This window comes from Bradyrhizobium sp. UFLA06-24 (assembly GCF_054967145.1).
In genome coordinates this window covers 168081-255014 of record NZ_JADFUE010000004.1, presented here as the reverse complement: position 1 = coordinate 255014, position 86934 = coordinate 168081, and the positions used below count along the sequence as shown (strand labels likewise).

General features: G+C 64.3%; 90 protein-coding genes and 2 pseudogenes (1 of these 92 cut by a window edge). 63 read left to right on the top strand and 29 right to left on the bottom strand.

Features of this window, described 5'->3' with window-relative positions; translation table 11 throughout:
- A partial coding sequence (trhA, locus tag IF809_RS06455; protein WP_462837133.1) for a PAQR family membrane homeostasis protein TrhA occupies window positions 1–281 on the top strand: 281 nt, incomplete at its 5' end.
- A 55-nt stretch (window positions 282–336) separates the two neighbouring features.
- A complete protein-coding gene (locus tag IF809_RS06450) occupies window positions 337–1131 on the top strand; it encodes an SDR family oxidoreductase (RefSeq protein ID WP_128968178.1) in 795 nt (264 codons plus the stop codon).
- Between the two features lie 154 nt (window positions 1132–1285).
- Here the strand turns inward: IF809_RS06450 and IF809_RS06445 are convergent, their stop codons facing one another.
- Complete coding sequence (locus IF809_RS06445; protein WP_462837132.1) at window positions 1286–1747, bottom strand: MarR family winged helix-turn-helix transcriptional regulator; 462 nt, start codon at window positions 1745–1747, stop codon at window positions 1286–1288.
- A 75-nt stretch (window positions 1748–1822) separates the two neighbouring features.
- Here IF809_RS06445 and IF809_RS06440 point away from each other — a divergent pair, with 75 nt between their 5' ends.
- The gene (locus IF809_RS06440; protein ID WP_462837131.1) at window positions 1823–2611 is read left to right on the top strand and encodes an SDR family NAD(P)-dependent oxidoreductase; all 789 of its coding nucleotides are present in this window, start codon (window positions 1823–1825) and stop codon (window positions 2609–2611) included.
- A gap of 5 nt (window positions 2612–2616) precedes the next feature.
- On the opposite strand, the gene mdlC is transcribed toward IF809_RS06440, so the two are convergent.
- The 4 genes from mdlC to IF809_RS06420 form a co-directional block, all read right to left on the bottom strand.
- Window positions 2617–4239 (bottom strand): benzoylformate decarboxylase, encoded by a 1623-nt coding sequence (mdlC, locus tag IF809_RS06435; protein WP_462837130.1) that lies wholly within the window; start codon window positions 4237–4239, stop codon window positions 2617–2619.
- 137 nt (window positions 4240–4376) lie between these two features.
- Complete coding sequence (locus IF809_RS06430; RefSeq protein ID WP_462837129.1) at window positions 4377–5228, bottom strand: HTD2 family dehydratase; 852 nt, start codon at window positions 5226–5228, stop codon at window positions 4377–4379.
- A 15-nt stretch (window positions 5229–5243) separates the two neighbouring features.
- Window positions 5244–6344 carry a CaiB/BaiF CoA transferase family protein gene (locus IF809_RS06425; RefSeq protein WP_128968173.1) on the bottom strand — a complete coding sequence of 367 codons (1101 nt, stop codon included), beginning with the start codon at window positions 6342–6344 and terminating at the stop codon, window positions 5244–5246.
- A 9-nt stretch (window positions 6345–6353) separates the two neighbouring features.
- A complete protein-coding gene (locus IF809_RS06420; RefSeq protein WP_462837128.1) occupies window positions 6354–7523 on the bottom strand; it encodes an acyl-CoA dehydrogenase family protein in 1170 nt (389 codons plus the stop codon).
- Window positions 7524–7648: 125 nt separating this feature from the next.
- Between IF809_RS06420 and IF809_RS06415 the strand changes: the two genes are divergently transcribed.
- Window positions 7649–8569, top strand: coding sequence for a LysR substrate-binding domain-containing protein (locus tag IF809_RS06415; protein WP_462837127.1), 921 nt, complete (start codon window positions 7649–7651; stop codon window positions 8567–8569).
- A gap of 241 nt (window positions 8570–8810) precedes the next feature.
- Here the strand turns inward: IF809_RS06415 and IF809_RS06410 are convergent, their stop codons facing one another.
- Window positions 8811–10085: a cytochrome P450 gene (locus IF809_RS06410; RefSeq protein WP_128968170.1), complete on the bottom strand. Its 1275-nt coding sequence runs from the start codon at window positions 10083–10085 to the stop codon at window positions 8811–8813.
- Between the two features lie 25 nt (window positions 10086–10110).
- On the bottom strand, window positions 10111–11376 hold the full coding sequence (locus IF809_RS06405) for a cytochrome P450 (RefSeq protein WP_462837126.1): 1266 nt from the start codon (window positions 11374–11376) through the stop codon (window positions 10111–10113).
- 310 nt (window positions 11377–11686) lie between these two features.
- Here IF809_RS06405 and IF809_RS06400 point away from each other — a divergent pair, with 310 nt between their 5' ends.
- Together IF809_RS06400 and IF809_RS06395 are read left to right on the top strand one after the other, a co-directional pair.
- A complete protein-coding gene (locus IF809_RS06400) occupies window positions 11687–12835 on the top strand; it encodes a YjgN family protein (RefSeq protein ID WP_462837137.1) in 1149 nt (382 codons plus the stop codon).
- 3 nt (window positions 12836–12838) lie between these two features.
- On the top strand, window positions 12839–13945 hold the full coding sequence (locus tag IF809_RS06395; RefSeq protein WP_462837125.1) for a M48 family metallopeptidase: 1107 nt from the start codon (window positions 12839–12841) through the stop codon (window positions 13943–13945).
- A 9-nt stretch (window positions 13946–13954) separates the two neighbouring features.
- Here IF809_RS06395 and IF809_RS06390 read toward each other — a convergent pair whose 3' ends face one another.
- The 4 genes from IF809_RS06390 to IF809_RS06375 all read right to left on the bottom strand — a co-directional run bounded on the left by IF809_RS06390 (window position 13955) and on the right by IF809_RS06375 (window position 17419).
- The gene (locus IF809_RS06390) at window positions 13955–14167 is read right to left on the bottom strand and encodes a hypothetical protein (protein WP_128968166.1); all 213 of its coding nucleotides are present in this window, start codon (window positions 14165–14167) and stop codon (window positions 13955–13957) included.
- Window positions 14168–14249: 82 nt separating this feature from the next.
- Entirely contained in the window at window positions 14250–14879 is a 630-nt protein-coding gene (gene upp / locus IF809_RS06385; protein ID WP_128968165.1) for a uracil phosphoribosyltransferase, read from the bottom strand.
- A 37-nt stretch (window positions 14880–14916) separates the two neighbouring features.
- Complete coding sequence (locus IF809_RS06380; RefSeq protein WP_462837124.1) at window positions 14917–16155, bottom strand: URC4/urg3 family protein; 1239 nt, start codon at window positions 16153–16155, stop codon at window positions 14917–14919.
- A 7-nt stretch (window positions 16156–16162) separates the two neighbouring features.
- On the bottom strand, window positions 16163–17419 hold the full coding sequence (locus IF809_RS06375) for a GTP cyclohydrolase II (protein ID WP_462837123.1): 1257 nt from the start codon (window positions 17417–17419) through the stop codon (window positions 16163–16165).
- 290 nt (window positions 17420–17709) lie between these two features.
- On the opposite strand from IF809_RS06375, the gene IF809_RS06370 reads away from it, so the two are divergent.
- Window positions 17710–18837 (top strand): threonine synthase, encoded by a 1128-nt coding sequence (locus IF809_RS06370; RefSeq protein WP_453992918.1) that lies wholly within the window; start codon window positions 17710–17712, stop codon window positions 18835–18837.
- Window positions 18838–18950: 113 nt separating this feature from the next.
- Here the strand turns inward: IF809_RS06370 and IF809_RS06365 are convergent, their stop codons facing one another.
- Together IF809_RS06365 and IF809_RS06360 are read right to left on the bottom strand one after the other, a co-directional pair.
- A complete protein-coding gene (locus IF809_RS06365) occupies window positions 18951–19766 on the bottom strand; it encodes a DUF2927 domain-containing protein (RefSeq protein ID WP_462837136.1) in 816 nt (271 codons plus the stop codon).
- A gap of 92 nt (window positions 19767–19858) precedes the next feature.
- Window positions 19859–20437: a L,D-transpeptidase gene (locus IF809_RS06360; RefSeq protein WP_128968160.1), complete on the bottom strand. Its 579-nt coding sequence runs from the start codon at window positions 20435–20437 to the stop codon at window positions 19859–19861.
- A gap of 259 nt (window positions 20438–20696) precedes the next feature.
- On the opposite strand from IF809_RS06360, the gene IF809_RS06355 reads away from it, so the two are divergent.
- Both IF809_RS06355 and IF809_RS06350 read left to right on the top strand, forming a co-directional pair.
- Window positions 20697–22244: an acetolactate synthase large subunit gene (locus IF809_RS06355; protein WP_462837122.1), complete on the top strand. Its 1548-nt coding sequence runs from the start codon at window positions 20697–20699 to the stop codon at window positions 22242–22244.
- 36 nt (window positions 22245–22280) lie between these two features.
- Window positions 22281–22799: a hypothetical protein gene (locus IF809_RS06350; RefSeq protein ID WP_128968158.1), complete on the top strand. Its 519-nt coding sequence runs from the start codon at window positions 22281–22283 to the stop codon at window positions 22797–22799.
- 87 nt (window positions 22800–22886) lie between these two features.
- Here the strand turns inward: IF809_RS06350 and IF809_RS06345 are convergent, their stop codons facing one another.
- Together IF809_RS06345 and IF809_RS06340 are read right to left on the bottom strand one after the other, a co-directional pair.
- Window positions 22887–23114, bottom strand: a complete 228-nt coding sequence (locus IF809_RS06345; protein ID WP_462837121.1) for a hypothetical protein — start codon at window positions 23112–23114, stop codon at window positions 22887–22889.
- A 197-nt stretch (window positions 23115–23311) separates the two neighbouring features.
- Window positions 23312–24853, bottom strand: coding sequence for a peroxidase family protein (locus tag IF809_RS06340; RefSeq protein ID WP_462837120.1), 1542 nt, complete (start codon window positions 24851–24853; stop codon window positions 23312–23314).
- A gap of 548 nt (window positions 24854–25401) precedes the next feature.
- Between IF809_RS06340 and IF809_RS06335 the strand changes: the two genes are divergently transcribed.
- The 4 genes from IF809_RS06335 to IF809_RS06320 all read left to right on the top strand — a co-directional run bounded on the left by IF809_RS06335 (window position 25402) and on the right by IF809_RS06320 (window position 27876).
- Window positions 25402–25728 (top strand): hypothetical protein, encoded by a 327-nt coding sequence (locus IF809_RS06335; RefSeq protein ID WP_462837119.1) that lies wholly within the window; start codon window positions 25402–25404, stop codon window positions 25726–25728.
- Between the two features lie 150 nt (window positions 25729–25878).
- Window positions 25879–26352 (top strand): hypothetical protein, encoded by a 474-nt coding sequence (locus IF809_RS06330; RefSeq protein WP_128968155.1) that lies wholly within the window; start codon window positions 25879–25881, stop codon window positions 26350–26352.
- A gap of 142 nt (window positions 26353–26494) precedes the next feature.
- The gene (greA, locus tag IF809_RS06325; protein ID WP_462837118.1) at window positions 26495–26977 is read left to right on the top strand and encodes a transcription elongation factor GreA; all 483 of its coding nucleotides are present in this window, start codon (window positions 26495–26497) and stop codon (window positions 26975–26977) included.
- Window positions 26978–27093: 116 nt separating this feature from the next.
- On the top strand, window positions 27094–27876 hold the full coding sequence (locus tag IF809_RS06320; protein WP_462837117.1) for a class I SAM-dependent methyltransferase: 783 nt from the start codon (window positions 27094–27096) through the stop codon (window positions 27874–27876).
- Between the two features lie 52 nt (window positions 27877–27928).
- Here the strand turns inward: IF809_RS06320 and IF809_RS06315 are convergent, their stop codons facing one another.
- Window positions 27929–28114 carry a hypothetical protein gene (locus IF809_RS06315; protein WP_128968152.1) on the bottom strand — a complete coding sequence of 62 codons (186 nt, stop codon included), beginning with the start codon at window positions 28112–28114 and terminating at the stop codon, window positions 27929–27931.
- 181 nt (window positions 28115–28295) lie between these two features.
- On the opposite strand from IF809_RS06315, the gene IF809_RS06310 reads away from it, so the two are divergent.
- Both IF809_RS06310 and IF809_RS06305 read left to right on the top strand, forming a co-directional pair.
- Entirely contained in the window at window positions 28296–28676 is a 381-nt protein-coding gene (locus IF809_RS06310) for a response regulator (RefSeq protein ID WP_462837116.1), read from the top strand.
- 89 nt (window positions 28677–28765) lie between these two features.
- A complete protein-coding gene (locus IF809_RS06305; RefSeq protein WP_462837115.1) occupies window positions 28766–28999 on the top strand; it encodes a DUF1488 family protein in 234 nt (77 codons plus the stop codon).
- Here IF809_RS06305 and rpsU read toward each other — a convergent pair.
- Window positions 28989–29264, bottom strand: a complete 276-nt coding sequence (gene rpsU, locus IF809_RS06300) for a 30S ribosomal protein S21 (RefSeq protein ID WP_128969471.1) — start codon at window positions 29262–29264, stop codon at window positions 28989–28991. The genes IF809_RS06305 and rpsU overlap by 11 nt on opposite strands.
- A gap of 417 nt (window positions 29265–29681) precedes the next feature.
- On the opposite strand from rpsU, the gene IF809_RS06295 reads away from it, so the two are divergent.
- The 3 genes from IF809_RS06295 (at window position 29682) to IF809_RS06285 (ending at window position 30514) form a co-directional block, all read left to right on the top strand.
- Entirely contained in the window at window positions 29682–29891 is a 210-nt protein-coding gene (locus IF809_RS06295; RefSeq protein ID WP_453980369.1) for a cold-shock protein, read from the top strand.
- A 97-nt stretch (window positions 29892–29988) separates the two neighbouring features.
- A complete protein-coding gene (locus IF809_RS06290; RefSeq protein WP_462837114.1) occupies window positions 29989–30243 on the top strand; it encodes a transcriptional regulator in 255 nt (84 codons plus the stop codon).
- Window positions 30244–30301: 58 nt separating this feature from the next.
- Window positions 30302–30514, top strand: coding sequence for a hypothetical protein (locus tag IF809_RS06285; protein WP_462837113.1), 213 nt, complete (start codon window positions 30302–30304; stop codon window positions 30512–30514).
- Between the two features lie 340 nt (window positions 30515–30854).
- Here the strand turns inward: IF809_RS06285 and IF809_RS06280 are convergent, their stop codons facing one another.
- Window positions 30855–31115, bottom strand: coding sequence for a hypothetical protein (locus tag IF809_RS06280; protein WP_462837112.1), 261 nt, complete (start codon window positions 31113–31115; stop codon window positions 30855–30857).
- Between the two features lie 285 nt (window positions 31116–31400).
- Here IF809_RS06280 and IF809_RS06275 point away from each other — a divergent pair, with 285 nt between their 5' ends.
- Window positions 31401–32513: an alpha/beta hydrolase gene (locus IF809_RS06275; protein ID WP_462837111.1), complete on the top strand. Its 1113-nt coding sequence runs from the start codon at window positions 31401–31403 to the stop codon at window positions 32511–32513.
- 597 nt (window positions 32514–33110) lie between these two features.
- The gene (locus IF809_RS06270; RefSeq protein ID WP_014492323.1) at window positions 33111–34442 is read left to right on the top strand and encodes a tyrosine-type recombinase/integrase; all 1332 of its coding nucleotides are present in this window, start codon (window positions 33111–33113) and stop codon (window positions 34440–34442) included.
- On the opposite strand, the gene IF809_RS06265 is transcribed toward IF809_RS06270, so the two are convergent.
- Entirely contained in the window at window positions 34387–34752 is a 366-nt protein-coding gene (locus IF809_RS06265; protein WP_014492324.1) for a hypothetical protein, read from the bottom strand. The two genes, IF809_RS06270 and IF809_RS06265, sit on opposite strands and share 56 nt — an antisense overlap.
- A gap of 318 nt (window positions 34753–35070) precedes the next feature.
- Between IF809_RS06265 and IF809_RS06260 the strand changes: the two genes are divergently transcribed.
- From IF809_RS06260 to IF809_RS06230, 7 genes are all read left to right on the top strand, one after another.
- The gene (locus IF809_RS06260; RefSeq protein ID WP_014492325.1) at window positions 35071–35442 is read left to right on the top strand and encodes a hypothetical protein; all 372 of its coding nucleotides are present in this window, start codon (window positions 35071–35073) and stop codon (window positions 35440–35442) included.
- The gene (locus IF809_RS06255; RefSeq protein ID WP_014492326.1) at window positions 35405–35875 is read left to right on the top strand and encodes a hypothetical protein; all 471 of its coding nucleotides are present in this window, start codon (window positions 35405–35407) and stop codon (window positions 35873–35875) included. Before IF809_RS06260 ends, IF809_RS06255 begins: the two co-directional genes overlap by 38 nt.
- A gap of 46 nt (window positions 35876–35921) precedes the next feature.
- Window positions 35922–36131 carry a hypothetical protein gene (locus IF809_RS06250; RefSeq protein ID WP_014492327.1) on the top strand — a complete coding sequence of 70 codons (210 nt, stop codon included), beginning with the start codon at window positions 35922–35924 and terminating at the stop codon, window positions 36129–36131.
- A gap of 288 nt (window positions 36132–36419) precedes the next feature.
- Window positions 36420–36605 (top strand): hypothetical protein, encoded by a 186-nt coding sequence (locus tag IF809_RS06245; protein WP_014492328.1) that lies wholly within the window; start codon window positions 36420–36422, stop codon window positions 36603–36605.
- 222 nt (window positions 36606–36827) lie between these two features.
- Window positions 36828–37271 (top strand): tol-pal system-associated acyl-CoA thioesterase, encoded by a 444-nt coding sequence (ybgC, locus tag IF809_RS06240; protein WP_011089947.1) that lies wholly within the window; start codon window positions 36828–36830, stop codon window positions 37269–37271.
- A 53-nt stretch (window positions 37272–37324) separates the two neighbouring features.
- Complete coding sequence (locus IF809_RS06235) at window positions 37325–37729, top strand: YbgC/FadM family acyl-CoA thioesterase (protein ID WP_462837110.1); 405 nt, start codon at window positions 37325–37327, stop codon at window positions 37727–37729.
- 77 nt (window positions 37730–37806) lie between these two features.
- Complete coding sequence (locus IF809_RS06230; RefSeq protein ID WP_128964155.1) at window positions 37807–38274, top strand: nuclear transport factor 2 family protein; 468 nt, start codon at window positions 37807–37809, stop codon at window positions 38272–38274.
- Between the two features lie 294 nt (window positions 38275–38568).
- Here the strand turns inward: IF809_RS06230 and IF809_RS06225 are convergent, their stop codons facing one another.
- Complete coding sequence (locus IF809_RS06225; protein ID WP_462837109.1) at window positions 38569–39282, bottom strand: type 1 glutamine amidotransferase; 714 nt, start codon at window positions 39280–39282, stop codon at window positions 38569–38571.
- Window positions 39283–39308: 26 nt separating this feature from the next.
- Window positions 39309–40235 carry a LysR family transcriptional regulator gene (locus tag IF809_RS06220; RefSeq protein ID WP_462837108.1) on the bottom strand — a complete coding sequence of 309 codons (927 nt, stop codon included), beginning with the start codon at window positions 40233–40235 and terminating at the stop codon, window positions 39309–39311.
- A gap of 150 nt (window positions 40236–40385) precedes the next feature.
- On the opposite strand from IF809_RS06220, the gene IF809_RS06215 reads away from it, so the two are divergent.
- The 9 genes and pseudogenes from IF809_RS06215 (at window position 40386) to IF809_RS06175 (ending at window position 49170) form a co-directional block, all read left to right on the top strand.
- Window positions 40386–41342, top strand: coding sequence for an N-carbamoyl-D-amino-acid hydrolase (locus tag IF809_RS06215; protein WP_462837107.1), 957 nt, complete (start codon window positions 40386–40388; stop codon window positions 41340–41342).
- A 30-nt stretch (window positions 41343–41372) separates the two neighbouring features.
- Complete coding sequence (locus tag IF809_RS06210) at window positions 41373–42200, top strand: ABC transporter substrate-binding protein (protein ID WP_462837106.1); 828 nt, start codon at window positions 41373–41375, stop codon at window positions 42198–42200.
- Window positions 42197–43053: pseudogene (locus tag IF809_RS06205) on the top strand (amino acid ABC transporter permease). The gene IF809_RS06210 and the pseudogene IF809_RS06205 overlap by 4 nt, the downstream one beginning before the upstream one ends.
- Window positions 43050–43814 carry an amino acid ABC transporter ATP-binding protein gene (locus IF809_RS06200; RefSeq protein WP_128964161.1) on the top strand — a complete coding sequence of 255 codons (765 nt, stop codon included), beginning with the start codon at window positions 43050–43052 and terminating at the stop codon, window positions 43812–43814. The pseudogene IF809_RS06205 and the gene IF809_RS06200 overlap by 4 nt, the downstream one beginning before the upstream one ends.
- Before the next feature lie 15 nt (window positions 43815–43829).
- Entirely contained in the window at window positions 43830–44645 is an 816-nt protein-coding gene (locus IF809_RS06195; protein ID WP_462837105.1) for an ABC transporter substrate-binding protein, read from the top strand.
- The gene (locus tag IF809_RS06190; protein ID WP_462837104.1) at window positions 44632–45516 is read left to right on the top strand and encodes a polysaccharide deacetylase family protein; all 885 of its coding nucleotides are present in this window, start codon (window positions 44632–44634) and stop codon (window positions 45514–45516) included. The genes IF809_RS06195 and IF809_RS06190 overlap by 14 nt, the downstream gene beginning before the upstream one ends.
- Before the next feature lie 21 nt (window positions 45517–45537).
- Entirely contained in the window at window positions 45538–46194 is a 657-nt protein-coding gene (locus IF809_RS06185; RefSeq protein WP_462837103.1) for an aspartate/glutamate racemase family protein, read from the top strand.
- 22 nt (window positions 46195–46216) lie between these two features.
- A complete protein-coding gene (locus tag IF809_RS06180) occupies window positions 46217–47800 on the top strand; it encodes an ABC transporter substrate-binding protein (protein ID WP_462837102.1) in 1584 nt (527 codons plus the stop codon).
- Window positions 47797–49170 (top strand): amidohydrolase family protein, encoded by a 1374-nt coding sequence (locus IF809_RS06175; RefSeq protein ID WP_462837101.1) that lies wholly within the window; start codon window positions 47797–47799, stop codon window positions 49168–49170. Before IF809_RS06180 ends, IF809_RS06175 begins: the two co-directional genes overlap by 4 nt.
- Here the strand turns inward: IF809_RS06175 and IF809_RS06170 are convergent.
- Window positions 49167–50066, bottom strand: a complete 900-nt coding sequence (locus tag IF809_RS06170) for a LysR substrate-binding domain-containing protein (protein ID WP_128964166.1) — start codon at window positions 50064–50066, stop codon at window positions 49167–49169. The two genes, IF809_RS06175 and IF809_RS06170, sit on opposite strands and share 4 nt — an antisense overlap.
- Window positions 50067–50200: 134 nt before the next feature.
- Between IF809_RS06170 and IF809_RS06165 the strand changes: the two genes are divergently transcribed.
- From IF809_RS06165 to IF809_RS06125, 9 genes and pseudogenes are all read left to right on the top strand, one after another.
- Window positions 50201–51238: an ABC transporter substrate-binding protein gene (locus IF809_RS06165; RefSeq protein ID WP_462837100.1), complete on the top strand. Its 1038-nt coding sequence runs from the start codon at window positions 50201–50203 to the stop codon at window positions 51236–51238.
- A 27-nt stretch (window positions 51239–51265) separates the two neighbouring features.
- The gene (locus IF809_RS06160; protein ID WP_462837099.1) at window positions 51266–52306 is read left to right on the top strand and encodes an ABC transporter ATP-binding protein; all 1041 of its coding nucleotides are present in this window, start codon (window positions 51266–51268) and stop codon (window positions 52304–52306) included.
- Window positions 52303–53178, top strand: coding sequence for an ABC transporter permease (locus tag IF809_RS06155; protein ID WP_462837098.1), 876 nt, complete (start codon window positions 52303–52305; stop codon window positions 53176–53178). Before IF809_RS06160 ends, IF809_RS06155 begins: the two co-directional genes overlap by 4 nt.
- Entirely contained in the window at window positions 53175–53981 is an 807-nt protein-coding gene (locus tag IF809_RS06150) for an ABC transporter permease (protein ID WP_128964170.1), read from the top strand. The genes IF809_RS06155 and IF809_RS06150 overlap by 4 nt, the downstream gene beginning before the upstream one ends.
- 8 nt (window positions 53982–53989) lie before the next feature.
- Window positions 53990–55126: an NAD(P)/FAD-dependent oxidoreductase gene (locus IF809_RS06145; protein ID WP_462837097.1), complete on the top strand. Its 1137-nt coding sequence runs from the start codon at window positions 53990–53992 to the stop codon at window positions 55124–55126.
- Between the two features lie 28 nt (window positions 55127–55154).
- Window positions 55155–55451 (top strand): (2Fe-2S)-binding protein, encoded by a 297-nt coding sequence (locus IF809_RS06140; protein WP_462837096.1) that lies wholly within the window; start codon window positions 55155–55157, stop codon window positions 55449–55451.
- The gene (locus IF809_RS06135; protein WP_462837095.1) at window positions 55448–56866 is read left to right on the top strand and encodes an FAD/NAD(P)-dependent oxidoreductase; all 1419 of its coding nucleotides are present in this window, start codon (window positions 55448–55450) and stop codon (window positions 56864–56866) included. Before IF809_RS06140 ends, IF809_RS06135 begins: the two co-directional genes overlap by 4 nt.
- Window positions 56863–57984 carry an NAD(P)/FAD-dependent oxidoreductase gene (locus tag IF809_RS06130; RefSeq protein ID WP_462837094.1) on the top strand — a complete coding sequence of 374 codons (1122 nt, stop codon included), beginning with the start codon at window positions 56863–56865 and terminating at the stop codon, window positions 57982–57984. The genes IF809_RS06135 and IF809_RS06130 overlap by 4 nt, the downstream gene beginning before the upstream one ends.
- A gap of 15 nt (window positions 57985–57999) precedes the next feature.
- Window positions 58000–58346 (top strand): annotated as a pseudogene (locus IF809_RS06125) (RidA family protein).
- A 5-nt stretch (window positions 58347–58351) separates the two neighbouring features.
- Here IF809_RS06125 and IF809_RS06120 read toward each other — a convergent pair.
- Complete coding sequence (locus tag IF809_RS06120; RefSeq protein ID WP_462837135.1) at window positions 58352–59218, bottom strand: LysR family transcriptional regulator; 867 nt, start codon at window positions 59216–59218, stop codon at window positions 58352–58354.
- 170 nt (window positions 59219–59388) lie between these two features.
- Here IF809_RS06120 and IF809_RS06115 point away from each other — a divergent pair, with 170 nt between their 5' ends.
- The 4 genes from IF809_RS06115 to IF809_RS06100 all read left to right on the top strand — a co-directional run bounded on the left by IF809_RS06115 (window position 59389) and on the right by IF809_RS06100 (window position 63330).
- Window positions 59389–60747, top strand: coding sequence for an MFS transporter (locus IF809_RS06115; RefSeq protein WP_128964177.1), 1359 nt, complete (start codon window positions 59389–59391; stop codon window positions 60745–60747).
- Entirely contained in the window at window positions 60744–61244 is a 501-nt protein-coding gene (locus IF809_RS06110; RefSeq protein WP_128964178.1) for a GAF domain-containing protein, read from the top strand. The genes IF809_RS06115 and IF809_RS06110 overlap by 4 nt, the downstream gene beginning before the upstream one ends.
- 12 nt (window positions 61245–61256) lie before the next feature.
- A complete protein-coding gene (locus tag IF809_RS06105) occupies window positions 61257–62504 on the top strand; it encodes a metal-dependent hydrolase family protein (protein WP_462837093.1) in 1248 nt (415 codons plus the stop codon).
- Window positions 62505–62610: 106 nt separating this feature from the next.
- A complete protein-coding gene (locus IF809_RS06100) occupies window positions 62611–63330 on the top strand; it encodes a hypothetical protein (RefSeq protein WP_128964180.1) in 720 nt (239 codons plus the stop codon).
- Here IF809_RS06100 and IF809_RS06095 read toward each other — a convergent pair.
- Window positions 63320–64168: a tetratricopeptide repeat protein gene (locus IF809_RS06095; RefSeq protein ID WP_244659253.1), complete on the bottom strand. Its 849-nt coding sequence runs from the start codon at window positions 64166–64168 to the stop codon at window positions 63320–63322. The two genes, IF809_RS06100 and IF809_RS06095, sit on opposite strands and share 11 nt — an antisense overlap.
- Window positions 64169–64385: 217 nt before the next feature.
- On the opposite strand from IF809_RS06095, the gene IF809_RS06090 reads away from it, so the two are divergent.
- Window positions 64386–65990, top strand: coding sequence for an ABC-F family ATP-binding cassette domain-containing protein (locus tag IF809_RS06090; RefSeq protein WP_462837092.1), 1605 nt, complete (start codon window positions 64386–64388; stop codon window positions 65988–65990).
- 99 nt (window positions 65991–66089) lie between these two features.
- The gene (locus IF809_RS06085; protein ID WP_462837091.1) at window positions 66090–66830 is read left to right on the top strand and encodes an SDR family oxidoreductase; all 741 of its coding nucleotides are present in this window, start codon (window positions 66090–66092) and stop codon (window positions 66828–66830) included.
- 186 nt (window positions 66831–67016) lie between these two features.
- Here the strand turns inward: IF809_RS06085 and IF809_RS06080 are convergent, their stop codons facing one another.
- Window positions 67017–68339 (bottom strand): dicarboxylate/amino acid:cation symporter, encoded by a 1323-nt coding sequence (locus tag IF809_RS06080; RefSeq protein WP_128964183.1) that lies wholly within the window; start codon window positions 68337–68339, stop codon window positions 67017–67019.
- 124 nt (window positions 68340–68463) lie between these two features.
- Here IF809_RS06080 and IF809_RS06075 point away from each other — a divergent pair, with 124 nt between their 5' ends.
- Complete coding sequence (locus IF809_RS06075) at window positions 68464–69783, top strand: solute carrier family 23 protein (protein WP_462837090.1); 1320 nt, start codon at window positions 68464–68466, stop codon at window positions 69781–69783.
- Between the two features lie 74 nt (window positions 69784–69857).
- Entirely contained in the window at window positions 69858–70694 is an 837-nt protein-coding gene (locus IF809_RS06070) for an SDR family oxidoreductase (RefSeq protein WP_462837089.1), read from the top strand.
- 13 nt (window positions 70695–70707) lie between these two features.
- Here the strand turns inward: IF809_RS06070 and IF809_RS06065 are convergent, their stop codons facing one another.
- A complete protein-coding gene (locus tag IF809_RS06065) occupies window positions 70708–71826 on the bottom strand; it encodes a helix-turn-helix transcriptional regulator (protein WP_462837088.1) in 1119 nt (372 codons plus the stop codon).
- 472 nt (window positions 71827–72298) lie between these two features.
- Here IF809_RS06065 and IF809_RS06060 point away from each other — a divergent pair, with 472 nt between their 5' ends.
- The 9 genes from IF809_RS06060 to IF809_RS06020 all read left to right on the top strand — a co-directional run bounded on the left by IF809_RS06060 (window position 72299) and on the right by IF809_RS06020 (window position 82442).
- On the top strand, window positions 72299–72802 hold the full coding sequence (locus IF809_RS06060) for a hypothetical protein (RefSeq protein ID WP_462837087.1): 504 nt from the start codon (window positions 72299–72301) through the stop codon (window positions 72800–72802).
- 16 nt (window positions 72803–72818) lie between these two features.
- Window positions 72819–73415: a hypothetical protein gene (locus tag IF809_RS06055; RefSeq protein ID WP_462837134.1), complete on the top strand. Its 597-nt coding sequence runs from the start codon at window positions 72819–72821 to the stop codon at window positions 73413–73415.
- A gap of 191 nt (window positions 73416–73606) precedes the next feature.
- Entirely contained in the window at window positions 73607–74737 is a 1131-nt protein-coding gene (locus IF809_RS06050) for a helix-turn-helix transcriptional regulator (RefSeq protein WP_128964188.1), read from the top strand.
- 37 nt (window positions 74738–74774) lie between these two features.
- The gene (locus tag IF809_RS06045) at window positions 74775–75581 is read left to right on the top strand and encodes an NAD-dependent protein deacetylase (protein ID WP_462837086.1); all 807 of its coding nucleotides are present in this window, start codon (window positions 74775–74777) and stop codon (window positions 75579–75581) included.
- Between the two features lie 141 nt (window positions 75582–75722).
- Window positions 75723–77807, top strand: coding sequence for a hydantoinase/oxoprolinase family protein (locus IF809_RS06040; RefSeq protein ID WP_462837085.1), 2085 nt, complete (start codon window positions 75723–75725; stop codon window positions 77805–77807).
- A gap of 2 nt (window positions 77808–77809) precedes the next feature.
- Window positions 77810–79468, top strand: coding sequence for a hydantoinase B/oxoprolinase family protein (locus tag IF809_RS06035; protein WP_462837084.1), 1659 nt, complete (start codon window positions 77810–77812; stop codon window positions 79466–79468).
- 40 nt (window positions 79469–79508) lie between these two features.
- Complete coding sequence (locus IF809_RS06030) at window positions 79509–80510, top strand: TRAP transporter substrate-binding protein (protein ID WP_128964192.1); 1002 nt, start codon at window positions 79509–79511, stop codon at window positions 80508–80510.
- A gap of 8 nt (window positions 80511–80518) precedes the next feature.
- Window positions 80519–81112 (top strand): TRAP transporter small permease subunit, encoded by a 594-nt coding sequence (locus IF809_RS06025; RefSeq protein WP_128964193.1) that lies wholly within the window; start codon window positions 80519–80521, stop codon window positions 81110–81112.
- A gap of 25 nt (window positions 81113–81137) precedes the next feature.
- On the top strand, window positions 81138–82442 hold the full coding sequence (locus IF809_RS06020) for a TRAP transporter large permease (RefSeq protein WP_128964194.1): 1305 nt from the start codon (window positions 81138–81140) through the stop codon (window positions 82440–82442).
- 51 nt (window positions 82443–82493) lie between these two features.
- Here the strand turns inward: IF809_RS06020 and IF809_RS06015 are convergent, their stop codons facing one another.
- Window positions 82494–83138, bottom strand: coding sequence for a glutathione binding-like protein (locus IF809_RS06015; RefSeq protein ID WP_128964195.1), 645 nt, complete (start codon window positions 83136–83138; stop codon window positions 82494–82496).
- A gap of 113 nt (window positions 83139–83251) precedes the next feature.
- Between IF809_RS06015 and IF809_RS06010 the strand changes: the two genes are divergently transcribed.
- Window positions 83252–83914 carry a TetR/AcrR family transcriptional regulator gene (locus IF809_RS06010; protein WP_128964196.1) on the top strand — a complete coding sequence of 221 codons (663 nt, stop codon included), beginning with the start codon at window positions 83252–83254 and terminating at the stop codon, window positions 83912–83914.
- An 11-nt stretch (window positions 83915–83925) separates the two neighbouring features.
- Here IF809_RS06010 and IF809_RS06005 read toward each other — a convergent pair whose 3' ends face one another.
- Together IF809_RS06005 and IF809_RS06000 are read right to left on the bottom strand one after the other, a co-directional pair.
- On the bottom strand, window positions 83926–85893 hold the full coding sequence (locus tag IF809_RS06005) for a methyl-accepting chemotaxis protein (protein ID WP_462837083.1): 1968 nt from the start codon (window positions 85891–85893) through the stop codon (window positions 83926–83928).
- A gap of 143 nt (window positions 85894–86036) precedes the next feature.
- Window positions 86037–86934: the 3' portion of a 2-hydroxyacid dehydrogenase gene (locus IF809_RS06000; protein ID WP_462837082.1), read on the bottom strand. The gene runs 68 nt beyond the window's last position; 898 of the gene's 966 nt are visible here — the last part of the coding sequence; the start codon falls outside the window, past its right edge; it ends in the stop codon at window positions 86037–86039.

Here is an 86934-nt window from a genome sequence, read left to right as displayed (position 1 = left end):
GTATCGTGCTGAAGCTGTTCTATCCGGGTCGGTTCGACCGCGTCTCGGTCGGCATCTATCTCGCCATGGGCTGGAGCGGTGTGATGCTTTACGATGCGGTGGTCAGGGCGCTGCCGACGCTGGTGCTCGGCTTCATCCTCGCCGGCGGCCTGCTCTACAGCTTTGGCGTGATCTTCCACGCCTGGCGGCGGCTGCGCTTCCAGAATGCGATCTGGCACGGCTTTGTCTTGGCCGGCGCGGCATGTCATTATACCGCGGTGCTCGACCTTGTGTTGAGCTAGCCAAGTTCCGCGAGGCGGCAAAAGCTGTGCGGCATAAGACAAGAGGAGACGTCGCATGCGGGTGACCGGCAAGGTCGTGGTCGTCACGGGCGGCGCAAACGGCATCGGCAAGGCGCTGTGCGAGGCCTTCCACGCCGCCGGCGCCTCCAAGGTCGTCGTCGCCGACATGGATGCCGCCAATGCGCGGGCTGTTGCCGCGATGGTGGATGGCGCGGCGTTCAAATGCGACGTGGCGCAGGAAAAGGACATCTCGCACGTCATCGAGGAGACCGAGCGGCAGTTCGGCCCGATCGATCTGTTCTGCTCCAATGCGGGCATCGGCGGCGGCTTCGATCCGATGGCGGAAAATGCCGGCGGCGCCTCCGACGAGCCCTGGCAACGCAGCTGGGCGATCCACGTCATGGCGCATGTCTATGCGGCGCGGCACCTCATCCCCCGGATGAAGGCGCGCGGCGGCGGCTATTTCCTCAACACCATCTCGGCCGCGGGCCTGCTGTCCCAGGTCGGCAGCCCGGCTTACTCCACCACCAAGCACGCGGCGGTGGGCTTTGCCGAGAATCTCGCGATCGCACATAAGGCTCACAACATCAAGGTCTCGATCCTCTGCCCGCAGGGCGTCGACACCAACATGCTGCGCTCGATTCCGAAAGGCCCGCAATCCGGCGACGGCGACCTCACGCCCGAGCAGGTCGCCAAGGACGTGCTCGCCGGTCTCGAGCAGGAAACGTTCCTGATCCTGCCGCATCCGCAGGTGCTCGGCTACATGCGCAAGAAGACCGAGAATTACGATCGCTGGATCGGCGGCATGGCCAAGATCCAGGCGAAGATGCGGGAGGAGTTCGGGAAGTAAAGTCACATCGACGCTGTCATGCCCCGCGAAGGCGGGGCATCCAGTACGCCGCGGCCTGTCGGCTCAACCACATCCGTCTCGGAGTACTGGATCGCCCAGTCAAAGCCGGGCGATGACACCGAGTATGTAGAAGCGGCTTCACCAACCTCGCGCCTCACGCCGCCGACTCCACCCCAGCCTCCATCCGGCTCTGCCTGAGCGCCCGCGCATAGAGCGTCATCCCCTCACGCACCTTGCGCTGCTCGGCCTCCGTCAGCGCCGCGAGTGCGCCGCGAACCTGCTGGCGGCCGAATGCATGCAGCGCCTCCAGCGTGCGCCGGCCCTTGGCAGTCAACGACAACAGCTTGCTGCGTGCATCCGTCTCGTCCGGCGTCTCCTTGAGCTCGCCGCAATCGATCAGCTTGCGCACCAGCCGGCTGACGCTGGATTTCTCCAGCCGCAGGAAATCGCCGAGTTCGCCCGATGTCAGCGGGCCGCGAATGCCGATCTCCAGAATGGTGTGCACGGCCGAGGGCGGATAGTCCGATGCCGCAACCGTCGCGTCCATGAAGCCGAGCTCGCGCACCATCAACCGCGAGGCGGCGCGAATGTCGTCGATCAATGCAAGCTCGGCCATCTTGACTCCCGGCATATAGTTGTATGATACAACTATATGCGTGCAACGGCGCGCGCAAGCGTTTTGGAGTGAGCCATGAATGAGATCGCGAGAGGAGCTTTGCCTGCGGGGGTGCGGATGAGAGGCAAGGTCTGCCTCGTCACCGGCGGCGGCAGCGGTATCGGCCGTGCCACCGCGCTGAGGATGGCCGCCGAAAGCGCCGAGGCGATCGTCGTCGCAGGTCGGCGCCAGCCCGAGATCGAGGCCGCTGCGGCGGCCTGCCGCGAGCTCGGCGCTGACGCGATCACGGTCCAGACCGACATCACGCGAGAGGACGACGTCGAACGCCTCGTCCGCACGGCGATCGAGCGCTGCGGCCGGCTCGACGTCGCCTTCAACAATGCGGGTTTCCAGGAGCGCCGCGCGCCATTACAGGAGCAGGGCACGGAGATCTACGACAGCGTGTTCGACACCAATGTGCGCGCGCTGTTCCTGTGCCTGCGCCATCAATTGCCTGTCATGCTGGCGCAGGGGCGCGGCAGCATTGTCGTCAACGCCTCGGTCAGCGGCGTGCGCAATCCCAACCCCGGCTTCTCGCTCTATTCGGCCTCGAAGGCGGCCGCGATCTCGCTGACGCGCTCGGCGGCGATGGAGAACGCGCCGCGCGGCATCCGCATCAATGCCATCGCGCCCGGCCGCGTCATCACCGACATGATGCTGAGCGCCGGCGTCGGCGATGTCGCAACCGTCGGCGCCGGCCTGCCGCTGCGCCGCATGGGCACGCCGGACGAGGTGGCGGAAGCCGTGGTGTGGCTCTCGTCGGACGCGTCGTCCTACGTGGTCGGCCACGTGCTGGCGGCGGACGGAGGATTTCTGGCGGCCTAGCGGGCCTAATGCTTCTGCCCGTAGAGCACCGGAACCGCCGAATCCACGATAACCTCGACGAGGCTGGTGCCCTCGAACGCCATCCCGCGCTTGAGCGCCTCGCCCAGCTCCGCCGCTTTGCTGACCCGCACCGCATGACATCCCATGCCTTCGGCGAGCCTGATAAAATCGATTCCCGGCAGCTCCAGGCCCGGCACGTTCCGCACCTGCATCACCTGGCTGAATGAGCGCATCGCGCCATAGCCGGAATTGTTGATGACGATGACGGTGAGCGGCAGCTTGCGTTGCGCGGCGGTCCACAACGCCTGGATCGAATACATGGCCGAGCCGTCGCCGATCAGGCACACCGTGCGCTGCTTCGGCTTGCCCAATGCCATGCCGACCGCGGCGGGCAGCGAATAGCCGAGGCCGCCGCTCGACATGGTGTAGAAGCTGTCCTGACCGCGCATCGGCAGGAATTTTTGCATCGCCGGCCGATGTGACGGCACTTCCTCGACCAGCGAGGCGCCCTCCGGCATCGCCTGCGACAGCGAATGCAGCAGGAATTCGACCGGCAGCGGATCGGCCGCCTGCGGCGCCGCTGGCAACGTGCGGCCCTTTGGCGCCGCGCGCTTGCTCTCGGGCAGCAACTCGAGCAGCAGGCTCAGCGCCGGCTTCATGGTGGCGATGATGCTGGTGCCAACCGGCGTCACCGCCGCGGCGTCGGCATCGTCCGTAATCTGGAAGATCGTCGCGCCGCCATCGAAGATCGCGGCATGGCCCTCGACATGGAAGGTAAACACCGGCGCGCCGATCACGACGACGAGGTCGTGCTCGCGCAGCGCATCGGAGAGCTGTGCGGGCGAGGCGTGCAGAAAGCCCGCGAATTGCGGATGCCGCTCAGGGAACGAGCAGCGCGCCGAGAACGGGCTGACCCAGACGCTCGCCTTGGCCTTCTCGGCGACGCGCACCATCAGATCGACCGCGCCGGCGCGATCGACGCCGGGGCCGACCACAAGGGCAGGGTGCTTTGCGGAGCCGAGCGCGGCTGCCAGCCCCTTCATCGCCTCAGGCTCTGGGCCGATCTCGCGACTGACTTTGCGCGCCTCGACCGGTGCGCAGGCATGCGTCCAGTCATCGACCGGGATCGACACGAAGGTCGGGCCGCAGGGCGGCTGCATCGCGGTGTAATAGGCGCGCGCGATCGCGGCCGGCACATCCTCGGGTCGAGCCGGCTCGACGCTGTACTTCACATAGGGACGCGGGAATTCGGAAGGCCGCTCGGCATAGAGGAACGCCTGCAGCGGCAGGATCGAGCGGGCCTGTTGGCCCGCGGTGATCACCAGCGGCGTCTGGTTGCGGTGCGCGGTGTAGATATTGCCGAGCGCGTTGCCGACACCGGCCGCCGAATGCAGATTAACGAAGCCGGCATTGCGCGTCGCCTGCGCGTAGCCGTCGGCCATGCCGACGGCGGAGGCCTCCTGCAGCGCCAGTACGTAGTCGATGTCGTCGGGCCAGTCGCTCAGGAACGGCAGCTCGGTCGAACCAGGATTGCCGAACACCCTGTCGATGCCGAAGGCACGCAGCAGGTTGAGCGTCGCCTGCTTGACGGTGACGGACTTGCTGCCGGTCTTGCCGTTCTTTGTCATCGTTTCGTCCCCGTTATTTATGTCGCGCTCCTGGTCCCACCGTCATTGCGAGCGAAGCGAAGCAATCCAGACTCTCACCTCGGCGGCACCCTTGATTGCTTCGTCGCTTCGCTCCTCGCAATGACGAGAAGAGACAGTCACCACACCGCCGTGCCCTTCATCGTCGGTTGCCCCTCGGCGTTCGCGGTCCACAGCTCCATGCCGGCGTCGGTCTCGTTGGCATTGACCGAGAACTCCGTGCCCTCGAACAGCGGCTGGAGGCCGCGATAGGTGAACTTCTTCGGTGCCTTTCCGCCGCGAAGCTTCGCCGCCATCTCGATGATCAACGCCGCCTGCAAGGGGCCGTGGAAGATCAGACCCGGGTAGCCCTCGACTTTGGTGACGTAGTCGCGGTCGTAATGGATGCGGTGGCCGTTGAAGGTCAGCGCGGAATAACGGAACAGCAGCACGGGATCGGAGATATGCGTCTCGCGGTGCTGCGCCTTCGGCGGAGGGGGCGGGGCCTTCGCGGTGGCCGGCGCACTGCTCGTCATCTCGCGATACACGATGTCCTGCCGCTCGCGGATGGCAACGCCGCGCGGGCATGAGATGCTGTGCTCGACCGAGACGAAGCACAGCGTGCCGGTCGAACCCGTCTTCACCTGCACGTCGGCAATGCGCGAGTTCCGGGTCGATTCGTCGCCGACGCGCAAGGGCTGCAAGAACTCGATCTCGCCGCCGGCCCACATCCGGCGCGGCAGCGGCACCGGCGGCAGAAAGCCGCCGCGGGTCGGATGGCCGTCGGGCCCCAGCATCGACATCGGGAACACCGGCTGCGCCAGGCACCAATGTACCGTGAACGGTGCGGCATCGCCCGTCTTGGGCGCGCCGACCTCCTGGAACAGCGTTGCGCGCAGGCCTTTGACGAGCTGCGCGGTGACGATGTCGGTCGCCTCCTCGCTGCGGCCGATCCATTGCCGCAAATGATCGATGTCGAGCTTTTCGGTCATGACGCCTCGCTCTTGTTATTTCTTCCTCGGATTCTCGCCGATGGCAGGCACGGCGCCGTAGCTGCGCGTCTCGCCGACGATGATCGGCGCCGGCGCAGGATAGCTGACGCGACCGTTCGGTGTGTCGACCTCGATGCGGCGCAAATGCGGATGCCTGGTGAGGTCGGCCATGGTGTTGACCTCGGCGAACGCGATGTCGGCATCCGACAGCCGCTTCAACAACTCGTCGCGCGTCATCGTGCCGAAGATGTCAGCGACAATCTTGTCTGTGAAATCGCGGTTGCGCACGCGCTCCACCATGTTGCCAACACGGGGATCGGCGGGGAGGTCCGGCCGGTCCAGCACCTCGGCGCAGAGCGTCTTCCACTCGCGCTCGCTCTGTATCGAGATCAGGATGTCCTTGCCGTCCTTCGAGGTGAAAACGCCGTAAGGCGCGATCGAAGGATGGCGCAGACCCATGCGCTTCGGCGGATTGCCGGCCTCGGCGTTGAGCAGCGGCACGGTGCACCAATCCGCCATCACGTCGAACATGGAGATGCGGATGTCGCAGCCCTTGCCGGTGCGCCCGCGCGCGATCAGCGCCTCCAGGATCGCCGCATGCGCGGTGGCGCCGGTCGCGACATCCACGATCGACATGCCGACGCGCGAAGCACCGTCGGGATTGCCGGTGATCGAGGCGAGGCCGCTCTCGGCCTGGATCAGGAGATCATAGGCCTTGCGATGCGCGTACGGGCCTTCGTCGCCATAGCCGGTGATGGTGCACGAGATCAGCCTTGGATAGTCCTTCAGCAGCCGCTCGCGCGAGAAGCCGAGCTTGTCCATCGATCCGGGCTTGAGGTTCTGCACCAGCACGTCGGCGCTCGCGATCAGCTTCTCGAGTTCGGCGCGGCCCTCCTTGGTGGCGAGGTCGACCACGGCCGATTGCTTGCCGCGATTGAGCCAGACGAAATAGCTGCTCTGGCCCTTGGCCGCCGCATCATAGCCGCGGGCGAAATCGCCCTCGGGCCGTTCGATCTTGATCACCTCGGCGCCGGCATCCGCCAGGCGCGAGGAACAGAACGGCGCCGCCACCGCCTGCTCGACCGCGATCACCCTGATTCCGTCGAGTGCTCCCATGATGCGACCTCAGTACGAGCGCGGCATGCCGAGCACGTGCTCGGCGACAAAGGAGAGCACGAGGTTGGTCGAGATCGGAGCGACCTGATACAGCCGCGTCTCGCGGAACTTGCGCTCGACGTCGTATTCCTCGGCAAAGCCGAAGCCGCCATGGGTCTGGATGCAGGCATTGGCCGCTTCCCAGGACGCATCGGCCGCGAGCATCTTGGCCATGTTGGCCTCCGCGCCGCAATCGAGCCCGGCCTCGTATTTGCGCGTCGCTTCCTTCACCATCAGTTCGGCCGCGCGCATGGAGGCATAGGCTTTGGCGATCGGGAACTGGATGCCTTGATTCTGGCCGATCGGCCGACCGAACACGGCGCGCTCCTTGGCGTAATTGGTGGCCTTTGCGATGAACCACTTTGCGTCGCCGATGCATTCGCCCGCGATCAGGATGCGCTCGGCATTCATGCCGGAGAGGATGTAGCGAAAGCCCTTGCCCTCCTCGCCGATCAGGTTCTCCGCCGGCACTTTCATGTCGGTAAAGAACACTTCCGTCGTGGCGTGGTTCATCATGGTGCGGATCGGGCGGATCTCGAGGCCGTTGTTCCTGGCCTCGCGCATGTCGACGATGAACACGGAAAGACCATCGGTGCGCTTCTTGACCTGCTCTTTCGGCGTGGTGCGCGCCAGCAGCACCATCAGATCGGAATGTTCGGCGCGGCTGGTCCAGATCTTCTGGCCGTTGACGATATAGCTGTCGTTGCCTTCCTTGCGCGCAAAGGTCTTCAGCGAGGACGTATCGGTGCCGCTGGTCGGCTCGGTGACGCCGAAGGCCTGCAGCCGCAACTCGCCGCTGGCGATCTTCGGCAGGTATTTGGCCTTCTGCTCGGCGCTGCCGTGCCGCAGCACGGTGCCCATCGTGTACATCTGGGCGTGACAGCCGCCGCCGTTGCAGCCCGCGCGCTGGATCTCTTCGAGGATCGCCGCCGCGGCCGAAAGCTTCAGGCCTGCGCCGCCATATTCTTCGGGGATGAGCACCGAGAGATAGCCGGCTTCCGTCAGCGCATCGACGAACGCCTTGGGATAGGCCATCTCGCGATCGAGCTTGCGCCAATATTCGCCAGGAAACTGCGCGCAGAGCTTTGCGACGGCCTCGCGGATGTCGGCGTGATCTTCGCTGTGGTGGTCTTCACTCATGGCGTTTCCCGTTTCTTGCGGCAGTTAAGATAACGCCGGCCGATCCTCCGGCGTTGTGAAAACAACGCCAGCCCCCTATGCTCATTTGCTATAGCGTATGGAGTAGCCTTCCAGGATTGGCAAGCATGGATTTCCGGCAGCTCAGGACCTTCAGTTGCGTGGCGGAGCTCGGCAGCCTCTCCAAGGCCTCCGATACGCTGCGCGTGGCGCAGCCGGCGCTGTCCCGGCAGATCAAGCTTCTGGAACACGAGCTGCGCACCGAGTTGTTCACGCGAAACGGCCGCGGCATGGTGCTGACCGAGGCGGGGCGCCTGCTGCTCGCGCGCACCTCGGGCATCGTGCGGCAGATCGACCAGATCCGCGACGACATCCAGTCGGCCAAGGGGCCGCCGTCCGGCCAGGTCGTGCTTGGCCTCGTTCCGACCGTGAGCTGCGTGCTGTCGGCGCGCTTTGCGCGGCGCTGCGTCGAGAGATTTCCCGGCATCTCGCTGCGCATCGTCGAGAGCTACAGCGGCCATCTGGTGGAATGGCTGCATCGCGGGGAGATGGATCTCGCCATCCTCTACGGCCGTTCCGCCGATCTGCATCTCAACGTGGAGAGCCTCGGCCGCGACAATATCGTCGCGGTCGGGCCGCACGGCTGCGGTCTTGCGCGCAAGAAGAGCATCGATCTCGGTTGGCTGCTGCGCCAGCGCCTGGTGCTGCCCAGTCATTCCCACGGCCTCCGCGCCTTGATCGAGCACGCTGCCGCCCAGCGCAAGATCAAGCTCAACGTCCAGCTGGAAGCGGATTCCTTCCGCGTCCTGACGAGCCTTGTCGAGGAAGGCCTCGGCTTTGCGCTGCTGCCGCCCTCGTCGGTCCGCGGCGAGGTCGCTGACGGCCGGCTGGAAACCGCTGTTGTCTCCAAGCCGATGACCCGCGAGCTCATTTTCGCCTCTCCGATCGACCGTCCCGCCTCCACGGCCTCGCTCGCCGTCACCGCGCTGCTGCGCGAGGAAGTCGCGGCCTGCCGCAAGGACGGCGTGTGGGACATCAGGCTGAGTTAGAACAGCTGCGTGCCGTCGTGCCTTCGCATCTGGCGCGAGCTGTCATGCCGGAATTTTATAGCTGGCGACCTCATACTCCGCTGTCATTGCCCGCGAAAGCGGGCAATCCAGTCTTCCAGAGGCGGCAGTGCTAGAGCCGAGAAGCCGCGGCGTACTGGATGGCCCGGTCAAGCCGGGCCATGACAGTGGAGATTGCGGAAGTGGATTGCCTCAGTTCGTCCGAATGACGGCGATGAAAAGTCTACCCCGCAATCCGCACCGGCAGCGATTCATATCCCTTGATGAAGCTGGAATAGATCCGCTTGGGCTCGCCGACCACCTCGATCCGGTCGAACCGCTTCAGCATCTCCTCCCAGATGATGCGCAGCTGCAGTTCGGCGAGCCGCATGCCGACGCAGCGGTGGATGCCGAAGCCGAAGGAGAGGTGGGTGCGCGGGCGCGGGCGGTCGATGATGAAGTCGTTCGGCTTCTCGAACATCTCGTCGTCGCGATTGCCCGAGACGTACCACATCACGACGCGGTCGCCTTTCTTGATATGCTTGCCGCCGATCTCGGTGTCCTGCAACGCGGTGCGCCGCATATGCGCCAGCGGCGTCTGCCAGCGGATCACCTCCGGCACCATGGAATCGATCAGGGCAGGGTTGGCGCGCAGCTTGTCGTACTGCTCGGGGTTCTCGTTCAGCGCCAGCACCGACCCGGTCATGGTGTTCCGCGTGGTATCGTTGCCGCCGACGATGAGCAGGATGATGTTGCCCATGAGATTGTCGGGATCCATGTGACGCGTCGCCGGGTTGTGCGCCATCAGCGACAGCAGGTCGTTGCGCGGTTCGGAGTTGACGCGCTCGTTCCACAGCTTCGACATGTAGGCGTAGCATTCGTCCATCTCGCGGCGGCGCTCTTCGGCGGATGCGACGATCCCGCTCTTGGGCAGCGCGGTCGACACGTCGGACCAGCGCGTCAGCTTGCGCCGCTCTTCCCAGGGAAAGTCGAACAGGGTCGCCAACATCTGCGTCGTCAACTCGATCGAGACGCGCTCGACGAAATTGAAGGTCTCGTTGCGCGGCAAATTATCGAGCACGGTCTGCGAGCGCTGGCGGATCAATTTTGCCAGCTCGTCCAGATGCGTCGGGGTGAACATCGGCGAGACCGTCTTGCGCTGCGCCGAATGCTTGGGCTGGTCCATTGCGATGAAGCTCGGCCAGTCATAGCCCTCAGGCACGTCGCGGATGGAGATGCCGCCGAGGGTGGAGTCCGAGGAGAAGATGCCGTGGTTGGTGTCGACATGCATGATGTCGTTGTATTTCACCACCGACCAGTAGGGCTCGATCGGTGCGTTGGTGCAGTAATGCACCGGCTCTTCCTTGCGCAGCCGCTCGAACCAGGGCCACAGCGTGTCGTCCTGGAACAGCCGGGGCGCACCGGGGTGGAATTGCGAAAGCGGCGTCGCATAGGCCTCTTCGCGGGCCCGGCGCATGCGTTCGGCCTTGTCCACTTTCACCGGCGTTTGGATGTTCATGGTCGAGGCTCCAGTTGGTTCTCACTCACGCCGCAATCTTAACCGGCAAGGTTTCAAGACCCTTTACGAAACTCGAATACACCCGCTTCGGCTCGCCGACCACGTCGATATGGTCGAACCGCTTCAGGATCTCCTCCCAGATAATCTTGAGCTGGAGTTCGGCAAGCCGCAGGCCGACGCAGCGGTGAATGCCGAAGCCGAAGGACAGGTGCGTGCGCGGGCGGGCCCGATCGATGATGAATTCGTAGGGCTTCTCGATCGCCTCTTCGTCGCGGTTGCCCGAGACGTACCACATCACGACCTTGTCACCTTTCTTGATCTGCTTGCCGCGAAACTCGAAATCGGCAAGCGCGGTGCGGCGCATATGCGCCAGCGGTGTCTGCCAGCGGATCACCTCGGGCACGAAGCTGTCGAGCAGGTCAGGATTTTCGCGCAGCTTGCGGTATTGTTCCGGATGCTGGCTCAGCGCCAGAAGCGAGCCGGACATGGTGTTGCGCGTCGTGTCGTTGCCGCCGACGATCAAAAGCACGAGATTGCCGAGGAAGTTCTTCGCGTCCATGTCGCGGGTGGCGGCGCCATGCGCCATCATCGAGAGCAGATCGCTTTTCGGCGGCTGCGCGATGCGCTCCTTCCACAGACGCGCGAAATATTGCGCGCATTCGGTCAGCTCGGCCTGCCGTTCGTCCTCGGTGGCCACGAGGCCGTCGGGACCGGGAAGGGTGGTGGCAATATCTGACCAGCGCGTCAGCTTGCGTCGATCGTCCCAGGGGAAATCGAACAGCACCGCGAGCATCTGCGTGGTGAGCTCGATCGAGACCTGGTCGACCCAGTCGAACACCTCGCCGCGGGGCAGATTGTCCAGGCACTCGGCCGAGCGCTTGCGGATGTTGATGGCGAGATTGTCCAGATGCGTCGGCGTGAACATCGGCGCGACGGTCTTGCGCTGCGCGGCATGGCGCGGCGGGTCCATCGAGATGAAGCTTTCACGGCGCAGGTCCGGATCGATGTCGCGGATGGTGATGCCGCCGAGCGAGGAGGCCGAGGAGAACACCGAATGGTTGGTCTCGATCTCCATGATGTCGTTGTAGCGCGTCACCGACCAGTACGGCCCGAACATCGAGTCCTTGCAATAGTGCACGGGATCTTCGCGGCGCAGCCGGTCGAAATAGGGCCAAAACGTATCGGTCCTGAACAGCTCGGGGTCACCGGGATCATATTGCTCCAGCGGCAATGACGAAGCGCGCGCGCGCAATGCGTCGATCTTGGCCGCGCTTTCAATGGTCCCATGCATGACCGTTCTCCCTGGCGTGGACCGCACGTTTTCTTGAATTCTGCTCTGCGGTATTTGAATCGCAATTACAACGCGTTACGTGCGTCGGAGCAAGCGACAGTTTTGTCGCAAGTCAGCTGCGTAGCCCGGATGCGCTTCGCTACCCGATATTCACCAACGTGATGTCCGGCACGCTTGAGCCCGCCGATCGGTGCGAGAAATCGCCGGGAATCGAGCCAAATCGAACCCATCCATGTTGGGGATCGACAAATCTCTGATCTATAGTTTGAGCGGATCAGATCCGCATCCGGAGGTTGCCGCCGTGAATGATATGCAATGGGCCCCGCTAGGTCCCTCCGAGCCGGTCCCGCCGCCGCTGCCGCCCACGCAGGTCGATTTCACCGGCAATCGCTCAATGTTCCGCAAAATGGTCACCAAAGGTGCCCTGCTGGAGTTGGTCACCTTCGGCTTCTACCGGTTCTGGCTCGCCACCGACATCCGCCGTCATTTGTGGTCGAACACCTTGGTCGACGGCGATGCCGCCGAATACACCGGCCGGGCCAAGGAGCTGCTGGTCGGCTTCCTGTTCGCGCTCGCGATTCTGGTGCCGATCTATCTCGCCTATTTCCTGGTCGGTATCGAGTTCGAGCGCTGGCAGGGCTTTGCCTCGACGCCGCTGTTCATCTCGTTCTATGCCTTCGGTCAGTTCGCGATCTTTCGCGCGCGTCGTTACCGGCTGACGCGCACGGTCTGGCGTGGCGTGCGCTTCTGGATGGACGGCTCCGGCTGGGCCTATTCCTTCCGCGCGATGCTCTGGGGCCTCCTGGTGTTCCTGACGTTCGGCCTGGCGCTGCCATGGCGTGAGGCGTCGCTGGAGCGCTACAAGATGCGGCACACTTATTTCGGCGATCTGCAGGGCGAGTTCGAAGGTCGCGGCTGGGAGTTCTTCAAGCGCGGCTGGTGGTTGTGGTTGCTTAGCCCGATCGCGATCGTGATCTTCCCACTCGCGCCGTTCTTCTATGCCGAGTTCAAGGCGCGGGAATGGCGCTGGTGGCTGAATGGCATCCGCGTCAGCGGCGTCAGCCTGTCGTCGGATCTGCCGCACAATGCTTTCTATGGCCTCTACTGGAAGGTGGTCGGCTGGTGGGTGCTGCTCTCGACCCTGTTCGGCTTCTACCTCGGCGGCGCCACCCTGCTCGCCGTCAAGCTGAGCGGCGTGCCGGCCGATGAGCTGTTCGCGCCAGGCCACACAGCCAAGAGCATTCCGATGCTGGTGCTGATGGTGATCGGCTATTTCGCGCTGGCCCTCGCCGTGAACATCATCATGCGCGTCTATCTGCAGCGCGATCTCTGGGCCAAGGTGCTGGAAACCGTCGCCGTGCATAATATCGGAGCGGCGGCCGACGTCCGCGCCAGCGGCGAGCTTGCCAATGCACTTGGCGAAGGCTTTGCTGATGGGCTCGATGTCGCGGGATTCTGAGCCGTGAGCGACTTATCCACCGAAGCACCGGCGCAGGCCGTCAAGCCCACGGTCTTCTTCGACGGCGTGTCGAGCCGCAGGCGGCAGGTGACGCTAACGCTCGGCGAAGCGCTCGAGATCATCGAGGAGGGCGGGACGCCGGTTCGCTGGGTCTGGGCGGACATCCGCCGCGCCGACAGTCCGGCCGGGGTCCTGAGGCTCGCCTCCACGTCCGCGCCGCCATTGGCGCGGCTCGAAATCCGCGATGCGGTGCTTGCCGCTGATGTGACCGCCCGCTGCATGCGGCTTGACGAGCACCAGACCACCGGTCGCGGTGTCGCAAAGATCGCGGGCTGGTCTGTGGCGGCGGCCGTCTCCATCGTTTGCGTCGTGCTGTTCGGCGTGCCGCTCGCGGCGGACCGCCTCGCGCCGCTGGTGCCGAAGCCGATCGAGCGGCGCATTGGCGACGCATCCGAGGTGCAGGTGAAGACGATCTTCCGTGGCGGCGCCTGCAATGGCGCGGCCGGTCAGGCGGCGTTCCGCAAGCTGGTCAACCGCCTGCGCGATGCGGCCGGGCTCGACGACGACTCCATGACGGCAGGTGTGCTGCGAACCCCGGTGCCGAATGCGTTCGCGCTGCCGGGTGGCAAGGTCTACGTGCTGAGCGGCCTGCTCGACAAGGCCGAAAATCCCGACGAGCTCGCCGGCATCCTCGCCCACGAACTCGGCCATCTCAAGCACCACGACAACATGCGCGGCCTGATCTACAACGGCGGCACCTCGTTCCTGATCGGCCTGTTGTTCGGCGACGTCACCGGCTCGTCCGCGGTGATCTTCGCCTCGCGCAGCGTGGTCGAAGCCTCCTATTCGCGCGAGGCCGAGACAGCTGCCGATACTTTCGCGATCGAGATCATGCATGCGCTCGGCCGCTCGCCCAAGCCGGCGGCCGAATTGATGTTCCGCATCACCGGCAAGGAGGGCGGCTCGAGCTTCGCGACGATCCTGGCAAGCCATCCGCTCACCGAGGACCGCCTCGCCCGCATGACGAAGGAAGACCGCCCCGCCAGCGGGCCGCCGCTGCTGACGGACAAGGAATGGCAGGCGCTGAAGGGCATCTGCGGCGGCGTGTGAAGGCGCGCCTCACTTCGCCGGTGCAGCCGGCGTGTTGGATCCCGTGGTGACGCTCGGCGCGTTGTTCGCTGTGTTGCTCGTCGCCTGTGGACCGACGTCGCGCCCGTTGTAGAAGAAGACCGCCGCGACCACGGCGATCACGAAGATCGCACCGATCGCCCAGCCGATTGGGCTGTTGCGGCGTATTCTGTCGGCCCTGCGCTCGTCATCCTGATAGGTCATCGTGCTCTCCATGCTGAGAGCTGAAGAACCTCGCGCGACGGAAGCCGTTCCTAAAGCGATGCGGCTGTCGAGGCAGGCAGGCTCACCGCGTTCCGTAGGCGCGGTCCCCGGCATCGCCGAGCCCCGGCAGGATGAAACCGTTGTCGTCGAGGCCCTCGTCCACCGCCGCGGTCCAGACATGCACGTCCGGATGCAGGCCGCGCAGCCGCTCGAGTCCTTCGGGCGCGGCGATCAGGCAGGCCAGGCGAATGTCCCTGGCGCCGCGCTCCTTCAGCCGGTCGATGGCGGCGACCGCCGTATTCGCGGTGGCGACCACAGGCGTCACCACGATGGCGAGGCGCTCGCTGAGATCGGACGGCGATTTGAAGAAATACTCCACCGCGGCAAAGCTCTCGGGCTCGCGATAGAGGCCGATATGGGCGACGCGCGCGGTCGGCACCAGGTCCATCATGCCGTCGACGAAGGTCGTGCCCGCGCGCAGCATCGGCACGAACACCAGCTTCTTGCCGGCGATCTTGGCCGAATGCATCGTCGCCAGCGGCGTCTCGATCATGGTGTCGGCGAGCGGCAAGTCGCGCGTCACCTCGTAGCACAGCAGCATGCCGATCTCCTTGATCAGCTCGCGGAACGACTTGGTCGAGATCGATTTATCGCGCACCAGCGTCAGCTTGTGCTGCACCAGCGGATGATCGACGATCGTGACGCCTTCCATGGCGGGATGCTCCTGAAATTCATCGATGCGCAATGCGCTAAAACACCGTGCCGTCGCTGATCACCTTGAGCGGCGGCGATCCATCGGGGCGGCGCGCAAACGCGACGGCGCGGCCGGCGGCCCAGCTGCCGCCCTCCAGAATGCTGGCGAGCGGAAGCGATCGCGGCGTGCGGCCGAGCTTGGTGCGGATGCGTTCGGCGAGACCATCCAGCAGCGCGACCGTGAGCGCGCGCCACTCGACGACGAGCAGCGAATCCACTGCATGCGCACGATCGGCGTCGGCCGCATCGCGCAGGCGCAGCACCTCGTGATCGACGAACAGGCCGCCATTGCGGTATTCGGCAAGCCCGGTCAGGCCGTCGATATCGGTGACGTCGAAGCCGGCCCGCTGGAGCGGCTCGATCAGCGAATAGCTCAGCCATTGCGACAACTTGTGCAGCGGGACGAGGCCGGCGGTCGCATCATCGGCCTTGATCGCCGGATGACGCCAGCAATCGCCGAGCGGGACGCCCGCGAGTTCCAGCCGCGACGGCCAGATCGGTCCGAGCTGGTTCAGCACCGCGGACAGGATCGCGGGTGCGGGGATAGCGCCGTCCTTTGCCTGCGCGGCGATGTGATCGAACAGGCCGCCCGGCCGCGGCGTGTCCTGCATGCCGAAAATGTCGGCGCGCGCAGCGACCTGCTTGCCAAGGCGATGCAGCAGATTCGTACGTCCCTCCAGGCCGAGCAGCGGATTGGCATCACTGGCCTGGAAGGCCGACGTCAGTGCCGAGAGCGGTAATTTTGCGAGCACATCCGCATCCACCCTGAACGGCGCGCACGCGTCGCGGGAAAACAGACCACCGGCAAACATGTCGAGGCTTGCGAGCGCCAGCCCCTCGGAGCGGCCGATGCCTTGTCCCGTCACCGTATCACGGTATCGCCACGCCGCGCCGGCGCCGGCGTCGAGCAGCACGCTGACGATGGCAAGGTCGAACTCCGCGCGCGCCCGTGCGGCACGGTCGGGCCACGGTGTTGCGTCGGCCAATTGTGCCCAGCGATCGACGCCGCCGAACACAAAATGCCGCCACCGGGCATGGAAAGGAATCTCGAGCGTCGGATAGGCCTTGCGCGTCACATCGAGCACGGCATCTGCAACGCCATCCATGCGATCGAGATCGACAGTGAAATGCGTGAGCCCGTCGGCGAGGCCGATCTCGAGCATTTGCCCGGCGCGCGCGCGAACCGCCTTTGCAGTGAGCAGCGCGCGTGCCTCTCGTTCCAAAACCTCCGCCATCGCCAGATCAGTATTTTTCCAGCGAACGTCCGACCACGCCCTCGACGTCCTTCTCGGGCGCGATGTCGGTCGAGTAGTAGCCGGCGGCCTTCTTCGCGGCGATCTCGACATAGGCATCGGCCGGGATCAGCTCCGGCGGGATCGGCACGCGCTCGATGATGTCGATTCCTTGCGAGGTCAGCGCGTCGTATTTCATGTCGCTCATCGAGAGGAAGCGGTCGATCCGCTTCAGGCCGAGCCAGTGAATGGTGTCCGGCATCAATTGCTGGAAGCGTGCGTCCTGGACGCCGGCGACGCATTCGGTGCGCTCGAAATAGGCGGCGGCTGCGTCGCCGTCCTCCTGGCGCTTGCGCGCATTGTAGACCAGGAATTTGGTGACCTCGCCGAGCGCGCGGCCTTCCTTGCGATTGTAGACGACGAGCCCGAGCCCGCCCTCCTGCGCGCCGCGCGCGGATTCCTCGATGCCGTGGATCAGATAGGGACGGCAGGTACAGATGTCGGAGCCGAACACGTCCGAGCCGTTGCACTCGTCATGCACGCGGCAGGTGATCCTGGTGCGATGATCAGGCAGCTTTGTCACATCGCCGAACATGTAAACGGTGGTGCCGCCGATCGGGGGCAGGAACACCTTCAGGTCTGGCCGCGTCACGAGCTCCGGAAACATGCCGGCGGTCTGTTCGAACAGCGTGCGGCGCAGCTCGGTCTCGTTGGTGCCGAAGCGCTCGGCAAGGCCGGGCAGATACCAGACCGGATCGATCGCGATCTTCACCACGGACACGCTGCCATTGGCGTGCACGACCTCGCCGTCGGCTCGCAGCCGTTTTGCGGCGAGCGCCTCGCGAATCTCCGGCAGGTCGAGCCGCGCGCGCGTGATCGCGATGCTTGGGCGGATGTCGACGCCTTCGGTGATCTCCTGGCGGAAATTCTCGGCGACCAGATGGCCCCAGGGATCGAGCGCGACGATCTTGGCGGGATCGCGCCATTGCTCGAACGGCCCGATGGTCGCGGCCGGGAAGGTGTTGGTGAGATCCGGGCGCCGGATGGGATCGAGCGCGCCGGCGGAGACGGCGAGTGCGCGGTACATCGCGTAGGAGCCGCCATGGCTGCCGATCACGTTGCGATCGCCTGCCCGAGACACCGTGCCGATGATCGGCCCGCGGGCACGCGCGTCGGCGGCGCCCCAGTGAATCGGAAAGGCGGCCTTGCGGCCGGGCTCGGGGTGCGAGGTGAGGCGGATGTGGTCGGTACGGTTCGCGCGGCTCATGGCCAAACTCCCAAAAAGCCAACGGCCCGCCGCTCGGACGGGCCTGGCTCCACCGCGTGCCGGGACAGAGCCCGGCGACGCAATCCAACATATTGTAGCGGCCAGCCACGACAGACAAGTTAATCGTGCGGGCGGCCAGCCCCCACCGCTAGTCCGGATCGGCAAAGGGCGTCAGAACAGACCCTATATCTATGTAATTGTTCGAATTTTTGAAGGGACCCGTCAGGCGTCTGGATAAAACCCGCATATTCGGACATATCGACCGGATCGGCCTTGCCCCGGAGTGCGCCATGTCCACCGCCAGCTACATCGATCCCCGCAATGGAAAGCTCTATTCCCTCCATGAGCCGCGCTGGTGCTCGGACGAGCGCACGCCGCTGCTGGTGACACCGGGCGCAGGGATTTCGCGGGCGGACATCGACAGCAGCACGCGGTCGCTGTGGCGCTACCGCGCGGCGCTGCCGGTCGAGATCAGGGATCCGATCTCGCTCGGCACCGGATGCACGCCGCTGGTGCAGCAGGGATGGGGCGATCTGCGGCCGTTCTTCAAGCTCGAATGGTTCAATCCGACCGGCAGCTTCAAGGACCGCGGCTCTTCGGTCATGCTGTCGTTCCTGCGGCAGATCGGCGTCAACGCCATTCTGGAGGATTCCTCCGGCAATGGCGGCTCGTCGATGGCAGGGCTCGGTGCCGCCGGCGGCATGCGCGTGAAGATTTTGGCGCCGGCCTCGACATCGCCGGCCAAGATCGCGCAGGTGCGCGCCTACGGCGCCGAGGTGCAGCTCGTCGAGGGTCCGCGCGAGGAGTCGGAGGCGGAAGCTATCAGGCAGTCGAGCCAGACCTTCTATGCCAGCCACAACTGGCAGCCGTTCTTTCTCGAGGGGACCAAATCCTTCGCCTATGAAATCTGGGAAGACCTCGGCTTTCGCGCGCCGGACAACGTCATCGTTCCCGTCGGCGCCGGCAGCAGTCTTCTGGGCTGCGCCTTCGGCTTCCGCGAGCTCCTGAAGGCCGGGCAGATCGCAAAGCTGCCGCGGCTGTTCGCGGCCCAGCCGCTCAACTGCTCGCCGATCGATGCCAGCTTCAAGGCCGGCGTCGATACGCCTGTCGCGCGCGAGGTGAGCAAGACTATCGCCGAAGGCACCGCGATCAAGTCGCCGCTGCGGCTGCGCGAGATCATCGCCGCCTTGCGAGAAAGCGGCGGCGGCACGATCGCGCTCACCGAGGACGAGATCGTCGCCGCGCTGCGGCGTCTGGCGCGGCAGGGCCTGTTCACCGAGCCCACCAGCGCCAGCGCGGCCGCCGCGCTGGAGAAGCTCGCTGGGTGCGGGGCCATCAAGGCGAGCGAGACCACGGTCGTCGTGCTGACCGGCACGGGGCTGAAGGCGGCGACCACGGTGGCTGATTTGGTGGGGTAGGGCAGGGCTATCTCCACAACGTCATTGCGAGCGAAGCGAAGCAATCCAGAACTTTTTCCGCGGAAGCAGTCTGGATTGCTTCGTCGCAAGAGCTCTTCGCAATGACAGCGGGATCACTCCTTCAGATCATTCACCCGCTTCACCCAGGCGCGCACGTCGGCGAGCACGTCGGGCAGCACTTCTCTCACCTCCGGCACGGTCATGCCGGCCTTGATGCGGGGATCGTACAGCAGGTTGAGGATGTACTGGTCGTAGACGTCGAAATAACCCATCGACACATTGTCGTTGAACATCGTCCACGGCACGCTCGATGTGTCGTTGATCGGCCCGAGCGATTGCAGCACCTCCTCATAGGCGCAGTCGAGGAAGGTGAAGTCGCTGACGTCGACGGTGAGGATGACGTCGGAATGCTCGATCTCGAATTGCTCGTTCTTGCGGAAGCCGGACAGGCATTGCGGATCGAGCGAGGTGCGGATCTCGCGCGCCTTCTCCGCGCCGTAGAAGCTGGTGATGGTGCGATAGAGGTCGCGGTCGCGCACCAGCTTCACCCGCACATTCGCCGCCTCGGCGGTCGTGGTCATGGCGATGTCGAGATGCTGCACGTGCTTGCCGATGTCGGCCACCACCTTTGCGAGCTGCGCCTTGCGGTCGGCGCGGTCGGTCTCGGCGAACACACGCACCGGGGCGTCGAACTTGCGGATGCGATCGACGCGGCCGGCGAGATGATACTCGGCGCCGAAGGCGGTCTTGAAGAAACCGTCGACGATCTCGGCGTCGGTAAAGCTCTTCTTTTCGGTGCGCTGGCGCGAGGCGATCGCGGGCAGCTCGCCGGCGATCGCACTGGTCGCGGTGTCAGGCACAGATGTGAGCGCTGCAAACGCCAACAGGGCGAAGCAAAGGGCAGCCGAGGGCGGGTTGAAGGCGCGCATCGTCGCGCAACGCTGCCGCATTCGCCGGCTGCGCACAAGCCCGCAATTCACGCAGTCCGTGGGTTCCCCACCCTTCGGCAGCCTCCGCTCGGCTAGTTGTTCAGCACCACCACCGTGGTGCCGACCGAGACGCGGCCGTAGAGGTCGGTGACGTCGTCATTGGTCATGCGGAAGCAGCCCGAGGAGACGGCCTGGCCGATCGTCTCCGGCTCGTTGGAGCCGTGGATGCGGTAGAGCGTCGAGCCCAGATACATCGCGCGCGCTCCGAGCGGGTTCTCGATGCCGCCCTTCATGTGACGCGGCAAATCGGGCCGGCGCGCGATCATCTGCGACGGCGGCGTCCAGTCCGGCCACTCCTTCTTGGCGGTGATCTTGTGCACGCCGCCCCAGCGGAAACCGTCGCGGCCGACGCCGATGCCGTAGCGCAGCGCCTGGCCGTTCTGCAGCACCAGGTAAAGCCGGCGCTCGGCGGTGTTCACCACGATCGTGCCGGGGGCGTAGTTGCCGTTGTACATCACGGTGGTGCGGGGGATCGGGTTGGCGCCGCCGCGGAAGAAGTTCGGGCCGCCGCCCATGATGTCGCGGGAGTCGTACTCTTCGGCGAAGGCGCCGCCGGCCGTGACGGCCAGCAATGCGATGGCGGCAATCGGCGCGGCAAAAATCCGGATCATGGTTTCTCCCAGCAAAAAATCGATTCAACACAGGCCAGAGGCCATATTTTCGGGCATTCCGCAAGCCACGGCCCCGTGAGGCGGTGATGCTTAACGATTGGCGTTACCAAATCGGCAACCCGGCCAATTTGCTTGAAAGCGTTAGCCAAGCCCGCGCCTTGCCGCGCGGGGCAGGGCCGCAATGGCCACTCTTGCTTTGACGGCACGAGCGAACAATGATTGGGATCACTGGAAATCGCCGGTTGCGGGAGCAGACAGAATGAACGGTGCGGAAAGCCTGGTGCGGACAATGGTCAAGGGCGGGGTGGACGTCTGCTTCACCAACCCCGGCACCTCCGAGATGCATTTTGTCGCAGCGCTCGACCGCGTGCCGGGCATGCGCTGCGTGCTCGGCCTGTTCGAAGGCGTGGTGACGGGCGCCGCCGACGGCTATTTCCGCATGAAGGGCACGCCCGCCTCGACCCTGCTGCATCTCGGTCCGGGCCTCGCCAACGGCCTTGCCAATCTGCACAACGCCAAGAAAGCCAATTCCGGGATCGTCAACATCGTCGGCCAGCATGCCGTCTACCACATCGACTACAACGCGCCGCTGACCTCCGACATCGAGGGTCTGGCCCGGCCGATGTCGTCCTGGGTCCGCACCTCGCCGAATTCCAAATCGGTCGCCGCCGACGGCGCCGCCGCGATCGCCGCCGCCAAAAGCGCCCCGCCGCAGATCGCGACCCTGATCCTGCCCGCCGATACCGCCTGGAACAAAGCCGACGGCATCGCCGAGGTGCCGGCCGAGCAGCAGCGCGCCAGCTACTCTCCGCAAGCGGTCGAGCAGGCCGCCAAGATCCTGCACGGCGACGGCGAGGGCACGCTGCTGCTGATGACCGGCAGTGCGCTGAGCGAACAGGGCCTGGCGCTGGCCGAGCGCATCGCGGGCAAGACCGGCTGCACGGTGATGGGCCCGACCTTCCGTCCCCGCATGGCGCGCGGCCGCGGCCGCTTCTCGATCGACCGCATCCACTACGTGATCGAGAACGCGCTGCCGATGCTGGCCAGGTTCCGTCACATCGTGCTGGTCGAGTCCGACGATCCCGTCGCGTTCTTCGCCTATCCGAACAAGCCGAGCATGCTCAAGCCCGAGGGCTGCGAGGTCCATCGCATGACCGCCTGGGGCGAGAATTCGGTCGCGGCGCTCGAAGCGCTGGCCGGCGCGGTCAAGGCCAGCGCCAAGGACATCAAGCCGCAGGCGTTGCAGGAACTGGTCAAGCCGACCGGCGCGCTCACCTTCGCATCGATCGCGCAGGCGATCGCGTGCGCGATCCCCGAGAACGCGATCATGGTCGACGAGTCCCTGACCACCGGCCGCGGCTTCTTCCCGCCGACGGCGGCGGCCGCGCCGCACGACTGGCTGCAGAACATGGGCGGCTCGATCGGCTTCTCGACGCCGCTGTCGATCGGCGCCGCGATCGCCTGCCCCGACCGCAAGGTCATCACCATGGTCGGCGACGGCAGCGCGATGTACACGATCCAGTCGCTGTGGACGCAGGCCCGCGAGAACCTCGATATCGTCACCATCGTTTTCGCCAACCGCATCTACCAGATCCTGCGCGGCGAGTTCGACAATGTCGGCGCGGGCGAGCCCGGCCAGCGCGCCAACGACATGCTGCGGCTCGATCGCCCGACGCTCGACTTCGTCGCGCTGGCCAAGGGCATGGGCGTACCCGGCCGCGCCGTCACCAATGCCGACGAGTTCAACAAGGCGCTGGCGGAAGCCGTCGCCGAGCCGGGGCCGCGGCTGATCGAAGTGCAGATGTAGGGGCGCGTCACAGAGCGCCGAGAGCCCGGAGGCTGGATGCAGACCGAGCTGAACAAGGTGATCACGGCACTCCGGGACTTCTACGCCCACGAAGGATTCCTGTTCGAGAAGGATGTCGGCGAGCGGGCGATCACGCATCGCTTCGCCGTCTATCTCGAGCGGCAGTTTCCAGGCTGGGCGGTCGATTGCAACTACGACCGGCTCGGCGAGCGCACGCTGCATCTGCCGCACGGCGCGATCATCTCGACCGACGATCATCTGGGCAAGTCGATTTACCCTGACGTCGTGGTGCACCAGCGCGAGATTCCGAACAATCTGCTCTCCGTCGAGATCCGCAAGGCGAGCAATCACACCCCGCTTGAACACGACCAGCACAAACTGAAGGCGATGACCGATCCGCATGTCTGGTTCGCCTATTGGATCGGCGTGCTGCTGGTGCTGGACAAGCCCGGCGTGACCATGTCGGAGGTCTATCTCAGCGGCGTCTCCGATGAGCAGCAGTCGCGATGGTTCGCGGCGCGGCTCGAGGAGAGCGGTCTTGGGGCGATGAAATAGGGCGTCCACTTACCGCGTCAGAGGCGCGCGGATCTGCACAACTCGCGCGCCTCAAGGGCACTTCACGGGCCTCGGCTGAACAACCGTTCAGAGCGGCCGCCAGCGACGCGGATGGTGCCGGTAATAATCGTAGTCGTGATCGCAGTCGTCGTAACCGTAACCATGACCATAGTAGCCGGGGGAGCCGAGCACGATGGTGATACCACCCCGATGGTGCGAGCCGCCGAACTCAAATGCGGAGGCGGAGGTTGGGGCCAAAGCGGCCGTGCCCAATAAGGCCGCGGCAGCTGCAAGAAGCGAGAATTTGCGCAACATGGATCGTTCCTCTCTGATGGTTGGTCGATGTCATTATCGACCCTCGCAGCATGGACCATGCGAGGACGCCCGACTGTGACTTCAGGCACGTTCGGTTTGCGCTCGGGACGCTGTTCATCCCATCCCCCTGGCGAGACGTGAATCACGAGGCCGCTCGCATCACACGAGCGGCCCCTGCATTCTCGACCGTCGCGACGTCAATGCAGCGCGGCTCCCTGGCCCAGCGCGTAGGTCACCAGATCCTTCAGCTTGAAATCGGGACCGGTCACCGGCGCCCAGTTCGGGTCGAGCGACAGCACGGAGGAGGCGTCGCCGAACATCATGCCGAGGAAGACCTCGGCGACGATGCGGCCGCCGACCGGACCGAGCTGCGGCGTGTTGATGCCGCCCGCTGGCGCACCGGTGGCCGGGACCGCGACCGCGGTCTGGAACTGACGCGCTTCGGCGAGGATGTAGGTCCAGAGCGGACAATTGCCTTTGAACACGCCGTTGGCAATCGAGGCGATCGGGACTTGCGGATCGGCCGCCCCGGGGACGTCGACGGCACGGCCGATGATGATCTGCTCGTCGGTCAGCGGCGTCACGTGCATCGCCCTGGCGACCGCCTGGCCCGACGGCAGGCCGAGCCGCCAGCCGCGTTCGAGATTACGCAACGCCAGTGACGACGGATTGGAGGCGACCTCCGGCGGCAGCTTGCGCAAGGGATCGACCAGCGAGGTGTCGATGCGATAGGCGAGCTGGAGCCGCCGCTTGTTGTCGGGATTGGTGCCGTCGTCCTCGACGCCGTAGGGGCGCGTGTCGATGTCGATGAAACGTCCCCAATCGATGGCGCGCCCCGGTCCCATGCTGCGGAAACCGGTCAGCGCGTTGTTGTCGGGGTTGTTGGGATCGGGGAATATCTGCAGCAGCATGTTGTCGGCGTCGTTGAGCCGGTAGCCGGGCCGGATCATCGAGTGTCCGAGCCGATAGGCTGCGACCGAAAACTCGACCGGCATGTAGGGATACGTCTTCCAGTGATAATAGGCGAGCTTGCTGCGGTCGTAGCGCCCGCCGGTCTTGAGATCGTTCAGCACGCCGGCATTGACGATGCGCGGCAGGAAGTCGTTCAGCACGACGTATTGATAATGGAAGCGCACGCGCTGCTGCACGTCCTGGAAGGAGAGCGTGTCATTGTCGTCGACCATGCGGTTGTGGAAGCGCAGCATCAGCCCCTGCAGCTGCGAGACGATGCTGTTCTCGTCGTTGCGGGGATCGCCGATGAGCGCTCGGCCCTTGAAGCGCGGCAGGTCGAAGGCGTTGGATACGCCGGTGCCGGTCAAGGTCTCGCCGAGCAGGAACTTGCCGTTGCTGTCGTACATATAGGGCTGGTCGCCCGGTCCGCGTCCATAGAGATTGTCCAGGTCGAACGACGGCGTGCGGAAATCGACGAGGCCGTCCGGGTCCTGCTGCTTGGTCAGCGAGCTCACGGGATCGAAGGTGATGTCGTGATCGATGAACTGGCCGAAATAGGTGTAGAGCGCGGGAATTCCGCTCTCCTCGGCGTCGGGGCTGTCCTTCGGTCCATCGAAATCGCCGACCATGTTGTCGGCGAGCGCCGCGAGATTTGCGATGTTGTCGGCATCGTTCGGGCCGAATTTCGCCGGCGTCAGGGTGCGGAACATGCGGCCGAAGCGGCCTTGTGACAGCGGCGAGCGGGTGGCGTTGAGACCGCGGGGCGCAATGGCGTGACGACTGCTCATAAAGATCCTCCATGAAAACTGACGACGGCAGGCAATGAGAGCTGAAGTTGTTCGTCATAAGAGATGCATGTGAGGCTAGATGGCGGAATCCGGCGTCGCTATGCGCTGCTTCACACATTGCGCGATGTCGATCCGGTTCCATCCGCGAGCGTTGCGATCAAGCTGCGGATGCGCTTTGCGAATTCTTCGCGTGCCGACGCCGAATAACATTCTCGTCATCGGAAGTTCGGACGCCAAGCAAGGCCAGCTTCGCCAGCCCGTCAGGCGAAACGATTCCGGTGCCGAATATCGTGCTCGCGTCAAAATTGCAGCGTTCTCCCCGCGAGGCCTTCACGTGTTCCGGGACTCACCCGACACGGTTGTCGTGCGCGTCCTGGTCGCGGAGCGTGCGCTGCGTCGGGCTTGCGCCTATGATGCGGCAAGCCGTCGTGACAACGTGATCTCGGCCACAGTTTGCAGCCCTGGTCCCGCCTACCGTCGGTGGACTTGGACGCATGATTCCCCGGGCTGACGCTTCCGTCATCGGGGATCAGGTATTGGAGGTTCGGATGCGACAATCATATTTGCTGGCTGCGGCCGCGGCACTGCCGCTTGTCATGCAAACACCGCTGGCGCTGGCGCAGACGGCGCCAGCTGCGGGCGGCACGCCGGCGGCGGCAAGCACCACGACGCCGGCCGCGACCACCGCGCCGGCCGCGTCCACCGACAATCCGGCTCCGCCAGCGGAGTCGAAGAAGAGCGCCCAGAAGAAGCCGAAGAAGATGACGCGGCGCCAGGAGATCGATCATTCGATCGACACCGGGACCGTCCCTGCGCGCTATCGCAGCTCCGTGCCGAAACAATATCAGCAATATATTCCGTTCGAGAAGCAGTGACCGGTCGCGCCGCGGCGCGAGGCGCGCCCGCCTTGCGCCGCGACGAACCCGGTCGGGAGCCATGCAGCAGAGAGGGCTCGATCTGACCGGCGGACCCTGTGGCAGCCCACGGTGCCGGTGCTAGACTGGTGCCAGCCGGGGGGAGCCGTGATGAGTGACGACGCAAAGGATGCTGGCCTTGTGGCCATGATCAGCAGCATCCTGGGAGGCAACAAGCGCGCGGAGCCTGCCAGCCCGCCGCCGCTTGCCGACGTCGCGCCAGCGGCCGCACCCGTGCCGGACGTCGCGCAAATCCCGGAGGCGGAGTCTCCGAAGCTCCAGGATGCATCCGGTGATGCCGTATCGGCCCCGAAGGCGGTCGCGCCTGCCGCTCAATCCCTGACGCCGGACGGCAAGCGACTGCTGCCGGCGGAGGCGATCGCCGAGCTCGTGCTGGGCGAGCTGCGCAAGCTCGAAGACTTTCCGGCGTCGGGCGTCTCGGTAACGGTCTATGGCTACCGGAACTGGAACGCGATGCTCACCTTCGCGCCGTTCTCGACCAGCTTCCAGAACGCCACCCGGTTCCGCCAGGCCTTGCCCGACCTCGTCCTCAAGCTCCGCCGTTTCGTCGAACTTGAGATATAAGGTTTCGACGGCAGTCAGTTGAATCGGCGCGAGCCGAGAACTCGTCCACCTCTCCCGGAGGGAGAGGGTCGGATCGCATCGAAGGTGCGATCCGGGTGAGGGGTTTCGGCCTCGCCTAAAATCTTTCGACAGGATTTTCGAATTGAGCGTCGCCTTTACCAAAGAAGAGAGCGCCGAGACCGCCTCCGAAACGTTGCTGCCGGATCGTCCGATCTCGCCGCATCCGAACCTCGTGACGGAGACGGGCTTGCAGGCATTGCAGGGCCAGCTGCAGGCCGCGCGTGAAGCCTATGAAGCCGCGCAAGCGATCGACGACGTCAACGAGAAGCGCCGGCAATCGGCGGCACCCTTGCGCGATATCAGATATCTCGCCGAACGCCTGCGCACCGCGCAGCTCGTTGCCGCCCCGTCCTCCAGCGAGACGGTCGCCTTCGGCAGCACCGTGACCTTCAGCCGCGCCGACGGCCGCGTGCAGACCTACCGCATCGTCGGCGAGGACGAAGCCGACCCGAAGGCCGGCTCGATCTCGTTCGTCTCGCCGGTTGCAAGATGCCTGATGGGAAAAGCCGTCGGCGATGTGGTCGGCGCGGGGGCCCAGGAACTCGAGATCGTCGCAATCGCTTAGCGAGCCAGGCCGGCGCGGTCATCGCTCCGTCAAGCAAAAACCGTAAGTTGATCAAAATTGGAGATGATCCTCGCCTTCGGGGCGGTCGGCAAAACTTTGCTTGGAGCGAGGTTGATATGTCGTTGAGCAAGGCCTTCAATGAGCGATTGACGGAACTGAAGTTTCATCCTGCCGTTCTCGCGGTCAGACAGATCAAGAAGCGTCTGGCCGATAGCGGACCTGCACTGCGCCTCAAGTTCAATACCCAGAAGCGCGACGAGATAATCGGCGAGTACAAGCGCGGATCGAGCGTGCAGGATATCATCGACTTCACCAAGCATCATATGGGCACCGGCTCGTGCCAGATCGAGACGGAGATCTCGTCGGCGCTCGACTACATCGCCGCATCCGCTCCCAAGACCGTCGTTGAAATCGGCACGTTGAACGGCGGAACGTCGCTCCTGTTCGGACGATTTCTTCCCACCATGGAGACGATGATCTGCATCGATCTGCATGTGAAGAACAAGGAAATGCTGAAGCTGCTGGCCACACCGAAGCAGCACTGGACGTTCTTCGACATGCCGTCCTACGCGGACGACAGCGTCAGGCGCGTCGAGAGATTTCTGGACGGTCGACAGATCGACGCCTTGTTCATCGATGGCGATCATCGCTATGAAGGCGTCAAGCAGGACTTCCTGTGCTACCGGCCGTTCGTTCGCGAAGGCGGTATCATCCTGTTTCACGACATCTGCGAATCCAGCGGCAACACCAGCGCCTGGGCTGGTGGTGTCCCGCAGCTATGGCGCGAATTGTCGCCGCACTACGAGCACAGGGAATTCATCCAGAACCGCAGCCAGGAAGGCTTTGGCATCGGCGCGCTGAAATACACCAGGGCGGCGAACCCGTTTCCGTCGGCGTGAGGCCGGGCAGGCACAGAGCCCGGAGGGACGACGGCGCCTGTCAAAGGCGCCGTTAGTCAGTGGGCTGGTCCGTGGCAGGCGATCCCTCGTGCTCTTGCGGGTGCGCTTCCAGCCAATCAGCCAGGACCTTGTATTCGCGAGCCATTTTCTGGAGCTCGGCTTTGGTCTTCTTGTGCCCGGTGATGGCCGCCTGAACACGGCAGTCGCTTTCCAGCGCGCGGTACTTGCGATGTGGCATCGCGATCCCCTGTCACGAACGGGGCAACTTCTAGCCGATATTCCCCGGTCGGAAACTTAACTGGGATATGTTTTTGCCGGCCAGGTCCTGTTGCTGGACTCGGTGTCATGGAACCTAATTCCAGTTGGGAACTTAGCCCCGACCGCAGGCCGCGGCTGGAGGCAGGGTTTTGAGAAATCCATTGTTGCCGATCCTGATCGTCGAGGACGATTTCTTCATCACCGAAATGGTCCGCACCGCCTTGGCCGAGGGTGGCTTCCAATCGGAGGTGGTGACCTCGGGCGAGCAAGCTATTCCGCTGTTGGAAGACAAGCATTCTGAATACCGGGCGCTCGTGACGGACATCAATTTACAAGGCAAGCTTACTGGGTGGGACGTTGCCAAACGGGCCAGGGAGCTCGGCCCGGATATCCCGGTCGTGTACATGACCGGCGCTGCCGCGGAGGAGTGGCCGTCGCATGGCGTGCCCAAGAGCGTGCTGCTGCAAAAGCCCTTTGCCCCGGCCCAGATCGTGACTGCGATCTCGCAGTTGCTGAATCAGATTCCACCTCCGCACGAATAGGCTCCGCTTCTCTGAGACGATGGTTTTGCGCCGGCCTTGGCTGGATCGCTTGACCGATCTGATATGCGCCGCCGACGGCTGCTGATCGGATGATCGTCCGGTTTTCGATGCAGGACAGTGCCAGGGAGGTTCTTTGCGCGATCTCGACCTCCGCGATGGATGATCTCGAGCCTGGCCCGCGAGTCAGGCCCGAGCAGCGGGAAGCACAGTTCACCCGCCTGCGGGACCGCATCGAAGCACGGGCGGCGAGTAAATACAGCGCGACCGAGTTCGAAGGCACTCCGCCCGGGATCGTGCTGCGCGGAATCGATTTCAGGCCGTAGGAGCCTTGATTTCCGGCAAGGGGGGCTTGCGCTCGAACGGCTTCTTTTTCGGTGGTGCGGGCAACAGCCCTTCCCGGATCGCCTGCTTACGCGCGAGCTTGCGCGCGCGGCGAATGGCTTCGGATTTCTCGCGCGTCTTTCTTTCCGACGGCTTCTCGTAGGAGCGCCGCTGCTTCATCTCCCGGAAGACGCCTTCGCGCTGCATCTTCTTCTTGAGAACGCGAAGCGCCTGTTCAACGTTGTTGTCTCTGACGACGACCTGCATTGATGTCCCTCGCTTGAGGCTGCAAATGCCACGCGTCCTGCAAGCAGCCAATTGCGCAGGAGCTTCATTGCGATTTTTCAGGATGGTAGACGCGACATTTGTCGCGAGCTTCGCATCGGTCGACGCTCTTTCACGCGCGATGCAGCCTCGGCCGTCACGTGAACACTCTCGCGCCGACAAGTCAATCGCTAAGGCCTGCCGCATCTCGGCAGACTCCGCAGCAACGAGTGGCCGAAAACTAAATCGGCTTCCGCCCTTGTAAAAGAACGCGAGAGGTGTATATTGAATTTGTTCGATCAGCCGCTGTGCCTTGTTGAATGCGCCCGCGGGCTCCTTTTCCAAAGACATCGACGAAGTTGAAAATGTCCGCGTGATTGTCGCGCGGCATGGATGCGCTCGTGCGCTTTGGAGAAGAGAATGACGACAGGTACCGTGAAGTGGTTCAACGGCCAAAAGGGCTTTGGATTCATTCAGCCGAACGACGGCAGCAATGATGTGTTCGTTCACATCAGCGCCGTCGAGCGCGCCGGTCTTGCGGGTCTTGCAGAAGGCCAGAAGATCAATTTCGAGACCAAGACCGACAAGATGCGAGGCAAGGTCAGCGCTGAGAATCTCTCGCTGGCTTGATATCGTGGCGCCGTTTCACGGATGTACTGAAACGGCCACTTGGCCCGCTCGATCCCCGGATTGAGCGGGTTTCGTCGCGTCCAAAACGGAGTGAAGCATGAGCGCCAGGAAAGCGGCCGAGCTGTCACCCGAGGGCCTCGCGCGTTCCGATCGTAAGCGCCTCGCCGCTGAAGAGAGCCTGCGCGCACTGGCAGACGTCGAAAAGCAGGCCATCGAAGTGCGCCAAAACATGGCGCGGCTTCGAGCCATCCGCGAGGCCAAGGAACGCGAGAAGCAGGCGGCCGACGCCGCTCTTCAAGCCACGCTGCCTTCACCCACGACTAAGAAGCGTAAGAGCAAAACGGCGCGATAGCCGTCCTCAGAATCGTCGCAGTCATTGAAGGCCGATCCCATTCCGGAGAGTGCAGGCCGTGCGCAGAGTCAAATCGGACCACGGAACTATCACTTTCTTCGTCGCGTTCGGCGCGGTCAGGCAGATGTGCCGGCTTGCGACCACCTTCGACACCCAGAAGCAGGCGTTCAGTTATCTTCAGAAGCATCGAACGGAGTTCGAGCAGATGGCGCGCACGCGCCTTGCTTCGGGAGAGCTCGAGGACGGCGTCGTCGTGCTTTCGATGCTTTGATCAATTCGGCCTCGCCTAGACCGGCGGTTCTGCGAGGTTCGCGATCCGGTGAGCTCTTTCGCGCTCCCGGATGCCAAATATGATCTCGACGGCTAAGCCCTCCTGTCGCGCGGGCTCCGCTGCTCCACCTCCCGCGCCAGGCGCTCAGCTTTCAGCCGTTCCCTGTTCGCGTGGAAAGCCTGTTGCGCCTTCTCGTAATCGGTCGCGACTTTTTCCGGGGGCTGCTTGAAATAATTGTTTGCCGCCTTTGCGGCAGGCGATCGAAACTGCTGTCTCATCTCTTGTCCTCTGTGTCTCTCATGATCGAAATTCCTCGGTCGGGACTTCCTGATTGATCAGCTCAGTCCCTGACCGATTTGTTGCGTCTCGGCCGGTCAATTCGTACGCGGCCGAACTCTTCGGGGCCGTCGAGTAAATCCCGCTTGCGGAGCGCCCGCGTATCCGCCGTTGTCGTTACATCGCCGATGCGGTCGAGCGTATCGCCAGCTATTTTCCTCGCGCGCCGCTTCTGCCGATCCTGGTTGGTGTCCGCTGCGAGTCCCAGCTCCACCAGGCGACAGATCGCTTCAGTCAGGGTCGAGACGTCGTTCTGACGAGCCATCCAAGCCGTGATGGCTCTCGACAGCGATTGCGAGGGGCGAAAGCCGACAGTGTGAGCAGGACGACCGCTGTGTTTCGGTGTTTTCATCGAGCCCAGCGTTGCAGGATTTGGCCTGACCTGGCGCTTGCCACCGGCCGTAAGGTCAACCCCCGATCCCCCGATGCGTTCCTCAATAAAGGCGAGAGAGCAGCGGCGTAACGGGAGCGACGGTTTAAGCGCTTCTTCTTGGGGAGGGGCGATTCATGGTCCTTCGCTTCGATTTCAGGCCGAAGGGCGACAAGGCGCTTGAACCGCGCCTGCTCCCGGCTAAGCTTCCGCCCGACCGCGCCGGAGGGTGCCGGCGCCAGGGAGGGTTACGACATGCAGGCCTCGGCGCTGTTTGGTGTTCTGGCTGCCGTGATCTTCGGCAGTTCCGCTCTCGCTCAATCGAAGGCGCTTGTGACCGAAGAGGCGATGGTCAAGTCGAGCGATCCCGGCATCGAGATCTACGTCCGTAACAAGCGGCCCGCCGACATGACGAGCTTCAGGCCCGAGCAGACGATCATCTATGTCCACGGGGCGACCTATCCCTCCGAGACGGCCTTCGATCTCAAGCTCGATGGTCTGTCCTGGATGGAGTACATCGCATCGCGCGGCTATGACGTCTGGCTGCTGGATCTCCGCGGCTACGGCAGGTCGACGCGTCCCGCGGAGATGGCGGACAAGCCTGACGCCAATGCGCCTATTGTGACGGGCGAGACCGCGGTCAAGGACATCGGATCGGTGGTGGATTTCGTGCTCCAGCGTCGCAACATTCCGCGCGTCAACCTGCTGGGCTGGTCGTGGGGCACCACGCTAATGGCCACGTACACGACGCAAAACGCCTCCAAGGTGGAACGTCTGGTGCTGTACGCGCCTTCCTGGATACGGCAAACCGCATCGCTGGTGCAGGCGGGGCCAGGCAGGCTCGGCGCCTACCGTACCGTGACGAGAGAGCAGGCCAGGGAGAGGTGGTACACGGGCGTTCCCGAAGACAAGAAGGGAGACCTCATTCCGGCAGGTTGGTTCGATGCATGGGCGGATGCGACGTTCGCGACCGATCCGGTCGGCGCCGCGATGACGCCGCCGGTCCTGCGTGCGCCGAACGGCGTCGTTCAGGACGGCCAGCAATATTCTGGCGCCGGCAAACCCTACTACGATCCCGCGAAGATCACCGTGCCGACGCTGTTGGTCCATGCCGAATGGGACAAGGACACTCCGCCCTATATGGCGCAAGCGCTCTTCCCGCTCCTGACGAACTCGCCCGGCAAACGCTACGTCCAGCTCGCCGAGGGAACACACACCATCATCATGGAAAAGAATCGCCTCAAGCTGTTCGAGGCCGTCCAGGCTTTCTTGGACGAGGGGCGGAAGGATTGATCCTGGTGGGAGAGACCAGGGCTCGCCCGTGGAAGCGCGTTTGAGCGCCCGAGGAGCAATTTTCTTTCCTCGGACAATGCCATCATGCCCCTGTTTTGCCCGACGGAGCAAGTCAATTTCGGAAAAATCGCAAGCCTTGACCCGATGGAGGTCGGCTACTGTGCATGGGGTTGTTTTCGACATTTTGATCGCGCGGGAGCAAGACGGCCGAGTCCGTCGACACTCTTCGAGCTATGCCGAAAACGCTTCGCCATCATTGGGCGTGGCTGCGCCACGCCAAGCCTCTTGGCGAAGAATGGTGGGCGCACAAGGGATCGAACCTTGGACCTCTCCCGTGTGAACCACAATCCGTAGACCCGAGCTAACCAAATCCGGCCATAGTTGAGGTGTAAAAACTCCTTAAATTAATGAGAGTTATGGCCTACTACGGCTATAAGAGCCCATACCTGACCTTACTACATTTTGTATGCCCCCGTTGTGCCCGCCGCGGATATTCCCTTGGGGCACACAAACGGGGGAGGTCTGAGACCCGGTTCTGTTCGAGGCTCACCGCCCTTCTTGCGGGGCACACTGGGGCACAGAGAGAGGGAAGGAATCATGACGGAGCCGGCCAACCAGCTGACACTCACCGATGCGGTGATCCGCAACGCAACGCTGCCGCCGGGTAAGGCGCAGCATTATCTCCACGACGACAAGCTGCCCGGCCTCGCCTTGCGCATGCGCGCCACCGGCGGCCGGACCTGGGTCTACCTCTTCACCAAGCCGGGGGTGAGGGGGACCCAGCGCAAGACCCTCGGCGCGTGGCCCAAATATAATGAGAAGGCCGCCCGCAAGGCCGCCACCATCGCCGCAGGCGAAGTCGTCAAGGGCTTGGACCCGAACGACGCGAAGCGCGAGGCGAGGCGGCAACAGGCAGCCGAGAAGCAGCGCACCACGCTCGCGACCCTCATTGTTGAAGATGGTCCTTACCAGACGTCTATGACCGAACGTCAAGTCGTCAACTGGAAGCCAGCAATGTCGGCGCTGCGGCGCGGGCTCAAGGATCACGCCGAGAGCGGCGTGGGGGACCTGACGCGACGGCAGATCATGGCTGCGGTCGATAAGATTGCCAAGACCGGCAAGCGTGGTGCAGCCAAGGACTTGCGCAAGCACGTGCATACTTTGCTCGAATGGTGCGTCGGTGAGGGCTATGTCGAGCACAACGTGCTCGCCGGCTATCGCGCGCCCAAGGAAACCCGCGCGCAAAGGGTCGGACGCCGAACGAAGGGCCGCGCGCTGACCGATGAGGAAATCATCAAAGTCTGGGATGCATCCGGCAAGCTCGGGGCTTTTGGTCTCCTGGCTCGCATGTGCCTGCTCGGTGGCCCGCGCCGCAGCGAGCCTACCATGATCGAGTGGCGAAAGCACATCATGGATGACCGTATCACCTTCGATGCGGCGTGGACCAAGATGGGCCTGCACCACGACGTGCCGCGCACCCACCTCGCAAACGAGGTGCTCGCGGCCGCCAAACACTTCCAGCGCGCAACGTCCGACTATGTCTTCCCGTCACCAAAGACCGGCGGCCAGATGTCCGGGTTCACCAAGATGGTCAACCGCCTGGTCAAGGAAGCGGGTGTTGCCAAGTTTACCATGCATGACCTAAGGCGCAGCTTACGAACCGTCATGTCTCGCTGCGGCTACGACAACGAAATCCAGCGGCTGTGTGTCGGGCAAAGGCCAAGCGGAATCGATCAGGTCTACAATCACGACGAACAGTGGATCATCCGCAAAATGGCGTTCGAAGCGGCTCACGACTACATTGCGGAGTTGGTCGGCGCGAAACGGGTCGGCAAAATCGTGCGCCTGCAGCGGACGAATCCGCTTGACCCGATCAAGGCCGAGCTCCTCGGCCGTCTCCGTGAGCATTATGCGGCTGAGGCATCTTAGTGGTCTTATCGCACTTGGCCAGATAGTCGCGTACCGCATCGACACGATAGAGGGGGCGGCCATCGACGTAGCGCCATTTCAGCGGGTGGCTCGGATTGCGCCGCCACTGCTCCAACGCGCCGGGCGTACGCCGGATGACCGCGGCCGCCTCAAATGCCGTCAAATTAGAGCTGCCCGGCAGCGTATCGATATCGAACGTCGCGGGCGGCGGCATGCCACGGTTCTTGCGACGGCGATTCGCCCGCGGTATTTTGCTGGAACCTGCCGACCCAAATGCCTCGATCCCAATCTTTTCGTCTTTGCCGCGCATGCCTCCGCCCCGAACCATGATCGGTCTGGGCAATAAGATCGTAGGCTGCTCCGGCAAGAAAGAAACCAAGTGCGCAGGTATGGTTGCTGGGTAGCTGTGGCGTACAAATAGGACGAACCGGTTCCAGCCCGGCAGACCTTCGGCCTCATAACCTGAAGGTCATAGGTTCAAATCTATCCCCGCAACCAAATTTCTGATGTAATACAACGGGTTGGGCGAAAGCCTAACCCTTTAATTTTTCGTAAATGGCCTAGCACGCGCCTAGCACAAAATTCGACTTTTTGGTTCCCTGCGCTAAAATGCACGTGGAGGTGCATGATGGCCAGGCACGAGCTTCTAGGTGGTCTGATTCAGGTATACCGGCGAAACGGCCGGTATTGGCACTGTTCGGCCTCCATCGACGGCCGCCAACACCGCAGCACGACCGGAGAGGAAGATCTCTCCCTCGCCAAGCAGTTTGCGGAGGACTCGTTTATCGGTCTTCGTGGGAAGGCGCGGGAGGGGCTGTTGGTGAATGAGAAGACCTTTCGCCAAGCCGCTGACCAATTCCTGAAAGAGTATGAGGTGATCACCGAGGGCCAGCGCAGCGAGCGCTGGGTCCAGGGTTACGAGATCAGGCTTCGCCTGCACCTGTTGCCGTTCTTCAGGCAAGGTGCAGGAATATCGCCTACACCGGATCGCAACGTCTAAGACCGGCAAGGCGCCCGCGCGCAGCACTATCCACGACGAGGTCGTGACGTTGCGGCAGGTGTTGAAGACTGCCATTCGCCATGAATGGCTCGCGCACCTGCCGGACTTCTCTCCTCCTTATAAGACTTCGGGGAAGGTGGTGCATCGGCCGTGGTTCAGCCCCGAGGAATACAAGCAGCTCTACGAAACCACGCGGGCGCACGCGAAGGCCAGCCAGATCCACCACCGTTGGAGTGCCGAGCAATTGCATGATTACGTCCTGTTCTTGGCCAACACCGGCTTGCGGCCGGATGAGGCCAAGAACCTCCAGCATCGCGACGTGACCATTGTTGAGGACGAACGTAGCGGCGAGCGCATCCTGGAAATCGAGGTGCGCGGCAAGCGGGGCGTCGGCTACTGCAAGAGCATGCCGAGCGCGGTGCGACCCCTATGAGCGGCTGCTAGGCCGCGCGAAATACGTGAAGCAGGGCAGAGCGCGGGTGCTGGCGAAGCTGCCGCCCTCTAACGAGCCGCCGCAGTTGCCCAAGCCGACCGACCACGTGTTTCCGGGCAATCACATCAAGATGTTCAATGCCCTGCTTGATAGGAGCGAGTTGAAGCTGGATCGGGATGGCAATCGGCGGACCGCATACAGCCTGCGGCATACCTACATCTGCATGCGCCTGATGGAAGGGGCGGACAGCTACTAGATAGCGAAGAACTGCCGAACCTCAGTGGAGATGATCGAGAAGTTCTATGCGGCGCACATCAAGAACAGGCTCGATGCTTCCGCCATCAATGTGCGTCAGGCCAAGCCCGCTCCTCGCAGGCAGTTGAGTGAGGTCTTCTGCTTTTGTCGCCTTGTAGACCCTTCTGGACCAAGATCGGCGCGCGGCCTGGCAACAGGACGGCAAGGGCTTCAACATCCAGTTGAGCTGCCTGCCATTGAACGGCCGCCTCGTGGTTCGCGAACCCAAGGCCGACGCGGAGGCGGGGCAATGAGCCCAGCCGCCACGCGGGGCTACGACGTCGGCTTCAAAAGCTGGATGACATACGAACCCCTCGTGCTCGCCAGCAGCGAGCACGAGGCCATCGCCAAGGGCAAGGCCATTTACGGCCTCGCCGGCCTCGGCGATTTTTCGTTCAGCGATTGCGGCGAAGGACTGGCTCGCCTAGGTTCATGAGCCGGAGGCGCATTCATGAACGTCGTCCTCAAGCCGGGTACGCGTTGACGATAGATCTCCGACATATTCATCCGAAGTCGATGGCAGCAGCGCGACGCCTGCCGCATTCAGGCGGTTGCCTCAGCTTCCGGCAGCAGGAGCCAAGCTCAAGACGATTGCTCAGAAAACCGCCTCTGTGCAAGACAATGGGTCCCTGTACGCGCAATAAGAGGAAACCGCGCTGTGACACTCTCTCTTGACGGCGAAATTCGAGACGGACGGCATTACATGCAGGTCCGCGTCTATTTCGAAGATACCGATTCCGGCCAGATTGTTTATCACGCGAATTTTTTGCGTTTCATGGAACGTGGCAGAACGAATTACTTGCGCCTGCTCGGCACCAATCAGCAAGCGCTGCTCGAGGAAACGCGGAACGATGCGCCGGGCTTCGCCTTCGTTGTCCGTTCGATGACAATCGATTTTCTAAAACCGGCAGTCTTGGACGACCTGCTTGACATTGTCACGGTCCCGCAAGAGGTGAGAGGCGCGTCGATTGCCTTGCTGCAGGAGTGCAGGCGCGGGGGTGATCTCTTGGTCTCGGCGCGTGTACGGGTCGCGTTTATCTCAGGCGGAAAAGCGCAGCGCATCCCAAAGGCTCTGAGGCTTGCTATGGAAGAGCACAGATAAATCTGCCTTTCGTTCACGCTTTAACGCTCCAGCGACCCAATGAAATCAATGCGTTGGCCTTTTGTTGCGATATCGTCAAGTCAGAGTTTTCCGGCATCGTCTATCACGCCAATTACCTGCGCTACATGGAGCGCGGTCGCACCAATCATCTGAGACTGATGGGCGCCGAGCAGCAGGCGTTGTTCGACCAGCCTGAAACCGAAGGCGCCGGCTTTGCCTTCGTGGTGCGCTCGATGCATCTGGATTTCCTCAAGCCCGCACGGATGGACGACGTTCTCGATGTCGTAACCTGGCCCATTGCCGTGAAGGGTGCCTCCATCATGCTGGCGCAAGAGGTGCGCCGCGGCGAGGACGTGCTGGTGAAAGCGGAGGTGCGCGTCGCCTTCGTCAGCGGCGGCCGGGCGCAGCCGATCCCGAAATCGATCCGCGCACTGATGAAGGCCGATCTGATTTCGTGATCGGGCGATAGGCGATCGCCTCTCGACTCCATCGTATGCAGGGATAGATTGCGGCCCCCAAAACCGATGAGGCCATCATGTCGCGCCCGCCGCTTCCGCCGTTTACGAGAGAAACTGCCGCGCAAAAGGCGCGCATGGCCGAGGACGCCTGGAATTCGCGCGATCCGGTGCGCGTCTCGCTCGCCTATACCGAGGACAGCCGCTGGCGCAATCGCTCGGAAGTGCTTCAGGGCCGTGAGGCCATCGTCGCGTTCCTCACCCGCAAATGGGAGAAGGAGCAGGATTACCGGTTGATCAAGGACCTCTGGGCCTTCGACGAAAACCGCATCGCGGTGCGCTTCCAGTACGAATGGCACGATGCCGGCGGCCAGTGGTATCGCTCCTACGGCAACGAGCAGTGGGAGTTCGACGAGCACGGCCTGATGCGGCGGCGCGAGGCCTCGATCAACGACATTGCGATTGCGGAGAGGGACCGTCGGTTTCACTGGGCTGCGCCCGGGCCGCGGCCGGCGGACGTGCCGGGGCTGGGGACAGAGCCGTTCTGATTATCTAACTGCCCTCGTTGCTTTTGGCTCTTTGCTTTTGGGAGGTCCTCCCAGAACCACATGGCGCCCAAGGCCGTCACGAAACCGGCGGCTATCAGCATCCAGCCCTTCCACCGAAGTGCAAAGAACAACAGATATATGAGAGCCACCAGCCCGATGACGATTAGGGCGAGTGCAAGCATCAGGCTTATCGTGCGACGAATTGGGTTCATTCCCGTCCAGCCTTAAGCCTCAGAGGGCGATTATGCCTCGTCATTGGCGACACTCAAGAGGAGAGAGTAGAGGAGCGTGCAACTAAATGGGTGCACGCCTTGCCAAAAACCTCGCAATTGCCCCACCCAGCTTCGCATTATCCAGTGGCTGCGCCAGCGAGTCCTTTGCCGCGGCCACGACGTCATCCGGCGCCTTGCCGTCGCGCAGTTCGCAGCACACTTGCGCGAACCCGACGTCGAACTCCGGATGCGGCTGCACCGTCAGCGTCGCGCCGTTGGCGTAGAGCAGGCCGGCATGCGGGGTGAACTCGGACGAGAGGATCGTGAGAGCGTCATCAGGCGGCGAGATCACCTGATCCTGATGCGAGCAGGCGATGGCGACCGCTTCGCCCTCGACGACGCCGTTCTCCGGCAACACCTGATAGACATGCCGGCCCAGGCCCCAGCCTTTGTCGGATTTGCGCACCGTGCCGCCGAGCGCTTGCGCGATCAATTGATGGCCGAAACAGACGCCGACCATCGGCGTCTTGTTCGCGTAGGCGGTGCGCACAAATTCTTCCAGGGGCGCGATCCAGTCGAGCCCGTCATAGACGCCGGCGGCCGCACCGGTGATCAGCACGGCCTCGAGCTTGCTTGGATCAGGCAGAGGGTCGCCATTCGGAATGCTGACGACGTCCACGGTCGCCGTCGGATCCTCGGCGCGGACCATGCGCTCGAACATGTCCGGAAACGAGCCGTGCTGCTCGCGATATTCATGCGGAACCTGTCCGGTCTCGATGATGGTGATGCGGGTCATGCTGCTTCCGAAAGAGATTGCGACGTTCAGTCGCTGTCTGTCTGATGTTGCCGGTGTGGCGCTACGCGTTCCAGCAAGGTGCTCTCTTTGCGTACCTCGTTGAGAAAGGCTTTTGCCAACCGCGACAGCGGCTCGGCTTCCGACCATAGCATATAGGCGACCGCATGCGTCGTCGGCGCGAACGGCCGAACGACGAGGCCGCTGCCGCTGTTCTGGCGCGGCGAGAACGGATCGACCACGGCGGCGCCGACGCCGGCGGCGGCGAGCACGCAGGCCGTATTGCAGTAACGCACCTCGACAGTCGGTCGAAATGGCGCGCCGTCCCGGGCAAAGCTGTCGCGCACCGCTTCGCCGAGCCGCGTGCCGCGCTCGAGCCCGATGAAGGGCAGGCCGGAAAGATCGGACGCGGAGATCATCGGTTTGTCGGCGAGCGGATGCAGCGGCGGAAGCACGCAGACCATTTCGCCGGTATGCACCACCTCATGCGCGATGCCGGGATGATGCGTCAGGCCAAGCGCGAAGCCGAGTTCGGCGACGCGGCTGAGCACACCTTCGATGATGCCCTCATAGCGCCGCACGTCGAAGAACACGCGCGTCTCCGGGCGGCGGCGCAGGAAGCTCGAGAGCGCGGATGGAATGATGCTGTAGGCGAGCGGTGGCGTCGCCACGATCGCGAGGTGACCGGCCCGGTTCTCGCGCAGATCGCGAACGCGGCTTTCGAGCTTGGCGTGAAGCGCGAAGATCGCCTCGCTCTCCTTGTAGAGCGCCATCGCCTCCGCAGTTGGAAACAGCCGGTTGTTGACGCGCTCGAACAGCGCAAAGCCCGCCTGCGCCTCCATCGTCTTCAGCGCGTTGCTGACCGCAGGCTGCGACAATGCCAGCTCGTCCGCCGCAGCGACCGTGGTGCGGTGGCGGATGACGGCACGCAGGATCTCGAGCTGGCGCAGGTTCATATCACTGCCGGTTATAGTCTGAGCCAAAACATCATAGCACGATGAATTGCTTTTGCAGCCCTGCTTGCGCCTAATTTCTTGGAATTTGCGTGCTGGATCAAGGGGTTCATTCGCCCATTGAGGCAGCATGCGCACAGATTGGAGGCAATCTTGGTTCGTGTCCTTCGCGCCGCCGCCGCTCAGATGGGGCCGACGCAAAAAGCCGATACGCGTGAGCATACGCTGTCGCGGATGCTGGCCATGCTGGAGGAAGCGGCGAGCCGCGGCGCCAGCCTCGTGGTGTTTCCCGAGCTTGCCTTCACCACCTTCTTTCCGCGCTGGCTTCTGGAGGGCGCGGCGCTCGATCGCTATTTCGAACGCGGCATGCCGAATCCGGCCGTGGCAAAGCTGTTCGACCGCGCGCGGGCGCTGCGCGTCGGCTTCTATGTCGGCTATGCCGAGCTGACGCCGGAGGGGCGGCGATACAATTGCGCCATCCTGGTCGATCGCGACGGCGAAATCCTCGGCCGTTATCGAAAAGTGCACCTGCCGGGCTCGGTCGAGCCTCGAGAGGGCGCACGCTATCAGCAGCTCGAGAAGCGCTACTTCGAATATGGCGATCTCGGCTTTCCCGCGTTCCGTGCCGGCTCGAGTTGGGCGCACGCGATCATGGGCATGATGATCTGCAACGATCGCCGCTGGCCGGAGTCCTGGCGCGTGCTCGGCCTGCAGGGCGTCGAGCTGGTCTGCATCGGTTATAATTCGGCGGCCTATGATCCCAACGGCGGCACGACCGAGGACGCCTCCTTACGCACCTTCCACTCGACGCTCGTGACGCAGGCCAATGCCTACATGAACGCGACCTGGGCGATATCGGTCGCCAAAGCAGGCGAAGAGGACGGCTCCGGCCTGATCGGCGGCTCCTGCATCGTCGATCCCAACGGCCGCATCGTCGCGCAGGCGCAGACGCTGACCGACGAGGTCATCGTCGCCGACATCGATCTCGATCTCTGCCGCCAGGGTAAGGACAAGATGTTCAACTTCGCCGCCCACCGGCGGCCCGAGCAATACCAGGTGATCACCGAACGCGCCGGCGTCGTCGAACCGGCCGTGCTCGATGCGGACTGAGTTTTGCAAGGCGCTGGCAAAGGAGCTGACATGACACGCCTCTCGCACTTCCTCTCCCTCGCAGCGCTGGCTGCGATGACGTCCGCGCAGGCGGCCGAGCTCCCGGCGGACATCAAGCAGGCGGGCGGGTTCAAGCTCACGGTCAACTCCACCTACGCGCCGATGGAATATCGCGATCCCGCGACCAACGAGCTGGTCGGCCTCGACATCGACCTCGCCAATGAGCTCGCCAAGCGGCTCGGCGGCCTGAAGATCGTCTGGAGCGAGACGCCATTCGCCGAGCTGATCCCGTCACTCCAGACCAAGCGTGCAGATTTCATCATCTCGGGCATCTCGGATCGCGCCTCGCGGCGCGAGACCGCCGATTTCGTCGATTACCTCACCACAGGCCCGCAGTTTTTCGTGATGACGGAGAGTGCGGCAAAGGCTGCGACCGATCTCTGCGGCATGAAGGTCGGCACCACCCGCAGCACCAGCTTCCCGGCCGAAATCGAGAAGTGGAGCAAGCAGAATTGCGAAGCGGTGGGCAAGCCGGCGATCCAATATGTTCCCGGCGAGAACTCCATCGACGTCCGCAACCAGCTCAAGCAGGGCCGCATCGATGCCGCCGTGCAGGGCAGCGAGACGCTGCCCTATGCGCAGACGCAGGAGCCCGGCAAATACCGCGTGATCGGCGAGGCCTTTGCCAAGGGATATCAGGGCATCATGTTCCGCAAGGACGATGCCGCCTTGCGTGAAGTGGTAACGGAGAAGCTCGCGGCGATGATCGCCGACGGCGCCTATAAGGCTGTTCTCGACAAATGGGGCCTCGGGGCGAACGCTGTCGCCCAGCCCATGCTGAACGCGGCGCCGCAATGAAGCCGGCGCCGGCACTCGCGGAAGGTTTTCCCGATCTGTCGGGATTGCGTATCGCGCGCGAGCCGCACTGGTTTCGCTGGATCGGCGCGGTGTTGATCGTGCTCGTGCTGGCGGCGATCGTGCGCGCATTCGCTGGCGGTCAGATCGAATGGTCCTATGTCGGCCGCTTCCTGACCGCAAAGGTCATCCGCGAAGGCATCGTCAACACCATGGTGATGGCGGTGCTGGCGATGGCGCTCGGCATTGTCCTCGGCGTTGTCGTGGCGATCATGCGGCTCTCGCCCAATCCGGTGCTGAAGACGGTGGCGGCAGGCTACACCTGGCTATTCCGCGGCACGCCGCTGATCCTGCAGCTGCTGCTGTGGTTCAATCTCGCGCTGGTGTTTCCGACCATCGGCGTTCCCGGCCTTTGGTCCGCGCGCGCTGTGGATGTGATGACGCCGTTCCTCGCCGCGCTGCTCGGGCTCGGCATCAACCAGGGCGCTTATACGTCCGAGGTGATGCGCGCCGGCATGCTGTCGGTCGATATCGGGCAATATGAGGCGGCGCAGGCGATCGGCATGGGACGGCTCCGCGCGCTGCGGCGAATCATTTTGCCGCAGGCCATGCGGGTGGTGATCCCGCCGCTCGGCAACGAGTTCATCAGCATGGTGAAGGCGACCTCGCTCGCGAGCGTCATCCAGTATCCGGAGCTGCTGCATAATGCCGAGAATATCTACTACGCAAATTCCCGCGTCATCGAGCTCCTGATCGTCGCGGGCTCTGGTACCTGCTCGCGGTCTCGATCCTGACGCCGCTTCAGATGCTGCTCGAACGCCGCTTTGCCCGCGGCACATTGCGGCTCGCGCGATGACAAAACCCCTCGTCGCGATTCGCTCCGTCAGCAAGAGCTTTGGAGAGTTCCAAGCTCTCAAGAACGTCTCGCTCGATGTGTGGCCCGGGGAGGTGATGTGCCTGATCGGTGCCTCCGGCTCCGGCAAGACTACGCTGCTCCGCTGCATCAATCAGCTTGCCGTCGTTGATAGCGGCCGCATCTGGCTCGACGGAGAACTTCTGGGCGTGCGCGAGCAAGGCGGACGGCTGCATCGCCTCAGCGAGCGCGAGATCGGGCGGCAGCGGCTGAAGACAGGCATGGTGTTCCAGCGCTTCAATTTGTTTCCGCACAAGACCGCACTGGAAAACATCACCGAGGGCCCGCTTCAGGTGCAGGGGCGCAAAACCGACGAGGTGCGCGCCGAGGCGCTTGAGCTGCTGCGGCGCGTCGGGCTCTCGGCCAAGGCCGGCTGGTATCCCGCACAGCTCTCCGGTGGCCAGCAGCAGCGCGTGGCGATCGCGCGCGCGCTTGCAATGAAGCCGATGCTGATGCTGTTCGACGAGCCGACCAGCGCGCTGGACCCGGAGCTCGTCGGCGAAGTGCTTGCCGTCATGAAAGAACTGGCGAAGAGCGGCATGACCATGATGGTCGTCACGCATGAGCTCGGCTTCGCCCGCGAGGTCGCCGACCGTGTCGTCTACATGGACCAGGGCGGTATCGTCGAGCAGGGCCGTGCCTGCGACGTATTGGCTGCGCCTCGCGAGGAGCGCACCAGGGCATTTCTTTCGGCGGTGATCTGAAAAGGGGGCGTGTTGATGAAGAGACTTTTCGTTGCGGCGGCGCTTTTGACGACGATGATCTCATCGGCCTTGGCGGTCGAGCTGCCGCCTGACATCGCCAAGCGCGGCAGCATCAAGGTCGCGCTGGTACCGAACTATCCGCCGATGGAGTTCCGCGATCCCGCCACCAACGCGCTCTCGGGCTTCGACATCGATCTCGGCGAGGCGCTCGGGCGCAAGCTCGGCGTCAAGATCGAATGGACCGAGACCAGCTTTGCCGAGTTCATGCCGTCGATCTCGACAGGCCGGGTGGACGCGATCCTGTCCGGCTTCACCGACTATGCGAGCCGGCACGAGATTGCGTCCTTCGTCGATTATCTGCGCAGCGGTCCGAAATTCTTCGTGCAGCAGTCCCGTGCGTCCGAGTTCAAGGACATGGCGGCGCTGTGCGGCAAGAAGGTCGGGGCCAGCCGCCGCACGATGTTTCCGGCCGAGATCGACAAATGGAGCCAGAAGAACTGCGCAGGCAATCCGATCCAGTTCGTCGGTACCGACGGCTCGGCCGATGCGCGCACCCAGCTCAAGCAGGGCCGTATCGACGCCGCCGTGCAGGGTAACGAGACGCTGCCTTATCTGATGGATCTCGAGCCGGGCGCCTATGCGCCGGTCGGCGATCCATTCGCGACGCAGTTCACGGGGATTGCGCTGCCGGTCAAGGAGAAAGCCTTGCAGCGGGCGATAGCCGAGGCGCTTGATGCGCTGATCGCGGACGGCACCTATCGTACGCTCCTGGCGAAATGGAAACTCAGCGACAACGCGATCGAGAAGGCCACCATCAATGCTGGACAGTAAAGCCCTCAAGAGCATTCCGCTCACCCCGGCCAACACCGCGGATCCTGCGCCGGACTATCCGTGGCCGAAGCCGTACACCTCGGCGATGTTTTTGTCGTTCGACGTCGACGCGGAGAGCGCGTGGACCAGCAAGGACGCGCTGCACGCGCAGCGCCTCATCACGATGAGCTACGGCGGCTACGAGGCGCGCGTCGGCACGCCGAAACTTCTGGAACTGCTCGATCAGCTCGATCTCAAGGCGACGTTCTTCGTCACGGGATGGTCGGTCGATGCCCATCCCGCGATGGCCGAATCCATCCTCAAGGCCGGCCACGAGATCGGCCATCACGGCTACCATCATCTCTTGCCGGATCCCGGCGACCTCTGGATCGAGGAGGAGCTGGAGCGCGGTTTCGAGGTGCTGAAGCGCCGGCTCGGCGTCAAGCCGACTGGCTATCGCGCGCCCTATGGGGAGTTCACCGAGGAGCTGCGCGTCGCGCTGGTGCGTCACGGCATCATCTACACCTCGTCGTTTCGCGACGACGTCAGGCCCTATCGTCACCGGCTCGCCGACGGCAAGCCCGGCACGATCGAGCTGCCGGTGACCGCGAGCTATGACGACTGGATGCACGGCCTGTCCGCCCGCTTCAGCCCGCGCTCGATCTTCCCCAAGGAGCACGTGCTCTCGATCTGGAAGGACGAACTGGACGAAGTCCGCGACTGGGGCGCGATGGTGACGACGGTGCTGCATCCGCAATGCAGCGGCCGTCCGATGCGGCTGCGTTTGCTGCGCGAGTTCCTCACCTACGCAAAGTCGTGCCCGGACGTCTGGATCACCACCGGCGAGAGGATCGCGGATAACTTCCTCCGCCACGAGGCCGCCAACTGTTGAGCAATGCCAGTGAGCCACGCCATGACCCGCCGCCGCATCCTCGTCATCAACCCCAACTCCTCGGCGTCGGTGACGGCGGCGATCGACGAGGCGATCGCGCCGCTGCGCATCGCCGACGGTCCCGTGATCGAGGTGGTCGGCTTCGCCGAAGGGCCGCCGAGCATCAGCTCGCAGCGCGACGCCGATAGCGTGGTGATGCCGTTGGTGAGTCGCGTATCGCGCGACGATGCGGATGCTTTCGTGCTCGCCTGCTTCAGCGATCCCGGCCTGCATGCGGTGCGCGAGGCCGCCGGCGGCCGCCCTGTGATGGGCATCGCCGAATGCGGCATCTTTCGTGCGCTGATGCTCGGCGAACGCTTCGGTATTATCGCGCTCTCGCCGTCGAGCATTCGCCGCCAGCAACGCATGGCGCGGGTGTTGGGCGTCGACAATCGCTACGCCGGAAGCTGGTCGGTCGGTGCGAGCGCTGCGGAAACCGCAGGCGCCGACATTCGCGGACGGCTGATCGAGGCCGGCCGCGCGCTGGTCACGCAATACCGCGCCGATGTCGTGGTGATGGGGTGCGCCGGCATGGCCTCGCATCGTGCCGCGATCGAGGAGGCGATCGGTGTGCTCGTGGTCGAGCCGGCGCAACAGGCGGTGGCAGTCGCGATCGGCGCGGTTCTGCTGAACGCGTAAGATTCTTCCGGAGATTCTGGTAATGCCCATTTCTCGCCGTTCGCTTCTCAAGGCCGCCGCCGCAATGCCGGCGCTGTCGCTGCCGGGCATCGTGCGCGCCGAATCCGAGAGCACGTTGCGGTTCATCCCGGTCATCGATCTCGCCTTCGTCGACCCCATCTACTCGACGGCCCAGGTGTCGCGAAACCACGGCTTCATGGTCTACGACACGCTGTACGGCATGAGCTCGTCGCTTCAGGTCTCGCCGCAGATGCTGTCGGGCCACGTCATCTCGGGCGATCAGCTGCAGTGGGACCTCACGCTTCGCGACGGCCTGTTCTGGCACGACGGCGAGCGCGTGCTGGCGCGCGACTGCGTTGCAAGCATCCGCCGCTGGGCGGCCCGCGACGGCTTTGGCGGCGAGCTGATGGAGGCGACCGCGGAGCTTTCGGCGGCCGACGACCGCACCATCCGCTTCCGCCTCAAGCGTCCGTTCCCGCTGCTGCCGCAGGCGCTCGGCAAAGCCGCGATCAATGCCTGCTTCATGATGCCGGAGCGGCTCGCGAGCCAGGACCCGTTCAAGCCGCTGACGGAAGTGATCGGCAGCGGGCCGTTCCGCTATCTTGCCGACGAGCGCGTGCAAGGCGCGCGCAATGCTTACGCGAAGTTCGAGCGCTACCGGCCGCGCGGCGACGGCAAGCCGGATTGGACCGCTGGCCCGAAGATCGTGCACTACGACCGCGTGGTCTGGACCACCACGCCGGACGCCGGCACTGGCGTCGCCGCGCTCCAGACCGGCGAGCAGGATTGGCAGGAGACCACGCCGCACGATTTGCTGCCGATCATCAAGGCGGCCGGCGATATCGAGACGCGCAGCCTTGATCCGCGCGGCTACGCCTGCATGCTCCGCCTCAACCATCTGCAGCCGCCGTTCGACAATCCAGCGATCCGTCGCGCCCTGCTCGGTGCGATCGACCAGTCCGCGTTCATGACGGCAGTGGCCGGCACCGATCCCGCGTTCCAGGTGTCGCCGGTCGGCTTCTTTGCGCCCGGCACGCCGATGGCGAGCGACGTCGGCCTCGATGTGTTCCGCGGTCCGCGCAACTACGACAGGGTCAAGGCCGACCTGAAGACCGCCGGCTACAACGGCGAGAAGATCGTGGTGCTCGTCCCCACCAATTCGCTGGCGCAGAAGCCGCTCGGCGAGATCGCGGTCGATTCGTTGCGCAAGGCCGGTATGAATGTCGAATATGCCGGGCTCGATTTCGCCGTCGTGTTGCAGCGCCAGCTCAAGAAGGATCCGATTGGGCAGGGCGGCTGGAGCGCGGCGGTCGGCAACTGGCAGGGCATCGACTGGCTCAATCCGGCCGGCAACACCAACATCCGCGGCGAAGGCAAGGTCGCCGGCTGGTACAAGAGCGAGAAGATGGGCTTCTTGCGCAGCCAGTGGCTCGCCGCTTCCGAACTCGCCGAGCAGCAGCGCATCTGCCGCGAGATCCAGGCGGTCGCGTTCGAGGAAATCCCCTATATTCCGATCGGCCTTTACAAGCAGCCGACCGCCTACCGCAAGGACATCACCGGCATTCTCGACGGCACCGCCGTGTTCTGGAACGTACGTCCCGCATGAGCACCAAGGCAATCTTCGGCAGCTATGTGCTGTCACGCAAGGACGGCGCGCAGGATGTCTTGCGCGACCATTGGGTCCTGATCGAAGGCAAGACAATCGTGGCGATCACGCGCGACAGGCCGCGTGCGGATGAAGTCTACGATCGTCCGGGCCGTTTCGTGCTGCCGGGTCTGTTGAACCTGCACAATCACTGCTTCTCCGAAGCTGTCGCGCGCAGTCACACCGAGGACGGCAACGGCCGCAAGAACAACCAGAGCATCGTCTATACGGTGCTGCTGCCGCTGACCAGGCGCGGCGCCGACATCTTGTCGGCAGAGGAGCGGCTCGCGGTGGCGCGCCTCGGCATCCTCCAACTTTTCAAGGGCGGTGCCACCACGGTGATGGAGCCGTTCCGCAATTCGATCCCCGAGATGTTCGACGCCGCGGAAGAGATGGGCATCCGCTTCTACGGCGCGCCGTATCTGTTCTCCACCTCCGACGCCAAGGCAGGGCCGGACGGTATCGTACAATATTCCGGCGACGATGGCGTCGCCGACATGGCGACGTGGGACACGCTCTACCAGCGCTGGAACAATCGCGGCGATGGCCGCATCGGCCTCGCCATGAGCCCGCATGCCACCGATACCTGCGGCCCGGATCTCTTGAAGGCCTGCGCCGAGCGGGCGCGCGAACTCGACGTCCCCATCACCACGCACATGGCGCAGAGCCGCGCCGAGGTCGAGACTATCGGCAAGCGTTATGGCGGCCGCACGCCGGCGCAGTATCTGGACTGGCTTGGTCTTCTGGCGCCCGACCTGATGGCGGCGCATTGCATGTTCAGCAGCGATGACGATCTCAAGCTGATGGCCGCGCGCGGCATGACCGTTCTCAACTGCCCGCGCGTGTTCGCGCGCGCCGGCATCACCGCGGCATTCAGCCGCTTTGCCGAGCACGGCGTGCGCACAGTGGTCGGCACCGACGGCTACAATATGGACCTGCTTGGCGAGCTCAATGCGGCCTCGCTGATCTCCAAGGTCACCTCGCAGCGCGCCGACGTCGCGAACTCGCCTGAATTGATCGAGGCGAACACGGTAGTCGCCGCCGACGTCATCAAACGGCCGGATCTCGGTCGGATCGAGGCGGGCGCCACCGCCGACCTCACGGTGGTCGATCTCACTCATCCGCATCTCCAGCCGCTGTTCGACCCGCGCCGCGCGCTGATCGCGCTCGCCAACCGGGCCAACATCGACCAGGTGATGGTTGATGGCCGCATGTTGGTCGACGAGGGGCGCTATCTTGCCGCTGACGAGGCGGCGATCACGGCAGCAGGGACCGCCGCAATCGGCAAGATCTGGGACCTGCCGGAGGCACAGGCGGCGTTCAACGGCTAGCTCTCGAACTCCGCCAGCGACTTGCGCATCATTTCGACCAGATCGAGCGCCACCGGCGAGGGGCTGCGCTGCGCCGGAAACACCGCGGAGAATTCGAAGTCGATGCGCGGCAGGAAACGGCGTACGACGACGCCGCGGGTGGAAAACTCCTGCGCGGTGAAGGGATCGCAGATCGCAACGCCAAGTCCTGATGAGACGAGGCCGCACATGATCTCCGACAAGGCGGTCTCGACCCGCAGCACGCGGCGCACATCGTGATGATGGAAGACCTGGTCGACGAGATGTCGGCTCGATGACCCCGCCGATAGCGAGATGAATGTCTCGCCTTCGAAGTCGCGCGGCTCCAGCACTTCTTTCTCCGCGAGGCGATGACCTGTCGGCAGCACCGCGACGCGGGCGGGCGCCGGCAACTTCATGCTCGGCAGCCCGGAATGCGCGATCGGCACCTCGGCAAAGCCCACGTCGCACTGATTGTTCAGCACCCAGTCGACCACGATCGGCGAGATCACGCCGAAGAAGGCGAGATTGAGATTCGGCCGCTCTCTTAGAAAGTGACCGGTCAGCCTCGGCAGATAGCCGTTCGACAGCGCAGGTAGTGCTGCGATCCGCAGCGAACCGGTGCGGCGGCCGCGGATTTCCTCGGCGGCAGCGGTGATGCGCTCGAGGCCCACGAAGGATCGCTCTACCTCGGTGTAGAGCGCCATCGCCGCAGCGGTGGGCACCAGCCCTGTGCCGCGCCGCTCGAACAGCTCCATCTTCAGCAGCGCCTGCAAGTCGCGCAGCAGCCGGCTGACCGCCGGTTGCGTCACCTTCATCAGTGCCGCTGCCTCGGTCACGCTCCCGGTCAGCATCGTCGCCCGGAAGGCCTCTACTTGCCGCGAATTGATCCGGGCCATCCTAATTCCCATTCATAACATTTTGGCATGTAGATGGTGCCATTATTCATTGGACGATGGAAGTATAGGTTTGCGATCTTTTTCATCAGGACTGAAGACAGCCCGCTTTTTCGGCAGATTGGAGATCGGACCACATGAAGACTTTCAGCCTTCTCACAGCGGTCAGCATCGCGGCGCTCGTCGCGGTCCCTTCGGCCGTCTCGGCCCAGCAAAAGACTCTTTACGTTGCCGGCTATGGCGGCTCGTTCGAGAAGACCATCCGCGACGAGGTGATCCCGGCCTTCGAGAAGGAGAACGGCGTCAAGGTCGAATACGTCGCCGGCAACTCCACCGATACGCTGGCCAAGCTTCAGGCCCAGAAAGGCAATCAGCAGATCGACGTCGCCATCGTCGATGACGGCCCGATGTACCAGGCAATCCAGCTCGGCTTCTGTGGCAAGCTCGACGGGCTGCCAGCCGCCGATCTCTACGACAACGCGCGCTTCAAGGACGATCGTGCGGTCGCGATCGGCATTGTCGCTACCGGCCTGATGTACAACACCAAGGTGTTTAAGGAGAAAGGCTGGGCGCCGCCGACCTCGTGGAACGATCTGAAGGACACGAAATACGCCAAGCAGCTCGTGATCCCGCCGATCAACAATACCTACGGCCTCGAAGCACTGGTGATGCTGTCGAAGATGAACGGCGGTGGCGAGTCCAACGTCGATTCCGGCTTCAAGATTTTCAAGGACGAGATCAATCCGAACGTGCTCGCCTATGAGCCGTCGCCGGGCAAGATGACCGAGCTGTTCCAGTCCGGCCAGGCGGTGATCGCGGTGTGGGGCACCGGCCGCGTGCAGAGCTTCGCCAATTCCGGCTTCCCGGTCGACTTCGTCTATCCGAAGGAAGGCGCGGCGACGCTGCTGACGACGGCTTGTCCGATCAACAAACCCAATGCCTCGCCGCTGGCCTCCAGCTTCGTCAAGATGCTGCTCGATCCCAAGATCCAGCTCGTAATGCTGAAGGATTATGGCTACGGCCCGGTGCTGAAATCGCTGAAGGTGCCGCCGGAGCTCGGCAAGATGGCGCCGATCGGCGAGCGCGCGGCCAAGCTCTATAATCCTGATTGGACCACCATCAACGAGAAGCGCGAGGAGTGGACCAAGCGATGGAATCGCGAGGTCGAGCGCTGACCTGATCATTGGTAGCGGAGACAGCCCATGGCCTTTCTCGAGCTCGATCGGGTCGCAAAGCAGTTCGGCGCGCAGACGGTGGTCGACGACTTCAGTCTGTCCGTAGGGAAGGGGGAGTTCATCTCGTTCCTCGGCCCGTCCGGCTGCGGCAAGACCACGACGCTGCAGATGATCGCGGGCTTCCTCGATCCCACGCGCGGGGCGATCCGCCTCGAGGGCAAGGACCTGATTGCGATCCATCCGGCCAAACGCGGGCTCGGCATCGTGTTCCAGAGCTACGCGCTGTTTCCGCACATGACCGCTTCGGAGAATGTCGCATTCGGCCTCGAGATGCGCAACGTGCCACGCGCCGCACGGGGCGAGCGCGTCCGTGCCGCGCTCGCGATGGTCGGGCTTGCCGGTTATGAGGATCGGCATCCGCGCCGCATGTCCGGCGGCCAGCAGCAACGCGTCGCGCTGGCGCGGGCGCTGGTGATCAAGCCGAGCGTGCTGCTGCTCGATGAGCCGCTGTCGAATCTCGACGCGAAGCTGCGGGAAGAGATGCAGATCGAGCTGCGTCAGATCCAGCGCACCATCGGCACCACCACGATCCTGGTCACCCATGACCAGAACGAGGCGATGTCGCTATCGGATCGCATCGTGGTGATGAGCCAGGGCAAGATCGAGCAGATCGGCACGCCGCAACAGACCTATGAGCGGCCGGCCTCGGCGTTCGTCTCGCAATTTCTGGGCAAGACCAATGACTTTGCCGGCACGATTGACCCTGCCGCGACGCCTTCGCAGCTAGTGGCGGGCTCCTGGAGTGCGCCGGCCCCGGCCGGGCTCAACGGTGCAGTCACGATTAGCATTCGTCCGGAAAGAATCGGGTTCGGCGATGCCGGCCTCAGTGCAAAGATCGTCACGCGGATCTTCCAGGGCAATCATTGGCTGTTCCAGTGCGAGAGCGAATGTGGCCCGGCGATCGTCATTCGCCAGAATGACGGCGCGGCGCAGCCGGTCGAGGGGGAGGCGGTTCGCCTGACCTGGCGGCCCGACGACATGAGCGTGCGCGCGAGGGCCGGCGCATGAGTGCGGTCGCCGAGGAGCGCGGCGCGCGTGCGCCTTGGGCGCTGACCGCGCCCGCCCTGATGCTGTTCGTCGGCGTGCTGCTGATTCCGCTCGCGATGACCGTGATGCTGTCGTTTCACGATTGGGGCCAGTACAAGGGCATCGAGCCGGTCTTCATCCTGAAGAATTGGCGCGAGATCGCAACCGATCCCTATTATGCCGAAATGTTCTGGCGGACGTTTCGCATCGCCATCCTGACCACGCTGCTCACCGCACTGTTGGGAGCACCCGAAGCCTACATCCTCAACCGCATGAGCGGCCGCTGGAAGAGCTTTTTCCTGCTCGTCATTCTCGGACCGCTCCTGATCTCCGTGGTGGCGCGCACGCTCGGCTGGGCGCTGCTGTTCGGCGGCAACAATGGCCTGGTCAACAAGCTTCTGATGTCGCTTGGCGTGATCCGCTTTCCCATTCCCTTCATGTTCACCGAAACCGGCATGGTCGTCGCGCTCGCGCATGTGATGATGCCGTTCATGGTGCTGTCGGTGTGGGCCGCGCTGCAGCGGCTCGATCCGCAGATCGAGAATGCCGCGATGTCGCTCGGCGCCGGCCCTGTCACCATCATCCGTCGCATCATCATGCCGCAGATCATGCCGGGCGTGCTGTCGGGCGCCATCATCGTGTTCTCGCTTTCGGCCAGCGCCTTTGCGACGCCCGCGATCATCGGCGGCCGCCGGCTCAAAGTCGCGGCGACGCTCGCGTATGACGAATTCCTCAACACGCTGAACTGGCCGCTGGGCGCCGCCGTCGCCACGCTGTTGCTGGTCGCGCTGGTCCTGATCGTCGTCGGCAGTAACGCGCTGATCGAGCGGCGGTATGCGGAGGTGTTCCGATGAGACGGAATGGGCCGCTGGCGCTGGTCTTCCACACCATCTTCGTCATCGTCATGGTGGCGCCGATCCTGGTGGTCTGTCTCGTCGCCTTCACGCCCGAGGGATTTCTCTCGCTGCCGACCAACGGCTTTTCGCTGCGCTGGTTCAGGACGATTGCGCAATATCCCGAGTTCATCCATGCCTTCTGGGTCAGCCTCGGCCTCGGGGCGCTGTCGTCCTTCGTAGCGCTGCTGTTTGCCGTGCCGGCGGCGCTGGCCATCGCGCGCTACCGCTTTCGTGGCCGTGATGCGCTCGCGGCGCTGTTCCTGTCGCCGCTGATGATCCCGCATGTCGTGCTCGGTATCGCCTTCCTGCGCTTCTTTACATCGGTCGGTCTCGGCGGAAGTTTTGCGGCGCTGATCATCGCGCACGTCATCATCGTGTTTCCGTTCGCGCTGCGGCTGACCTTGGCCGCAGCGACCGGCATGGACCGCACCGTCGAGATGGCCGCGGTCTCGCTCGGCGCCGGCGGTTGGACGCTGTTCCGCCGCGTGACGCTGCCGCTGATCCTGCCCGGCGTCATCAGCGGCTGGGCGCTCGCTTTCATCCAGTCCTTCGATGATCTCACCATGACCGTCTTCCTCGCGGCGCCCGGCACGGAGACGTTGCCGGTGCGCATGTTCCTTTACATCCAGGACAACATCGATCCGCTGGTGACGTCGGTCTCGGCTTGCGTGATCGCTGTGACCATGACCGCCCTCATTCTGCTCGACCGCTTCTACGGGCTCGACCGCGTACTCGCCGGCAAGGGCGATCCGGGACGATAGGAGAACCCATGCGAACTGAATACGACGTCGCCGTTGTCGGCGGCGGATTGCTCGGCTCCGCCATTGCATGGGGCCTCGGCCGGCTCGGCAAGCGCGTGGCCGTGCTCGACGAAGGCGACATCACCAAGCGAGCCTCGCGCGCGAATTTTGCGCTGGTGTGGGTGCAGAGCAAGGGGCTCGGCATGCCGGCCTACACGATCTGGACCGTGCAGGCCTCGCAGGCGTGGGGACGGCTTGCCTCCGAGCTGAAGCAGCAGACCGGACTTGATGTTGCGCTCCAGCAGAATGGCGGCTTCCATCTCACCCTTGGCGAAGAGGAATTCGGCCAGCGCACCGAACTGGTCAAGCGCATGCACAATCAGACCGGTGCGGCCGACTACAAGATGGAGATGCTGCGGCCTTCCGAGATCAAGAACGCGCTGCCGCTGATCGGTCCCGAGGTTTCCGGCGGCAGCTATTGCCCGCTTGACGGCCACGTCAATTCGCTGCGCACCTTCCGCGCCTTCCACACCGGCTTCAAGGCGTTCGGCATCGACTATTTTCCGGAACGTCCGGTCTCGGCGATCGGCAAGAGCGGCGGCGAATTCCGGCTGACCACGCCGAAGGGCGAACTCCGCGCCGCCAAGATCGTGCTCGCCGCCGGCAATGCCAACCAGACGCTCGCGCAGATGGTGGGCCTCTACGCGCCGATGGGCCCGACCCGCGGCCAGGTCGTCGTGACCGAGCGCACCATGCCCTTCCTGCCGCATCCGCTGACGACGATCCGCCAGACCGACGAGGGCACGGTGATGATCGGCGACAGCAAGGAAGACGAGCTCGACGATCGGACGCTGAAGCCTTCGATCAGCGGCGTGATGGCCGATCGCGCCCAGCGCATGTTCCCGCATCTGTCGCGGCTCAACGTCGTCAGGAGCTGGTCCGGCATCCGTGTGATGCCGCAGGACGGCTTTCCCATCTACGACCAGTCCGAGACGCATCCCGGCGCCTTCGTCGCCTGCTGCCATTCCGGCGTGACGCTCGCCTCCAACCATGCCTTCGAGATCGCGCGCATGGTGGCGCAGGGCGCGCTCGAGCCGGAGCTGGTCGGCGCGTTCTCCGCCAGCCGGTTTGGTCGCGCAGGCGCCGCGAATAGCAGCGGCTACTAGAGTTACTGAAGGAGCCAAGAGGCATCCCATGTTTAGACGATCCGAACAGGACAAGCGCCCGCAGGTGCAGATCTTCGTCGACGGCGTCGCCGTTGCGGCGCGCCAGGGCGACACCGTCTCCGCCGCACTGCTGGCGTCGGGCCGCGATGCGCGGCGCTCGACCGCGGTCAGCGGTGCACCGCGTTTGCCCTATTGCATGATGGGCGTGTGCTTCGATTGTCTCGTCACCATCGATGGCGTCGGCAACCGCCAGGGCTGCCTCGTGCCCGTCGCGGAAGGCATGCAGATCGAAATCCAGAAGGGCAAGCGGGAGATCGGAAGATGAGTGTGGCTCCCAAGCGCGAAGATTACGACGTCGTGGTGATCGGCGCCGGCCCGGCCGGCCTTGCCGCCGCCGCGACCTCCGCCGAGGCTGGCCTATCCACGCTGCTGCTCGACGAGAACATCGGCCCCGGCGGTCAGGTGTTTCGCGCCATTTCCTCGACGCCGGTGACCGACCGCAACCAGCTCGGTGCCGACTATTGGGTTGGTGCCGATCTCGTGCAGGCGTTGTGTGCAAGCCATGCCGAGGTGATCCATCGCGCCACGGTCTGGAGCCTCGACCGCAATCTCGACATTGCCGTCTCGATCGGCGGCGCGTCCGCCTTCGTCAAGGCCAAGCGCGTGATCCTCGCGACCGGCGCGCTGGAGCGGCCGTTTCCGATTCCCGGCTGGACGCTGCCGGGCGTGATGAGCGCGGGCGCGGCGCAGACCATGTTGAAGTCGTCGGCGCTGGTGCCGGATGGACGCACCGTGATCGCGGGGCAGGGGCCGCTGCTTTGGCTGCTCGCCGCGCAGATCTTGCGTCTCGGAGGTCGCATCGATCGCATCCTCGACACCACCGAGCGCGGCAATTATTTCGCGGCGCTGCCACATGCCTTCGCGTTCCTGACCTCGCCCTATTTCAGCAAGGGCCTGTCCATGATGCGCGAAGTGAAGGCGAAGGTGCAGGTCGTCTCCGGCGTGACGGAGCTCTCTGCGTCCGGTGAGAGCCAGCTTGCCAGTGTCAGCTACGTTGCGGGCAGCAAGCGCGAGACCATTCCTGCCGATCTTCTGCTGCTACATCAGGGTGTCGTGCCCAACGTCAACCTGGCAATGGCGGCCGGAGTCGAGCATCGTTGGGATGACTTGCAGCTGTGCTGGTCGCCCGTGCTGGACGGCAGCGGCAATTCGTCGGTCGCGGGCATTGCGATCGCCGGCGACGGTGCCGGCATCGGCGGTGCGAACGCTGCCGTGGTGCGTGGCCATATCGCGGCGCGGGCGGCGGTGGAAGCACTCGCGCCCGCGGCTGCTGCGAAGCTTGCCACGATGACGGCGCTCCGTTCCGATCTCGCCAAGGCCGAGCGCGGTCGCATCTTCCTCGACACGCTGTTTCGCCCTGCAACGCAGTTCCGCATTCCCTCAGGCAATACCATCGTTTGCCGTTGCGAGGAGGTGACCGCGAAGGACGTGCTCGATTCCGTCGCAATCGGCGCGACCGGGCCGAACCAGCTCAAGGCCTATCGCCGCACCGGCATGGGCCCGTGCCAGGGCCGTCTCTGCGGTCTCACCGTCACCGAGCTGATGGCGCAGGCGCGCGGCAAGACCCCGCAGGAGATCGGCTATTACCGGCTGCGCGCGCCGGTGAAGCCGATCACACTGGCCGAGCTTGCCGCCGTCCCGAAAACAGAGGACGACGTCAAGGCCGTGGTGCGCGGATGACCTTAAACGTGGATGCGATCGTCGTCGGTGGCGGCATCCACGGATGCTCGACCGCGCTGCATCTGTGTCTCGCCGGCCTGAAGCCGGTGCTGATCGAGAAGGACTATGCCGGCCGCCACGCCTCGGGCGTCAATGCCGGCGGCGTGCGCCAGCTCGCGCGGCATATCCCCGAGATTCCGCTGTCGATCCGCTCGATGGGGATTTGGGAGAAGATCAACGATCTCCTGGACGACGATTGCAGCTTCGAGAGCTACGGCCAGGTCCTGGTCGCCGAGAACGAGGAGGAGCTCGCGGTCTGCCGCACGCGTGTTGCCGAGCTCAACGCGCTCGGCTTCACCCACGAAGAGCTGATCGATGCTGTCGAGCTCCGGCGCCTCGTGCCGGCGGTCGCCGAGACCTGTCCCGGCGGCGTGGTGTCGCGGCGTGACGGCGCCGCCAATCCGGCGCAGACGACGACGGCGTTCCGCCGCAAGGCCCAGCAGCTCGGCGCGATCGTGCGCGAGGGCGTCGCCGCCAGCAACATCCGCTACAGTGACGGCCTCTGGCATGTCGATGCCGGCACGGAGACCTTCGCAGGCCCGGTCCTCGTCAACGCCGCCGGCGCCTGGGCCGGCAAGATCGCTGCTGATCTCGGCGAGCCCGTTCCGGTCGAGACCGTGGCCCCGATGCTGATGATCACCTCGCGCGTACCGCATTTCATCGACCCTGTCGTGATCCTGCGCGGGCGAAAGCTGTCCTTCAAGCAGTTCAAGAACGGCACCGTGCTGATCGGTGGCGGCCATCTCGCCACGCCCTACCAGGATCGCAACGAGACGGTGCTGGACTGGAAGAGTCTCGCGACCAGCGCGCAGACCGTGTTCGAGCTGTTTCCGGTGATGCGTAGTGCGACCATCGTCCGCGCCTGGGCCGGCATCGAAGCCAGGATGAAGGACGATATTCCCGTGCTCGGCCCAAGCTCCCGCCACAAGGGGCTCTATCACCAGTTCGGCTTCTCGCTGCACGGTTTCCAGCTTGGCCCCGGCGCCGGCGCCGTGATGGCAGAGCTGATCGTCAATGGCGGCACCCAGACCCGCATCAGCGATCTCGGCATCGACCGCTTTCATCCCTCCACGCTCTAAGAACAAGAGGATATCATGAGCATCACCCGCAGCATCCGCACGCCCATCATGCACCGCGCCGTCGAAGCGAATGGCTTCGTCTTCCTCGGCGGCACCATTGCCGACGACACCTCGGTCTCGATGGGCGAGCAGACCCGCAACATCCTGGCAAGATCGCCGGCTATCTCGAGGAGGCCGGCACCGACAAGAGCCGCATCGTCAGCGCCTCGATCTTCGTCACCGATCTCTCCAGGAAGAAGGAGATGGATGCAGCCTGGACCGAGTTCTTCGGCGACGATCTGCCGACCCGCGCCACCGTCGGCGTCGCCGATCTCGGCGGAGGCGCGCTGATCGAAGTGGTGGTAACTGCGCTGAAGGGCTGATCCGCTTACTTCGGTTTGGCGAACATGCCGACCAGCGTCTCGCGCAGCCAGCGCTGGGCGGGCACGGTGTCGTTGCGCTGATGCCAGAACAGGCTGACGATGCGTGGCGGTGCCTGGAGCGGTAGTGGCATCGCGTGCAGGAACGGTGCGTGGCGGGACTCCGAGCGCAGATCGCGCGGCAGCACCGCGATGAGATCGGACTGCCGCACGGTCTCGTAGGCCGCGCTGTAATGGTTGACGGTCGCCACCAGATTGCGCGACAGGCCGCGTGAGGCGAGGAACAGGTCGTAGGACGGCTGCGTCTTGCCCGCGAGACTCACATCGATATGCCGCGCGTTGAGGAAAGCGCGCGTGCTCAGCCGCTTCCCCGTGGCGAGCGGATGGCCGCGCCGCATGAAGCAGGCATAGTCGACGGTCCATAGCGAGCGCGAGCGGATCGCGGCCGGTTGTTGCGCCTCGTTGACATAGACGCTCAGCACGCAGTCGACCCTGTTGTCCTCGAGCTGGTCGGCGATCTCCACGACAGTGTTGGGTGCGGTGTGAACGCGGGCCTTCGGCGCAACCTTGTCCAGATGCTTCAGCAAGTTCGGCATCACCAGGGATGCCACATAGTCCGACATCGACAGAATGAACTCGGTCTGGGCGCGGCCGGGATCGAATACCTGCTCGTCGAGCGCGCCGCGCACGGTCTCCAGCGCTTCGCCGATCGGCTCCCACAGCACCACGGCGCGCTGGGTGGGGCGAATGCCGGTGCCCGACCGCACGAACAGGGGATCGCCGAGTGCATCGCGCAGCCGCGCCAGCGCGTTGCTGACGGCAGGCTGGGTCATCGTCAGCGCGCTCGCCGCGCGCGTGACGCTGCCCTCGGTCATCAGCGCCTCGAAGACTTTCAACAGGTTGAGGTCGAGGGCGCGGAACGACACACATTCACCGTTGTGATATATTAGATCAAGATTATAAATTATGACGATAATGTCACTTTGTCTATGGTTCCCTCCCGAACGACGCGCGGTGCGCCGGGCCGCAATCGAGGGGGACTTCCATGTCAATGATATCGGCGCGCATCGAGCGCCTTCCGTTCGCACGCTTCCACACGCACCTGCTGCTGATGGGCGGGCTCGGCTACATGTTCGACGCCATGGACGCGGCGGTGCTCGCTTTCATCCTGCCGGTGCTGCGCACGGCGTGGAATCTGTCGAGCGTTCAGATCGGCGTGCTCGGCAGCAGCACCTATATCGGCTTCCTGTTCGGCGCACTGTTCGCCGGCACGCTCGGCGACCTGATCGGGCGCCGCGCGGTGATGATGTCTGCGCTCGCGCTCTATTGTGTGGCCTCCATCGTCAGCGCACTGGTCGACACCTGGCCGGCCTTCTTCGTCGCTCGCATCGTGGCCGGCATGGGCACGGGCGCCGAGAGCGCGATCATCGCGCCCTATCTCGCGGAATTCGTGGCGCGGCGCTACCGCGGCAGTTTCACCGGCGCATTGGCCGGCTTTTTCTCCTTCGGCTTTGTTGCGGCGGCCTTGCTCGGCTATTTCATCGTGCCTTCGTATGATAACGGCTGGCGCATCGTGCTGGTCATCACGGCGGTGCCGGTCGTCATGCTGCTATGGTGGCGCCGGGCGCTGCCGGAATCGCCGCGTTGGCTGGAAGCCCGCGGCCGCGAGAAGGAAGCCGAAGCCGTCCTCGACAAGATCGAAGCGGGTTTTGCGCGCGAGGGCCGGGTCCTGCCGCCGCCGGTGATCGAAGCTGCGGCGCCCACCGGCACCGGTGGAACGCTGCTCGCCAATTTCGCGGCGCTTCTCGCTGCCCGGCAGGCGCGCATCACCATCATGACCTGGATCATGTGGCTTGCGATCACCTTCAGCTATTATTCCTTTTTCGTCTGGATTCCGGGCCTGCTGGTCCAGAACGGCATGAGCATCACCAAGAGCTTTGGCTATTCGATCGCGATCTACTGCGCACAGATCCCCGGCTATTTCAGCGCGGCCTGGTTCAACGAGCGCATCGGCCGGCAGGCGACGATTGCGACCTACATGCTGCTCGGCGGCGCCAGTGCGCTCGGCCTCGCCTTCGCGCAGACCGATCAGCACATCATGCTCGCGGGAATTCTGCTGTCGCTGTTCATGAACGGCACTTATGCCGGCGTCTATGCGTACACCGCCGAAGTCTTCCCGACGCCGATCAGGACCACTGGTGCCGGGCTTGCTTCGGCGATCGGCCGCATCGGGGCCATCGTCTCGCCGATCCTGGTCGGCTATCTCTATCCCAATTTCGGCTTCGCCGGCGTGTTCGGTGTCACCACCACGGTGTTGCTGCTCGGCGCGGTCACCGTCGTCTTGATGGGCGTGCCGACGCGAGGGCGGTCATTGGAAGAGATCGCAGCGGGCGAGGTCGCATGACCAGGACGACAGCCAAGGCCGATCCCTGGCTCGTTAGCGTTGCGGCGGCACAGAGCGAGATGGATCAGCCGGATGCGCTGTTCGCGGCGCTCGATCGCGCCCTGAAGTCGGCGATCGGGCACAAGCTGTTCACGATCCTGACCTACGAGGATGCTACCGGCGAAGCGGCACGCGTCTATTCCAACCTTCCCGGCCCCTATCCCACGGGAGGACGCAAGCGCCTGGCGCCGGGTCCGTGGACCGAAGCCGTGCTCGACCGCGGCGAAGCCTATATCGGCCGCACGCAGGACGATTTGCGCAACGTGTTCTCCGACCACCAGCTGATCGTCTCTCTCGGCTGCGAAAGCGTGCTCAACATGCCCGTGCGCTGGCGCGGGCGCACGCTCGGCTCGCTCAATCTGCTGCACGAAGCGCACTGGTACGGCGAAGACGACGTTGCCGCGTGTCTTCCCTTTGCCCAGCTTACATTGCCGGCGCTGCTTGCGCCGGCGTCCTGACAGGAAATCATCATGTCCAGCATCCTTTTCCAGAATGCCGCTTTGCTCGATCCGCTGCAGCCGGAACTGCTGACCGGCCATGACGTGCTGGTCGAGGGCAGCATGATCAAGGAGGTCTCGGATCGGCCGATCAAGGCGACCGCGGATCGCACCATCGATCTGAAAGGCCAGACGCTGATGCCCGGCCTGATCGACCTTCACGTGCACACCATCGCGATCGAGCTCAACCTGGCCCAGCAGGTGCACATTCCCAACGTGCTGGTGACGCTGCGTTCGACCTTGCTGCTGCGCGGCATGCTGCGCCGCGGCTTCACGACTGTTCGCGATGCTGGCGGCGCCGGCCATGCGATGAAGCAGGCGATCGAGACCGGCCTGACCGACGGTCCGCGGCTGTTCGTGTCCGGCCGCGCGCTCAGCCAGACCGGCGGCCACGGCGACATGCGGGTGCGCTCGGATTACCTCGCCAGCGATACGGCCTGTCCTTGCTGCGTGCGCGTCGGTGCGCTAGCGCGCGTAGCCGACGGTGTCGATGGCGTGCGCAAGGCGGTGCGCGAAGAGCTGCAGATGGGCGCCGACCAGATCAAGATCATGGCCTCGGGCGGCGTCGCCTCGCCGACCGATCCGGTCGGGGCCTTCGGCTACTCCGAGGACGAGATCCGCGCCATCGTCGAGGAAGCGCAGGGCCGCCAGACCTATGTGCTCGCCCACGCCTATACCGCCGCGGCGATTGCGCGCGCGGTCCGCTGCGGCGTCCGCACCATCGAGCACGGCAATCTCGTCGATGAGCCGACCGCGCGACTGATGGCCGAGAAGGGCGCCTATGTGGTGCCGACGCTCGTCACCTACGAAGCGTTGGCCAACGAGGGCGCGCAATACGGCCTGCCGCCCGAAAGCGTCGCCAAGATCGCTGACGTTCGCGATGCCGGCCTGCGCTCGCTCGAGATCTATCGCAAGGCCGGGGTGAAGATGGGCTATGGCAGCGATCTGCTCGGGCCGTCGCAACGCCTCCAGAGCGACGAATTCCGCATCCGGGCCGAGATTCTCGGCGCGCGCGACGTCATTGCCAGCGCCACCGTCATCGGTGCCGAGGTGCTCGGCATGGAGGGCAAGCTCGGCCGCATCGTGCCCGAGGCGTTTGCGGATCTGCTGGTCGTTGGCGGCAACCCGCTGCGCGACGTCACGTGCCTGCTCGGCCAGGGCGAGCACATCCCGCTGGTGATGAAGGCGGGGAGGGTCCAGTTCGACAGGCTGGCGGCATAGCGCCGCCGCTGCAAACATAACGAAGATGTCATGATTGGGGGGCGCCGCGGCGCTTTGACGCACGGCGGTTTCCGTTTATCAGTAGGGGACACGGCTGGAATGCCCAATGTCCTCGCAGACGAACAACAACAAGCTGGCGATTAGATTTCGCTGCCCTCGGGAGCTGGAAGGGCTGCTGCCGCATCCCATGCCGGCCAATGTTGGCGTTCCCGACTGGCTCAAGTTGATGCCGACGACGGCGTTCAGCGCTCTCAACCAGCAGGACGACGACACCGTGAAGCGCTGCCCGCCTTTCATCGACGCGATGACCTGCGGCTTCCTGATCCCCCTGATCTGCGATCTCAAGGTCGAGGACGGCGAGATCGTCTGGGACAATGACATCCCGCCCGGCGGAGAGATCGATTTTCCGCGCTCACCGATCAGCTTCCACGATGAGGGCCAGCTCACCGGCTCCCCGCTGTTCGAAGGCGATCGCTTTGTCATCAAGTTTCACAATCTCTGGACCATCGAGGCGCCGGAAGGCTATGCGCTGTTCTTCACGCATCCGGTTAACCGCTTCGATCTGCCGTTCACGACGCTGAGCGGCCTCGTCGATTGCGATCGCTATCACGACAGCTGGATCCACTTTCCCGCGCACTGGCACAACACCGGCTTTCGCGGCGTGCTGCCCAAGGGCACGCCGATCGCGCAATGTATCCCGGTCAAGCGCGAGAACTGGACCGGGCAGACTTCCGCCTTCACTGAGGACGAGGCGCAGAAGGTTCATGCCTTGCGCTCCGCGCTCAAGCGCGAGCCGGGCCTGTATCGGCGGAAGTTCAGGGCGTAGCGACGCGCTCGGGTTCGCGTTCCAGGAATTTCGCCGCCGCGCTCGGACGGAAGAAGAAGCGGCCACGCGAGGAGGTCGCCATCGCCAGCGCGACGCGTCCGAGCATATGCGGCCGTCCCCGCAACACCGCGCGCAGCGCGGCCTCGCCGCTGCCGCGCTCACCAAGCTCCATCAGGCAGACCGCGAGATTGGCGCGGGACAGCAGGTCGTCGGGGCGAAGCCCGAGCGCGTGGCGGTAGGTGTCGGCAGCCTCCGCGTAGGCTCCATCGAGAAGCGCGGCCCGGGCGAGCTCGGTCAGGATATCGGTGCGTCCGGGCGCGGCAGAGCGCGCAGCCGTCAGGACACGGCGCGCTTCGCCGCGCTTGTTGTTGCGTAAATGCATGCGGCCGAGGTCGAGTTGCAGATCGACGCTGGCAGGCGCGAGCGCAAGGGCTTGCTCCATGATCCCGACCGCGGCGCCGATATCGCCGCAATTCGCGATCTGGCCGGCCAACTCCTGAAACGCCGGCAGATAGGGCGGGCGGCGGGCGGCGGTCTTGCGCAATTGCGCGATTCCGTCAGGTGTCCGGCCCACGCCGCATAATGCGTGGCCGAGCAGTGTCTCGATTTCCGGATCGTCATTGCGCTTGGCCGCCCGCTCGAGCGGCGTGATCGCCTCGTCCGTTCGGCCGAGGCCAATCAGCGCATGCGCCAGGATCATCACCGCATTGCGGTCGCTGCGATTGGATTTGAGGGCTTCGCCGGCGAGCTGCCTTGCGACGTCGAATTGCTTGGCGCGCAGCGCCATGAAGGCTTGTTGCAGCAGTTGGGCGAAGGCGTTGTTCTGCCTGCCGTTCACGAATTGGCCTCTTGGTTGCGATCCGGGCTTTGTTCGCCTCTATCGCGCGCAATGCGAAGCGTCCATCAACGAGTTCGTGAGGCATTGGGGCGTCGCCGGACATGCGGCTTGATCTCGCCGCCCGGCGGTATTATGAGCAGGCTCTCAATGAGGATATCCGCAGCCATGGATTTTACCCCGACCGCAATGCTCATCCGCTTTGCTCACGGGGGATTCCATGCCTGCTTCAATCATCCTGTCGCGCCTGTCGCTGTCCACGCCTGACGGTCGCTCGCTTCTCTCCAACCTTGATCTGACCTTCGGCACAGAGCGTGCCGGCCTCGTCGGCCGCAATGGCGTCGGCAAGACGACGTTGCTCGCCGCGATCACGGGCGAGCAGGTTCCGCAGTCGGGACGCGTTGTTGTCAACGGCACCGTCGGGCTTCTGCGCCAGGACGCCCAGCTTCGTGCTGGCCTGAGGGTCGTCGACCTCTTCGGCGCGGGCGCTGCGCTGGACCTGCTCCACCAGGCCGAGCGCGGCGATGCTTCGGCCGAGGAGCTCAGTGAGGTCGACTGGACCCTCGAGGCGCGGCTCGCAAAAGCGCTTGGCCGCGTCGGCTTTGATATCGCGACAGACACGGAATTGGACCGCTTGTCCGGCGGGCAGGTCACGCGTGTTCGTCTCGCCGCGCTGCTCTTCGGCGAGCCGGACTTCCTGCTGCTGGACGAACCGACCAACAATCTCGATCGTGACGGGCGCAAGGCCGTAATCGAGCTCCTGGCCGCCTGGCGAGGCGGCGCGATCGTCGTCAGCCACGATCGAGCCCTGCTTGAGACCATGGACGCGATCGTCGAGCTGACCTCGCTCGGCGCGACGCGCTATGGCGGCAATTGGAGCAGCTATCGCGCGCAGAAGGCGATCGAACTCGCCGCCGTCAGGCACGACCTCGCGCACGCCGAAAAGCATCTGTCCGAGATCGACGATAAGGCGCAGGAGGTGGCCGAGCGGAAAGCGCGCAAGGACAGCGGCGGCAAGAAGAAGCGCGCCAAAGGCGACATACCGCGGATTCTGGCAGGCACGCGTCGGGATCGAAGCGAGGACAGTGGCGGCAAGACTGCGCAGATCACCGAGAGGCGGCGCGTGGAGGCGCTCGATGCGGTCGACGCGGCGCGCCGGCGGATCGAGATTCTTCAGCCGCTGTCCGTGAAGCTGCCCTCGACGCAGTTGCCGGCAGGGCGGGAGGTCGTTTGGCTTGATCGCGTCAATGGCGGGTATCACCCGGAGCGGCCGGTCCTGCGCGATCTCTCACTCGCCATCGTCGGACCGGAGCGCGTCGCAATTGTCGGGCCCAATGGCTCCGGCAAGACGACGCTATTGAAGCTGATCGCGGGTGAACTGCGCCCCGTGTCGGGCGTCGTGAGGGTCAGGCCCGACTTCGCGCTGTTTGACCAAAAGGTCAGCCTGCTCGATCCCGCGGTCTCGATCCTCGACAACTTCAGGCGCCTCAATCCGAGAGCAGGCGTGAATGAATGCCACGCCGCCCTGGCGCGCTTCATGTTTCGCGCCGACGCCGCCCTGCAAGTAGTCGGCGGCCTGAGCGGCGGACAGCTGTTCCGGGCGGGACTCGCCTGCGTGCTGGGCGGATCGATCCCGCCATCGTTGCTGATCCTGGACGAGCCCACCAATCATCTGGATTTGGAGTCCATCGAAGCGGTCGAAGCGGGGCTGCGGGCTTATGACGGCGCGCTGCTCGTCGTCAGTCATGACGAAGCCTTCCTGGAGGCCATTGGAATCACGCGCCGGCTGGATCTCGGCGGTCAGGCCGATTGTTCGACCCCGTAGAACAATGATGCCGGCCGGCGGCTGATTATCTCTCTCGGGAAAAGGGGCAAATCCGTCCGTGCCAGCCGCAGATAGCGGTCGGGACTCACGGAGAAGCAGATGTCCAACGCAAGCAAGAAAGTCGCCATTGTCACCGGGGGCTCACGCGGCATTGGCGCGGCGATCGCCGGACGGCTCGCCGCCGACGGCTTTGCCGTCGTCATCAACTATGCCGGCAGCGCGGCTGAGGCAGAAGCGCTTGCCGGAAAGATCGCGCAGGCCGGCGGCCGGGCCATCACGGCGCAGGCCGATGTCAGCGATGTGGCCGCGGTGTCTCGGATGTTCGACGCAGCGGAGAGTGCGCTCGGAGGCATCGACGTGCTCGTCAACAATGCCGGTGTCATGCGGCTCGCCGCGATTGCGGACGCCGACGATGCTGCCTTCGACAGCCAGATCGCGATCAATCTGAAAGGCACCTTCAACACGCTGCGCGAGGCGGCGCGTCGGTTGCGCAACGGCGGGCGCATCGTCAATCTGTCGTCGAGCCAGGCCGGCATCCTGTCTCCGACCTACGGCATCTATGCCGCCACCAAGGCAGCCGTCGAGGCGCTGACGCATGTGCTTGCCAAGGAACTGCGCGGCCGCAACATCACCGTGAACGCGATCGCGCCCGGGCCAACTGCAACGAAGCTCTTTCTTGACGGCAAGTCGCAGGAGCTGGTCGATCACCTCGCCAGGCTCGCGCCGCTGGAACGGCTTGGCCAGCCCGAGGACGTCGCCGCCGCGGTTGCGTTCCTTGCAGGCCCCGACGGTGGCTGGATCAATGGTCAGGTGCTGCGCGCCAATGGCGGGATCATTTGATCCCGCTCCGCAGGCCATGGTGACAATTCTACAAAACCCGACGCTCTGCCCCCAGCGCGTCGGGTGGAATGAATGAGTATCAATCGGTGATCCCAACGCTGGTGTTGTGACGCGTGCCGCGCCAATTGGCCACTCCGGGAAACTACCGCGTTGGAACCGGGCTGCGCCTGTTTGCGCGCCCCGCCTTCAGGCGCTGCCGCCGGGTTCCAGCGCTTCGCCGATCTCCAGCGGATGCGCCATGGTCGCGTGCAGCGCCTCGCGGTCGAGCTCGCCTTCCGAGATGCTGATGACGATGCAGGCGACGCCGTTGCCAACGAGATTCGTCAGCGCACGGCATTCGCTCATGAACTTGTCGATGCCGACCAGGATCGCGATCGACTGGATCGGAATATCAGGCACGATCGAGAGCGTCGCGGCCAGCGTTATGAAGCCGGCGCCGGTGACGCCGGAGGCGCCCTTCGAGGTGATCATGGCGATGCCCAAAATGCCGAGCTCCTGCCAGATGGTGAGGTGCGTGTTGGTCGCCTGCGCCAGGAACAGCGTCGCCAGCGTCATGTAGATGTTGGTGCCGTCGAGGTTGAAGCTGTAGCCGGTGGGGACCACGAGGCCGACCACCGAACGCGAGGCGCCGAGATGCTCCATCTTCTGAATCATCTGCGGCAGCACCGTCTCTGAGGAGGAGGTGCCGAGCACGATCAGAAGCTCGTCCTTGATGTAGGCGATGAAGCGCAGAATCGAGAAGCCGGCCAGCCGCGCGATCGCACCCAGCACGATCAGCACGAACAGGATGCTGGTGAGATAGAACGTGCCGATCAGGGCGGCGAGGTTGAGCAGCGAGCCGAGTCCGTAGGCGCCGACGGTGAAGGCCATCGCACCGAATGCCCCGATCGGCGCCACGCGAACGATGATGCGGATGATGCCGAAGAACATCTTCGCGGCCTTGTCGACCGCCTCCGCGATCGGTTCCCCGGCCTTGCCGAGGAAGGCGATCGCGAAGCCGGAGAGCATCGAGACCAGGAGCACCTGGAGCAGGTCGCCGCGTGCAATCGCACCAAAATAGCTGTCGGGGATGATCCCCATCAGATGGGCGACGATGCCGTCCTCCTTGGCCTTCGTGACATAGGTCGCCACCGACTTCGGATCGATCGTGGCAGGGTCGATGTTGAACCCGTTCCCGGGCTGCAGAATCTCGCCAACTAGAAGGCCGACCGCCAGCGCAACGGTCGAGACCGTCTCGAAATAGATCAGCGACTTCAGCCCGACCCGGCCGACGCGCTTGAGGTCGCCCATCGAGGAGATGCCGTGCACCACGGTGCAGAAGATCACCGGCGCGATCATCATCTTGATCAGCGCGATGAAACCGTCGCCGAGCGGCTTCAGCGCCTTGCCGAGATCCGGATAGAAATAGCCGATCAGCACGCCGAGCGCGATCGCGATCAGTACCTGGACGTAGAGGATCTTGTACCAGCGCTGGTGCCGCCGGGCTGGTTGGATCGCGATCTGTGTCATAAAGTGAGTCTCGAAATGCGTTTGAGCTTGCGTGATTTACATCATGTGATGACGGCCGCGTAAGCAACAATCACGTTTTGTCTGTTCGCGCGAAGATCAATCGCTGCACTGCAATGGGGGGAACATGTCGAACGGGACGGGCGCCGGCGAGCAGGCGAATAGCTATTTTCCGCGTTGGAAGCTCAAGACCTCGGGCGTGATCATGCCGGAGGAACGATTGCCATTGGGCCAGACCATCGTCTCCGGTCTTCAGCATTGCGTCGCCATGTCGGGCTCGACGATCATCGCGCCGCTGCTGATGGGGTTTGATCCCAATGTCGCCGTCCTGTTCTCCGGCATCGGCACGCTGATCTTCTTCGTCATCGTCGCAGGGCGCGTGCCGAGCTATCTCGGCTCGAGCTTCGCCTTCATCGCCGTCGTCCTCGCTGCCACCGGCTATGCAGGGCATGGGCCGAACCCGAACATCTCGGTTGCGCTCGGCGGCATCGTCGGGGCCGGCGTGCTCTATGGCGTGATCGCGTTGATCGTGATGTGGTCGGGCGTCGGCTGGGTCGAGCGGCTGCTGCCGCCTGTAGTCACCGGCGCCGTGGTCGCCGCGATCGGGCTCAACCTCGCGCCCGTGGCGGTCAAGGCCGTGAGCGCGAACGGATTCGACACCTGGATCGGGCTTGCGACCGTCCTCATCATCGGCGTTGTCGCCGTCGCCGCGCCCGGCCTGTGGCGCCGGCTGCCGATCATTCTCGGCGCGATCGGTGGATATCTGTTGTATCTGCTGTTTGCGAACGGCCTCGGCTTCGGCAAGCCGATCGATTTCGCGCAGCTTTCGGCCGCGCCTTGGTTCGGCTTGCCGAATTTCATGACGCCGACCTTTCGTGCCGACGCGATCTTTCTGATCGCGCCGGTCGCGGTCATCCTCGTCGCCGAGAACCTCGGTCACATCAAGGCCGTCGGCGCCATGACCGGCCGAAGCCTCGATGCCTATCTCGGCCGCGCCTTGTTCGCCGACAGCCTCGCGACGATCGTGGCTGCCTGCGGCGGCGGCACCGGCGTCACCACCTATGCCGAGAACATCGGTGTCATGGCGGCGACCAAGGTCTATTCGACCTTGCTGTTCGCCTTCGCTGCCACGGTCTCGATCCTGCTCGGATTCTCGCCGAAATTCGGCGCGCTGATCCTGTCGATCCCGGGTCCGGTCATCGGCGGCCTTTCGATCGTGCTGTTCGGCTTGATCGCGGCGATGGCCGGCCGGATCTGGGTCGAGAACAAGGTCGACTTCGCCGATCCCGCCAACCTGATCACCGTCGCGGTGGCGCTGACTGCTGGGGCGGGCGATCTCACGCTCAAATTCGGCGCGTTCACGATCGGCGGGATTGGCACTGCGACCTTCGGCGCCATCATCCTCTATCAGATCCTGACCTCACCGATCGCACGACGCGCGGAATGAATCCCGGCGATGCACCAGCGGGATGGAACAAAACATCGGTTCCATCCATGATGAAGCATCCCCGGAGAAACCCTATGCCACAGACCGATCTCTCGACCACCTTTCCTTCGCGCCTCGTCGGCCGCCATGCGCTGGTGACCGGTGCCTCCCAGGGCATCGGCCGCGCCGTTGCCGTCAGGCTCGCTCAGGAAGGCGCGACCGTCGCCATCAATTATGTCGATCATCCCGGCAAGGCGGAGGAGACGCTGGCACTCGCGAGGACGGGATCGAGCGATCGCGGTCACGGCAAGCTCGATCATGTCATCGTCAAGGCCGATGTCAGCGACGAGCAGGAAGTCGCTGCGATGTTCGAGACCATCCTGGCGCGCTGGAAGCGCCTCGATTGTCTGGTCAACAATGCCGGCTTCCAGCGGGAATCGGCGAGCGAGACGCTCGACATCGAAACCTATCGCCGCATCATCGACGTCAACCTCAACGGCGCCGTGCTGTGTGCGCAGAAGGCGCTCGCGCACTTCGTCACCCGCGGCGGAGGCGGCAGTATCATCAACTGCTCCAGCGTCCACCAGATCATCCCGAAGCCGGGCTATCTCGCTTATTCCATCAGCAAGGGCGGCATGGCCAATCTGACCCGCACGCTGGCGCTGGAATTTGCCGGCCGCGGCATTCGCGTCAATGCGGTCGGTCCCGGCGCAATCGATACGCCGATCAACGCGGCCTGGACCGGCGATGCCAGGAAGCGGGACACCGTCACCAGCCATATTCCGCTCGGGCGCGTCGGCACGCCGGAAGAGATCGCAGCCGTGTTCGCCTTCCTCGCCTCCGATGATGCCAGCTACATTACCGGGCAGACCATCTACGCCTGTGGAGGATTGACGCTCTTTCCGGAGTTTCGCGAGAACTGGGCGAGCTAAAGGCCCGCGCCGATCAACCGGCCGTCGGCCGTTCGAAGCCGGCGATCAGTTTCACCAGCTCGCTCTGGCGTGCAGTCCCGGTTTTGCGGAAGAGGTTGTGCAGGTGGGTTTTCACTGTCGCCTGAGACAGGCCCAGCAGATCGGCCAGAGCCTGCACGCCGCTGACCTTCATGATGCCGTCGAGCACGCGGATCTCGCCGGCCGTGAGGCCGTATTGCTTTGCCAGCGTTTCCAGCGGCGGCGGGCTGACCGGCGATGTCCTGTGAACGAACACCGCCGAGACCGCCGAATGCACCGCGCCGGCCCGTTGGCGGTCGCCCGCCGTCAGCGAGAGGACATGGGCGAACCAGCGGCGGGCGGGTGCATCAGAGAGCGGAATTGCAGCGCCATGCCCTCGCGCCGTCAGGTCGCCGTTCTCGGCCGCCGTCACGAGATCGCGAAGCATGCGCTGCGCATCGGGCGCGACGGCCGCCAGCGCGCCTCGCCGCTCTTGCAGCAGCGTGCCTTCGTCGAGCATGCTGCGCGCCAGTTCATTCACGAAGACGAGCCGGCCGTTCGGCCCCAGCAGGAAGATGGCGGCCTCGACGTTGTCGAGCGTTTCGGTGAGGACCGCCTGCGCCGTCTTGCGCTGATCGAACAGCCGGCCGATTGCAACCGCGCGCTGAAAATGCGGCACGATCAGCGCCGCCCGCTGTCTCGCCGCCTCGTCGACAATTCCGTGCGTGTGGTCGCGCCGGATGTTGAGCACCGACGAGCTCGTTGTGCCCTTTTCCAGGTTGACACAGACCACGTCGGTAATTCCTTGCGGTTCCACCCATTCCCGGTGAAAGCGTGTCTCGACCAGCTCCGCCTCGGGAACGATGTCGGTCGGCGTGTAGATCAATCCGGATTCGATGAAGGTCGCCGCCGGGAATACCGGATTCATCGGCATGTATTTCTCGAAATAGAGCTGCGTGTAATGTGGGTCGTCGTTGAACAAATGCAGCGCCGCAGAGCTTTCGCTGGCGACGTCGTGCCAATACAGCACGGCCGAAGAACCGCCGACGAAATCGCAGGAGCGTTCCAGCGCCCGCAGCCACAAGCTAGGATGGAGGGCGGCGTCGTAGATGTCGCCGATCAGCCCAGAGAGCATTGACCCCTCGGACGTCACGACGAACCCAACCTGTATCGAACGTGCATTCCCGATCGTCTCGGCATTTGCGCCTGGCTGCAGCAACGAAACTGCAGCCGCTGATAGTTGCGCCAAATATTGCAGAACATTTTCGAAGTTCAAGACGGCGAGATCGTGAGGACCGGATTGTCGGTGGGCCGCTCCTGCCGCTTCTGGGGGCATTGTGACAGATTGAATGTTGTTTGGTGGGCGTCGCCGCTATTCTTTCACTGCGTTCCGATGCCGTTCAGCAACAGTCTGCAAAAAGTAACATTCCACCGCCACCCCCCGCCGAACTTCAACCGAACGGTTGATGTCCGCCTTGTCGCCTTGATCCACATTCGGGGTCTCTCGTATCCGGGCCGATCGGCCAGGATCGGCCGTCATTCCGGAACTCGCGGGGTCTAAGATGCTTCCTTTAGTCAGATCGGTCGCAGTCGCCGCGGCACTTGCAATGTTCGGCATGGCGCTTGATCCAGCGCCGGTCATCGCCCAGACGGTGTGCGGCCAGGCCGGGACGGGCACGGCTCTTGGTTCGGCGACAGGTTCTTTCGCGCTCGCTTGTGGTGGTCTCAGCTCGGCGGCTGGCAACGGTGGCACGGCGATCGGCTTTCAAAGCGAGGCGGACGGTCGAGTGGCCACGGCGCTCGGTTCATTGAGCCAAGCAACAGGGGATTACACCACGGCGACAGGCTCCGAATCCAAGGCCATTGGCGACTCCAGCACGGCGACCGGAGTCCTCAGCAACGCAGCGGGTGTCGGCAGCACCGCGATGGGCGGCGGCAGTATCGCAAACAGCATAAGCGGTGCCCTCGAGGGCGCCAATGCCTTCGCGCTTGGCGCGACAGCGCTGGTCTATGACGGCAAGAGCTACGCGGTCGTCGCCAATGCCGGCGGCGGCGTCGGGCTCGAACGCAGCTTTGCAGGCGGCCGCGGCGCCGTTTCGATCCAGTGGTAGGAAGAACGTGCTTACCATCGGACTGCGCTGGCTGGGTGCAGGACTGGTTCTCCTCGTCGTCGCGCTCCTGATTTTTGGCGCGGTGACGACATCTGCGCAGCAGACCCCACCGCAGTCGCATCAGGCGCCCCAGCAGCAGGCAGCCAAGCCGGCCAATAGCGATCGTAACGGCGTGCTGATGCTGGTCCGCTCGACCCTGCTCGCACTCGACCATGCCAACAGGACCGGGAACTACACTGTGCTGCGCGACCTCGGCGCACCCGGATTCCAAGTCAACACCGCGGCGAAGCTCGCGGAGATCTTCGCCAAGCAGCGCGGCGAGAAGCTGGATCTCTCCGGCGTGGCGGTCATCGATCCGCAATTGTCGCTGCTGCCGCAGATCGAGCCGAATGGGCTGCTGCACATGGCAGGATTTTTTCCGTCGGTGCCCTCCCAGGTGAATTTCGAACTGCTGTTTGCGCCGGTCGAAGGGCAGTGGCGCGTGTTCGGTGTGTCGCTGTCGGTCGGCCAGTCCGCGCCGGTGGCTCCGTCTGCTCCGGAGCCTCCGCCCGCCAAGGCCGTGGTCTCGCAGAAGCAGGTCGCGGCGCCGAAGCCGGCCGTGCCTGCGAAATAGCCGATGCGTCTTCATTGCGACGATCGCCGAGCTACGGCCTTCGCACATTGGAGATCGCCTGCTGCTTCGTCCTGCGGCCTGCTTCTCAAAATTCGCGTGCAAGATGTTTTGCAGACGTCATCAATCTTGTGGTAGAATGTTACTGAATTCATCCATGCCTGCATACCATTCAAGATGATGAAGAGTTGATTGTGACGTCTGAAGCCGCCTTGCTTTCGCAGCTGATTGCTCTCGTTTACGACGCCGCGCTCGATCCCACCCTTTGGCCACGTGCCCTGGAGCAAGCCTGCCTGTTCGTCGGCGGCTCCTCCGGCGCCTTGTTCTGGCACGATGCGGCGACCGAGCAGACCGCGGTGTTGCATCTCTTCAATGAAGGACCCGAATACACAAAACTCTATCTTGAAAAGTACCTTGCCTTGAATCCGTGCTTTCCGGCCGCAACGTTCTGCGAGGCCGGTCTCGTCTATGCATCCAGCGATTTCGTCCCATTCGAGGAAATGGCGCAGACGCGCTTTTATGAAGAGTGGATGAAACCGCAGGGCATGGTCGATGCGCTCGGATCGAATCTGGAAAAGGGAGCGACCAATTCATCGATCGTCAGTGTCCGGATGCATGGGAATGACGGGCTTGTCGATGCCGATGATCGCCGCCGCTTTGCGCTGCTCGTGCCGCATTTCCAACGCGCGGTGTCGATCGGGCGGCTGTTCGATCAGAGCAAGACCGCGCAGGCGGTCCTGACCCAGACGCTCGACCACGTCTCGGCTGCCGTGTTCCTGGTCGGGTCCAATGGGCGGCTCGTCTTCGCCAACGCGCCGGGGCGGACGGTGCTGGACGAGGCCGCACTGTTCACCGAAAGAAACGGGCTGCTGTTCGCCGTTGCGCCCGATGCGCAGCGCGCGTTGCGCGAGGCATGCCTCGCGGCCGAGACCGGCAACGCCGCAGCGGACGGTAGCGGACCCATTCCGCTCGCGACCTCGCAAGCCGGCTGGTTCGCCAATGTGCTGCCGCTGACCTCGGGCGACCGGCAGCGTACCGGAGCGCTGCATTCCGCGGTGGCTGCCGTCTTTGTCCGCAGGACCTCGCCGGCAAGCCCGCCGCCGCTGGAGGCGCTGGCAAAGCTCTACAAACTCACCGCCAGCGAAATCCGCCTGGTCGATGCGGTCATGAAGGTCAGTGGGGTGAAAGCCCTGGCCGATCTGCTCGGCTTGACCCAGGCCACTGTGAAGACGCACCTTCACAACGTCTTTCGCAAGACCGGCACCGCGCGGCAGAGCGAGCTGGTCAAGCTGATCGCCGGCTTCGCGCCGCCGACGCAGGAGTGATCTGGAAAAACGCGCCGGCGCGGACTACATCTGCCTCATGGCAAACCATTTGCTCCAGGATTTCGTCGAACGGCACGAAAAGCTCTTCGTGCTGACCGGCGCCGGTGTCAGCACGAATTCAGGCATTCCCGACTATCGCGACAGGGACGGCAACTGGAAGCGGACCCAGCCGGTTAATTTCCAGGCCTTCATGTCGGAGGAGCCGACGCGCCAACGCTATTGGGCGCGCAGTCTGATCGGCTGGCGGCGGTTCGGACAGGCCCGGCCGAACGATGCGCATCACGCGCTCGCCCGGCTCGAGGCCGACGGGCGCTGCGGGATGCTGCTGACGCAGAATGTCGACCGTTTGCATCAATCTGCGGGCCACCGTCAGGTGATCGATCTGCACGGGCGGCTCGACCTGGTCCGCTGCATGGGCTGCGGCGCGAAGGCGCCCCGGAGCGAATTCCAGGATGTGCTTGGCCGCGCCAATCCCGAATGGCTCGCGCTCGAAGCTGCGGATGCGCCCGACGGCGATGCCGATCTGGAGGACGCGGAATTCTCCTCGTTCAAGGTGCCTGCCTGCGAAGCCTGCGGCGGCATCCTCAAACCCGACGTTGTGTTTTTCGGCGAGAACGTCCCTCGCGACGTGGTTGCTGTTGCGCAAGACCATCTATCGCAGGCCGACGCTATGCTGATCGTCGGCTCGTCGCTGATGGTCTATTCCGGCTTTCGCTTTGTGCAGGCTGCGGCGCAGCGCAACATTCCGATCGCCGCGGTCAATCTCGGACGCACCCGCGCCGATGATCTTCTGACGCTGAAGGTCGAGGCGCGCTGCGAAGCAGCGCTTGCATTCCTGCTCTGATCTCACGCCAGGCGAACATGCCTTGCGTATTGCATAGGTGCCGCGCAGAATAGCTTGGCACAGCATTTCAGCATGCTCGATGGCATGGAAATTGCTGCGTTTTCGCCTTGAGTCTTGACGATCAGCACGGAGATTTCTGGAATGCTTGAGGGAGCCGAGGTGCGGCTTGCCGTCGATATCGGTGGCACGTTCACCGACATCGTGCTGGACGTGGGTACGGTGCGCAAAACCCGCAAGGTGCTGACGACGCCCCAGCGCCCGGAGCAGGCGGTGCTGGATGGGATGCGTCTCATTCTCACCGATGCACGCGCGCATGTCAGCGATATCGACGTCTTCATTCACGGCACCACGCTCGCGACCAACGCCATCATCGAGCGCCGCGGCGCCAAGACTGCACTGATCGCGACCGACGGTTTTCGCGATGTCCTCGATATCGGCACCGAGAGCCGTTACGACCAGTATGATCTTACGATAGACAAGCCGAAGCCGCTGGCGCCGCGGAGCCTGCGCTTCACCGTGCCCGAACGCGTCGATGCGCATGGCGCCGTTCGCCTCCCGCTCGACGAAACGGCGGTGCGCGCACTCGCGCCGAAATTGCGCGCGCTGAATGTCGAGAGCGTTGCGATCGCTTTCCTGCACTCCTACGCCAACCCGGAACACGAGCGCCGCGCGGCGGCGATCATAGCTGAGGAAATGCCCGGGATCTCCGTGACCATGTCGTCAGCCGTGTGCCCGGAGATCCGCGAGTACGAGCGCACGTCCACGGCCGTCGCCAATGCTTATGTCCAGCCGCTGATCGATGGCTATCTCGCGCGCATGGCGGATGCCTTGCAGGTCGAACAGTTCCGTGGTGCGATCTATCTCGTCACATCAGGCGGCGGCGTCACCTCGATCGAGACGGCGCGACGCTTTCCGGTGCGGCTCGTCGAATCCGGTCCTGCCGGCGGGGCGATCTTCTCGGCGCAGATCGCCGCGCGCCTCGGCGAGAGCAAGGTGCTCTCCTTCGACATGGGCGGCACCACCGCAAAGATCTGTTTGATCGAAAAGTTCCAGCCCGAGACCTCGCGCGTATTCGAGGTCGATCGCGCGGCGCGCTTCCTGAAAGGCTCGGGCCTGCCCGTACGTATTCCCGTGATCGAGATGGTCGAGATCGGCGCCGGTGGCGGCTCGATCGCGCATGTCGACGCGATGAAGCGGGTCACCGTCGGCCCCGAGAGCGCCTCGTCGGAGCCCGGGCCTGCCTGCTACGGTCGCGGCGGCCAGCGTCCGGCGGTGACGGATGCGGACGTTGCGCTGGGCATGATCGATCCCGGCGCCTTTGCGGGTGGCACGATCAAGCTCGATCCGGAGCTCTCGAAGCAGGCGCTGCTGCGGAGCGTCGGCGAGCCCCTGGGCCTGTCGGCCGAGACGGCAGCCTACGCTGTGCACGAGGTCGTCTGCGAGAACATGGCGAGCGCGGCGCGCGTGCATGCGGTCGAGCGCGGCGAGATTGTCGGCCAACACACGCTGATTGCCTTCGGCGGCGCGGCGCCGTTACATGCGGCGCGTGTCGCCGAGAAGATCGGCGTCTCCCGCGTGATCGTGCCGTCGAATGCCGGCGTCGGCTCGGCGGTCGGATTCCTGGCGGCGCCCATCGCCTATGAGCTGGTGCGCAGTCGTCACGTCCGGCTGGACGATTTCGACACCGAAGCGATTTCGGACCTCTTGCAGGAGATGGCGACCGAGGCCCGTGCGCTGGTCGAGCCGGGCGCTGCCGGTGCGCCGGTGCGCGAGCGCCGCGCCGCCTTCATGCGCTATGTCGGCCAGGGCCATGAGATCTCGGTCGAGTTGCCGAACCGGCCGCTGACCCCGGCTGATCTCGCAGGTCTCCGCCAGAAATTCGAAGCGGATTACTCCGCGATGTTCGAACGTCCGATCCCGGGCGCAGCGATCGAAGTGCTGAGCTGGTCGGTGCTCGCGACCACCGAGGCGCGCAATCCTCCGACGGTTGCTGCCGTCGCGCGCAAGCCCGCGGGCAAAGCGTCCGGCAGCCGCAAGTTCTTCGACGGACGGGCAGGGGAAGTGATCGAGATCCCGCTCTATCGGCGCGAGGACATGGCGCCCGGCGCGACCATTGCCGGCCCCGCCGTGATCGCGGAGGACGAGACCTCCACCTTCGTCTCGACCAGTTTTGACGCCCATATCGACGGTGCCGGCAGCATCGTCATGGAACGGAAGGCGGCCTGATCATGAGCAAGCCGAGCGGCGCGAGCCTGATCGATCTTCAGATCATGTGGCACCGGCTGATCGCCGTAGTCGAAGAGCAGGCGCAGGTGCTCTTGCGCACGGCGTTCAGCCCGATCGTGCGCGAATGCGGCGACCTCTCGGCCGGCGTGTTCGACCTCAAGGGCCGGATGCTGGCGCAGGCGGTGACCGGCACGCCCGGTCACGTCAACTCGATGGCGGAATCGGTCAAGCACTTCATTGCGCATTTCCCGATCGAGACGATGAAGCAAGGCGATGCCTACATCACCAATGATCCCTGGATGGGTACCGGCCATCTCAACGACTTCGTCGTGACCACGCCGTGCTTCAAGGACGGCAAGCCGGTGGCGTTGTTCTCCTGCACCAGCCATCTGATGGACATCGGCGGCATCGGCTTCGGCCCTGATGCCACCGACGTGTTCATGGAGGGCCTCTACATCCCCATGCTGAAGCTGATCGACCAGGGTGTCGTCAACGAGACGCTGATGGCGATGATCCGCACCAACACACGGCTCCCAATTGACACCGAGGGCGATACCTATTCGCTCGCCGGCTGCAACGACGTCGGCTGCGAACGTCTGGTCGAGATGATGACCGAATTCGGCATCGATACGCTGGACGAGCTCGGCGATTACATCTGCGACCGCTCGCGCGAGGCCGTGCTGGCCGAGATCGCAAAGCTGCCGAAGGGCAGCTGGCGTAACACCATGGTGGTCGACGGTTACGACGCGCCGGTGACGCTCGCGGCGACGCTGACGATCTCGGAGCATGGCATTCACGTCGATTTCGAGGGCACCTCCGCCGCTTCGAAATTCGGCATCAACGTGCCCTTGTCCTACACCACGGCCTATACCGTGTTCGGCCTCGGCTGCGTCGTCGCCTCGCAGATCCCGAACAATGCGGGCTCGCTCTCGCCGCTGACGGTGTCGGCGCCATCAGGCGCGATCCTCAATGCGTCCATGCCCGCGCCGGTCGCCTCGCGCCACATCATCGGCCAGATGCTGCCCGACGTCGTGTTCGGCTGCCTGCGCCAGATCATTCCCGAGCGCGTCCCCGCGGAAGGCACCTCGTGCCTGTGGAATCTGAACGTGCGCGGCCAGACCCGCAGCGGCGTCGGAGGCAATTACGGATTCTCGATGGCGGTGACCTCCAATGGCGGCACCGGCGCGCGCTTTACGAAGGATGGGCTGTCGGCGACCGCCTATCCCAGCGGCGTGCGCGGCACCCCGGTCGAGATCGCGGAAACGCAGACCCCGCTGATCTTCTGGCGCAAGGAGCTGCGACCCGATTCCGGCGGGGCGGGACGTACCCGCGGCGGCCTCGGCCAGATCATCGAGGTCGGCAGCGGCGTCGATGCGCCGTTCGACATTCTCGCCGCCTTCGACCGCATCGATCATCCGCCGCGCGGGCGCGATGGAGGCAGGAATGGAGAGGCCGGCTATGTCGGCCTGAAATCCGGCAAGAAGCTGCGCGGCAAAGGCTTTCAGCAGGTGCCGCCCGATGACCGGCTGGTGGTGATGACGCCCGGCGGCGCCGGCATCGGCAACCCCACGGAGCGGGATCGCGCCGCCGTCAACGACGACGTCGCGAGCGGCCTCGTGTCTTCAGAGAATGCGGTTAAGGTTTATGGGTATGCGCGGTGACGCATAAGGCGTCGCACGCTGGGTAAGACGGAGGGGCTCAATGATCACGCGACGAGGCTTCACCACGGGCGCTGCGACGTTGCTCGCCGCCGGCCACTTCTCGACCCGCGCGCGGGCCGCGACCGTGAGCTGGGACATGTCGACGGTGTGGCCCGAAGGCAATTTTCACACCCAGAACGCGATGGCGTTCGCGGACGAAGTGAGGAAGCAAACCGGCGGCGCGGTCGCCATCACCGTGAAAGCCGGCGGCCAGCTCGGCTTCAAGGGACCGGAGCATCTGCGCGCAGTGCGTGATGGCCTCGTGCCGCTCGCCGATGTCCTCAACATCCAGCAGGTCGGCGACGAGCCCTTCATGGGCGTCGAGAGCATTCCCTTCCTCTGCGGCTCGATGGAGGAATTGAAGGTGCTGCACAAATATGTGCGGCCGGAATACGAGAAGGTTGCCGCGCGCAACAACCAGAAGATCCTCTACATCACGCCGTGGCCGACGCAGTATCTGCATCTCAAGGTCAAGGTTGCCGACGTCGACGGGTTGAAGAACATCAAGATTCGCGTGCCCGACAAGAACGCCGTCGACATGCTGAATGCGATCGGCATGGCGGCCGTGATGATTCCTTGGGGCGAGACGATCCCCGCGCTGGCGTCCGGCGCCGTCGCCGGCGTCTCCACCTCGGCGGTGTCAGGTGTCGACGGAAAGTTCTGGGAATTCCTGAAATACGTCTACCCGACCAATCACGTCTGGTCGTCGCAGATGCTCACCGTCAATCTCGATTCCTGGAAGGCGCTGAGCGCCGACCAGCAGAAGCTCGTTGCTGATATCGCGGCCAAGATGGAGCCGGGCTTCTGGGCCAACTCGCTCAAGGCCGACGTCGACAGCCTCAACCGCCTCAAGGAGGGCGGCATGGAGGTGGTGCCGGTCTCGGACGCGATGATGGCGGACATTCGCAGCAAGACCGCGCCGCAGCTCGACGCGTTTCTCAAGCACGTGCCTGCCGCCGACAAGCCGGTGCGGGCCTATCTCGCCGAAATGAAGCGCGGCTGAGGGAAGCCGTGGTGAGCGTCTCGCCCGAAGCTCCGCAGAGCCTCAACGCGGCGGCGCCGGCGCCGCTGCGCATCCTGCTCGATGCCATCGACCGGCTCGGCCGGCTCGACGGCTGGATCGGCGGCGGGTGCCTCCTGACCCTGACGCTGCTGATGCTGTGCGAGGTCGCAACCCGCTTCCTCTCGAATTTCCTGTCGTTCTTCCCGCCGACGATCTCGATCGCCTGGGAATATTCCTCCTATCTGATGGCGGCCTCGTTCACCTTCGGCGCCGCCATGACCTTGCGGGTCGGCGGTCACATCCGCGTCGTGCTGCTGCTGAAGAACGCACCAGCGCCGGTGCAACGCGCACTCGAGATTGTTTCGGCTGCCGCGGGCTTCGCCTTCATGGCGTTCCTGACCTCGGCGATGGCGAAATTCGCCTTCGGCGCCTATGTGCGCGGCCAGGTCTCGACCTCCAGCGATACGCCGCTGTGGTTTCCGCAAGGCGTCGTCACCTTCGGCATGCTGCTGCTCACGCTCCAGTTCCTGGCGCGTGCGATCCAGGCGGTGCTCGGCCTGCCGCTGGAGGATCACCGCATGAAGGCCTCTCCCGTCGAATGATCGCGCTAGCGCCGGATATCGGATCATGAGCATCGAAGTCGTCGCCCTGTTCTCGATCCTGTTTGCGCTGCTGGCGTGCGGCGTCTGGATCGGCCTGACATTGGCGCTCACTGCGACGCTGCTGCTCGCGATGTTCCGCTCGATCCCGCTCGACAAGCTGCTGCCGCAATATGCCTGGAACATCCTGACCACGCAGGAGCTGCTGGCGCTGCCGCTGTTCATCCTGATGGGCGAATTGCTGTTTCGCACTCGCCTGTCGCGCTCGCTGTTCCAGGGGCTGGCGCCATGGGCCGGTCTTCTGCCGGGCCGCCTGCTGCATGTGAACGTGATCGGCTGCACCATCTTCGCCGCGATCTCCGGCTCCTCGGCCGCGACCACGCAGGTGATCGGCCGGATGTCGCTCAACGAGCTCTTGCGCCGCGGCTATTCGCGCGACATCGCGATCGGCTCGCTCGCCGGCGCCGGCACGCTCGGTTTCCTGATCCCGCCGTCCAACATCATGATCATCTACGGCGTGCTCGGCGACGTCTCGATCCTGAAGCTGTTCACCGCCGGCGTGCTGCCCGGCCTGCTGCTGGCCGCCACTTTCATGGGCTGGGTGATGCTGCACACGAGCCTCAAGCCCAGCATGGTGCCGGAAACGGAAGCCAAGCTTTCGCAGGTGTCGTGGGGCGAGCGCTTCGTCGCGCTAAGGGATCTCGCGCCCGCGCTGTTTCTGATCGCCTGCGTGCTCGGCTCGATGTATGGCGGGCTGGCGACACCGTCGGAGGCCGCCGCCGTCGGTGTGCTCGGCGCCGGCCTTGTCGCCTGGGCGCAGGGCTCGATGTCACAACAGGTGATGCGCGACGTGCTGATCGGCTCGGTCGTGACCTGCTCGATGATCGCGCTGATCGTGCTTGGCGCCTCGATCCTCGGCAATGCCGCAGCCTTCCTCGGCATTCCGCAGGCGGTCGCCGCCTTCGTGAAGGGGCTTGGCCTTTCGCCCTTCATGCTGATCGTTGTGCTGGTCATTTTCTACCTGGTCCTCGGCTGCTTCCTCGACGGCTTTTCGATGATCGTGATGACGTTGCCGATCGTGCTGCCGATCGTGAAAGGCGCCGGCTTCGACGAGATCTGGTTCGGTATCTTCCTCGTGCTCGCCGTCGAGATGGCGCAGATCACCCCGCCTGTCGGCTTCAACCTGTTCGTGATCCAGGGTCTGACTGAAGACGGTCTCGGCTACATCGCGCGCGTGACGATGCCTTATCTGATGATCATGATCGGCTTCGTGCTGCTGCTGACGCTCTGGCCCGGCATCGTCACGATCCTGCCGCGGGTGCTGTACGGATAGATGTCGGCCGCCCCGGCTCTGAAACCGGGGCGACGTTCTTGAGCGGATCGCTTACGCCGCCGCCTTCTTCCGCGCCTGCTCGGCCTTGTACAGCTCGAACTCCTCCGCGATCGCCCTCGCGATCGACGGCCGCTGCCGCAGGCGCTCGTAATAGGCCTTCACGTTCGGCCATTTTGCGAGCTCGATCGGCGGCGTCGCCATGGTCCAGTTGATGACCGTGACGAGGTAGGCATCGGCGACGCTGAAATGGTCGAGCAGGAACTCGCGCCCCTTCAGGTAATTGTCGAGATAGTCGAGCCGCGACAGGTTCTTCTCCAGCACATAGGCCTTCGCTTCCTGCGGCGCCTTGCGGTCGAGCACGGGGATGAACAGGCCCTTGTGCAGTTCGGTGCCGATGAAGCAGAGCCATTGATGCAGCCGCGTGCGATCGATGCCCTGCGTGGCGCCGAGCCCGGATTGCGGAAAGCGGTCGGCGACGTATTGCAGGATCGCAGCGTTCTCGGTCAGCACCACGCCCTCGTCGGTACGCAGCGTCGGCACCAGCCCGATCGGGTTCACGGTTCGGAAGTCGGCGCCGTCCTTCAGCACTGTCTTGGTCGGCGGATCGACTTCGAGATAATTTGCCTCGGCGCCGGCTTCATAGAGCGCGATGCGCGTGGCCATGGAGCAGGCGAGCGGCGAGAAATAAAGATCCATCTGGGGTCTCCTTGGGCAATTCCTGTGACTCTCTGGAGTGTCGCTCAACCTGGCCAGATTGATTTTTGTACCATCTTGCATAATATGGAGCGGGTCAAGGATTAAATTGCGATATGGTACAAAAATCGAAGCCGCCATCTACTGCCGACCAATCTCAGCGCCGCGTCGAGCCCAAGCGCCGCGGGCGGCCGCGCGCCTACGAGCCTGATGTCGCTTTGGGCAAGGCGCTCGACCTGTTCCGCCGTCAGGGCTTTGCCGCGACCTCGCTCGACGATCTCAGTGAAGCGACCGGCATGAATCGGCCGAGCCTCTATGGCGCCTTCGGCGACAAGCGCGAGCTCTACATCAAGAGTTACCAACGTTACCGCGAGGATGCGCGGGCCTCGATGACGGCGATCTTCCGCGAGGAGATGCCGCTGCGCCAGCGGCTCGAGCGCATCTTCGCTTCGGCGCTCGACATCTATCTCTCCGGCGACACCGGTCCGCGCGGTTGCTTCACCGTGGTGACCGCGGCATCCGAAGCCGTCGGCGATCCCGAGATCCGGGCCATGGTGCTCGACGGTCTCACCGAACTGGACAAGGCCTTCGCCAATTGCTTCCGCCGCGCAAAGGAGAAGGGCGAATTGCCCGAGAGCGCGGATCCGGCCGCGTTGGCGCAGATCGCATCTGCGACAGTGCACACCGTCGCCATCCGCTCCCGCGCCCGCGTGCCGCGCAAGGAACTGGAAGCGATCGTCAAGGGCGCGATCGACGTGATGGTTGGGGCTAAGCCTTAGCCTTGGTCTGACTAAGCCGCCCGGATCTGCGCGAGAAAACGATCCACCTCGTCGCGCAGGCGCTGCGACTGCTTCGACAGCTCGATCGCCGAAACCAGCACCTCTTCTGCGGCCGTGCCCGTCGCTGCGATGCCGTCGGTGACCCCTGCGATGTTCTGCGAGACCTCGCCGGTGCGCGCGGCGGCCTGCTGGACGTTCTGCGCGATCTCCTGGGTCGCCGTGCCCTGCTGGCCGACGGCCGCCGCGATCGCGGCGGAGATTTCGTCGACTTCGCGGATGGTCGCGCAGATCGACTGGATCCCATTCACCGCGCCTGATGTCTCGCCCTGAACGGCCGTCACCTGCGCGCCGATTTCTTCCGTCGCCTTTGCCGTCTGGGTCGCCAGTGCCTTGACCTCGGAAGCGACCACCGCAAAGCCGCGGCCGGCTTCGCCCGCGCGCGCCGCCTCGATCGTCGCATTCAGCGCCAGCAGGTTGGTCTGGCCGGCGATGCCGTTGATGAACGAGACGACGTCGCCGATTTTTTGCGCGGCATCCGCGAGGCTCTGGACGCGCGCATTCGACGCCTGTCCGTCGCTTGCGGCTTTGCCCACCACTTCGGTCGCGTGCGCCAGGCGACGGCTGATCTCGGCCATCGACGAGGACAATTCCTCCGCCGCAGCCGCCACGGTCTGCACGTTCTCGGAGGCCAGGGCCGAGGCCGACGACACCGTGCGGGTTTGCTGCCGCGACTGCTCGACGATGGCGGACATCGAGCGCGCGGTATGCTCCATCTCGACCGCAGCGGAAGACACCGTGGTGACGACGTCGCGTATGGATGCCTCGAAATTGTCGGCGAGTGCTGCAAAGGCGCGCCGCTTCTCGGCCTCGGACTGCACCTTGGCCTCGAGCTGATCGGCCTGGAGCTTGCTGAAATTGACGGCGTTGTCGCGGAACACACCGACCGCCTTCACCATCGCGCCGACTTCGTCATTCGCCTTGCTCTCGGGAACGGCGACGTCGAGCCGGCCGTCGGCGAGCTCGCGCATCACTGATGTGATCGACAGGATCGGACGCGAGATGCTCCGGGCGATGAGATAGCCGACGAGGGCGGCGAGGATCAGCCCGAGGACGGCGATGCCGATCGCGAGCATCCATGCGCGGTCGGCCGAGCTCACATAATCGGCGTTGTCCATCACCAGCTCGACCGCGCCGAGCGGCTTTCCAGAAAAGTCCTTGATCGGCCCGAGCAGTGCGGCGACCGGCGTGGTGTCGAGCTTGCCCTGGCGCAGCGTGAACTCGCCGGCGGTTGCGCGGCCGTAATCGGCTGGCTCGAAGAAGCTTTTGCCCTTCAGCGTACCGCCGAACAGCTTGAAACCCGAACTGTCGGCGAGATGGAAGGCGATATCGACGTGGCGGTTGAGCTTGAAATCCTCGAGGAAGGACTGGCCGAAGGTTAGGCCGAATTCCACCGAGCCGAGATGCTTGCCTGCTGGCGCGATCGGCACCACGCCGCGAATGCCAAGACCGGCGACGCCGCCTTCGAGGCCGACCACGACCTTGCGTTCCTGATTGGCGTCGACCACGGTTTTGCGGAAGCTCGAGAGGTCGTCGCCGAACTTCGCCGGCTGGTGCACGCGCAGGAAGGACGTCGCGGGCGGCGTATGGAACTGGAACTGCTCGACGCCGTATTCCGATTTGGTGGCAGCGAACACAGGTCCGAACAGCCGCACCAGGGCCTCGCGGTCTTGCTTGGCCATCGCTTCCTGCGTCGCCGGCATCGCGGCCACGACCGTGCTCATGGCGGCGGCGCGGTGGGACTCTTCGGCGATGCGCGACAGCAGCGCATCATAATGACTGCGCAGTTCCCGTTGGTCGGCGCGGTCGATGATGCCCGCAATGATCCACATCGCGCCGAGCACCGCGATCAGCGCGGTTGCCGCCGCTGTCACGGCGAGCGCAACCGTGATCCGCATCCTGAGGCCAAGGCTGGTCCGCATGTCCGACCCGTTCGTTGAGCGTTGCTTAACAACGGCTATCAACTTCTCGCTAAGAGAGGGTGAACGGGATACCGGCGCAGCGAGAATTGTGGGGGGAGACGGACGGTGGGAACCACTAAAGTTGGGCGGAGCAACCGCCCCGCCTAATATCCCCTCCCGCGATCCACCACGTTCTGCAGCGCGCCGCCCGCCTCGAACGTCGCGATCTGCTCGGCGACATAAGCCGAGATCGCATCCGCATCGGTGTCGGCGGCGTTGTGCGGCGTCAGCACCACCTTGGGATGGGTCCAGAACCGGCTGTCCGCGGGCTGCGGTTCCTGCACAAACACGTCGAGCGAAACGGCCCCCAGCGTGCCGTCGTCGAGACAGGCGAGGATATCGGCCTCGTTCTGCAAACCCCCTCGGCCGGCATTGATCAGCACGGGCGCGCCGAGCGGGCTGGTGCGGTTGAGCTTGGAGAAGACGTCGCGATTGAGGATGCCGTGCGTGTCAGGCGTCAGCGGCAACAGCGACACCAAGATATCAGTCTTGCGCAGGAATGCGTCCATGCCGGCGCTGCCATGAAAGCATTCGACACCCTCGATCGTGCGCGGGCTGCGGCTCCAGCCGATGACACGGAAGCCGAGCCGCCGCAGCACCTCGGCGGCATCGGCACCCAACGTGCCGAGGCCCATGACGCCGACCGCGACCGCGCTCGCAGGCCATTGATATTTCGGCTCCCAGCGCTTGGCGCGCTGACAGTGGCGCAGGTAAAGCTCCTGCCGATGGTGCATCAGCACGTGCAGCACGACATATTCGGTCATGCGGTTGGTGAGATCAGGCACCGCGACGCGCACCAGCGGCACATCAGGCAGGCTCTTGTCGGCCATCAATGCATCGACGCCGGCGCCGAGGTTGAAGATTGCCCGCAGATTGGGGAATGAGCCGAGGTCACCCGGCACCGGCTTCCACACCGCGGCATAGTGCACTTCGGCCGGATCGAGCGAGGCATCGGGCAGCAGCACCACGCGACGGCCGCTGCAGATGGCGTCGAACCGGGCC

What these genes read in the sequence shown, in the direction of transcription:
- IF809_RS06450 (WP_128968178.1), top strand. Translation starts at nt 337, where the DNA reads ATGCGGGTGACCGGCAAGGTCGTGGTCGTCACGGGCGGCGCAAACGGC.
- IF809_RS06445 (WP_462837132.1), bottom strand. Translation starts at nt 1,747, where the DNA reads ATGGCCGAGCTTGCATTGATCGACGACATTCGCGCCGCCTCGCGGTTG.
- IF809_RS06440 (WP_462837131.1), top strand. Translation starts at nt 1,823, where the DNA reads ATGAATGAGATCGCGAGAGGAGCTTTGCCTGCGGGGGTGCGGATGAGA.
- mdlC (WP_462837130.1), bottom strand. Translation starts at nt 4,239, where the DNA reads ATGACAAAGAACGGCAAGACCGGCAGCAAGTCCGTCACCGTCAAGCAG.
- IF809_RS06430 (WP_462837129.1), bottom strand. Translation starts at nt 5,228, where the DNA reads ATGACCGAAAAGCTCGACATCGATCATTTGCGGCAATGGATCGGCCGC.
- IF809_RS06425 (WP_128968173.1), bottom strand. Translation starts at nt 6,344, where the DNA reads ATGGGAGCACTCGACGGAATCAGGGTGATCGCGGTCGAGCAGGCGGTG.
- IF809_RS06420 (WP_462837128.1), bottom strand. Translation starts at nt 7,523, where the DNA reads ATGAGTGAAGACCACCACAGCGAAGATCACGCCGACATCCGCGAGGCC.
- IF809_RS06415 (WP_462837127.1), top strand. Translation starts at nt 7,649, where the DNA reads ATGGATTTCCGGCAGCTCAGGACCTTCAGTTGCGTGGCGGAGCTCGGC.
- IF809_RS06410 (WP_128968170.1), bottom strand. Translation starts at nt 10,085, where the DNA reads ATGAACATCCAAACGCCGGTGAAAGTGGACAAGGCCGAACGCATGCGC.
- IF809_RS06405 (WP_462837126.1), bottom strand. Translation starts at nt 11,376, where the DNA reads ATGCATGGGACCATTGAAAGCGCGGCCAAGATCGACGCATTGCGCGCG.
- IF809_RS06400 (WP_462837137.1), top strand. Translation starts at nt 11,687, where the DNA reads ATGCAATGGGCCCCGCTAGGTCCCTCCGAGCCGGTCCCGCCGCCGCTG.
- IF809_RS06390 (WP_128968166.1), bottom strand. Translation starts at nt 14,167, where the DNA reads ATGACCTATCAGGATGACGAGCGCAGGGCCGACAGAATACGCCGCAAC.
- upp (WP_128968165.1), bottom strand. Translation starts at nt 14,879, where the DNA reads ATGGAAGGCGTCACGATCGTCGATCATCCGCTGGTGCAGCACAAGCTG.
- IF809_RS06380 (WP_462837124.1), bottom strand. Translation starts at nt 16,155, where the DNA reads ATGGCGGAGGTTTTGGAACGAGAGGCACGCGCGCTGCTCACTGCAAAG.
- IF809_RS06375 (WP_462837123.1), bottom strand. Translation starts at nt 17,419, where the DNA reads ATGAGCCGCGCGAACCGTACCGACCACATCCGCCTCACCTCGCACCCC.
- IF809_RS06370 (WP_453992918.1), top strand. Translation starts at nt 17,710, where the DNA reads ATGTCCACCGCCAGCTACATCGATCCCCGCAATGGAAAGCTCTATTCC.
- IF809_RS06365 (WP_462837136.1), bottom strand. Translation starts at nt 19,766, where the DNA reads ATGCGCGCCTTCAACCCGCCCTCGGCTGCCCTTTGCTTCGCCCTGTTG.
- IF809_RS06360 (WP_128968160.1), bottom strand. Translation starts at nt 20,437, where the DNA reads ATGATCCGGATTTTTGCCGCGCCGATTGCCGCCATCGCATTGCTGGCC.
- IF809_RS06355 (WP_462837122.1), top strand. Translation starts at nt 20,697, where the DNA reads ATGAACGGTGCGGAAAGCCTGGTGCGGACAATGGTCAAGGGCGGGGTG.
- IF809_RS06350 (WP_128968158.1), top strand. Translation starts at nt 22,281, where the DNA reads ATGCAGACCGAGCTGAACAAGGTGATCACGGCACTCCGGGACTTCTAC.
- IF809_RS06345 (WP_462837121.1), bottom strand. Translation starts at nt 23,114, where the DNA reads ATGTTGCGCAAATTCTCGCTTCTTGCAGCTGCCGCGGCCTTATTGGGC.
- IF809_RS06340 (WP_462837120.1), bottom strand. Translation starts at nt 24,853, where the DNA reads ATGAGCAGTCGTCACGCCATTGCGCCCCGCGGTCTCAACGCCACCCGC.
- IF809_RS06335 (WP_462837119.1), top strand. Translation starts at nt 25,402, where the DNA reads ATGCGACAATCATATTTGCTGGCTGCGGCCGCGGCACTGCCGCTTGTC.
- IF809_RS06330 (WP_128968155.1), top strand. Translation starts at nt 25,879, where the DNA reads ATGAGTGACGACGCAAAGGATGCTGGCCTTGTGGCCATGATCAGCAGC.
- IF809_RS06320 (WP_462837117.1), top strand. Translation starts at nt 27,094, where the DNA reads ATGTCGTTGAGCAAGGCCTTCAATGAGCGATTGACGGAACTGAAGTTT.
- IF809_RS06315 (WP_128968152.1), bottom strand. Translation starts at nt 28,114, where the DNA reads ATGCCACATCGCAAGTACCGCGCGCTGGAAAGCGACTGCCGTGTTCAG.
- IF809_RS06305 (WP_462837115.1), top strand. Translation starts at nt 28,766, where the DNA reads ATGATCGTCCGGTTTTCGATGCAGGACAGTGCCAGGGAGGTTCTTTGC.
- rpsU (WP_128969471.1), bottom strand. Translation starts at nt 29,264, where the DNA reads ATGCAGGTCGTCGTCAGAGACAACAACGTTGAACAGGCGCTTCGCGTT.
- IF809_RS06295 (WP_453980369.1), top strand. Translation starts at nt 29,682, where the DNA reads ATGACGACAGGTACCGTGAAGTGGTTCAACGGCCAAAAGGGCTTTGGA.
- IF809_RS06290 (WP_462837114.1), top strand. Translation starts at nt 29,989, where the DNA reads ATGAGCGCCAGGAAAGCGGCCGAGCTGTCACCCGAGGGCCTCGCGCGT.
- IF809_RS06280 (WP_462837112.1), bottom strand. Translation starts at nt 31,115, where the DNA reads ATGGCTCGTCAGAACGACGTCTCGACCCTGACTGAAGCGATCTGTCGC.
- IF809_RS06270 (WP_014492323.1), top strand. Translation starts at nt 33,111, where the DNA reads ATGACGGAGCCGGCCAACCAGCTGACACTCACCGATGCGGTGATCCGC.
- IF809_RS06265 (WP_014492324.1), bottom strand. Translation starts at nt 34,752, where the DNA reads ATGCGCGGCAAAGACGAAAAGATTGGGATCGAGGCATTTGGGTCGGCA.
- IF809_RS06260 (WP_014492325.1), top strand. Translation starts at nt 35,071, where the DNA reads ATGGCCAGGCACGAGCTTCTAGGTGGTCTGATTCAGGTATACCGGCGA.
- IF809_RS06245 (WP_014492328.1), top strand. Translation starts at nt 36,420, where the DNA reads ATGAGCCCAGCCGCCACGCGGGGCTACGACGTCGGCTTCAAAAGCTGG.
- IF809_RS06230 (WP_128964155.1), top strand. Translation starts at nt 37,807, where the DNA reads ATGTCGCGCCCGCCGCTTCCGCCGTTTACGAGAGAAACTGCCGCGCAA.
- IF809_RS06225 (WP_462837109.1), bottom strand. Translation starts at nt 39,282, where the DNA reads ATGACCCGCATCACCATCATCGAGACCGGACAGGTTCCGCATGAATAT.
- IF809_RS06220 (WP_462837108.1), bottom strand. Translation starts at nt 40,235, where the DNA reads ATGAACCTGCGCCAGCTCGAGATCCTGCGTGCCGTCATCCGCCACCGC.
- IF809_RS06210 (WP_462837106.1), top strand. Translation starts at nt 41,373, where the DNA reads ATGACACGCCTCTCGCACTTCCTCTCCCTCGCAGCGCTGGCTGCGATG.
- IF809_RS06200 (WP_128964161.1), top strand. Translation starts at nt 43,050, where the DNA reads ATGACAAAACCCCTCGTCGCGATTCGCTCCGTCAGCAAGAGCTTTGGA.
- IF809_RS06195 (WP_462837105.1), top strand. Translation starts at nt 43,830, where the DNA reads ATGAAGAGACTTTTCGTTGCGGCGGCGCTTTTGACGACGATGATCTCA.
- IF809_RS06190 (WP_462837104.1), top strand. Translation starts at nt 44,632, where the DNA reads ATGCTGGACAGTAAAGCCCTCAAGAGCATTCCGCTCACCCCGGCCAAC.
- IF809_RS06185 (WP_462837103.1), top strand. Translation starts at nt 45,538, where the DNA reads ATGACCCGCCGCCGCATCCTCGTCATCAACCCCAACTCCTCGGCGTCG.
- IF809_RS06180 (WP_462837102.1), top strand. Translation starts at nt 46,217, where the DNA reads ATGCCCATTTCTCGCCGTTCGCTTCTCAAGGCCGCCGCCGCAATGCCG.
- IF809_RS06175 (WP_462837101.1), top strand. Translation starts at nt 47,797, where the DNA reads ATGAGCACCAAGGCAATCTTCGGCAGCTATGTGCTGTCACGCAAGGAC.
- IF809_RS06170 (WP_128964166.1), bottom strand. Translation starts at nt 50,066, where the DNA reads ATGGCCCGGATCAATTCGCGGCAAGTAGAGGCCTTCCGGGCGACGATG.
- IF809_RS06165 (WP_462837100.1), top strand. Translation starts at nt 50,201, where the DNA reads ATGAAGACTTTCAGCCTTCTCACAGCGGTCAGCATCGCGGCGCTCGTC.
- IF809_RS06160 (WP_462837099.1), top strand. Translation starts at nt 51,266, where the DNA reads ATGGCCTTTCTCGAGCTCGATCGGGTCGCAAAGCAGTTCGGCGCGCAG.
- IF809_RS06155 (WP_462837098.1), top strand. Translation starts at nt 52,303, where the DNA reads ATGAGTGCGGTCGCCGAGGAGCGCGGCGCGCGTGCGCCTTGGGCGCTG.
- IF809_RS06150 (WP_128964170.1), top strand. Translation starts at nt 53,175, where the DNA reads ATGAGACGGAATGGGCCGCTGGCGCTGGTCTTCCACACCATCTTCGTC.
- IF809_RS06145 (WP_462837097.1), top strand. Translation starts at nt 53,990, where the DNA reads ATGCGAACTGAATACGACGTCGCCGTTGTCGGCGGCGGATTGCTCGGC.
- IF809_RS06140 (WP_462837096.1), top strand. Translation starts at nt 55,155, where the DNA reads ATGTTTAGACGATCCGAACAGGACAAGCGCCCGCAGGTGCAGATCTTC.
- IF809_RS06135 (WP_462837095.1), top strand. Translation starts at nt 55,448, where the DNA reads ATGAGTGTGGCTCCCAAGCGCGAAGATTACGACGTCGTGGTGATCGGC.
- IF809_RS06130 (WP_462837094.1), top strand. Translation starts at nt 56,863, where the DNA reads ATGACCTTAAACGTGGATGCGATCGTCGTCGGTGGCGGCATCCACGGA.
- IF809_RS06120 (WP_462837135.1), bottom strand. Translation starts at nt 59,218, where the DNA reads ATGACCGAGGGCAGCGTCACGCGCGCGGCGAGCGCGCTGACGATGACC.
- IF809_RS06115 (WP_128964177.1), top strand. Translation starts at nt 59,389, where the DNA reads ATGTCAATGATATCGGCGCGCATCGAGCGCCTTCCGTTCGCACGCTTC.
- IF809_RS06110 (WP_128964178.1), top strand. Translation starts at nt 60,744, where the DNA reads ATGACCAGGACGACAGCCAAGGCCGATCCCTGGCTCGTTAGCGTTGCG.
- IF809_RS06105 (WP_462837093.1), top strand. Translation starts at nt 61,257, where the DNA reads ATGTCCAGCATCCTTTTCCAGAATGCCGCTTTGCTCGATCCGCTGCAG.
- IF809_RS06100 (WP_128964180.1), top strand. Translation starts at nt 62,611, where the DNA reads ATGTCCTCGCAGACGAACAACAACAAGCTGGCGATTAGATTTCGCTGC.
- IF809_RS06090 (WP_462837092.1), top strand. Translation starts at nt 64,386, where the DNA reads ATGCCTGCTTCAATCATCCTGTCGCGCCTGTCGCTGTCCACGCCTGAC.
- IF809_RS06085 (WP_462837091.1), top strand. Translation starts at nt 66,090, where the DNA reads ATGTCCAACGCAAGCAAGAAAGTCGCCATTGTCACCGGGGGCTCACGC.
- IF809_RS06080 (WP_128964183.1), bottom strand. Translation starts at nt 68,339, where the DNA reads ATGACACAGATCGCGATCCAACCAGCCCGGCGGCACCAGCGCTGGTAC.
- IF809_RS06075 (WP_462837090.1), top strand. Translation starts at nt 68,464, where the DNA reads ATGTCGAACGGGACGGGCGCCGGCGAGCAGGCGAATAGCTATTTTCCG.
- IF809_RS06070 (WP_462837089.1), top strand. Translation starts at nt 69,858, where the DNA reads ATGCCACAGACCGATCTCTCGACCACCTTTCCTTCGCGCCTCGTCGGC.
- IF809_RS06065 (WP_462837088.1), bottom strand. Translation starts at nt 71,826, where the DNA reads ATGCTCTCTGGGCTGATCGGCGACATCTACGACGCCGCCCTCCATCCT.
- IF809_RS06060 (WP_462837087.1), top strand. Translation starts at nt 72,299, where the DNA reads ATGTTCGGCATGGCGCTTGATCCAGCGCCGGTCATCGCCCAGACGGTG.
- IF809_RS06045 (WP_462837086.1), top strand. Translation starts at nt 74,775, where the DNA reads ATGGCAAACCATTTGCTCCAGGATTTCGTCGAACGGCACGAAAAGCTC.
- IF809_RS06040 (WP_462837085.1), top strand. Translation starts at nt 75,723, where the DNA reads ATGCTTGAGGGAGCCGAGGTGCGGCTTGCCGTCGATATCGGTGGCACG.
- IF809_RS06035 (WP_462837084.1), top strand. Translation starts at nt 77,810, where the DNA reads ATGAGCAAGCCGAGCGGCGCGAGCCTGATCGATCTTCAGATCATGTGG.
- IF809_RS06030 (WP_128964192.1), top strand. Translation starts at nt 79,509, where the DNA reads ATGATCACGCGACGAGGCTTCACCACGGGCGCTGCGACGTTGCTCGCC.
- IF809_RS06020 (WP_128964194.1), top strand. Translation starts at nt 81,138, where the DNA reads ATGAGCATCGAAGTCGTCGCCCTGTTCTCGATCCTGTTTGCGCTGCTG.
- IF809_RS06015 (WP_128964195.1), bottom strand. Translation starts at nt 83,138, where the DNA reads ATGGATCTTTATTTCTCGCCGCTCGCCTGCTCCATGGCCACGCGCATC.
- IF809_RS06010 (WP_128964196.1), top strand. Translation starts at nt 83,252, where the DNA reads ATGGTACAAAAATCGAAGCCGCCATCTACTGCCGACCAATCTCAGCGC.
- IF809_RS06005 (WP_462837083.1), bottom strand. Translation starts at nt 85,893, where the DNA reads ATGCGGACCAGCCTTGGCCTCAGGATGCGGATCACGGTTGCGCTCGCC.